Below are 111,619 nucleotides of genomic sequence, written 5' to 3'. Positions count from 1 at the left end.
CGCACTGGCACTCAGCACGCCCGCCACCTTCGCCCAGGACGATGCGGGTGAGCCCACCGACGTGATCCGCGTGACAACCCAGTTCCGCGAACAGTCGCTGGCCGATGTGCCGATCAATGTCTCTGCCTTTGATGAGGAACGTCTCGATGCGCTCGACATTGCCGACTTTGAAGACCTGGCGGCATTCACGCCGGGCCTGATCGTGCAGGAGCAGAGCCCGAACAATACCGGCTACTCGATCCGCGGCATTACCACGGACAGCGGCGAAGCCACGTCGGAAACGCGCGTCGCCGTCTTCCAGGATGGCGTGTCGATCACCCGCTCGCGCGGCTCCTATGTCGAGCTGTTCGATATCGAACGTGTCGAGATCGCCAAGGGGCCCCAACCGACCCTGTTCGGTCGCGGTGCGCTGATCGGCGGTATCAACATCATCCAGAACAAGGCCGATGACGAATTCTCCGCTTCAGTGGAGGTCGGTGCCGGCAATGAAGGTCAGATCGAAGCCCGCGGCCACGTCAATTTCGCACTGAGCGAAAATTACGGCCTGCGCTTTGCTGCGGTCAGCCGCGAACGTGATGGCTATATCGACAATGCGCTGGGCGGCGAAGGCCTGCAGGGTCGCGACACCCAGGCCCTGCGCATGGTGTTCTCGGGCGCGCCGACCGACCGTTTCTCCTTCGACCTGATCGCCAACTACCAGCAGGACACGCCTCCAGGCACCTCGTTCAAGTCAGGCACCATCCCGGCGCCGGGTGGTGACATCGACCCCTTCACCCCGGCCGCGCTCAACACGTTCGGTGGCTTTGAAGGCGGCGCTCCGCTGGGCCTTGATCGCGAAGTGCGCGGTGTGACACTGCTGGCCGACTACGCCCTCAACGACGCCTGGACCCTCAGCTCGATCACCGGCTGGCGTGACTTCGCCTCGGTCGAGATTTTCGATCCGGACGGCACGTTTCTGCCTTTCCTCGCCATCGCCGAAGATGCGACGGGCGAGCAGTTCAGCCAGGAATTCCGCCTGTCCTATGACAATGGCGGACGCCTGACCGGTTCCGTCGGTGCCCTGTGGTTCACCGAAGAGGGCGAACAGCGCATTCCGATCGCGATGGATGAGCGCGTCGCCCAGGCCATGCTCGCGCCAACCCTGGCGGCCGGTTTCGGTGCCACCGTGGCCCAGCTGGAAGGCCTTCTGGCGCTGAACGGCTTCCCGGGTGTTGATCTGGACGATCCGCTCAACCCCTTCCCCTATTCAGTCGCTGGCCTTTTGACGCTGGGCCAGCTCGTCCCGCTGCGCAGTTTCTATCTCGAGGAAGGCTCCAACAGCGCCGAGACCACGTCCTGGGATATCTTTGCCGACGCTTCCTACGCCGTGACTGACCGTCTCACCCTGACCGCCGGTCTTCGCTATACCGCTGAGGACAAGACCTCTGCCGGTTATGGCCGCTCGCTCTCCGGCCCGAATTTCGTGACCTTCGGTGACACCCTGATCACGCCCTACACGCCGAACGGCGCCGAAATCAGCCAGTCCGGCGATTTCGATGACTTCACCTGGCGTTTCGCGGCATCCTATGCCGTGACCGACCGGATCAACACCTGGGCCAGCTTTGCCCGTGGCCGTCGCCCCGACGTGATCTCCGTCGACACCACCTCGCCAACCTTCTTCTCGGAAGCGCCGGCGGAAATTGTCGACTCGCTCGAGGTCGGTGCTTTCATCACCTTTGATCGTGGCACGGTCTCCGGCTCGGTCTTCTACTCCGAGTACGAGAACTTCCAGTCCTCGCGTTTCGATCCGAACACGGTCTCCTTCGTCACCGACAATGCCGGTAATGCCACGCAATACGGTCTCGAGGTCCAGGGTGATTTCGACCTGGCCGAAACCGCCAACCTGTTCGTCAGCTACGCCTACAACATGGCCACGTTCGACGACACGGACAGCGCCGGCAATGCGCTGGAACTGGCGGGCAACCGCTTCCGCTACGCGCCGGAACACACGATTGCGCTTGGTCTCGACTGGGATGTCGCATCCGGTGACTGGGGTTCCCTGAGCTTCATGCCGACCTGGTCCTGGCAGTCGAAAATCTACTTCGACAACAATAATGACCGGTTTGGCGGCGTGCTGCAGCAGGAGGCCTATGGCCTGCTCAATGCCCGCCTGCGCTATGAAAGCGCGGACGAGCGCTATCATGCCGAGCTTTACGGCTCGAACCTGACCGATGAGGACTATCTGATCGATGCCGGCAATACCGGCGGCGCCTTTGGCATGCCGACCTATATTGCCGGCGCGCCGCTGCTCTGGGGCGTGCGTATCGGCGCTGACTTCTAAGCGGATTGTCGAACCCGGTGCGGGGCGTTGGCCAACGTCCCGCACCGCGTTCATTGCGGCAGGTGAAACTGTCGGGCAAACGCGCTAGTGAAGAGGCATGAGAGCGTGGCGAACACGTTGCGAAACAAGCGCTGCATATGGCGCGGTGAGGGGACATCATGAGCAAGATCAATCTGACACGCCGGACCGCCCTGATCGGGGCTGCGGGCGCCGGACTTGCTGTTTCCGCCTGTTCGCAGTCCCCGGATGTGTTCCAGCCGGTCGAGAATGGCAGCTTCAATCACGGCGTGGCATCGGGTGATCCGGATCAGTCGAGCGTGATGTTGTGGACAGCCCTGACCAATGATGGCGGCGGCTATCGCGGTGTTGAAGTGGCGCGGGACGACGCCTTCACCGATATTGTCTTCGAGCAGGGAGGCGAGATCGCCTATGTGACGGTCCAGCCGCTCGGCACGCTAAAGATCCTGGCCACTGGCCTGGAGCCGGGCGCGAGTTATTTCTATCGTTTCCGGCTGAATGACGAATACTCACCGGTCGGCATCACCCGAACCCTGCCCGAAGGCGCGCTGGATCAATACCGGATCGGGGTTTTTTCCTGTTCCAATTTCCCGGCCGGGCATTTCAACGTTTATCGTGAAGCCGCCGAGAATGGCGATCTCGATCTGGTCGTGCACCTGGGTGATTATTTCTACGAATATGGCGCCGGCCAGTATGCGACCGGAAATTCCGAGGCGATGAACCGCGTGCCCGCGCCCGTGCACGAAATCATCAGCCATGCGGATTATGTCGAACGGCACGCCCAGTATAAATCCGATCCGGACCTGCAGGCCTTGCACGCGGCGGCACCGTGGATCCTGAGCTGGGATGATCACGAGACCGCCAATGATGCGTGGCGTGACGGCGCCGAAAACCATGACGAGAGCGAGGGCGCCTGGGCCGACCGGCGCGAGGCGGCTCTGCGCGCCTGGTATGACTGGCAGCCGGTTCGCGAGCCGGATGGTGATTTGCGCCAGCGGCGCGGTCATTTCGAGATCGGGGATCTGGCCACGCTGTGCCTGCTGGAAAGCCGGTTGATTGCGCGTGATGAACAGGTCGGGGTGGACACTTTCCCGCTGGCCTCTGACGCCGACGAGACGGACCCGGCCAATCTGGAAGCTGTCGCGGCCTGGAAGCGGGATGTGATCGGCGACGAAGGCCGGACCCTTCTCGGGCGCGACCAGATCGACGACATCCAGGCAGCCTGCGGGGCGTCCAAGGCGGCCGGAAAGCCGTGGCGCATCCTTGCCAACCAGGTCATCATGAGCCGCGTCGACTTCCCGAATTTTGCCACCGAGATGCCCGGCTGGCTGCGGTGGTGGGCGACGCGCAACAGTGAGTTCGCCCGCAATTTCATCATGAGCACGCGATTTGGCGTCCCCTTCGGTCTCGACATGTGGGATGGCTATCCTGCAGAGCGCGAGCGTCTTTACGCCGCTTTGCGCGCTGTTGATGCCGACATCATCACCATCACCGGCGATGTGCATTCCTTCTGGGCCAACGACCTGCGTGATAGCGACGGCACCCGGGTCGGCACCGAGCTGGTCGCGGCTTCGGTGACCAGCCCGTCACCCTTTTCCAGCTTCAAGGCGCCCGGCGTTGACTATGGGAAGTTGATGGTCGAGGCCAATGACGATGTCGGCCACTGCAACATGGAAGATCACGGCTATATCCGCCTGACCCTGACCCGCGACGCGGCTGATGCCGAGTTTATCAAGGTCAGCGACATTCTCACGCGCGACTATCGGGCCGGTATCGAGAGCCAGTGGCGGGTGCGTCCGGCGGTCAATGGTGAGGTTCCTGCGGTTGAACGAGTTGGTTGAGGCGGGTGCCAGACGCGGGTGGCAGCATGCCCGACTGGTCGGACAGGCTGTTTTGGTAGGTCACCCAGAAGTCGATCATTTCAGGCCAGATCCGATCGATGAGGTCGATCGCCAGGCCGTGCAGTTCTGCTGACCGTCGGGCGTTGGATAGCACCGCCTCCTGACGGTTGGCATCGACGACAGCAAGGTTTGACGACGACTTCAGTCGCGCCGCCCGGGTCACCAGGCGGTGCCGCCGGGCCAGCAGGCTGACCAGGGCCGCGTCGACGGTGTCTATTTCCTGTCGGACACGATCAAGCGGAGACCGTGTCATTGCGTCGACCATTCCATCCCGGGTCGCCCGCCGAGATATCCGTTGATCACGGGGCGGTCGAGTACATCGGCTTTCAGCGAATTCTTGAGCTCCAAAGGAGCGATTTGATCGTCTAGAAAATGCCGGAATGCTGCGGCGACCCGAACCATGTCAACCGAATGTGGTGACAGACGCACCGCGGCGATGCCGACGCGCCGCAGGTCGAACGAGGGTGTCGTCGCCAGGTGAACGCCGTCGGACAGGGTCTGCAAGCCGTTAAAGGCAAGGAACGGGGCGCCGTCGACAGTGCTGACAGTTTTTCCGTCCGGGTCTTCTTCACAGAAATAGCGGCAACTGTCCTTGTTGAGGCTGTGAAATCGCGCGTGGTAGCAGCGACCGGAATGTGCCAGTGGCAATCGACCAAAGCCGAACACCTCTATCGGCATGTCCGGGCGGGCGGCATGGACGGCGCGGATCGCAGCGAGTGACATTTCAACCGGCGGGCACCAACGTGTACAGCCTTCATCCTGCAGCGCAGCGAGGGCGGTCTCGTTGTAGATGTTGAGCATCGGGCCTGCTGTGAAAGGCCTTCCATTTCTCGCGGCCAGCGCGCCGATATCGTTTACCTCGATTTCGGCGTCAAAGGTGGACAGGGATGCGGTGGCGCTTCTTTCGCGCTTGTTGGTCGGCGAGCAAAGCGTCGACCAGACCGCTGTTTTGCCGGCGCGTTCCAGCCGTTCCGCGGCATCCACCAGGGTGGATTCCACGAGCGGGCTGCGCTTGCCGCACACAACCTCGCCCACGTACACGCGATTGATGACGGATTCGTCGGCAATGCGCGCGTAGAAATCGGCCAGGGTCTGGACCGGCCAATTGAAAAACAGGGGGCCGAGCGTGAGTTCAATGGGTGCGGTCATCGCCACGTCTTCCTGTATGCGCCGGTTGTCGACCGGTGCCCCTCCGTCATGTGGTCCAAGGCCGCGGCTTGCGACACGCGATTGCTGTCTCCTGCCATCAGCCGATCAATGGCGTTGCGAAACTCCCGGGTGACCCGTTCGACATAGGCCTTTCCGCGTTGGCGCCCTTCGATTTTCAAGGCTGTGACCCCCGCATCGGCGAGCTCGGGAAGGACGTCGAGCGTATTCAGACTGACCGGGTCCTCGAACAGGTGCGCTGTCTGGCCGCCTGCACTGAACTTGCCTTTGCACAAGGTCGGGTAGCCGATTGGTTTGTTGTGGTTTTCGCGTTGAATGGTGAGGCCCGACAGTCGCGCTGACTTGTACTCGGCATCGCGGGTGTAACTGACAGCCTCTGCTGGCGAGCAGACGCCCGACAGGTTGGGTGACCGCCCGGTGACGAAAGACGACAGGTGGCAGCGCCCTTCGGTCATCACGCACAGGCCGCCGAACGCAAAGGCTTCAATCTCGACATTCACCTCAGCGGCGAGGTTGCCGATTTCGGGAATGCTGAGAATGCGCGGCAAAACCACGCGTTTGACGCCAAAGCGGCGGGCGTAGAACTCGACCGCCTCGGCAGTCCCGGCAGCGGCCTGAACGGACAGGTGGAGGCGCAGATCGGGATAGCGCTCTGCCGCATGGTCAAGCACACCGATATCGGCGGCGACGATTGCGTCCGCGCCCGCCTCCCGGGCGCAGCGAACAGCATTTTTCCACGGCCCTGTATGCCCTGCGGCTGCGAATGTATTGATGGCGACAATGACGCGGGCGCCGAACGCATGGGCAAATTCGACGGCGTCCCTCAGCTCGGCTTCGGAGAAGTTGAGACCAGGGAAGTTGCGGGCATTGGTTTCGTCACGCAGGCCGCAGTAAACGGTGTCCGCACCCGCGCGGATTGCCGCCTTGAGTGTTGCCGGTGTGCCGGCCGGTGCCACCAGTTCGAATGGGGGAGGCTGCATTCATCGTGCTCCTTGCCGGGAGGGATCGTCAGGTCCGGCTTGCCGGGCGGACAGGATCGGAAGGCCCAGGGGGAGAAGATCGGCGAGTGTCAGCTCTGCCTCTTCCAGGGCATTGCGCAAGCCGACAATCAGGCTGGTGTCGCCTTCGATCCACAGGTCGTTCGAGAAAAAGACCGCATCGCCGTCTTCGCGACCTTCGAAGACATTGATCAAGGTCCGGATCGGCGCCTCAATCCTCGCATCGCTAGGCCGGGTGTCGCGGCAGGCGATGGCCCGGACACGCGGATCGAGTCCTCCCAGCGAGATCTGGAAGCTGACAGGCATGTCCGTTGGCACGATGCAGACGGTCCGGTGCTGCGACAGGTCCATCCGGTCAAAGACATCGGGCCGCTGGTGGAGGACCCGACGCAAGGCGGCCGACAGTCCCAGTGACAGCGGCAACAGCATGACGCCGCATGCGCTCTGAACGAGGCTCGAGTGCACGTCCTGCAGGCTGGGCAGACGAGGGCGGGCGTGGACGTTTCGTCGGGCTGGCATGGTTTGCGAATCTCTATGGGAGCTTTGACGTTTCACGCCCTTGTCACCTCATCGATACACCCGCTAATTGATAATTATCAAGTATTGGAGATGCGACAAACGCGCACATCGAACAGGCTGCAAGGGCTGTGAAAGGCCTGACCAACACGCAACAAAAAGCCCCGCAGCCTGGCTGCGGGGCTTTTCAGTGTCTGCGATGTTGCGACGATCAGGCGCGTTCGAGAAGGCGCATGAAGCGATCTTTCAGATCGCGGTCATTGCGGAATTCGCCGGTGAAGGTGGTGGTGATGGTCGAGACATTCGGGTGGTGCACACCGCGCGTGGTCATGCACTGGTGCTTGGCGTCGACCAGCACGGCGACGCCGCGCGGTTCCATCGCCTCGGTCAGCGCGTCGGCGATCTGGGCGGTCATGGTCTCCTGCGTCTGCATGCGCTTGGAGAAAATCTCCACCACGCGGGCAATCTTGGAGATGCCGACCACGGCTTTCGACGGCAGGTAGGCGACATGGGCCACGCCCATGATCGGGGCGAGGTGGTGTTCGCAATGGCTCTCGACATCGATATTGGTCAGCATGACCATGTCGTCATAGCCCTGCACGTCCTCGAAGGTCTTGCCGAGCGCCTTGAGCGGGTCGGCGTCATAGCCGGAGAACCATTCCTCATAGGCCTTGACCACGCGCTTGGGCGTGTCGAGCAGGCCTTCGCGGGTCGGATCATCGCCGGCCCATGAGATCAGGGTCCGCACAGCGGCTTCAGCCTCTTCGCGGCTCGGCTTGGTATTGATAGCGGCTGCGATACGGGCAGCGTCAGGGGTCACGGCGTCCATCCTCATGGATCCTTTCGTTCTCGGGTCGGTTCGGCTTATACGTCCAAACCGTAGTGCCGGTTTCCGGATCGAGGATGCAGATGACAGCTGGCCAGCTGTCACACCTGTTATCCTCTGCTTTCGCGCTTGCGCACTTGCGGGTATTTAGGCGGTCCGCGCGCGATTTCCAATGATTGGGTCGCATACGGCGCGGAATATTTCAGTATCACACCAGACCAAAGACGGGTTTCCCCATGACTTCGCTCACCCTTTTCGACACGATGGCGCGCCGCAAGCGCGACTTCGAACCGACCGATCCTGGCCGGGTGACGATGTATGTCTGCGGACCGACCGTCTATTCCTACGCCCATATCGGCAATGCCCGCCCGGCGGTCGTCTTCGACACGCTGTTTCGCGTCCTTCGCCGCCTCTATGGCGAGGACCAGGTGATCTATGCCCGCAACATCACCGATGTCGACGACAAGATCATCGAGACGGCGCGTGAAAGCGGCAAGCCCATCGAGGACATCACCTCGCATTATGCCGACATCTACCGCGCCGATATGGGCGCGCTGGGCGTCACCCTGCCGACCATCGAGCCGCATGCCACCGACCACATCCCCGAAATGATCGGCATGGTGCAAAACCTCGTCTATAGCGGTCACGCCTACGAGGCCGACGGCCATGTCCTGTTCGACGTGTCGTCCTATGAGAAGTATGGCCGTCTCTCCAACCGTGACCTCGACGACATGATCGCCGGGGCGCGGGTTGAAGTGGCCAGCTACAAGCGCAGCCCGGCTGATTTCGTGCTGTGGAAACCGGCCAAGGATGACGAGCCGGGCTGGGACAGTCCCTGGGGTCGTGGCCGTCCGGGCTGGCACCTCGAATGCTCGGCCATGAGCGAGAAGCATCTGGGCAAGACGATCGACATCCATGGCGGCGGCACTGACCTGGTCTTCCCGCACCATGAGAACGAGATTGCCCAGTCGGTCTGCGCCCACAAGGGCGCGCCCATGGCCAATTACTGGCTGCACAATGGTTTTCTGACCATGGGCACCGACAAGATGTCCAAGTCGCTGGGCAATGTTCAGCTCGTCCACGATCTCATCAAGGACTATCCGGGTGAGGTGCTGCGCTATGCTTTGCTGACGGCGCATTACCGCGCGCCGCTGACCTGGACGGCAGACCTGCTGGCCAAGACGCGGCGCTCGCTCGACCGGATCTACGGCGTGCTGCGCCGCCTCGGCGAGATCGAAGCCGCGCCGAGCGATGTGCCGCCGGCTTTTCTCGAAGCGCTGCACGATGATCTCAACACGCCCAAGGCCCTGTCAGAGCTCTTCCAGCTCGCCGGCAATGCCAACAAGGCGTTGAGCGATGTCGAAAAGGCGCAGGCCAAGGGTGAGCTTCTTGCCGCAGCGGGCATGCTCGGTCTCGGTCAGGCCGATCCCGATGCCTGGTTCGGCCTGACCGATCTCGACCCGGCCGAACGGGCCAGGATCGATGATCTGATCGTGCGTCGCCAGACGGCGCGGGAAGAGAAGGACTGGCCGACCGCCGATGCCGTTCGCGACGAGCTCAATGCCTTGAAGGTCCAGGTCGATGATGGGCCGGAAGGCTCGACCTGGCGCAAGCTGGACTAGGGCGATGGCACTCAAGGGCTTCAATGTGATGCTTCAGGCCGAGGACGCCGTGGGAGAATGTTTTGTCTCCTACGGCGTCGTCGCTGCCGATGCCGATGCTGCTGCAAAACTGGCCGAGGGCGCGGCCCTGTCGGAAGGCTTCTGGGCGGTCGAGATCGAGGATGCCTGGGAGCCGGAACCGGAAGAGGGCGACGAACCACTGGGCGACATCCCCGAAGTGCTGGGCCGGACCGAGCCGACCTATCTCGACGAGGATGATTTCGACATCGACTGAGCGTGTGCGAAGCTGCAGCTGGCCCGGCGGGACCGTGATCGGGTCAGTGCAGGTGGGAGTGTTCGATGGCGACGCGTCGATTTGATGTGGTTCTGACCGGTTGCGATGCCGCCGGGGAGTATTGCATCACCTTCAAGGTATTGGCGCCCGATGCCGTTGAGGCTGAGATCCTCGCCCGGGCCGCCGCGGCGCTGCAGGATATCGCCGTTGCGACGGTCGCCTCGGTGGATGATCTCGGCCCCAGCCCGTTTGAGGCCGACGGTATTCGCCGGGTCGCCGGACGGACCGGGAAAACCTACGCCGGGGCCTGACGGCGCGGAGGCTGCCGGGGCTGCGACAATCATCGCGCTGGCGCCGCGGGGCATTTCTCCCTAAATTGTCGCCGACATGAGCAATGATCTCTACTCCAACGCCGTCCTGCGGCTGGCTGCGGATATTCCGCGTATCGGGCGTCTCGCCCGGCCGCACGCGTCTGCCCGCAAGGTATCGCGGCTGTGCGGATCGGAGATCGAGGTTGATATCGCCATGGCCGGGACCCGGGTTGGTGACCTGGCGCTGCGTGTGAAGGCCTGTGCCCTGGGCCAGGCCTCCGCGGCCATTCTCGGTCGCCATGTGATCGGCGCGTCCCAGAAAGACCTCGTCATGGCCCGTGACCAGCTCAAGGCGATGTTGAAACAGGGCAAGCCGGCGCCAAAAGGGCGCTTCGCTGAACTGGCCCTGCTGGAAAGCGCGCGCGCCTATCCGGCCCGGCACCAGTCGATCATGCTGGCCTTTGAGGCTGTTGTTGACGCTGCGGCCACTGCGACGCGCGGCCGCGCGGCCACACCGCAAAACACCCCGCTGACTGGCTAGGGCCGTCCGCTCCTGCCGCGCCGGCAGGGTGCGGTGGACGGTCCGCAAGGCAAGCAACCTCACCCCGATACTTTACTGCGGTCCGCGAAACGCGCTTCATGTCCACAGTGGACAGCGCGCACGGCGGCGTTAAAAGGCTTGATTCCATATGCGTTCACGCGAACGGAAATGGGGGCTGGAAAGCCCGGTTGCCGGCATCATGCTGATTGGACTTCGTGCCTATCAGCTGACCCTGTCACCGGTTTTTTATGCCCTTGGTATCCGCTGCCGGCATGAACCAACCTGCTCGCATTACTCCATGGACGCGATCCGCGCCCAAGGACCCTGGCGCGGCGGCTGGTTGACGCTGGGGCGGCTGGGCCGATGCCGGCCCGGCGGCACATTCGGTGTCGATCCGGCCCCGCGCGAACAAAATGAAGCGCCCTGGTGGGCGGTCTGGCGATTCAGATCGAAACCGGGACGCATGACGGATGACAGGCTTCCGCCGGCAGACCGCGCCGACGACAAGGACATGTGACAATGATCAATGTGACGCTTCCCGACGGATCCAAACGCGAATTGCCCGATGGCGCTTCCCCGCTGGACCTCGCGGCGGATATCTCCAAATCCCTCGCCAAGGCCGCCATCATCGCGACGGTGGATGGTCAGGACTGGGACCTGAAGCGTCCGCTCGATGGTGATGCCCAGGTGGCCATCATCACGCGCAAGGATGACAAGGCCCTCGAGGTGATCCGCCACGACACGGCCCACATTCTCGCCCAGGCGGTACAGGACCTCTTCCCCGGCACGCAGGTCACGATCGGCCCGGCCATCGAGGATGGCTTCTATTACGACTTCGCCCGCAGCGAACCTTTTACGCCGGAAGATTTCGAGGCGATCGAAAAGCGCATGGGCGAGATTGTCGATGCCGACCTGCCCTTCGAGCGCGAAGTCTGGGACCGCAATGACGCCATCGCCAAGTTCGAAGAGATGGGTGAGGCCTACAAGGCCGAGCTGATCCGCGATCTGCCGGAAGACGAGACGATCACCATCTATCGTCAGGGCGAGTGGTTTGATCTCTGCCTCGGGCCGCATTTGCCCTCGACGGGCAAGATCGGCAAGGCGTTTAAGCTGATGAAGGTAGCCGGCGCTTATTGGCGCGGCGATCACCGCAACGCCATGCTGCAGCGGATCTACGGCACGGCCTGGGCCGATGACAAACAGCTCAAGGCGCATCTGCATCGTATCGAAGAGGCCGAGAAGCGCGACCACCGCAAACTCGGCAAGCAGATGGAACTCTTCCATTTCCAGGAAGAAGCCCAGGGCCAGGTGTTCTGGCATCCCAATGGCTGGCGGCTCTATCGCACGGTGACCAGCTATATGCGTCGCCGCCTCGAGGCTGCCGGCTATGTCGAGATCCGGACGCCGCAATTGATGGATCGCAAGTTCTGGGAAGCTTCGGGCCACTGGGACAAGTATCGCGAGAACATGTTCATCTCCTCGATCGACCAGGAAGAAAAAGTCCTGGCCGTGAAGCCAATGAACTGCCCCTGTCACGTCCAGGTCTTCAATCAGGGCCAGAAATCCTATCGCGACCTGCCCTTGCGCATGGCCGAATTCGGCTCGTGTCACCGTTATGAGCCGTCCGGCTCGCTGCACGGTCTGATGCGGGTGCGCGGCTTTGTGCAGGACGACGCGCACATTTTCTGTACCAGCGACCAGATCACGGCGGAAGTCAGCGACTTCTGTGAGCTTCTGAAATCCGTTTATGCCGATTTCGGTTTCGAGGAGCCCCGCATCAAGTTCTCTGATCGCCCCGAACAGCGGGTTGGTTCGGACGAGGTCTGGGACCAGGCGGAAGCCTCGCTCAAGGCCGCGGCCGAAGCCTCAGGTCTCGACTATGAATACAATCCGGGTGATGGCGCCTTCTACGGACCCAAGCTCGACTTTGTGGTCAAGGATGCGATCGGCCGCGAATGGCAGACGGGTACGATCCAGTGCGACTTCAACCTGCCGGAGCGCCTCGACGCCAGCTTTATTGGCGATGACAGCGAGAAGCACCGCCCGGTCATGCTGCACCGGGCCATTCTCGGCTCGCTGGAGCGTTTCCTCGGCGTGTTGATCGAAAGCTATGCCGGCAAGCTGCCCTTCTGGCTGGCACCGCGTCAGGTCGTGATCGCCACGATCACGTCGGATGCCGATGGCTATGCCGAAGAGGTCAAGGCCGCGATGGTGAAGGCCGGGCTCCATGCCGAGACCGATCTGCGCAACGAAAAGATCAACTATAAGGTTCGCGAGCATTCGGTCGGCAAGGTGCCGGTGATCGCTGTTGTCGGTCGCAAGGAAGCCGAGGACGGCACGCTGGCCCTGCGCTTCCTTGGCGAAGGCGGCAAGACACAGGAAATCCTGTCGCTCGCCGACGCCATTGCCCGCTTGAGCGAGGACGCCAAGGCGCCCGACCTCAAGCGCGTCTAGGTACAGGAAACCGCGATGCAGCGTGGCGAAACCCGAGCGGGATGGGCAGGCCTGTTGGCCTTTGCCTTTGCCTTCCCGTTCGGGGTCGCCGGCAGCTTGATGATTGCGCCCTGGGTGTCGTTACTCGCGATCCTTGCCTTTCCGGTCCATACGTCCTTCTGGCGACCCGAACGGCCACCTTGGGCGCTGTTTGTTGCGGCCGGTTTCCTGGGCTGGGCCCTTATCAGCTATCTGTGGTCGCCGCACGATGATCCTGGCCAGATCTGGCGAACCGGGCTCGGCGTTCCGCTTTACATCCTGTTCGCGATCCGGGTCGGGCAGGTCGACGGGCCGTGGCAGCGTCGTATCGAAGCGGCCATGCTGTTCGCGGTGATCGCGTTGGGCCTGTTCCTGTTTTCCGAGACGGTGTTTGACGGAGCTGCAACACGCGGCTTCAAGCTGGGCGCCGAGGAGCATCACGACCTGTCCGAATTCAGCATCGACGTTCTCGTCAATCGCAGCCTGGGTCACGCTGCGGTACCGCTCCTGTTATTGAGCATGCCGGTCGCCCTGATCAGCTGGCGAGAGGGCGGGCCCGTTGTCGGAATTGTCGTGATGTTGCTGGCAGGCGTTGCCGCTTTCAGCTTCGAGACGCAAGTGAACATGGTCGCGTTCGTGCTGGGCTCGGTTGCAGCGTTGCTGACGGCGTTCTGGCCGCGGACGATGCTGGCCAGCCTGTTCGGTCTGCTGGCTGGCGGCGTCATCGTGCTGCCTCTCATCATGCCCGGCCTTATCGATGTGATACCTGACAGTTGGCGCTCTGCTCTGCCCGCATCGTTTGAGTGGCGGCTGCAGATATGGAGCTATACCGGTGATCTGATCCGCGAACAGCCGTGGTTCGGCTATGGCCTTGATGCTTCCCGGCCACTTAACGGGGAGGCCGAAGTGTTTGCGTTCGGCGAGTTGCATAGTGTCGAGGCCTTGCCGATGCACCCACACAATGCCACTCTGCACGTCTGGCTTGAGACCGGGGCGGTCGGAGCCGCGCTATTGGCTGGCGTACTTGTCGCTTTGGGGGGACGGATCGCCGCCGCACAACAGCTCTCGCGGTTGCAGGCTGTTGGCGTGGCCTGGGTGGTCGTGGTTTACGTGTCTCTGATAGTTTTCTCCTACGGGGTCTGGCAGGAATGGCACCAAGGGACAGTGGCGTTGGCAGCAACGAGCGTGTTCTTCCTCGCAGCCCGGAAACGGGCGCGACCGATCAGCCACGCCTGAGTGTCGTCACTGTTTCATGGCAGACCGGCCCGCGCCTGATTGAGGCTGTTGCTTCAATCCTCGCAGCGCCGGGCGTTGATGAATTCGTTCTCGTCAATCACGGAAATCCGCCCGAACTGATCCAGTCCTTGCGCGCCATGGCCGCTGACAAGGATAATTTCGTGCTGGTCGAAACCGGATCGAATCTGGGTTTCGCTCGCGGCTGCAATATTGGTGCGCAACGGGCGAGCGGGGATGTCGTGCTATTCCTCAATCCCGACGCTGTGCTGGCCAAGGGCGTGGCAAGTCGACTGAAACGCTCGGCCGGTGAGCTCGGCGACAGCATCTGGGCGGTCGGCGCGCGGATCACCAATCCGGACGGCAGCGAGCAACGCGGTGGGCGCCGCGGAGAATTGACGCCGCGATCGGCAATGATCGCCTTTCTGGGGCTCGACCGCTTCATCCCGGCCTTCAAGGGGATGCATCTGGAAAAAGAAGAATTGCCCGACGAAATCGTGCCCGTTCCGGTCGTCTCCGGGGCTGCCATGCTGATGCCGCGGCGCGGATTCCTGCAGATGGGTGGCTTTGACGAGCGCTATTTCCTGCATGTCGAGGATATCGACATCTGCCGCAAGGTGCGCGAATGCGGTGGCACGGTGTGGTTCGAACCGCGGGCGTCGATCGTTCATTATGGCGGGACCAGCCAGTCCAGCCCCTTCTTCGTCGAGACCCACAAGGCGCTCGGCTTCATCAAGTATTTCTGGAAATACTATCCCGGCGCTCTCGAGCGGCTGACCACCATGGCGATGATCGGCCCGATTTTCGGAGCGATCTGGGGCCGGATCACCATGATCCAGATTCGCGACCAGCTCCGACTGGTCACCCGTCGCCGCAAGGCCTTTGCCCGCTTGCGCCGGCTTGAGACGCATCGCGCCAGGCAGCAGCCTGACGGTCGGTCATCAAAAGCGACTAGCTCGGCGCCGGTGTCGGAAAACCGCCCGCTCTAGACAGGGCGCTGTCGACCGGGTGTTTCAACCCGTCGCTTTCCAGCCATTTGGCCGTTTCGATCAGCTTGCCGAGGTCGAGCCCGGTTTCGAAACCGCCGCGTTCGAGCATGTAGACCACATCCTCGGTCGCCACATTGCCGGTCGCCGCCGGGGCGAACGGACAGCCGCCAATGCCGCCGACCGAGGCGTCGATCACATCGACGCCGGCTTCCACCGCAGCGTAGATATTGGCCATGGCCGTATTGCGCGTGTTGTGGAAATGCATGCGGATTTTCATGTCACCGCTTTGCGCGCGAACAAGGTCCAGCATCCGGCGAACCGCCCAAGGATCGGCCACACCGATCGTGTCGCCCATCGCGAACTCGACCGCGCCCGCCGCTTTTGCTCGGGCGGCGAGTTGAGCCACGACATTGGCGTCGACCTCGCCGTCAAACGGGTCGCCAAAGGCCACCGATACCGTCACCGAGACCGGCACACCCTCATCATGGGCCAGCACGGCAATCCGGTCGAACAGGTCGGCGGTCTCGTCCGGCGTGGCGTTCTGGTTCTTCAGACCAAAGCCGGGCGAGGCGACCATCACGTAATTGACCTCGTCACAGCCGTTCTCCAGCGCCCGCCGCATGCCGCGCTCATTGAGCGCCAGGCCGATATATTTCACCCCGTCCTGACGCGGCACGCGCTGCATCACAGCATCACTGTCGGCCATCGCCGGAACCAGCTTGGGATGGACAAAGCTCGCCGCCTCCATGCGCCGCACCCCGGCCGCGACCAGACGCTCGATGAACTCGATCTTGGTATCCGTCGACATCATCGCCGGATCATTCTGCAACCCGTCCCGTGGTCCGACTTCAACGATTTCAATCTTGCGGGTCATTGGGGGTGTCCTCTGGGGCGCAGCGGGTGAACAGGATAACCAGCACGGTATTGGTTCCACGCGCGTAATTGGTGCCGGATGCAAGCGTGTGGTGGCAGACACCCAATTCTCTCATCCAGGCGAGCCGCTCGCCGCGAAGGCGGTCTGCCGCCATCCAAGGCGGCTCTTGCGGGACAGGGGAAGAGAATTCAGGCCGCCATTCGGTTGCGATCATTTCCAGTCTCAACTCATAGACCGAACGCGCCTCGGTTCTCAGATCGGCCCGTAGCTCCGCATCCCGTGACAGGTCCAGCACCAACATCGTTGGCTCGTCCCGGCCCTCGGCAAAGGCCAAGACTTCTTCGGTTGTCCCCAACACCGTGTCCGAACCCAGCGAGAAGGCGAGGCTGGGTTCGGTGAAGCTGGAGGCCGTCACGATGTCCTCGGGCGACAAGCCGGTGATCGTCTCCGAATAGGCCCGGGCGGCACGTACCTGATCGGCCAGGCGGACCGCATAAGCTTCAGCGAACGCCCCCGAACGCGCCGCGACCTGCCAGCCCAAACCGGACAGGACGGCAAAGACAAGCGCCAGAACGCCCGGGCGCAACCGGTCGGTGGTCAGGGTCGCCGCTGACAGGGCCAGGAAGAGCGCGCCCGATCCGAACACCCAGGCGGCGGCATATGGGTCCAGTCCCAACTGGAAGCCGCCCTCAAAGCCGGCCTGGGCGAGGCGGATGGCGTCCCAACTGGCATTATTGCCATAGGTGATGAAGACATAGGGAAGAAAGATCGCGAACACGCCCGCGCCGATCGCGAACAGGGCCCAGCCGGCCAAGCGTTGCCAGTGCGCGGCCTTGCCCAGCTCGACCAGCCCCCAGCCTGCCGCCAGTGCCAGCGCCGGATAGAGCGGCAGGACGTAGTGAGGCAGCTTGGTCGGCAGGAGCTCGAACAGGACCCAGGTCGGGACCGCCCAGGCGATCAGGAAACGGGCGGCTGAAGCCAGGCGGTCATCATCGCCTCGCAGCGCCGAAACCATCCGACCCGCGCCAGGGATGAGGAAGAGCGTCGCCGGGAAGAAGAGCACAGGAAGAACCAGAAGATGATAGCCGGGAAGACCCCCATGTCGCTCATGGCCTGACACCAGCTTGGGACCAAGATCTCCGACGAGCGCGTCGCGCAGGAAAGCTCCATCGGTTGCGAGCTGGATCGAGATCAGCCAGGGCAGGACAATCAGGCCGGTGAGGATCGGTCCCCACCAGACCAGGACCGGTTTCAGCCAGGCGATCTTGCGCTCCCAGACCACCAGGGTGAGGACGGACACGCCGGCCACCATCGGGGCGACGGGCCCCTTGATCAATACGCCCAGCCCGATGGCTGACCAGAACAGCAAGGCCGTCCGCCAGCCGGGCCGATCACCGCTGCGCGCATTGGCCAGCGCGGCCATCGCCAGCGTTGTGACACCGACCAACACCCCGTCAGTCTTGGCGATCCCGCCTTCTATGCCCAACAGGACGGTGGTTGCCAGCAGGGCGGCACCGGCAAAAGCGGCTTCGCGACCGACCAGTCGCTGCCCGGCCCAGAAGGTGGCCAACGCGGCCAGGATCGCGCCGAGCACTGACGGCAGGCGGTAGGCCCAGATCTGGCGGTCACCGGCGTCAGAGGTCAGCGCGACGGCAGCGGCCTGCAGCCAGTAAATGCCGACCGGCTTCTTGTTGCGCGGCTCGTCGAGATAATTGATCTCGATGTAATTGCCGGTCTCGAGCATCTGCGCCGTGGCCTGGGCATAGCGGCTTTCGTCACGGTCGATTGGTGGCAGGGTGAAGACGCCGGCCAGGGCCGAAAGCGCTGCCAACAGGCCGATGACCCACCAGGCGCGCATCCCACGGGCAAGATCGGTCATCAAATCGGATCGGACCATGTCCGCCAACACCCTCTCTTGGAGCGCGGGATGAGAAATCCCTCGCGTCTTCAGTGAAACCCGGTATGTAACGGGCATCCTGTTATCGCAAGCTCAAGCAGACACCTATGAGCCAATCCGCGCCAAATTCTCCCGATATTTCAGTTGTTGTCCCGGCCTATAACGAGGCTGGCAATGTTGTGCCGCTGGCGCGCGAAATCGCGACGGCGCTGGCCGGTCGCGATTTCGAAATCCTGTTCGTGGACGACTGTTCGACTGACACCACCCGCCAGGAACTGGTCGACGCCAAGGCCGAGCTGCCGATGCTCAGGGTGATCGCGCACCGTCACAATGCCGGCCAGTCACGCTCGGTGCGGACCGGTATCATGCATGCCCGTGGAGCGGTGGTGTGTACTGTGGATGGGGATGGCCAGAACCCGCCGGTCGACTTGCCGACTGTGATCGATGCGCTGACACGTGCCGATGCTCCGGCCAATCTGGGCCTGGTCGGTGGCGACCGTTCGGCCAACCGTCAGGACTCGGCCTGGAAGAAATTCGCCTCCCGCTTCGGTAATGGCCTGCGAAAGGCCATGCTCAATGACAATTGCAATGATACCGGCTGTGGCCTGAAGGCCTTCAAACGGTCGGCCTATCTGGAACTGCCCTTCTTCGATCACCAGCATCGTTTCCTGCCCGCATTGATGATCCGCGAGGGCTATGTGTGTGAATTCAGGCCGGTCACCCACCGTCACCGCACCATCGGAACGTCGAAATATACGAATTTTGGCCGTCTTTTCGCCTCACTGACAGACATGATGGGCGTGATGTGGTTAAATTCACGCGCGCGCAATTCTCGCGGCAGCGATGAAGTCTGAGCGACGCAACTTGTTTTCGAAGCGAGTCAGGTGACCGCTTCACAACCGGGGAGAGTGTCCGATGGCCGGTGGCGGGGATAACGGCGTATTGTTAGGTATGACGGCGGCCAATCAAGCCCAGAGACGGGGCGGTCGCGGTAATGGGGGAGGTTCCATGTTCAACGTATTTCCACTTTTGATCATTCCGGTGGTCATCTACACGATTGTTGCCTACACGACCGGCGCTGACATGAGCGAAGGCCTGTTCGAGGTGAACATGGTGTCCGGCACGCTGGCCATCTCGAAGGGTGATCTTCTGGTCATTCTCGGCATGATCATGCTCTTCATGGAGCTGATCAAGGCGGCCGGATCGGGCACTGCGACGATCATCAATCACGGCCTGTCGATGATGATCTTTGTCATCGCCATGGCGCTTTTCCTGCTGGTCGGTCACTTTGCGACCTCGACCTTCTTCCTGCTGACTTTGATGGCCCTGATGGACACCGTTGCCGGTTTCGTCGTTACCATCGTGGCAGCCCGACGCGACCTTGCGGTCGGCGGCGAAGGCTGATCAGAGCAGAACGAAAAGAAGTCCGGCGCCAAGGCTCACATCGAGCCAGAAGCCATATCGCCGGGCCTGGACAACAGCGATTGTCATGCGCGCCGCTCCCACATCGGGGGCGGCGTTTTCTTGTCGCTGGCCGCTGCGTAAGTGCGACGGAAGCGCTCGATCTCGCTGGCTTCCGCCTTGAGACCGCGACGCGGGGCGTCACCAATAATCTGGACCATGACTTCCGCCGTGGCAGGACGGGCCCTCACAAACGAACGGTCGCTTTCGCGCTCCGACGTCTGCGGGGTCGGGACGATGACGAGGGCCCGGTCCTGCCGCGGCGGACGATCCTGCGAACCGCGCACACGAGCAGCCGGCTCAATACGCCGGCTGGTCGGGGTCGGGACAGAATATGCGCTGCGGATCGTGGTCATGCCCTCTCCATCGCAAGCCGGATGCCAACTCTTAATGAGAAGTTAACCATGATTCTGGCCGCAAATGCGGCGTTTTGGGCAGATCACAAAGCAAAACCGGCCCGCGAGGCGGGCCGGTTGGCTCATTTCGGTACGATTTTGTTAACCCTGTGAGGGGGTTGTGCCAGGTGCGTGCGGATCGGACCAGGCGATCACTTTTTGTCGAGCAATTCGTCCATCTTCGCCCGAAGCCCGTCGAGTTCCTCACGCAGGGCAGACAGGTCGTCAGGCTTGCCGGTTGTGGCGCCGTCATCGGTAGCGGGCTCGGACGCAGCGGCCGCACTGGGCATGGCACCGGCGCTGAACGGCGTGAACATGCGCATGGTCTGGCCGAACAATTCCATGTTGCGGCGGGTCTGTTCCTCCAGCATGGCCATGGTGGCCTGCGGCGATCCCATCGCGTCGGTCATCTTGTCGCGAAACTCTTCCTGCTGCTGCGAGAAGGAGTTCATCGACATCTGGAGATAGCCCGGAACGACGCTCTGCAGGCTGTCGCCATAAAAGCCGATCAGCTGGCGCAGGAAGTCCACCGGCAGGAGATTGGCGCCGCGGGATTCTTCTTCGAAGATGATCTGGGCCAGCACACCGCGTGTCAGGTCATCGCCGCTCTTGGCGTCGACAACCTGGAAATCGGTGCCCTTTTTCACCAGGTCCCGCAGGTAGTCCAGCGTGACGTACTGGCTGGTCGAGGTGTCGTAGAGGCGGCGGTTCGCGTACTTCTTGATCACGATGCCCGCGGCTTTGCCGGTCGATTTTGTCACCACAAACTCCCCTGTTAGCGCCGAGATAAATGTCGAGATTGTCTTGCGTTCGACTTGGGCGCATTACATTTTCATGTAAGGGTTTACGCGCTCAAGGCGGTGTGCTGCAAGCGCGAACGCATACGGCGGCAAAGCCGAGGCGAAACAGATGGGCTCCGGGGGACGATCATGACACGAACGGCACTGGTTACAGGCGGCACGCGCGGCATCGGTGGTGCCATCAGCATGGCATTGAAGTCGGCGGGTCACACGGTGGTGGCCAATTATGCGGGTAATGAAGAAGTCGCCCGCGCTTTCGCCGATGCAACAGGTATCAAGGTGGTCAAATTCGATGTCGGCGACTTCCAGTCCTCGACGGATGGCTTGGCGAAGGCCGAAGAGCTGGCCGGTGCGCCAATCGACATCCTGGTCAACAATGCCGGCATCACCCGTGACACGATGTTCCACAAGATGAGCAAGGCGCAGTGGGACGAGGTGGTCAATGTGGACCTGGGGTCGATGTTCAACGTGACCCGACCGCTGATCGACGGCCTGCGTGAGCGCGGTTGGGGCCGGATCATCAATATCTCGTCGATCAATGGTCAGAAGGGCCAGATGGGCCAGGTGAACTACTCCGCCGCCAAGGCGGGCGTGATCGGTTTCACCAAGGCGCTGGCCCAGGAAACTGCCCGCAAGGGGATCACGGTCAACTGCATCACGCCGGGATATATCAACACCGAGATGGTCGCTGCGGTGCCGGAAAAAGTGCTGGCAAGCATTGTCGCGGGCATTCCGGTCGGACGCCTCGGCGAAGCCGATGAAATCGGCGCGCTTTGCGTCTACCTGTCGAGCGAGGAGGCGGGATTTGTGACCGGCTCCACGTTGACGATCAATGGTGGTCAGTACCTCGCCTGACATGAAATCCAGTTCTGCCCCAAATTTGCCGTCTTGCCAGTCATTATGCGTGTCGGGATGACGCGTTGGTTGATAGCCATACTGATCGCCGCACTGGCTGCAGGCGCCGCAACAGGGATGCAAAATCCCCTGCGTGACCGCCTGTTGCGCAATGAGCGGACACAACAGGTGTCCGGCTGGTTCCAGCGTGCCGACACAGGTGAATTCTTCCTGTTTGACCGGTCCGGTGATGCGGCGCTTCTGCAGGAGCGTGACGCCCCGGACAGCGAAGTCCTGGTGCTCTACCCGGATCGCGCGCCGGGCGGCGGGACGGCTTTCATTACGGATACTGGACGCGAAGTCATCCGCCTGACCGGCCTTGGCGGTGCCACCTATTTCCCGCGCACATCCCCGGACGGTGTGATCGCCGATTTTGCCAGTCCGGCCGGTGCTCTGGCTCCGCCGCCGCGCTCGCCTGACGAAGTGCGTGAACGGGCCGAAGAACTGGCCAGTGAAATGGCGGCCGCGCTCGACCGGTCGATCTCGATCACCTACGCCCCGGCGCCGCGGGCCGGGTTGGGTGTGCAGTACGACACCCTGCATGTGATCGCGCGGGCCTTCGATGCAGTACGGGGAGAGCGGCGGCGTTTGCGCGGTGTCGAACATGTCCGGATTGACCTGGGAGAGACCCCGGCGGCCTATCGGCAGGAGTCGACGCTGGTTGTGGTGATTGCGCCGCTGCTCGGTTATTCGGGTCGCCCGTCCTCGGAATTCATCGGCCAGGTCCTGCTCAGCGATCCCGGCGCAATCTGACTATCCCTGCCCCGGTGACCAGTCCGGCGGTGCCAGCTCAAATCCTTCAAAATGGAAACCCGGTGCCACGGTGCAGCCGACCAGTGTCCACTGTCCTGTGGACCTGGCGCTTTGCCAGGCGCCCTCCGGGACAATGCCTTGCGGTAGCTGCCCGTTTGCCAGGTCGGGGCCGAGTAGAAGCGTTGTTGCCGACTGTCCGTCCACACTGACCCCCAGATCGAGCGGCGAGCCGGCATGCCAGTGCCAGATTTCAACCGCATCGACCCGGTGCCAGTGGGAGTGTTCGCCGGTAGCGAGCAGATAATATATCGCGGTTGAGCGGTCGCGCCCGCCCGCCGGGTCCGGGTCGCGCAGGGTCTCGACATACCAGCCCCCCTCCGGATGCGGCTGCATTCCGAGCGTGTCGACAATGCGCCGGGCATCGTCGGGCAGGGCCGGTTCGGGGGCGCTCAAAACGAGTCCTTCCGGCGCCGGATTTCGGCAAACACCTCTTCATCGTCATCATGTTCCATGCCCAGCCGGGCACGAATGGCCGGATCGTCGGGGCGGAGGAAGGGATTGGCCGCCTTTTCGGCTGCGATCGTCGTCGGAACAGTCGGTTCGCCGCGGGCGCGCTCACCCTCGACCATGGCGGCGTAGACCTGAAGGTCGTGATTATCCGGATCAATGCTCAACGCGAAACGGGCATTGGCCTCGGTATATTCATGCGCGCAGTAGATGCGGGTCTCGTCAGGCAGGGCGGCAAGCCGGGACAGGGAGTGCCACATCTCGGCCGGCGTGCCCTCGAACAGGCGACCACATCCCAAGGCAAACAGCGTGTCTCCAACAAAGGCAATGCCGTCCATTGGCATGTGGTAGCAGACATGCCCCATGGTGTGGCCGGGCGTGTAGAATACTTTGGCCTTGTGGTCGCCCAGGCTGATCACGTCACCATCCTCGACCTCCATCGAAATTCCCGGAATGCGATGCCGGTCATACCGGGGCGCGACGACCTTTGCGCCGGTCAGGGCCTGGATGGTCTCATTGCCACCGGCATGGTCGAAATGGTGATGGGTGTTCCAGATCTGAGTGATCGACCACCCGGCTTGATCAGCCTCGTTCAGGATCACATCCGCGTCGGGCGTGTCGATGGTGGCGGTCTCTCCGCTGTCGGGGTCATGGATGAGGAAACCGTAATTGTCGGAAAGGCAGGGAAACTGCCGGATAAGGAGTTCGCTCATTGTCCAAATGTCCGCTTGCGCTAGGCTGTCATCATCGGTTCCGCCCATTGGGGCGCTGATCAGGAACTTAGGCATCGTGCGGGAGTGTGGCCAGTGCGCCGTGACGTCCTTGAACTCGACCGTTTCTATCGCAGCCGCCAGGGGCAGGCGGCGCATCGCATGATCGCGCGCCGCCTGAGCTCGATCTGGCCGGATGTGACCGCGCTCGACGTGCTGGGTATCGGCTTTGCCAATCCCTATCTCGATGTCTGGCAGGGCAAGGCGCGGCGGTGCGTGTCGCTGACGCCGGCCGCCCAGGGCGCTATCGTATCCGGGCCGTCCGGTGTGCCGACTGCGCTGGGGGATGAGACACACCTTCCCTTCCAGGAGGCGTTGTTCGATCGTGTCCTGCTTGTTCATGCGCTCGAGGAGACGGACTCGCTGCCGGTGCTCCTGCGCGAAGTCTGGCGCGTGCTGGCACCCGAAGGCCGTCTCTTGATCGTGTCCCCGTCGAGGGCCGGGATCTGGGCCTGGCTCGACTCCACGCCCTTCGGCCATGGGCGCCCCTTTACCCGCGGTCAGCTGACCCGCCTGCTGGATGACGCGCTGCTGGTTCCGACCGCCTGGTCGCGGGCCCTGTACGCGCCGCCGTGGGGCTGGAGCACGCATCGACGGGTCGCCAATCTGTGGGAAGAGGTCGGGGAGTATGCCTGGCCGGCGCTGGGTGGGTTGATCCTGGTGGAAGCGGTCAAGCACAATGCGGCCGTCACGCCGGGGCTTCGCACTGCGCGTGTGAGCAGGACAGCACTTGAAGGTCAGCGCCAGCCCGCGCTATCTCCCCGGCACGGGGCCCGACGGGCCCGAAGGGATTGAGGAGTTATCATGGCCATCGAACCTCGCGCGGGCATTCTGGACATCCGTCCTTACAAGCCGGGCTCCTCCGAAGCGCCCGGGATTGAGAACCCGGTCAAGCTGTCCTCCAACGAGAATGCGCTGGGCTGTTCTGACAAGGCCGCGGCCGCGATGACGGCGACTGCGTCGAAACTCCACCTCTATCCGGATGGCGGCGCCACCAAGCTGCGCGAAGCGATTGCGGAAGCCGAAGGCCTGGAAGCGGAAAACATTGTTTGCGGCACCGGGTCCGACGAACTCCTGCAACTCCTTGGTCGCGCTTACCTCAATCCCGGCGACAAGGTCGTCCAGTCGCAGTACGGATTCTTGGTCTACCGTTTGGTGGCCATGCAGTGCGGTGCCAATTTGGTGTCCGCACCGGAGCGGGACTATCGCTCGGACGTTGATGCCATCCTCGAGGCGGCCGGCGATGACACCCGGATCGTCTTCCTCGCCAATCCCAACAATCCGACCGGCACCTATATTTCCGCTGCCGAAGTCCGCCGCCTGCGCGATGGACTGCCGGCGTCGACCTTGCTGGTTCTGGATGCCGCCTATGCGGAGTTCGTGGACAATCCCGACTATGAAGCCGGGATCGAACTCGCCCGGGAGCGCGATGATGTGATTGTCACGCGCACATTCTCGAAAATCCACGGTCTGGCGGCGCTGCGTCTCGGCTGGGCCTATGGCAACAAGGCGATCATCGACGTGCTGCACCGTGTGCGCGGCCCGTTCAACGTCAACATGGCTGCGATCGAAGCCGGCACCGCGGCGATCCAGGACCGGGACTTCATGAAGCGCTCGGTCGAGCACAACGAGGAGTGGGTTGCCTTCTTGCGTCAGCAAATCGGCGGGCTGGGTCTGGAAGTGACACCCAGTGTCTGCAATTTCGTGCTGATCCATTTCCCCGAGACACCCGGAAAGACGGCCGCAGATGCCGACGCCTATCTGACGTCCCAGGGGCTGATCATCCGTGCAGTTGATCCGTATGGCCTGCCCAATGCGCTGCGGGCCACGGTCGGCAGCGAGACGGAAAACCGGCGTCTGGTCGACGCCCTGTCGACCTTCATGAAGGCCTAGTCTTCCAGGCCGCCCAGCCGGGCCGGACCGAGATAGACGCCGCCATCGCGAATGCGGAAGGGCAGGGACACGCCTTCCGGTCCCCGCGGTGCCATCATCGCGGCGACCCGTAGCGCTTCGCGGTTCTGCTCGGGGATAAGCCCGGCTTCCACCAGGGCCTCGGCCAGCGTGTCAGGGTCGGTGACCCGCAAGGACAGGCGACCGTCCGGACGCGCCATCCGGTCGACCGTGAATTCGCCGACGGCGGTGAGGTCGGCCGGTCCCCACTGCAGACCGGCATCGGTGATGTCCAGACGACCGCCGGCCTGGCTCCAGGCCATGGCGTCGGCATTCCGGGCCAGAGACGACCATTCGGTAACCGTGAACTCCAGCCGGGCCATTGCCAGCGTCTCACCGAAGGCCCGTTCAACGTCCGGGTCGAGCACGCCTGGTGCCGCGATCACATTCTCAGCCATGCCGCGAACGCGCAGCGTGTTGTCGGTTGCAACGACGCCATTGAGATAGAGCGCGCCGATCGAACGAATGTCCGGGGCGTCGCCGGCACGTGTGACAACTGTGAGATCGACCAGGTCGGCACCGACCCGGGTAGTCTCTCCGGCATCGTCGTAGACGAGGCTGACGCGGGCATCGCTGGCGTCCAGTTCCAGGCGGCTGCCGGGCGCGTTCAGATCATCGAGAAAGGCCGGCCCGCCAAAGCGGACGATCCAGTGTGACAGGTCGTAGGGCACGGCATGGGCCTGCAGGCTGGCCAGTTCCGCGTGCCAGCCGCCATCGCTGGCCGGCGCCGTGATGTTCGGCTCGCGGAAGGTGATCTGGAAACGATAGGGGTAGCCCGACACGGTCAAGGCTTCGCGCTCGATCACATAGCCGGCGGCTTCCTGGTCAGCGACCCAGTCCTCCACGGCCGCCCGGATCTGGGTCGAGGCATAGAACCAGTAGGCCGAATAGAGCACGAACACGAAAAGGATCGCGCCGAACGGCAGGATGAAACGCAAACGCCCGTCCATGATCAGGTCTCTTTCTCGGTGGCCGGCTGTCCTGCCGCCAGAAGCGCATCGGTGGCGGTGTTGATGCGCTGGTGAAGCTGCTGCATGAAGCGGGCCTTGTCGAGCCCGGGCGCGATCGGCTCCAGGAATTCGACCACGATCCGGCCGGGCTTGCGCAAGCCGCAATAGGTCTGCAGGTGGACGCCGGAATTTAGCGCAACCGGAATGCACGGCTTGCCCATCGACTTGTAGAGGCCGGCAATTCCCGGCTTCAGCTCGGGGGCTTCGCCGGGCATGACCCGCGTTCCTTCCGGAAAGATCAGGACCTGGCGGTTTTCGCTGCCGCGGGCTGCTGCATCACGCAACATGCCTTTCAGTGCCTTGCCACCGCCTTTGCGGTCGATCGAGATATTGCCGAGCTTGACCGCGAACCAGCCGAAAATTGGCATGTAGACCAGCGACTTCTTCAGGATGATCGCCGGATCTGGCAGGATTTCCCAGAAGGCCAGAGTTTCCCACATGCTCATATGCTTGGAGGCGACCAGGGCGCCGCCGCTGGTGAGATGCTCGCGGCCGCGCACTTCGAAGGTTACGCCCATGATCCAGCGCATGCCGAACCAGACCACCTTGAGATAGGCGCGCAGGATGCCGCGGGCCCAGGACCTCGGGCCGAGCAGGAAAGGTGTTCCGGCCAGGCCGAACACGATCATCAGCCCGTACATCCAGATGTAGAAAATGAGGGATCGCAAAAAGCGCATCAGGCGTCTTCCGTCTGCGAGGTCAGCGAGTGTCTCAGCTGGACCGTCGTGTACTTGGCGTATTCCTGGAGCCAGAGCCTCAGGGCGCCGACATCCTGCCAGGGGGCCTGCGTGCGAACAGGGTAGGGGATCAGGTCAACGCCGGGCATGTGGCTGCGAAACTCCAGGAGACTGCGGGGCAGATGATAGTCTGAGGTGACGATGATCAAGCGATCATAACCGTTCGCCTGCACATAGGCGGCGGCTTCGCGGGCATTGCCGACGGTATCGGTTGCCTCACGCCCCAGGGTGACACAACAGCTGAAGGCGTCGTCGCCCAACCCGGTCTGGCGGCGAATGTCGGCAGTCGTGACTGACGGGTGGACGCCGGAAATCATCAGGTGCGACGCCCGGCCGTCCTGCAATAACTCACCACCTGCCGAGAGCCGTCCGGCATCCCCGGTCAGGACAATGATGGCATCGACCGTGTTGTCTGTGGCCGGCAGGTCATACCCGGTGACCTTCCCGGCATAGGCGGCAAAACCGATCATGCTCGCCAGGACGACGACAAAACACAGGCCTCGCAGCCAGAGCCAGCTCTGTTTCATGCCGCTCTCCAATATGGTCTGGCCGCCGGGCGGCCGGACAGGTCGAACCTCGCCAACATCAAGACTCCCGTGCGAAGCAGGCGGATTTATGGTCGGTCACCAGCGCCCCCGCAGATCGGAAGCCACCGCCAGACGTGCAGAGATGGCGGCGGTGATGCCGGCCAGCAAGGGGGCGATCGCAAGCAGCACGAACTCGAACGGATCCGACGCCCATTGCGGCAGGAAGAATGCCATGTCGGCCGGCGCGTCGCCGAGGCTGACAAGGATCGACACGAGGCCGGCAAAGACAGCCCCCGCGACCCCGGACTTCAGGCCCAGCATGAAAAAACGGCGCTGGAACAGGCCGGCAATGAAACGGTCTTCGGCGCCACAAAGATGCAGGGCGTCAATCACGTCCAACCGGGCCGCGAGACTGGCACGGGCTGCGAAGGCGATCACTGCGGCAGCGGCGCCGGCGAGCAGGGCGAGCAGTCCGAGGCCGAGCGCCTGCGCCGTCCCGGCCGCGCGGCGAACGGCATTGGCCCAGCGCCCGTGATCATCAATCCGGGCCGCCATGCCCTCGGCGTCGAGTTGCGCCTGCAATGTTGCGGTGTCGATCACGCTGCCCGAGCGCGTGCGCACATCGACCAGGAGTGGCAGGGGCAGGTCGTCGGGCAGGTTGCCCTCGCCCAGCCAGGGTGTCAGCAGGGCCAGCGCATGGTCGCGGCCGCGCGCGGTCGCCTGCTCCACACCTTCAATCGCGGCGGCAAGTTCAGCCGCGCGCACGGCATCGGCATCGGCATCACGTCCTTCGACCGGGCGGACCTGGATGGTGAGTGATGTTTCCAGATCGGTCGTCCAGCTTTGCGCTTGCAGCCAGGCTCCGCGCGCGCCAAGGGCTGCGATGCAGGCGAGGAAGACGAGGATGGCGGCGACAACGAAGAGCGGGCGGTCACGGCCGGCATCGGGGGGGAGCAGTCGTCCATTCCCGCCGGAGGGCGGTTTGGGCAGGGCGTCAGTCATCATTCCCCCCGTCACTGTCATCCCCATCAGGCCCGCTGGCCGTATCGGACGGGTCGTGGATGCGGGGGGCGGCTGCTGCCGGTGCGGCCGCAATACGGTCGGCCTCTGCCTCAGCCTCAGCCTCTGCCTCAGCCTCTGCCTCAGCTTCTTCCCGCATGCGCTGGCGGACGCTGCGTGGCGGGCGGATGTGAAGATGCCCGTTGGAGAGCGTCATCACCGGGGCATCCAGCATGCGCACCAATTGCAGGTCATGGGTGGCGATGATGATGGTGGTGCCCAGCTTGTTCAGCTCGGTGAACAGGCGCAGCAGGCGCATCCCCATTTCCGGATCGACATTGCCGGTCGGCTCGTCGGCGATCAGGACTTCGGGCTGGCCGACCACCGCGCGGGCAATGGCCACGCGTTGCTGCTCGCCGCCTGACAGGGTCGCCGGCAGGGCGTTCATCTTGTCGCCCAGTCCGACCCAGGCCAGCAGTTCGGCGACATCCTCGGCATAGTCCTGGCGCTTGCGGCCGGCGACGCGCAGCGGCAGGGCAACATTGTCGAACACATTCATGTGGCCGAGCAGGCGGAATTCCTGGAACACCACGCCGACCCGTCGACGCAGGTCCGGCAGCTCGTTGCGGGGCAGGGTCGCGGCATCGCGGCCGAAATAGCTGATCAGTCCGCGCGACGGTTTGGCGGCCAGATAAATCAGTCGCAGCAGCGAGGTTTTGCCGGCTCCGGACGGCCCGGTGAGGAATTGGAAAGAACCGCGTGGTAAATCAAAGGACAAATCGCGCAGAATCTCGGGTCCCCGGCCATACCGCATGCCGACATTGTCGAAGCGGATAACCGGCTCCGGGTCCATGTGCGGCGACTGGGATGAACTCGAAACGATGGAAATCCTCCATGGGGACGGGTGAGCCGAAGAAGATGTGTAGACGACTCATATGAGCATAGTACTCAGCTGTCCGTCATGTACCACGCGTTACCGTGCCAATCCCAATGCGATTGGCACGAACGGCCGTCGTGTACGCTGCGCCTCCTGCGGTCATGTCTGGACGGCCGAGGTCGAGGATCCCAGCGATCTGCCAAGCCTGCAACCCGCCCCGCCGGTTACGCCCGAGGCGCCGGCCGAAGAGGCCGGGGCCGAGAAAAAAGTCCACACTGCTTTTCGCGAGCGTCAGGAAAAGAAACGCCGGACCCTGTCGGCCGCCGCTGCCGGCGGCGCCTGGGGCGGGCTGGTCACAGCCTGCGCGGTGCTGTTCGTCTGTGCCTGGATTTTCCGCGTCGACATCGTGACCCTGTGGCCGCGCGCCTCGTCGGCCTATGCGGCGGTCGGCACATCGGTCAATCCCTGGGGCTATGATGTCGGTGAGCTGGACGTCACCCGCGAGGTCGATCATGGCGTGCCGTTGCTGGTGGTTACCGGTGATGTGCACAATTTCGACCGCCGCGCTCGCGCCATCCCCTCATTGCGCGCCATCCTGCGCGACGCGCAGGGCGAAGCCGTGCTGGAATGGACGATCTCCATGCCGGCCGGGCGACTGGATGCCGGCCGTCGCCAGGAATTTCGCACCGTAGTCTCAGACCCGCCGCCGGAGGCGGTTGAGGTCGAGGTGGTGCTGATGGAGATGCCCGCCCACGGCAATGCTGTCCAGGACGGACATGGCGACGGTGCCGGCCACGCGCCGGAACACGGGCATGGCGCTGAAGCCGGCGCGCCCGCCCATGACGCAGCCGATGATCATGCGCAGCCGGATGCCGAGGACACTGAGGCGGCTCACGGCGCTCCCGCAGATACCCATGCGGCTGCCGAGCCGGTCCCGACAGACCATCACTGACCTGGCGTGCAGCGGATCAGTTTCCTGATTCAGAACCGGTCGAGCAGGCGCTCGATATAGTCGAGCTCTTCCTGGGGGCGGCCGGCTTCGGCGGCGCGGCGGCGGAGTTCTTCCAGGATGTCCCTTGCGCGTGCCCGGCTCATTTCATCGGGGACTTCGACGCCGGATCCATCCGCGAACGCGCCTTCGGCCGGGCGGCCCAGCGGGTCGCGATTGTCTTCGCCTTCGCCCATCTGGCTGCCATTCTCCTGCATCCGCTCAAGCAGTTCCCGGGCAAGTTGCTCGGCGCCGGACCGCAGGTCTGCCAGGGCTTGCTCCTGCGCTGCGAGGGCACCATCGGTATCGCCATTGCGCAGGGCTTCTTCAGCCTGGCGCATGGCTTCACCGGCACCGCCCATGGCTTCTTCGCCATTGCCGGGCAGGGCGTCGGCAGACTCGGAGAAACGCTGGGCCAATTGCCCCTGGGCATCGGCGAGGGCCTGGGCACTCTGGCCTCCACCGCTCTGGTTCTCGGCCAGCGATTGCGGACCGTCGCCGGACTGGGGCCCCTGTTGCTGCTGACCCGATGAATTGCCCGATTGCGGCTGGCTGGCTCCGCCTTCCTGTTCGGACAGGCCGAACGTCTGGTCCTGGAGATTACGCTGTTCGCCGATCACTTCGCCCAATTCCTCGAGCGCCTCGGCAATGGCTTCGGAGATCGGGTCGCTGGGCTGGCTCTCACCTTCGCCCTGACCCAATTGCATCTGCATGTTGCGCAGCATTTCCGACAGGGCAGCGAGGGCCTGGCGGGCATCGGCGGTATTGCCCAGCTCGGCCGCGTCACGCAGCGCGTCGAGCATTTCCTGCAGGCCTTCGGAATTCAGGTTCGGGCCCTGTCCGCCTTCGGCGAAATTGCCATCCTCGGCGGCCTCACGGGCCATCGCCGCCATATAGTTCTGCATGGCTTCCTGGTAGGCCTCGAACAGGGCTGCCAGCTCGGTCTCGTCGGCACCGCGTGCCAAGGCTTCCATCAAGGCGCGTTCGGCAGCCCGCAAGGCCGCTTCGGCGTCGGCAAGCGAGCCCAGCTCGGCACGCAGAGCGATCTGCCAGAGGTCGCCCTCCAGATCACCCAGCGCTGCCTGGTCTCGCTGGCGACGCAGCCTGTGCAGCGCTTCGCGCAGACCGAGATAGACGATGGGATCGTCGAAAAAATATTCCGGCGCATCCGAGATCGCTGCGAGGCTGCGGGCGACATGTTGCAGGCCTTCGGGAGCCCGCTCGATGCGGCGGGCCGGGTTCTCGGTGAAATAGGCGGGACCGGTCGGGACGTCCTCGGCATACAGGGGTGCGGGTTCCTCGAGCGGCGCATAGGCCGCATCGGCGGCCATCACATCACGGCGCTGTTCGGCAATTGCGCGGGCCAGTGAATCCAGGAAAACGCGGGCCGGCAGGGTGATGCCCAGTTCCGGCGACCGTCCGGCATTGCCGGCGGCATCGGTGGCGACCAGACGGATTTCGACACGGCTGCCGGCAAGAGGGTGACGGGCTGTCTCCAGCAGGGTCGACATGGCGTCGGTTTCGCCGCTGGGCACGACCGCATTGGTGTCGATCTCAAGTGTCTGCCAGGCGGCGTCATTTTCGTCTTCGGGGCGGAGCTCGAGCGCATAGCCGGTCGCGCCATAATCATCGGTGACCGTGAAGTCCAGATCGAGTTCGCCGGCGGCAGTCGAGTCCGGCACCTGGGTCAGGCGCACGCGTGGCGGCATGTCAGGGGTGACGCGGATCGACCAGGTTTCGCGAGTGCCGGGCGCGGCAAGACGCAGGTTGGCGTCCAGATCGACGGGTTGGCGCAGTTCCCAGACACTGTCGCCTATCTCATTGGCCGAGGCGCGTTGTCGTCCGTCGCTGTCGCGCAGGGTCAGGGTCGGCTGGCGCCGGGATCCGGCGATACGGGCGACGAAGGTCGAACCGGCCGGAACGGTGGCTGTCCGGTTGTCGTCCGCCAGGAAGATCGGCGCCCGGCCGGTATAGGCGGGCGGGTCGATCCAGGCATCTATCGACAGGGTCTGGCCACCGGCGATGATCTGCCTCGGCGAAAAGGCTTCTCCGACCCGGTCGCGAGCGGCGGGGCCAGCGATCAGCCAGCTGGTGATGAGACCGAGACCCAACATGCCGCGCAGGGCGAAGCGGTCGAGGCGGGCCCAGGCAGCGCGCGGGCGGCGGGCACGCGCTGCGGCCAGGCGGGCCGCCATGCGCGTTTGATGCTCGGTCCAGACCCGGAGCGCGATCGGGTCGTCATCGCTCGGGCGGTCGGTGAGCGCTTCGTGCGGCCGTGCCGTGATGTGGCTGTCGGTTTCGACCCGGCGAGCTGTGTCGTCGGCGTCCGGCCAGCGAAAGGCGCTCACACCGGGTCTGGTCAGCCAGACCGCGAGGATGAAGGTCACGACGGCGTAGATTGCCCGCCAAGGGTCGCCGAACATGTCCCAGACGCCCAGCAGTGCGACAATCACAAAGCTGGCGACCCAGGCCATGGCCGGCCAGACAACCGGAACCGACCGCTCCCAGACGAGCGAAAACCAGGCGAGGATCAAGGACGTACGACGCATGGCGTGAAAACTACCACGGTGCAGCGGAATAACGAGGCTCCGATGCATTACACTTTGGTGAGCCGCTTGGGCATGACGGGCTATTCGTCGGTCTCGTCTTCAGCGGCAGGCGGGTCACCCCAGAGAGGGTCGGGGCGGTCCAGATTACCGCGCAGGCCGCAGGCCGCGACGGCGAGCGCGCTGAGCGCGACAAGTGTGAATGTGGCCAGACGTTTCATCGCAATTGCTCTCAACAACCCAGGCGATCCTTCCAGATCGCCACCTGTTCGCGGACCCGGATCGGCGACGTGCCGCCAAAACTGGTCCGGCTCATCATCGATGCCCGCGCACTCAACACGGAAAACACGGTCTCGTCGATAGCCGGTTCGACGCTTTGCATCTCGGCCAGCGACAGCTCTGCCAGCGGTACGCCTCTGGCCTCGGCCAGTTTGACGATCGATCCGGAGATGTGATGCGCGTCGCGGAAAGGCTTGCCCAGCTCGCGCACGACATAGTCGGCGAGGTCGGTAGCGTCGGAATAGGCTTCACCGGCGGCTTCTTCCAGGGCTTCCGGGAAGAAGGAGAGGTCGCCGGCCATGCCGGCCATCGAGAGCAGGGCCAGCTCCAGATCGTCAATCGCCTGGAAGACCGGGGCCTTGTCTTCCTGCAAATCCTTGGAATAGGCGAGCGGCAGGCCCTTCACCACGGTCAGCAGTCCGGTCAAGGAGCCGATGATGCGGCCCGGCTTTGCCCGCACCAGCTCGGCGGCGTCCGGATTGCGCTTTTGCGGCATGATCGAGGAGCCGGTCGACCAGGCGTCGGACAGGGTGGCGAAGCCGAAACGGCGTGTGCACCACAGCACGATTTCCTCGGCAAAGCGCGACAGGTTCACGGCGCAGATCGAGGCAGCCGACAGCACTTCCAGCGCGAAATCGCGCGCCGCGACGCCATCGAGTGAATTGGCCATCGGTCGGTCGAAGCCGAGATCGCTGGCGGTCATCTCACGGTCGATGGGGAAAGCGGTCCCTGCCAGGGCGGCACAGCCCAGCGGGCTTTCATTGAGGCGTTTGCGGGCATCGGCGAAACGGCCGCGATCGCGCTGGGCAACCTCGACATAGCTGAGAAGATGGTGACCCAGCGAGACCGGTTGCGCGGTTTGCAGGTGGGTGAATCCCGGCATGACCTGATCGGCATGGGTCTCGGCCTGCTTGACCAGGGCGGTCTGGTAGGCGGCGAGCATGGCATCGATACGGTCGCAGGCATCGCGCAGCCAGAGCCGGAAATCAGTGGCGACCTGATCATTGCGCGAGCGCGCGGTGTGCAATCGGCCGGCTGGCTCGCCGATGATCTCCTTCAACCGCGCCTCGACATTCATGTGCACGTCTTCGAGCGCTTTCGACCACGGAAAGTCGCCGGCATGGATTTCAGAGCGGACCTGTTCCAGTCCGCGCTGGATCGCCGCAGCATCGGCGCTTGAAATCACCCCGGTTGCGGCCAACATTCGACTATGGGCAAGGGAACCATCAATATCCTGGTCCGCCATTCGCTGATCAATGTCGATCGACGCATTGATGGCTTCCATGACGGCCGACGGGCCAGCCGAAAAGCGGCCGCCCCACATGGCGCTGGAAGCCTTTTGCCCGGCGTCGTTCGAAGTATCGTCAGCCATGTCGATATCCTGTGGAGGAGAATGAGATGAAAATGTCGCCGATCGGCCTTGGTATACTGGGCATGACCGTGCTCGCCATAGGATGGTTTCTATACGTGATGGTTTCCGGTGCGAGCAAGGGCGAAACCGGTCCACTGGACAGCTATGCCCATGGTGAGATGCGGGCCTTTGTCTCGATCGACGACGCCCCGGCGCAACCGGATCTGGTCTATCGCGATGGTGATGGCGGCGAGGTTCGTTTGTCTGACTATCGAGGGCAGGTAATCCTGGTGAATTACTGGGCGACCTGGTGCGGACCCTGCGTTGAGGAAATGCCGGCCCTGTCCGGGCTCCAGGCCGAATTGGGGGGCGAACAATTCCAGGTCGTCACAGTGACACTGGACCGCTCGATCGAGGATGCCCGGGAATTCCTGACACGGATGGAACTCGACAATCTGCCGCTCATCCATGACGAGACCTTTTCAAGTCCAAATCGGGTGCGGGCGATCGGCCTGCCGATGTCCATTCTCTATGACGGGCTGGGTCGCGAGATCGGCCGGGTGCCGGCGCCAGCGGAATGGAATAGCGACGATGCCCATGCGCTGATCCGCGCCGCGATCCGCCGCAATATCTGACGCTGACAGCCCCGGAGACAAGCCGATACAAAAAGGGCCGCCCTCGACCCGGGCGGCCCATTAGTTTGCATCTCGGAGGGATAATCGAGTCGCGAGCCCGTTCAGGGAGGAGCGGGTTGGCGCTCTTCTATGGGCGAGTTGCGACGGGCGCATGACAGCGGCGCGATGCTTGTGTGTCGCAGACCGTTGATGCGCAGCCGGGTCTCCCGGGCGCTGTCGACGGCTCGGCGGGGCGCGGTTCGGGACGGACAAAAAACTCGCCCCCGACGCGAAAAACGCTCCGGACCATCCGGCCCGGAGCGCTCTTCATGTCGTTTTGTGTGACGGCGTTCTAGTAGGTGACGCGGACACCGAAGACGGCCGACCAGCCATATTCTTCGAACTGCTCGACACGGTCGATGCCGTCCGGGCGGGTGACCGCGCGGTAGGGCTCGTCCGTGACGTTCTTCAGATCACCAAAGACCTGGAAGGTATCGTTGAAGGAATACTTGGCGGAGAGGTCGAGCTGGGTGTGCTCGAGAACCCAGCGATCCTCGTCGGCACCGCCGCGGATCTCGTCCAGGTATTCCGAGCGGCTCGACACCACTGCGCGCAGGTCCCAACCGGCCCGGTCATAGCCGAGCACGGCGTTCCAGACGCTGTCGGACTGGCGCGGCAGCGGCACGACGCGGCCATCGGCGAGTGTCGCCTCACTGTCGGTCGCGGTGAAGTTGAAGCCGGCGATGAAGCCTTCGACCGGCAGGAAGTCGAGCGCCTGCTGGTAGTTGAACTCGATGCCCGAGACTTCGGCTTCCGGCAGGTTGATGAAGGACGCGGCCTCGTCGAAGAAGCGGCCGTTCAGCGTGATGTTCTCATAACCGACACCAGCGATGACATTGTCGAGATCCTTGCGGAAATAGCCGAGGTAAACGACAGCGTCATTGTTCGGATACCATTCGATGGAGACATCGAAATTGTCGGCTTCCAGGCGCTCGAGGTCCGGATTGCCGAACTCGCCCTCGACTTCGTCGTTGTCATTCTGCTCGACCAGGATACGTGGTGCGAACTGGCCCGGGTTCGGGCGCTGGATCGAGGCGAAATAGGCACCGCGAACGATTACGTTTTCGGTCAGCTCGTAGCGAGCGAGGATGGACGGCAGCACGTCCGTATAGTCGTCGGAGGCTGTTGTCGGGGTCACAAACACCGTGTCCTCGGTCAGGACGACACCGTTCACCGTGGCATCTTCCTCGGCGAGGAAGGTTTCGTAGCCGCGAGCCGCCATGTCGGTCTGTTCGACACGGACACCACCGACCAGGCGCAGCGGGCCGTTCTCGACCGAGCCCATCAGATAACCGGCCATGACATCTTCCTCGACGCGGTAGGAGGCGCCGAAGCTGTCGATGTCACTGTCGATGCCGACATAGTCGAGATTGCCGAGATTTGAGAAGAAGTAATCGCGAACCTGCGAAGGATCGGCAACCGGGCCGATCGAGCCCTGGCCGTACTCGACCGAGCGGACCACGTCTGACAGCAGCAGGCTGTCATCGTCATAGACGTCGAAATCCAGGGCGAATTTCTTGTCCCGTGTACGGGCCCGGACACCGTATTGGATGTAGCCAGGCATGGTGCCGAAATCCATGTCGTGGCGGACATTGATAGCGGCGGCGTATTCGCGGTCCTGCGACAGGCCGTTGGTCAGCTCGTAGCCGGAATTCTCGTAGTTGGAGGCGTCGAAAACACGGTCCGTCGTGATGCCGCCACCAAAGCCGAGCTCCGGGCGGAGCGGGTTGGTGGAGTCGACCGTGAAGAGTTCGCCATTCTCGAATTCATAGCTGAAATCGGTGTCGAGGCGGTTCGGCTCGGCTTCCTCGGCGTAGACGTAGGACAGCGACCAGTCGATCGATGTATTGCCGTTCAGCCACTCACCGCCGAAATCGGAGGCGAAGATTGTCTGGGTTTCCAGACGGTCTTTCACATCGCGGTCGATTTCCATCTCGTCGGCCGTAAAGACTGCGAGATTGCCGCTCGAGTTGACGTCGTCATATTCGGCGTCCTCGAACTTGATCTCGACCCGGTTGCGGGTCTCCTGGTCCGAGAAGTCAGACCAGGTCGTGCGGGCGTAGAGGCTCAGATCATTGTTGACGCGGTAGTCGAAATTCAGGGCCGCGGTCGTACGTTCGCGGGTCACCTGGTAGTTGCGCATCTCGACTTCATTCGGGAAGGCAACGCTTTCATCGACATCCCAGCCACCGTCGACTTCGAAGCTGTCGGAGCCGAAGACGCGCTGCTGGTAGGACAGCGAACCGGCAACGCCGAGACGGCCGTCCATGAAGTTGTTGGCCCAGTTGATCGAGCCGCGATGGCCAAATTCCTGCTCCAGGTCGGAGTAGAGGCCGGCGACGCGGGCACGCAGATACATGCCGTCGACATCCAGGCCGGACATGGTTTCGATCTCGACATTACCGCCAACACTGTCGCCATCCATGTTCGGCAGGAGCGACTTGTTGATCACGACGCTGGAGAGCACGTCGGCGTCGATCACATCGAGGCCGACCTGGCGGTCTTCGGCTTCCGGCGACACCAGGCGGACGCCATTGATCGAGGTGGAGACGAGGTTCGGATCGAGACCGCGGATCGAGACGAAGCGGCCTTCACCCTGGTCATTGAGTACGTTCACGCCGACGGCGCGGCGGGCAGCTTCGGCAACATTCTCGTCCGGGAACTGGCCGATGGCGTCCGAAGACAGGACGGCGACATTGCCGTCATTCGCGCGCTGGCGCGAAAGGGCGGAGTTGAGGGCGCCGCGCTGGCCCATGACGAGGATGTTCTCGACATAGTCGACATCATCGCCGAGCGTGATGGTCGGGGAGACGGTGTCGCTCACCGTGGCGAGGTTGACGCTGACTTCGCGAACGTCCGCACCGATATAGCTGACACGCAATGTGTAGTCGCCCGCCGCGAGGCCGGTGACACGGAAAGTGCCGTCAGCACCGACTGTTGCGGTCTGGCCGGTCTCGACGATGCGCACCGTGGCGCCTTCAAGGCCGATGGTTTCAGAGGCGTCGGTGACGCGGCCGGCGATGGTGCCAGCATGGGCGGCGGTGGCTGCCGCGAGTGCGAGCACGGAGGCCGTGCCGAGCATGGCGATGGTCTTTTTCATGGGAGTCCCCCTCACATGGACATGACTGGTGCCTTGCCCGAGCGGGCAAAGTTGGGGCCTCTATGCGCGCCGGGCGGCGACATGGTGATGACGTTTGCGTCTCACCTCCGTGTCGTTTTCTTGGATGCTTCGTGACAACCGGTATTAACGTATGGGTCGTCACGGAAATGTCGCCGAAATCGGCTTAGCGCCCCCCTGTCCCCATGCTAAGCGCGCGCTGAAGCTTGGGAGATGTGTGATGAGACATGTGTTGGGACTTCTTGCGACGGCCAGTGTGGTCGCTGCGTGCAGCCAGGGCCTGCCGCCGGTCGAGATCGAAGCTGTCGTGGAAACGGCCAGTGTGGCTGGCACGGGCGATGCCGCCGACGATCCGGCAGTCTGGGTTGCCGAAAACCCGGCCGACAGTCTCATCTTCGGAACCGACAAGGACAATGGCGTCTATGTCTACACCATGACCGGCGCCGAGCATGCCTATCTGCCCGAAGGGCGCCTCAATAATGTCGATGTCCGCTACGGGTTTGACCTTGGGGACCGCATCGTCGACCTGGCTGCCGCGTCGGACCGGTCCAATGGCGGCATCGCCTTCTTCTTTATCGATCCGGCGTCGCGCGAGGTCACTTATGTCGGCGCTGTCACCGTTGCGGACGTGACCGAGCCCTACGGCTTCTGTCTCTATCGCTCGCCGGTCGATCAGTCGCTCTATGCCTTCCTCTCCGACAAGGAGCCGGGAACCTTCGTCCAGTACGCGCTTGGCTGGGACGGGACGGTTGTGACGACGCAGGAAGTGCGCCGTGTCACGCTGGGGACGATCGCCGAGGGCTGCGTCGCCGATGACCGGACCGGCCAGCTCTACATGAATGAGGAGAATGTCGGCGTCTGGACCATGGGTGCCGAGCCAACCGATCCGGCCGAGCCGCAACCCATCGCCGTCACCGACGGCCGGGAAATCGCCGCCGATGCCGAGGGCGCAGCCCTGTTGCCACAAGGCGAGCGCGGCGGCTGGCTGGTCGTGTCGAGCCAGGGCGACAACACCTATGCCGTTTATGATCTGGAAAGCCATGCCTTCGTGACACGGCTGCAGATTGTCGACGCCGTCATTGACGGCGCCACCCACACCGACGGTCTGGACATCTCGGCGGCCGATCTCGGCCCGGAATTCCCGGCCGGGGTGCTGGTTGTCCAGGACGATGAAAACGATACGGGCGGCCAGAACTTCAAATTCGTCGACCTGCGGTCGGTGATCGCGGCGATTGAGGCATCAACGCCGAGCGAATAAGACGGTGGCATGGCATTCCTGCTTCCCATCGCACTGGTCGTCATCCTCTCGATCCTGTTCCTCGGACACAGATCGCGCGATGGTGGCCTGCGAGGTGAGTTGTGGCGCATTGAACAGGCCCTGATCGGCGCGGCCGAAAATGGCGTTGTGCCCGACCCGGACCTGATGCGATCGGACCATCTGCGGGAAGCGCCCGAGCACCTTTATCGCCTGATCGTGGATGCCTTCGGGAAACGGGACGAAACAGCCCTGCACCGGGCGCTCGCCGGGATCCGTGAGTATCGCGCATTCCGGGGGTGGAAGGCGTGAGCCCGGTGCGGGCCGGTGTCGACGGACCTGATTGCCATCGTCAGCGACGGGGCTAGTCTGGCGCTATGATCCTGTCTGCCGTCAACCTCCTGCAATTCGCGTTGATCGCGGTCGCTGGCCTCGGGGTCGTCCTGACCATATCGCAGCCGAGGCTGCGGGCGGCGTCAGCCTTGATGCTGATGTCCGTGCTCTGGATGGTCTTCAATTTTCTGGAGGAGGTTGCCGGGTTTCGCGGCATCTGGCTGGTGACGCCGGCCTTTCGCCTCGCCTATCCGCCGCTGGTCTATCTGGTCGCCCGCGGCGTGATGCTGTCCGGGCCGGGTCTGCGCTGGCGCGACTGGCCACATGCGCTGCCCTTTCTTGTCGCCCTGTTTTTGACGCCGTGGGTGGGCCTGGTCGAGCATGCCGCCAGGCTGAGCCTGTTCGCCTATTCGGCGGCCACTATCGTGATGATCCATCGCTTCCACCAGGCCACCCGCGAAACACGCTCGGACGCCCAGACCATCCAGCTGAACTGGATGGTGGGGCTGATCGCGTTCTACGTCGTGGACGGCATATTCGACATGGCCCGCATGGATGCGCGCTGGCTGCATCCCTACTGGCCCTGGCTGGGGACCCAATCGGCCTATGTCTTTCAGATAGCGATCTCCCTGGTGTTCGTGTGCGTCCTGATCGTTCTCGCCGTCCGCCATGGTCGCTTGTTTACGGGGCTCGACGACGGGTCGCTCGTTTCGTGGCGTGGCAGGCCGATCAAACCGGTCGAAGCTGGGGCGGGCTCAGCGACTGACGCTGACCATGCGTCCACATACCAGCGCATCGACGCGGTCGTGCGAGGCGAGGCACTCTACACGGAACCCCGACTGACCCGGCAGGAGGTCGCCACGGCAGCCCGTCTCACCGAGCGGGCGGTGTCGGTGGCGATCAAGTCGGAGACCGGGCGCAATTTCAATGACTATATCAACGCGCTGCGGATCGAGGATGTGTGCGCGATGATGAAGGAAGATGCCGCCGGCCCGACCCGTAGCCGGTTGATCGATCTGGCCTATACGGCCGGCTTCAGTTCCAAGTCCGTTTTCAACTCTGTCTTCAAGCGGGAAACCGGTCAGACCCCCTCGGCCTATGCTGCTGCGCTGACGCCGCCCGGGGCGGGTCCGGCATCCAGTCCAGCCAAGCACTGACGGATTTCGGACGTCCGGAATCCGGATCCCGGACGACCGAACGGCGTCGCCGTGCTGCTGTCCTCCTGTCAACAAACGGGAGACAGACATGTTGCGCACAATCCTGGTCGTGGTGGCCGTTCTTCTGGCGGGTGTGACCGCCTTCATCGTTTCGGCCTGGCAGATACCCGCGGCCATGCAGCCGGACCGGGACGGGAACCGGTCCTGGTTGATCGAAAACGCCGTGCTGCTCGATCCGGCAACCGGCGCTGCGCGGCCAGAGGCTTCGGTGCTGGTTGTCGATGGCCGTATCGAGTGGCTGGGAAGCGGGACAGTTCCGGCTGCAGCGGACGGGGTCAACCGGATCGATGCGCAGGGCCGAACGCTGCTGCCCGGCCTCATCGATGTTCATGTGCATGTGTTTGACGAAACTGATCTCGCGGCCGGCCTGTCACACGGCGTCACCACCGTGCGCAATATGGGAGGCATGCCGTTTCACCTGCCCCTGGTCGAGCGGCTCGCACGGGACGATATTCTGGGGCCACGCCTGATTACGACGGGTCCCATTCTCAATGAAACCGGTGGCCGGAACGGCAATGACCTGCATGAAGCCGTCGCTGGTGCCGAAGAGGCACGGGCCGCCGTCCGGCGCCAATACGCGGCCGGTTTTCGCCACCTGAAAGTCTATTCGAACCTGTCCCGCGAGAGTTTTGCCGCCATCCGCGACGAAGCTGCCGCCCTCGGGATGACGATGAGCGGTCACCCGGTTGAAGGTACGGAAGCCGACCCGTTGGCTTTCGAGGCCTCGCTGGATGCCGGCCTGCGAACGCTCGAGCATGCCGAGTCGATCGTCTGGTACGGGCTGGACGATGACACGGACCCGGACCGCATGCGCGCCCTGGCCCGTCAGATCGCTGCTTCCGGGACGGTCGTGGACCCGACGCTTGTCGTGCACGAGAACCTGGCGCGGATCGTGGAGACCGGCGGTGCCCACATCACGCGACCCGAGATGGACGGCTATAATCCGGTGATTGCCGGATTTGAGCGCGAGGGGTGGGCGTTCTGGAGCGATTACCAGCATGATGACCGGACCCGGATGCAGGCCTTCTACGTGGCCTTCACCGGCGCGCTTCACGAGGCCGGCGTGCCGCTGACCGTGGGAACGGATTCCGGCGTGATGGTCTCGCCGCATGGCGTCTCGACCTTGCGAGAGATGGAAATCCTCGTGGAAGCCGGACTGACCCCGCTCGAAGCCATCCAGGCGGCCACTCTGAATGGCGCGGACGTGCTGGGGATGGACGGTCAGATCGGCTGCCTGGCGGTCGGCTGTGCCGCCGACCTCATCCTTGTGGACGGTGATCCGACGCAGGACATTTCCCGCCTGCATGATCTCGAGGCGGTGATGCGGGATGGTCGCTGGTTTGACCGGGACCGGCTTGATGATCTGTCCGAAGCGGCAACGCATCCGTCCTCGCTGCGCACCTGGTGGCGCCTGGGTCAGCACCAACTGGCCATCCGGTAAACGGTCCTGACCACGAAAAAGGCCCGGCTGCTGCAGCCGGGCCTTGGTCTGTTCGTCGTGTCGCTTGGTCTAGCCGAGCGCTTCGTCGAGCTCGGGCAGGGCGGTGAAAAGGTCCGCGACCAGGCCGTAATCGGCGACCTGGAAGATCGGCGCTTCCTCGTCCTTGTTGATGGCGACGATGACCTTGCTATCCTTCATGCCGGCGAGGTGCTGGATGGCACCGGAAATGCCGACGGCGATGTAGAGCTCGGGCGCGACGACCTTGCCGGTCTGGCCGACCTGGTAGTCATTCGGGACATAGCCGGCATCGACCGCAGCGCGCGAGGCGCCGACCGCGGCACCCAGCTTGTCGGCGATCTTGTCGAGCAGGTGGAAATTGTCACCCGACTGCATGCCACGGCCGCCTGAGATGACGATCTTGGCAGCGGTCAGTTCCGGACGGTCCGACTTGGACAGCTCTTCGGAGACGAATTCCGACTTGAACGGGCCGGAGGCGGCACCGAGATCCTCGATGCTGGCAGAGCCACCATCGCCGGCTTTCTCGAAAGTGGTCGGGCGGACCGTGATGACTTTCTTCGCGTCGGACGATTTGACCGTCATCATGGCGTTACCGGCATAGACCGGGCGCACAAAAGTGTCGGGCGCGACGACCTCGGAAATTTCCGAAATCTGCATCACGTCGAGCTTGGCCGCGACGCGGGGCATGAAATTTTTGCCGGACGTGGTCGCAGCGGCGAGCACGGCGTCATAACCAGCCATCAGCGGGGTGACGAGCGCGTCGAGGGCTTCCGCCGTCGGCTTGGCCAGCACATCGCTTTCCGCGTGCAGCACCTTGGCGACACCGTCCAGCTTGGCAGCCGCATCAGCAACAGCCTGGGCGCCGGAACCGGCGACGAGGACATGGATGTCGCCACCCAAGCCCTTGGCAGCCGTTACGACGGCGCGGGTGGCGTCGTTCAGCGTGGCATTGTCGTGTTCGGCAATAACGAGAACAGCCATGATCAGATCACTCCCGCTTCATTTTTCAGCTTGTCGACCAGTTCGGCGACGCTTTCGACCTTGATCCCGGCTTCGCGTTTCGGCGGCTCGGTGACCTTCACAACGCTCAGGCGCGGTGCCGTGTCGACGCCGTAATCGGCCGGGGCCTTGGTGTCGATCGGCTTGCGCTTGGCCTTCATGATGTTGGGCAGGGACGCATAGCGCGGCTCGTTGAGGCGCAGGTCGGTGGTGACAATGGCAGGCAGCGTCAGCGACAGGGTCTGAAGACCACCATCGATTTCGCGTGTGACGGTGGCCTTGCCGTCAGCGATGGTGACTTCCGAGGCAAAGGTGCCTTGCGGCCAGTCCAGCAGTGCGGCGAGCATCTGGCCGGTCTGGTTGTTGTCGCCATCAATGGCCTGCTTGCCGAGGAGGACGATTTCCGGGCTCTCCTCGTCGACCACAGCCTTGAGAAGCTTGGCGACGGCCAGCGGCTCGACGGCGTCATCGGTCTGGATCAGGATGCCGCGATCAGCGCCCATGGCGAGGGCGGTGCGGATCGTCTCCTGGGCCTGGGCCGGGCCGACCGAGACCACGATGATCTCTTCGGCCACACCCTTTTCCTTGAGACGGATCGCTTCTTCGACCGCAATCTCGCAGAACGGGTTCATGGACATTTTGACATTCGCGAGGTCGACGCCCGTTTGATCGGGTTTGACACGAACCTTCACGTTGTAATCGACGACCCGTTTGACGGGGACGAGAATCTTCATGCTGGGGCTCCGATTGGCCGCGCGCGGGATGGTCTGCGCACCTGACAAGAATAGGCCGGAAACCTGCCTTCGCCCGTGCGGTAAGTCAATGCGTCCAACTGGCTTACGCCAACGTCAATTCGCAGTTGCGGTATTGTTGGTATGGCATTGTGGCGCGCGCGAAGTGGACTGCCTTTCCAATAGGCGCGAGCGCATTGTGGCGGGTTGCGCCAGTGGCCCGCCCACTTTCGTCGTTTCGGTATGTTCCTGTCGCTGTGGCCTGACCGTCTTTGTCGCAGGCAGGTGCTTGCAGGTCAGGGCTTCATCCATCTGGCGACCGGCCCGCGCGGCGACAGGGCAAACCGCCACAACCCGTAAATCGCACCGCTCAGGATCGCGCAAACTGCCAGCATGACCGGAATGAAGCCGGCTCCAAGGATTTCATCTGCACCTGGCTGGGCCTCATAGGAAAGCGTAAGCGCGCTGTCATTGGGGTAAATCCAGAGCCCGACCCCGGCCGGGTTGATGATCTCCATGATGGCCATGTGCGCGAAGACGAGGACGATCAGTCCCGTCACGCCAATCACCATGATCGAAAGATAATGCCCGATCACGGCGGCAGGCTTGAGCCAGACGGGTGGCGGGGCTGGTGGGTCGCCGAACTCCGCTATGGCTGCCAGCAGCCGGTCGACTTCGTCGTCCGCCCGCGCGTCACCCATCGCTTCGCGCATGTGTGCAGCGGCCTCGGCCCGGGCTTCGGCCCGATCTTCGGCGCCAAGCTCGCGATTGGCCCAGTCCAGGCGTCTCAGGAAGTCGGCCCAGAGGCGGCGGGCTTCGGCCGTGGTGAGCTCCAGGGTCATGCGCATCAGGACGCCTCCTTTGCATGTTGTGCCAACAGGACCTCGTCCATGCGGCGCCAGATCTCGCGCATGGCATCTAGCGTATGGGCACCCAATTCAGTCACGGTGTAATATTTGCGGGGCGGGCCGGAGTCGTCGGCCACCCATTCGGCGGTGACGAGCCCGTCTTTTCTCATGCGTGTAAGCACCGGATAGACCGTGCCTTCGGCCAGATTTTCAAAGCCGGGCGCCTGCTTCAGTGCGGCGACAATCTGGTAGCCATAGGCCCGCCCGGCCTGCAGGCGCGCCAGAAGCAACATCTCGAAATACCCCTTGCGAGCCTGGGAGCTCCAGCGGTCGAGAATGTCTTCCATCTCCGTCCCGGTCATGAATCCCTGCCTCACTGATTGCACTCCCTTCCTATGGCTTGTATATCGGTTTAGCAAGATATATAGCAATGCATAGTAGTTGGTATCGCCAACGTTGCGGCGAAAGGATCGAACATGTCGCCCCTGATGAAATTGAGAGCCGTTTGCCTGGCTGTTCTGGTTGTGAGTGCGAGCTTGTCGGCGATTGGACTCCGGCAAATGCGAGGTCTTGAGCCCGGGAGTTCCGACGCTGAAATCGCGGCGCATATGGATGATGTTCTGGATCACGCGATGCAGCGTTACTCGATTGCCGGCGTCGCGGCCGGCGTGATCCGGGACGGCGAGATTGTCTGGCAGGCGCGTGAAGGCCGCTCGGATGGCGAGGGTGCTCCGATAACGGATGCGACGGCGTTCAATCTTGGATCAATCTCCAAGCCCCTGACAGTCTGGACAGTCCTCAGCCTGGCACAGGACGGGGTTGTCGACCTGGACGCGCCCCTGTCGACCTATGACCTGCCCTATGAGCCGGACTATGGCGAGCATGCGCCGGAGGCGGTCACCGTCCGGCGCCTTCTTCAGCATACGGCGGGAACCAACCAGCCGGGCTATGGCGGCTGGGGCGTTCACGAAGAACAGCCCGAAGACGCGGTGGATCTCAGCGAAAATTACGCGCCTCTTCGCGTCGCCTATCAGCCTGGTGAACACCGGCGCTATTCCGGTGGTGGATATGTCCTGCTGCAAATGCTGGTCGAAACCGTGACCGGGCAGGACTTTGACACTGTCGCCCGCCAACATGTTTTCGACCCGCTCGGCATGACGACGTCCGGCTTTGACCCGTCGCGACTGCCGACTGTGTCGCAAGCCTTCAATTACTATCGCCAACCCATCGAGGACTTGCGCGATGTCGCACAGACGGCAGCGGGCGGTTATGCCTCGGGCGGTGATATCGAAAACTTCCTGTTGGCGCACATGACGGGCGGGGGCGTCCTGACCACCGACAGCCTGGAACAGGCCTTCATGCCGACCGGCCCCAATCCGGGCTTCGCGATGAGCTACACACGCTGGCAGACCCCCGATGGCATCCTCTACGGACACGGGGGGAATAATTCTTCATGGAACGGGCAAATCTACATCCGCCCGCAAACCGGTGACGGTTTTTACTTTCTCACCAATGCCACGTCCGGTGCGCAGCTGGACTTCGATTTGAGCTGCGCCTGGCTGGGTCTGATGGAAAGCGAAGACGGCGCGGCGCGTTGTGATGAGGCAGTGTCCCTGACGCACCAGCTGGCCTGGGTCAGCTGGGGTGTCGCTGCCGCCGGCCTGTTCTGGGTCTATTGGCTTGTGGCGGGCGGTGTTGCCGGCAAGCGCGTTCTGACCTTGCGACCGACAGGCCGGGGGCCGCTGCGCCTGAGCGGGCGCCTCTTCCTGGCCTTCCTCACATTCGCAGTAACACTCTTCCTCATCTGGATGTTCTGGACGAATTCCGTGATCTGGCGGACCCAAACCATCTTCATCGATGAGGTGCCGATGGATGAGCTGGAAGGATTGTCGATTGCCGTGACAAGCCTGTTTGCCATCCTGACCCTGTGTCTCTGGTCCAGCCCGCGAAATCGGCGCTGAATTTGATCGGCCATGAAAAAAGGGGCCTGTCCGCCGGACAGGCCCCTCATTCTCATTTGTCAGGCCGTTGAGCTTATTCAGCCGCCGTCAATTCGGTCGAGATGAAGAGCTCGATCTCGTCGGAGACGTAGGGGACAGCAAAGCCCATGTCCCACTCCGAGCGCATCAGCGAACCGGTCGCCGTGAAGCCCAGCTTGGTGTTGCCGTCCCGGGTCTCGCCGACCTGGTTCAATGTCACGGCCAGGCTGACCGGGCTGGTCACGCCATTCATGGTCAGATCACCGGTCATCGTACCGGTTTCGCCATCTTCGGTCGCAAACCCGGTCGCCACGAAATGGGCCGTCGGATTGACCTCGGTCTCGAAGAAATCGGCGGAATTCAAATGGGTGATGAAACGGTCCTGATTGGCGCCGACCCAGAAACCGTCGATCAGGTTGAAGGTGATGTCGACGGCCGAATTCTCGGGCATGTCGAGATCGAGATCGAGCGTGCCGTCATAGTCGGTGAACTGGAGCGACATCGTCGAATAGCCCTGATGCTCCCAGCGGGCTTCGATCAGGGTGTGCGACTTGTCGAACTCATAGCTGACCGGTTCGGCCTGGGCGGCGCCGGCGATGAGCAGGGCCGTGGAAGCGGCGAGGAAAAGGCGGGTCATGCGGTAACTCCGTATGGACAGAACTGATGGGCCTACAGATAGGGAGTTGCGACATCTTGTCGACCGGGCTGACGGGAAGTTGATGTTTCCAACGCGGAAACAATGAGACAGTTCAGCGGTCTTTGCCCGGTACCCAGAGAACATCCGCGCGGCCTTCCTCATTGGCGGTGCGCGCCATCACGAAAAGCAGGTCCGACAAGCGGTTGAGATAGGTCAGCACAATCGGGTTGAGTGTCACGCCTCCCGCCATCAGGGCCGAGACTTTGCGCTCGGCACGTCGGCAGACGGTACGGCAGACATGCAGGCGCGCAGCCGCCTCGCTGCCGCCTGGCAGGATGAAGGAGTTGAGCGGCTCCAATCGCGCATTGAGCCGGTCGATCTCGGTTTCCAGCCAGTCCACTTGCGCTGCTGTGACCCGTAGCGGCTCATAGTCCGGCGGTGTGTCGCTTTCGGGAACGCACAGATCAGCGCCCAGATCGAACAGGTCATTCTGGATGCGGGCGAGGGGCGGATCGAGGGGGTCGTTTAATATCAAGGCGGCACGGGCCAGGCCGATAGAGGAATTGGCCTCGTCGACATCCCCGTAGGCGTCGACGCGCGGGTCGTGCTTGACTGTCTGCGACATGTCACCCAGCCGGGTCGATCCGGCATCGCCGGTGCGCGTGTAGATTTTCGTGAGACGGACCATGGCGCCAGTCTTAGCGTCAGGACGGCTCGGTTGAAAGGGTGGGGAATATGCTGAAGTCATTGGTCGTCCTGGTGACGAGCCTGTTCGCGGCGACGCTGTCTGTTGCCGACGCCCAGGGCGGTGGAATCCAGGCTGGCGCCGATATTATCCGCGAGCGTACCGGAGCGCCGGGTATCGGAATTCTCATCCGGCAGGGCGATGAGATCGAGCTTGGCCTCTCTGGGGTGCGCGCGATCGGCACTGACATTGCGCTTCAGCCTGACGATCTCTGGCACCTCGGCTCCAATACCAAGTCCATGACCGCGACCCTGGTGGCGCGACTGGTGGAGCAGGGACGCATCAGCTGGGACGATACGATCGTCCAGCACCTCGGCGAGGCGGTCGATGACATCCATCCCGCCTATCGCGACCTGACCTTCCGTCACCTGCTCAGTCACCGTTCCGGCCTTCCCGCCAATGTCAGCTCGACCGCCATGATTGGGTTCCTCGCCCAGGGCGCGCAGGGTGCCGACATCGCTCCGCAGCGCATCGCCTATGCGGCGCAGGTTTTGGCCGGAGACCCGGCGGCCGAGCCGGAGACGGAATTTCTCTACTCCAATGCCGGCTATGTCGTGGCCGGCGCGATGCTGGAGCAGGCGACGGGCGACGACTGGGAAGTCCTGATCCGGCGGGAGGTGTTCGAGCCCCTCGGCCTGACCAGCGCCGGTTTCGGTGCGCCGGGAAGTGCGGAGACCGTTGATCAGCCGCGCGGCCACAGGTCAGGCCTGCTCGGGCGGCGGGCGGCCTATGCGCCCGGTCCGACATCCGACAATCCGCCGGTTCTGGGACCGGCCGGTACGGTCCACATGTCGCTCGAGGACCTGTCGGGCTATCTGGCTGTGCACATGGCCGGGGCGCGTGGCGAGGACACGGGTTTCCTCGATGCTGAATCCTGGGAGATCCTGCATACGCCGCCGTTTGGCGAACACTATGCCATGGGCTGGGCGATCGATGGTCCCCGGTTGATCCACAACGGGTCGAACACACTCTGGCTGGTGCAAATGACGATCTGGCCGGATCGCGACCGGGCGGTGATCATTGGCGCCAATGACGGTGATGCGGAAGCGTTGGGGCCCTATTTCAACCGGGCGACCGGCGAGGCCATGAGTGAGTGACCTTGCCGTCAGCCGCCCAGATTTTCCTTCACCAGGAAGATCGCGACGATCAGCATCACGGCGGCAAACTGCAGCACCACGCGCAAACGCATCAGCTTGTTCGAGCGCGACCGCGACTTGTCGTCCGACTTGTACATGTTGAAGACACCAAAGCCGAGCGTCACGAGGACGGCCAGCATGGCGATGTAGAGCAGGCCTGTAAGGAAGGTATCCATCAGCTTCTCCAGCGCAGTTCGGATGCGCGCACGGGGTTTTTGAAGGGTTCGCCGGTCTCGCGATGCTTGTCCCAGGCGCGCTTGAGGGCGAAATACCATTTCGCTTGCACATCGCTGTCATGGATCAGCATCAGTTTGGGATCATAGGCCAGGCCCACCTGCTGCGCATTCACGGCATCGCGGTCCTGGCCGACAAAGGTCTCGATACCCTTGCGGATCAGCGGGTTGGGCACGATCGTCGGCAGCCAGTGATCCCAGTAGACGACGATGGTGATAGCGGTCGAGTTCTCGTTCGTGGGCGTGACGGCGGTGAAGCCGGTGAAATGCTTGCCGCCGGCCTTGACGTATTCGGTGCGCAGGCCTGGCAGCTGGAAGCGGATCTCGGTCTGCGGCTCGCCCATCAGGGAATAAAGGTAGGAATTCTTCGAAGGCACGTGCGGCAGCATGGAGAAGCCGCGCTCTACCGGTCCGAATTTCTTGGTCTTCTCGTGCACCGACTTGGCCGAACGCCACCACCATTGCCGGTGGATGTAAGGGATGTGGGCCGGGTCCATCAGGCCGATCACGGCATGATCGACATGGCAGTTGAAGATGTCGTGCACGACCAGTTTCGGCTTGTGGCCTTCCGGAATGTCCAGCTTGGGCGGGTCGATCGAAGGGGCCGTATCGGCCTGGTCCTCATCGGCATACCAGATCCAGATCAGGCCCTGATCCTCATGCACCGGGAAGCGGCGTACCCGGATCCTGGTGAGGTCCATCGCCTCGGCCTGGTCGGCGGTCAGTGAGGGGATGGCGGCGCAGGAGCCATCGGTACGAAAGCGCCAGCCATGATAGGGGCATTCGACCTGGGTCTCGCCATCATGGTTCTGCGCTTCGCCGCCGGACAGGAGGATGCCGCGATGCGGGCAGATGTCCTTCAGGGCATAGGCCTTGCCGTCATGGTCGCGGCCGAACAGGACCGGCTGACCCAGCAGCTCGCGATGGAGATGCTGGCCCGGTTTGAGCTCGCTCGACAGGGCGCCGAAATACCACAGGTCTTTGACAAACATGATCGCCACATAGCGCGTTGCGGCGCGCCTGCCTAGCGGTCGGGCGGGATCACATGTGCGGCATATGGACTTGTCGCACGACCGGCCCGGGCGCTAGTCTGACGGTCGCAAAGGGGGCGCGTTGGAGGAAAACGCGCATGCACGACACGCGATCCGGTGTTCATGTCAATCCGGTCGCCACGCTCTGCCTGGCGGCAGTGGTGGCCCTGTCTGCCTGTGCTGACGAGCCTGATCCACTGCCTGACGAAGCCCGCTTGCCGGGCGCGGCGGTGGCGGCATTGCAAGTCCATCTGACCGCCATGAGTGACGGTGACCTGACCTGCAGCGATGCGGCCATCGAGGCTGCGCCGCGGGCCGTTGGCTACATCAATGATGACCGACTTCCGGACTACGCCATCTCGACCCAGGATCTGCAGTGCCGCAGCGAGCTGGGGTCGGCCATCGGCTATTTCTGCGGCGGATCGATCTGCGCCTTTCCGGCCCTGATGTCGGACGGCGCGGACTATCAGGTCGTCTGGTTGATGTCGGGCAATGAGGTGACAACCCGGTCCGATTATCGGGAAGAGCGCTTCGTGGTCCGGCAGGCCGTGTTCAACGGTTCGGCGGGCAGTGGCGTGGCGGTACGGGAATATGTCTGGCGCGACGGGGCACTGAGGCGTGTGTTCGAGCGCGAGGAGCTGGAGAGGCGCATGCCCTAGGGGTTGAACTTCGCCCGCACCTCGTCCGGCGTCACGCCGCTCTCCCGCAAGGATTTGAGCGTTACCGACCGGTTGCGCTTGGCAAAGCGCTCGCCGTTTTCGTCCAGCAGCAGGCGGTGGTGCCGGTAGACGGGTGTCGGCAGGTCCAGCAGGGTCTGCAACAGGACATGGAGCGGCGTCATCTCGCGCAGATCCTCGCCGCGAATGACATGGCTGATGCCCTGCAGCGCGTCATCATGCACCACCGCGACGTGATAGCTGGTGCCGACATCCTTGCGCGCCAGGATGATATCGCCCAGCGGGTCCGGATCGGCGATCTGCTCGCCCTGGCCTTCTTCCAGATAGCGCATGGCGGCAAAGCGCGGTCCCAGCAGGTCGCGGCACCGTGCCAGAGACAGGCGCCAGGCAAAGGCGTCGCCCGCCTCGACGCGGTTCGACTCTTCGTCCCCGCTCATGGGAGCGACAGGGCCGCGATAGACCTCGCCGACACCGTGCGGCGCGCGGGCGATATCCGCCATGATTTCGCGTCGCGTCTTGAAACAGCGATAGACGACACCGAGCGCCTTTAGCCGTTCCAGCACACGCCCATAATCCTCGAAATGCTCCGACTGCCGCCGAACCGGCTCTTCCCAGTCCAGCCCCAGCCAGATCAGATCGTCCAGGATGACCTGTTCGTATTCTCGCTTGCAGCGGACCGTATCGATATCCTCCATCCGCAGGACGAACCGCCCCTCCGCCTCCACCGCAGCCTGAAACGCCGTCCAGGCGGAAAAGGCATGGCCGATATGCAGATGCCCGGTGGGCGAGGGCGCGAAGCGGGTGGTGAAGCTCATGCGGTGAGTGAGGCAGAGTCACGGCGATTTGTCATCCCGGACGGAGACCTGCGAAAGCAGGTTGAAGATCCGGGACCCAATGACGCCAACGCCGGCAGCTCTCGCGCGAATAGGTCCCGGATCTCCGCCCCGCTTGTGCGGGGCATGCGTCCGGGATGACAAACGGGCATTTCAATTGTAAGTTGTGTAGATGTACTACGTATATCTTCTGGCTTCGCGGCGGCATGGCACGCTCTATTGTGGCGTGACGAATGCGCTGTTGCGGCGGGTGTATGAGCACAAATCGGCACAGGTTTCGGGCTTCACGAAGAAACACCATGTGCATCGCCTGGTCTGGTGGGAGGCGCATGAGGATATCGGTGAAGCAATTGCACGCGAGAAACGGATCAAACGCTGGCGGCGGGACTGGAAGGTGGCCCTGATCGAACAGGATAACCCCGATTGGGACGATCTCTATCCAGGGCTCGGCGGAACCGATCCATCAGAGATTGCCGGCGAGGGCATCCGGCGGTCGGACTATTAGCAATCTCCCCCGCCTTTGCCTCACACGCCGCCCGAAGCGCCGTTCACGAAAACTCAATCCCCGCTTTGTCATCCCGGACGGAGACCTGCGTAGGCAGGTTGCAGATCCGGGACCCATTGACGCCTTTGCCGGCAGCTCTCGCGCGAATAGGTCCCGGATCTCCGCCCCGCTTTTGCGGGGCATGCGTCCGGGATGACAAGAATGGTGGGATGTAGCGCGCGGCCCACTCCCCCTTGCCCCCATCCCCCGCATCCCTCTATCCAGTCTGCTATCAATCCGGAGCCCTTTCATGACCCGACCCATTGACGGACCGCGCCTCGCGCCGCGCGACGGTTCGAAGCCGAAAAAGCTGGTGATTTTCCTGCATGGCTATGGCTCGAACGGGAAGGATCTGATCGGGCTGGGTCAGCACTGGGCGCGGGATTTGCCGCACGTTCAGTGGGTGTCGCCGAATGCGCCGGACCCGGTGCCGGGCGCGCCGGACGGGTATCAGTGGTTTCCGATCTCCAATCTCGATCCCGAGCGGATCGAGGCCGGTGCCGCCACGGCCTGGCCCATTGTCGACGCCTTCATCGACCAGGAACTCACCCGTTATGGCCTGACCGAGCAGGACCTGGTCCTGTGCGGCTTTTCCCAGGGGACCATGCTGTCGCTGGCGACCGGGCTGCGTCGTGAGCGACCGGTGGCCGGTATCATGGGGTTTTCCGGTGCCCTGCCGGGCGGCGGGCGTCTGAAAGAAGAGATGCGCTCCAAACCGCCGATAATGCTGGTTCACGGTGACCAGGATCAGGTCCTGCCGCTGGGTTTCATGTTTGATGCGCTGGAAAACCTGGCCGCCGCCGGCCATGGCGCGCAATGGCATATCTCCCAGGGCCTGCCCCATTCCATCGGCGAGGACGGGCTGGAAATCGGCCGCCATTTCATCGCCAACGCCCTGGCCGGGCGTTACCGCTGAGCCACACAGGCGGGGTGTCATCGAGGATTCGCGAGCTCGTCATAGGACTGACACGCGAACGGGAGTAGCCTTCCTGCAAGCGCTGGATGCGACATGATTCGGACCAACGGATCTGCCTCCGGCGTGCGACGGGAGGTGTGCTTTCAGGACGTTCGTCCGGAATACCCGCCCCCTCCCGATCTGTCCCATCCGGCCGGTTGGGACCGGTCGCAGCGAGGGAGGTCGCCATGCAGGTGCTTGATCGGGCACTGCAGGGATGGCCCTGTCTGGTCCTGAATGCGGACTATCAGCCATTGAGTTATTGGCCGCTATCGACCTGGCCGTGGCAGGAAGCCATCAAGAATGTCTTCCTGGAGCGGGTGGCCGTGGTCTCGCATTATGACGAGGTCGTGCATTCGCCCAGCTTCGAGATGCATGTGCCGTCGGTGGTCGCTCTGCGCGACTATGTCCACCAGGAGCGCACTCCGGCCTTCACACGATACAATGTCTGGCTCCGCGACGGCTTCAAATGCGTCTATTGCGGCAAGCATGGTGTCGAGCAGCTGACCTTCGACCATGTCATCCCGAGACGCGCCGGCGGCAAGACCAGCTGGGAAAACATCGTTGCCGCCTGCGGCCCGTGCAATCTGAAAAAGGGTGGCCGCACCCCGCGCGAGGCCGGCATGCCGCTGCCGCGCCCGCCGCAACGCCCCAACATGCACGAACTGCAATCCCAGGGCCGCCGCTTCCCGCCGAAATTCCTGCATGAAAGCTGGCTCGACTATCTTTATTGGGACATTGAACTGGAACGCTAGACGTCCGGAGCGCCTTCATGCCAACCCACATCGCCCTGCTGCGGGCCGTCAATGTCGGCGGTACCGGCAAGCTGCCCATGGTCGAGCTCAAGGCCATGGCGCAGCGGATCGGTTTCGACAATCCGCGCACCTATATCGCGTCCGGCAATCTGGTCTTTGAGAGCGAACTGCCAGGCGCCGAGGCTGGAGCGAAGCTGGAGGCGGCGCTGGCGGAATATGCCGGCAAGCCGGTCGGCGTGATCATGCGCACACCGGAAGCGATGACCGCGGTGTGTGACAGCAACCCTTTCCCCGAAGCGCCGGGCAATCGCTGCGTGGTGCTGTTCCTTGACGGGGCCCCGCCCGCCGATCTGCAGGATACGCTCAAACACCAGGCCAGCGAGCAGGTCGCCGCCGGTCAGCGCGAGATCTACACCCACTATGTGGATGGCATGGGCCGGTCGAAACTGATCATCCCGGCGGCAAGGGCCGGGACAGCGCGCAATATGAACACGGTCGCAAAACTGGTGGAGATGGCGACCGGTTAGTGCTCGCGGTTAGGGGCGGCGTCAGACCCGCTCGGAGACCTTGATCGCCACCCGGCAGCCGGCCTCGATGGCGCGCGACAGCAGGGCATAGCCCGGCGCTTGCTTGGCGCCTTCCTCGATGGCCAGGTCGCGGTGTTCGAGTTCTTCCTCGCGGAATTTGGCGAACAGGTCGGCCAGCTCGTCCTCGCCCATGGCGCGCAGCTCCTCGACCTGACCGGCATAGTGCTGCTCGATCACGCTTTCCACGGCTTCGGTACAGGCATGGGCGGCCTTTTCGCCCATCAGGGCCGTCGCCGTACCGAGCGCCCGTCCGGCGAGATTCCAGATCGGTGCCAGCGCTGTCGGGCGGGCACCATGTTTGAAGATCAGGCCGTCAAACGCGTCCAGGTGGACCTGTTCGTCCGCTTCCATCTCTTCCAGCTGGCGGGCAATGCGGGCCTTGTGGGGCAGGGCTTTGAACACAGCCCGCTGACCCTGATAGATGGCGACGGCGCCATATTCACCGGCATGATCGACGCGGATCATTTCCTCGATGCGGCGCGGCGAGCGACGATTGCCGGGCATGGGCGGGGTGAAGGATTTGCTCCGGTCCGACTTGGTCATGACTTTAGCCCCTTGATGCCGACCAGCGTGGCGATAATCGCCATGGCGGCCGAAATCAGGGCGTTGTAACCGGCCATCGAAATGCCCAGCAGGGTCCAGGCGGCTTCGTCGCACAGCACGATGGGGCCGCAGTCCGTGCCATTGATGATGCAGGACAGATCAACCTGCGGCGTGCCGCCGGTGGTGGTGCAGGTCGCAGGGCCGTCCCACCAGTCATACTCGATCCCGGCATGCCAGAAGGCAAAGCCGGCCGAATAGGCCAGCACCGCCGCGATGGCGAAAATCATCCACGGCGCGAATTTCGCCAGCGAGGGGCGCAGGGTCAGGGCGATGCCGAAGATCAGGCCCAGCGCGATCACGGTCAGGTGGATATGGCGCTGGTCCAGGCACAGTGCGCAGGGCTCATAGCCGCCGATATACTGGAAACCCCAGGCGCCCAGCATGAGCATGAGCGACCCTCCGGCCAGCAGCAGCGGCCAGCGGGTGAGGGGAAATTGAGTCAGCACGGGGTTCATGAAACGCATTCTTACGGGATCACCTCAACCACGCACCGCGACCAATGCGCACACAAGAGAAAACGGGTCAGATCAGCGACCGGATGAAATCCTTCAATACATCCACTGCCGCCGTGCCGAACACTAAAAACAAGGTAACCAGCAGCGCGATCCAGGCGATGCCGAGGATCAGGCCCGCCAGGACCAGCAGCCCGTCGCGGGTGAGAAGCCCGAGCGAGGCGATAACCAGCGCGATCCCCGGCGTTGAATTGGTCAGCGGCAGCGGGACCAGGATCGAGGCGCAGAACAGGACGAAGATGCTGCCGACAATCCGTTCGGCGGTCTCGCCAGACAGGCCGGTCAGGCGCGGCCGGGCCAGCGCTTCGAGCCAGCCGAACCATTTGCGGCCGCCGCGCGCCATGCGGGTCAGCCCGGCCTTTTCGATCCGCCGTGCCTTGAAGCCGGACGGCAACCAGGGCTCCGGCCGACCCATCGCCATCTGTGCCGAGAGCGCCATCATCGGCAGTGCCATGACCTGCGGGACGCCGTAGAGAAAGGGAATGCAGACGGGCAGCGCCATCGCGAACAGGATCACCCCGAAGGCCCGCTCGCCCAGTGCATCGACAAACTCGCCCAGCGAAAGCCCGTCATCGGGCGCCGTCCCGGCGATCTGTTCCAGCGTCCCGATCAGGCCGTGTGGCGAAGTCGTGTCGGTCATCATCCCATCCGTCGTGGAGCGGTCTCGAACCTAGCTGCATGGACAGGGTCGGCCAAGCGGAATGGGTTGTTGACAGGTTGAGGCCGGATGGGCAGCTTGCGCCTCCGAATTTCCCCGGCTCGAACCGCCTGTGCAAACAGGCCCGACCGGCGATCACAGGGCCCCTGTGGCGGAATTGGTAGACGCGACGGATTCAAAAGATTTTGTATTCAAAATAGCGGATCCAAAAAACATAATAAAAACAACGCGTTAAGCACACAATTATCAAACCGCATCTCCCCAAAACCCTTACGCATGTGTTACACATAAATTTGCTCAATTACGCAACTTCTGGTAATGTTGCTGTGTGACAAATAAACACACGTTGTTTGGTGGGAAGCTTCACCTCTATAAGCGCGAGAACAGCAAGCTCTGGCAGTGTTCTGCTTATTTGAAGGGCCAGAACCGGCGCAAAAGTACCGGCGAGGAGAGCCTGTCGCTCGCGAAGGAAATCGCCGAGGATTGGTATCTCGGCTTGAGGGGGCGTGCGCGAGACGGTCTCCTTAAAAACGAAAAATCCTTCAAACACGCTGCGGAGCAATTCAGGCGTGAGTATCTGGTCATCACGGAAGGTCAGCGAGCCGAAACGTACGTAACCGGAATGATGAGGAAGCTGGATAACTACATCATCCCCTACTTCGGCACCCGAGGGCTTTCTGAAGTTACCGCTGGGCTCATCCAAGAATACCGAATCCATCGGCAATCATTCTCGGTCAAACGGCACAATCAGAAGAAGGAGCATTCGGGGAAGCGGCCGCATCATAATACAATCCACCAAGAGATTGTCGCGCTGCGCCAAGTTCTCAAAACGGCTGTGCGCCATGGATGGCTCGATAGGTTGCCCGACTTGTCCCAGCCCTACGCGACGAACAAGAAAGTTACCCGACGAGCGTGGTTCGCGCCCGACGAATATAAGCGACTATATGAGGCAACGCGCCGGCGCATTGGTGCCGCGACGCGAAAGAACCACCGCTGGTCGGCAGAGCAGTTGCACGACTACGTATTGCTCATGGCCAATACCGGTCTTCGCCCAGATGAAATCAAGCGGCTGGAGTATCGGGACGTCGAGATCGTTGAAGACCAAGACACTGAAGAGGTAATTCTACTTATTTCGGTACGCGGTAAACGAGGCGTTGGGTACTGCAAAAGTATGCCAGGTGCGATCAGGCCATTTGAGAGGCTTCAAAAGCGAAACAACGGCGCACCCACGGAGCTGTTGTTCCCAAAGAGTCATAATGAGCTTTTGAATTCGATCTTGGATGAAGAGGATCTCAAATTCGATCGCGAAGGGCAGCGCCGAACCGCCTACTCATTGCGCCATACCTACATCTCAATGCGTCTTTCCGAAGGAGCGGACATCTATCAAGTTGCGAAGAATTGCCGAACGAGTGTCGAGATGATTGAGAAGTATTACGCCGCCCATATCGCAAACAGTATTAATGCAGCGGCAGTTAATGTGAGAAAAATCAAGAAAACCAGAAGCAAAGAAAACTAATTATTGCAATTTATTCTCACTAACATATATTGTTGCCTTCATTTGGAACTAGTGTAAACACGGTCCCACTCGTGCGGGTGTGGCGGAACTGGTAGACGCGCCAGACTCAAAATCTGGTGTCCCTAGGACGTGTCGGTTCGAGTCCGACCACCCGCACCATCTTCATTTCACTCAGAAAATTCAGGCGGAAAGAGAACCCTTTCCGCACCAGAGCTGCGCCGTTGGCGCGATGAAAGCTCTGCCTATGAACTCCCAGGTAACGTCGAGAATAGCTTTGAGGCATGCTCAAAGTCAGACGTTCAATCTGCCCCGCTATCGAGTGGATACATTTCCGATTGGCGAGTGGCGGCGGTAGCCGTAGCGGGTAAGAGAATCCTCCAGCATCAAGGCCATGCGGGTTCGGGGCTCTCCGGCAGCACCATCTCATTCCAAACAGCAATAAGATCTGGTTCCGTCGCCGTAAGCAGATCCGCTCCGTGAATCCGATTTCACCGGCCTCACAATTGGAAACCTGCCGACCCAGCTGAGCTGGGCGCAACGCCTGCGGAGAGGTTTCTTCGCCATGAGCTGCGCTCATTTCCCCGCCCACCCAAGAAACATCCCCTTCAACGTCGCTCCTTCGGAGCGCCTCTGACGAGGTGCGCCGCTCATCCGGTGTCGGCTGCTCGCTCTCCAACGGGCCGTGAATGAACACGGTCTCAAATAGGAGACAGATCAATGACGACCGATTTTGAACCACGAATTTATGTTGCCTGCCTGGCGGCATACAATAATGGCTACCTGCATGGGGCCTGGATCGACGCCACGCAGGGCGTGAGCGAGCTGCAGGATCAAGTGAACTCCATGCTAGCCGCATCGCCTATCGCAGGCGCTGAGGAATATGCGATCCACGACTACGAGGATTTCGGTGGTGCCTTCATTAGCGAGTATGCCGGCCTGCCAGACGTGTCTGAGATCGCCTCGTTTCTCGCTGAGCACGGCACGTTAGCAGCTGTCACACTCAAGGACTCGTTCGGTGACCTCTCAGCAGCCCGATCGATGCTTGAGCGCTATGCCGGATGCTACATTTCAGTCGCTGCCTTCGCCGAAGAATGTGCGGAGCAATGGTATGAGATTCCTGATCAGCTTGCGTATTACATCGACTACGAGGCCATGGCCCGGTCGCTTCAGCTCGGTGGAGAAATTGAAGTCGTCACTGAAGGGTTCGAGGAGGTCCACATTTTCTGGGGCCAATAGGCCTCTACCTCCTCATAGGTATGGCAGCCTAGAGATTGAGTCCCCATGCTTTCAGTATGATTAGATTGAATTATTGGCATCCGCGCAGCGCTAACAGGAATGCGCGTATTTACGTGTCCCGGCGGGACTACAATTCAACCAGCACGTCTGTCTGGCTTGAACAACAAACGCCCAACGCTAGTCGTCCGGACTGGCGCGTAGTCGTTACCTTGGCGGACAAAGAGGTTTCGCGGCGTCATGATGAAGTCGTTGCCGCTATCACCCAAGAAACCTGCGCCCACCTAGATTCCTATTTGACCAAGCACGGCCAACGAAATGCCAATCGTTTAGGCTGGGTTGATTGGGTAGCTATTGCGCGGCGAAACACTCCGTAAGTGCGTAGCGCCATGCTCGCAATTTTAACTAGATAATATGAGCTAATCTCGGTTAGATGGCGTCCTCATCCATTCCTTCGTGTTGAGGCGTTCCATGGAACTGGTACTTTTTGTTGTGTTTGTAGGCGGAGCCATAACGCTCTTTGTTCATCCGAAAACCAAAAAACACCCAATCATTCTTTGGTTGAAGCGGGCTTGGAAGAAACTCGGCGAGATGATGCCGAACGAGCCCGAGGCAGTGCCACCAAAGCCGGCACAGCCCGCACCGACGAACGCCGAACCTGGCAACGTTCCCCGGGTAAAAGCCGAACTCGGGAAGGAGCCGCCGACAAAGGGCGTGCACGTGTTCCCTGAGCCTCGTGACCCAGTGACGCGCTTCGAAGAGTTCAACGCAAAACTATTCCTCTACGAGAACGCCGAGGCGCCGCTTTGGAGCGGGAGCTTGGACAATGACTTCGGTACGAAGATATCTGGCGATTTTGCCTGGCTGGAAGGTGAGATCAAAAAGCGGCTACGTCCGTCATTCCCGGTTCTCTATGACCCGTTCGGTTTGTGGGCTGCAGCCTCCAAAGAGCTGGAAATGGATCCTCATTTCGCCGATCCGATTGCTAGCGCGTATCTATCGCTTCCGCGGGATGTTCGCCCTGTCGTGATTTCAAAGACCGGTGATGCTCCTCGCACCAACGCAACAGCTAAAAAAACACCGGAACCAAAACGTCTTAAACTCTACCGATATGGCTTTGTAGATTATCGTTTCGACCGCAAGTTTCTTGAAGACTATCCGGCTGATCTACTCACTGGCCTTCTGCGGGCGCTATCTGGACCTGAGGACGAATGGGAGGCGTTTTCGCCGGCCCGGCTTCGCGGTGCCGTGCTTGACGAAAATCGCGAAGAGGAAGCGCACCGGCAAGCCATGGCATCGCATCAACATGCCAATCGGTTTGCCGCTCTTTGGAGTTTACGCGAGGAAGACTCGCGATCGGAAGAGGCCCTGGATGATCTGAGCGAGGCGGAAGCAGCACAATGACTGCCTCCCTTTTCCAGTCGAAGACGAACGTCGAGCAATACGCAGATCTCTGGCGGGATTATTGGCAAACCCGCTGGCACCGAACACCCGATTGGCGTGAAACGCAGCGATTCAACGCGCTACTTGGAGCAAGTGAGGCGCGGTCTGAGGCCTCGCCTCTGGTTTATGACTACCCTCAGGGCAAGCGTCCGTTTCTCGGCGTATTGTCGATGGGTGAGGACGGGGCGCCGTCGCAAGATGCCGGGGTTCTAGAATTTCCTGACGCAGGCCACCTGCTGACGATCGCGCCAACGCGAACCGGCAAAGGTGTCAGCCAGATTATTCCGAACTTGTTGTTCTATGCCGGCAGCGCGTTTGTCATCGATATCAAGGGTGAAAACTACGACATTACCGGCGAGCACCGGGCACAGATGTTTCCCGGAGCCAAGGTGATCAAGTTCTCACCCTTCGAAGAACAAACGGATCGGTATAATCCGCTGGATTTCGTCAGAACTGCCGACAATGGTGGGCCGACGCCAGACACTTTCGAGGACTGTCGGCTGCTCGCGGAAATGCTGCTTCCGAAGACCGGGAAATCGAAAGACGAATACTGGGATCTAGAGGCCCGCAATATCCTCACATCCATCTTGATGTATGTGGTTTGCCGCAATGGTTACGCGTCAGACGCGCGGACGATGCGTTCTGTCGTCGATGTGCTTTATGTCGGTGATGACGAAGAAGATATGACCGGCATCGAACGAGAGTTCGTGACGATGCAGGTCTACGCGGAGAGCATCAATTATCGGCCTCTGCACGCACTCGCGACGGCGTTTTTGGGTCACCACGAAAAGGTGGCCAGTAGCATTCTCTCAACCTGTCGAGCAGGTATGCAGATCTGGTTATCTGATCGGCTGCTGAGCGCGACCGACCGGAGTGATTTTCGCTTCTCCGACCTTAAGAAGTCAATGTGCCGACCGATCGACGAGGGCCCGGCTCCAACGACGATTTATGTGATCATCCCCCCTGAGTATCTCAACGAGTATCGAAGCGTGTTGCGCATGATGACGGGACTTGCTGCGGTCGAGCTGACTCGTGTCGGTGATTGGGTGGAGGAGCCAGGATGGCGGCGGAAGCCACCTTGTTCGGTTTTGTTCCTGCTCGACGAGTTTCCGGCGCTCGGTGAAATGACGCCAATCGCCAATGGGCTTGCGTATTTGGCCGGGTATGGTGTTCAGCTATGGCCATTCGCACAGAGCATTGGGCAACTCAAATCGATTTACGGTGAAGCCTGGCAGAATTTCCCTGCCAATGCGGGGGCGACGTCATTCTTTGGCGTCAACGATCCGGATACTGCGGCTTACGTCGAGCGGCTTTTGGGGGAAACGAGCGAGACCCTTCAGCATTACTATGCCCGCGGGTACTACAATGCGGGATCGATCACCGACCAAACCGGCCAATCGTCCAACACTGGCTCTTCGTCAGGAAGCAATTCATCAAACCAATACTCATCCGGCTTCAGCACGAACCGCTCAGATAACAACTCGAGTGGTACAAGTAGCTCAAGATCGAGGGTCACGAACCTGGAACACGAAGCTGATCGTATCAATCACCGCTACACCAAGTGGAAGATCGCGACAGCGTCGGACGTCCGAGCATTGCCGGAGGAGCTCCAGTTTGTCTTCATCCGAAATCGGCGGCCGATCCTGGCCACGAAGCTACCGCACTATCAGTTTGAGCTTCTGGAAGGCCTCTACAGCACGTGGAAGCGCGGTTGAGGCCTAACGTTCGCGGTCGAAGCTTCTGCCGCGTCTGCGAAAGCCGCGTGCAGGTTTTCCTGCCTCTCGATGTTGAGTGTCACCGATCTCCTTGAGCTCGCGTTCTTTCTGGACCTCTTTCTGGCGCTTACGCGCTGCGATGCGGTCGAAGGTCAGCAGATTGAGTTCTTCAGATTTGGTTTTCTGCTGAGCCGCGCGATACTCGCGGGTTAGTCGGTCTTCCGTTTGTTTGGCTGCGGGGGTCTTCCCCTGAGCAGGATTTTGGCGGTTTGCTTCCATTGCCGCATTGAGATGATTGCGAGCTGTCTTTTCGCGTGTTTGGGCGACCCGGACGAGTTCTTCTAGATCTCTACGTGTGGTGTTTTTGTCAGCCAAAATCGACGCTCCCGTGTGAGCGTCGAAACTGCCATTTAAGCGTTATTCATTCAATGGTGGCAGCAGTACAGGGACTTCGCCGGTGTAGAAAATTTTGTCGTAGTGCATGTAGGTTTGATGTGGCTTAAGCGGCGGCACGCCGTGCTTGCGATAATAATTGCTAAACCAGGAAGGGCTGAACCAAATGCTCTGGCGTTGGCAAAGGCGGCGCGCAATTCGGAAGATGGCAAGGCGAAGCCCGGTTAGTTTTGGGTGGGGCTCAAACCATTGCGGTCGCCGCATATCGACGTATGCGAAATCGTCTGTGCCGGGGAGTTCATAGTATCCCCCGTATCGTGTCCCTATATGACCAGTCACTAGCCACTAACCTCGACACCATCGTCGTCAGCCAATGTGGCTTCGGCCTTCACCTCTGCAGAAGCAACGGTCTCAGGCGCCACGCCTCGAGCCTCAAGTTTTTGTAGTGCTCGTGCTTCAGCAGCAGTCATTCCTTCCGGAACGCCAAAGAATTTCAAAAAACCCATATGTCATACATCACCTATAATTGTTTCATCCGTATACGGATATTATTGGTGTTGTGCGTGGGAATTTCAAGTCTTCTCTTTGAAAATCAACTTTCTTTTCGAAAAAAGCCACCGCGCCGCGATGTATTCAAGTGCGCCGACGAAGCCGATATCAACAACAAGCGAAGCCAGCCCGGCAGTTAGATCCGACACCTCTCCGGCGACCAAGCCGACGGCTTCTGTAAGAACATTTAGTGTGTGAGTTCCGAGATTCTGTATCGCGTCCGACGATCCGCCGAGGAGGAGGTATGTGAAGGCAGCGTTTGCTGGTAGGGCAATTAGGGCGTACTCGAGCCACCTGCGCGGCGATGACGCTAAGAAATACCGGTTTAGATCCCCGATCGCTGAATCCCGCCAGCGGCCGGTCTCTTGATGATGCAGCCAGGATCCCTTGAAAAATCGGTACAGATCAAACACTGCCGCTGCCGCGATCATTGCAACAATTTGGCGTTCCGGAAAAAATGCTGCCGCGGCGGTGATCAGGGTGGCGCCCACAACGAGCGTTCGCATCTGAAGGAAAAAGTAATACCCGCGGTACTTTGCGATCAGCTCTTGTGGGGAAAGATCGTTGGAAGAAGCCTCGGCCATGGACGCACCTCGCACTCCGAACTGCAGTTCGGGGTTGAACAGAATGATGCATTTTGTTCAGCGGACAGCCTTCCAGGATTATTCTTGATACGGCGTGCTAACCCACATCTTTCGGGCAAGGTCTCGTTCTTCAGGACCAATTACATCCAAGTAGATTTCGGTTGTTTGTAGTCGAGCGTGCCCCATCCATTTTTTCACTAAGGTGATAGGCACGCCCTGGAGCATCGCGTGGGTCCCAAAGGTATGACGAAGCCCTTTGGGCGTGGCTTGGGGCCCAACGATCTCAGCCGCCGCCATGATTGTTTTGATGTGATTGTAAGCGGACGTTCGACCTATTGGCCAAAGCAAACTTGCGCCGGCGCCAAGGTGCTGAAGGGGCCGCAACCTAAAGCGCTTGTTCACTGCCAAAACGAAACCGCTATCCAAGGGAACTTGCCGCCAAATCCCTCTCGTTCTCTGCTTGAGGGTTTCGACCGCTACTAAATTGGATTCTAGATCAATGTGAGATGCTCGAACTGCAAGCGCTTCGGATATGCGGCATCCAGAAAATGTGAGGAACTCAGCAAGCGTGCGCCAGGGCTCGGCATACTCTCCAGCGACAATGAGAAAACGACGACGTTCGAACGGGGTCAGGTAAAGGCGATTGCCTTCACGATCCAAAAGCGAGCGCGGCGAAAAGCCCAATTATGTCCTTTCGGGAAGTTCCCGGTTGAAAGAGTTAAAATATGTGAACATTATGCATCATTCTGTCTGCGTCACGCAATATTAATATAATCGGTTTCTGTATTTAGTTTTACTGCAAATGTGACGATATTTTATAACACTTGAAGTGATGGTGCTGAAATTTTTCTTTTTATTGTTGTTCATCTGCGATAGGCTCCAAGAATGAATGGAGCCGTGAAACTGTTTTTGGTGCTGATGCTGTTCCTCGCCATGGGTGGCGAGGGCGTTGCTAGTGTTGCGCCTGAACACGACCATCATTCCGACCTCACCATGGTTGAAGAGCCAGCTGAAGCGCCCGACAGAGAGCATGGGAACCATGCGATCCATGGGTGCGGCGTTTGTCACCATATGGTCGACGGCCGTTTGCTCGTAATTGGTGTCGCGGCTAGTTCCTCCGATCAAAAATACTATTTTACGGGCGACCGAATGTCGTCACGGGCTCTTGAGCCGCCATTCCAACCACCGATTGAGAATTCAGTCTGACCACTTTGTCTAACTGAAACTAAAAATCGGAATCTGTATTAAATGAACTCAAAATTTGTCGCCTGGCCAAACTGGCTAGGGCGGAGCGCTGTGGCAGCAATTGTGCTAGCCGGAGTCTCCATTAGCGCTGCTGAGGCCCAAACTGCCTCGTCAGACTCACTAAACCTATCTGGTGCACTAAATCTCGCACTGGAAAACAATCCAATCACCAGCGCAGCTCGCGAGGAAATACGAGCTGCTGAAGCCGAGGCGCTTCAAGCCGGACTTTGGGATAACCCCACTCTTGGAGCAGAAGTAGAGGAGTTTGGGGGCGACCGGGGAGGCCTCGGCGATGCCGATACGACCCTGTCAATCAATCAAACGATCCCACTGGGCGGTGATCGCGGGCGTGCTCGCGAGGCAGCAAGCGCCTGGGCTCTCGCCGCAAGGTCAGATCTGGCACTCCAGCGCACTCGTCTCTTGGCGAGCACAGCGCAGGCGTATGTCGAAGCACAGGCGGCCTCTGAAACTCTGTCATTGCGAATGGAGTTGTTGGAGATAGCCAACAATTCGGCCGATGCGATCCAAGCAAGGGTCGAGGCTGGTCGAGCTTCGCCAATTGAGCGCAACCGTGCGGAAATGCTGGTTGGGTTGGCAACGATTGCGGCAAACGATGCCTCTGGAGCTCAGTTAGCAGCCAATGCGCAACTTGTTGCGATATGGTCCGGAGCCGTGATCAACGGTGAGCTGACGCCACCGCTTCAGGCTTTTGACCTTACCGCCTACTCCGACGCTCAGCCTACGGATTGGATCGCGAACAACCCGGAGCTCGTTCAGCTTAGAGCAGTAACCCGTGCGCGAGGCCAAGAAATCCGCCGAGAGCGCGCGGGAGCAATTCCCGACGTTACCGTAGGCGCAGGTGTGCGACGGTTTGGTGGTACTGACGAAACGGCTTTTGTCGCGACGCTAGAAATCCCTATTCCAGTCGTGAACCGCAATCAGGGCGGCGTGGCTGCGGCTGCCTCGCGAGAAAACGCGGCGCGACTGAACGAAGAGGTCATGAGACGATCACTGATCGCCCAGTACGCTTCGTCCGCAGGTCGTTTCGCACGTGCTCAATCGACTTACACTCAACTCAACGACAGCATCCTTCCTGCCTCGGAAAGCGCGCTTGGAGCCGCTCAAGAGGCGTATCGGGAGGGCGCGCTCGATGTCCTAAATTTCTTGGATATCCAGCGGTCGTATTTCGACGTTCGAGTGGACTTGATCTCTGCTCGCGCCGAGTTGGCGCGTGCGGCAATCGAGCTTGATGCCCTTGCGGGTGCTCCGCAACTCAATCGCCTGGTCGAAACCAACCCAGAGGAGGCAGTACAATGACCAATAACAAAATAAATCTCCTGCTGATTACGGCCAGCGTTCTGGCTCTAGCGGCATGTTCACCTGACAATCAGAGCGAACAAAACCAAAACAGGGAGCAGGCCAGCGCGGCTAGTGATCTGGCATCCGACCGCGGCCACGATGACCACGCTGAGGGTGAGGAACACTCGGACGCCGAGGACCTTGGCGACGAAGACCATGGCGATGATCATTCAGATGATGATGGTCATGAAGAAGGCAGCGACCATGAAGACGGTGCCGATCGAGCTGACGAAAATGATCATGCGGATGAGGACGAGCACAGCGAGAGCGTTGAAGTCCACCTCAACGCAAATCAAATATCTGAACTCGGTATCGTTGTTTCTGCGGTGACGAACGGTGCGGTCGACGGAATATTGGAGTTGCCCGCTGAAGTCGGTTTTGACCAAAACCATTTGGCTCACGTAACGCCCCGCGTATCCGGAATCGTCCGCAGTGTCGCGGTAGCAGAAGGTGATCGGGTTGAGGCTGGCGATGTCCTGGCGGTGCTTAACAGTCGCCCGCTCGCCGACGCGAAAGCGTCTTACCTTTCGGCACGGGCCAGACTGGATCTCGCCGAAAGCTCCTTCGAGCGAGAGGAGCGCTTATGGGAGCGCCAAATTTCAGCTGAACAGGATTTCCTGGACGCCCGACGAGCACTTGAAGAGGCTCGAATAGAGGTTCGAAGCGCCGGGCAGCAGCTTGATGCGCTGGGCGTTGATGTTTCGACTCTTCCTCGAATGGTGGCGTCGTCAGATGTCTCGCTCACACGATACGAGTTGGCCGCTCCGATCTCCGGTACGATTATTGAGCGTCACGCGGTGCTCGGAGAAGTGCTGGAAGAAGGTGCGCAACCGCCCGCGTTTATTGTTGCGGATACTGACTCTGTTTGGGTCGATGCAGCCATTTATGGCGCTGACCTGGGTCGAATTCGCGCAGGTGCACCGGTCTCAATTGACCCCGGTGATGGCGGTCAGCCAATTGAATCATCAATTGACTTCGTGAGCCCTCAAATCGGCGAACGTACGCGAACCGGTCGCGCTCGAATTGTGATCGATAATCCTGGCGACCGACTGCGGCCCGGCATGTTCGTGACGGTATTTGCTGCGGCTTCTGATGCTCAGCCGACCGTTCGAGTGCCTGTTACAGCGCTGCAAACCGTCAACAGTGAGACCGTGGTTTTCGTCCGTACATCTGATGGATTTGAGGTGCGTGAGGTTCGACTAGGACGACGATCAGATCGGTACGCAGAAATCTTAGCCGGCGTCAGCGTTGGCGAGATGATCGCGACGACGCAAGCGTTCTCGTTGAAAGCAGAATTGCAGAAGGGGGAGTTCGACGATGGACACGCGCACTAATCCTTCACAACAGGCCGGTGGCTTAACCGGCTTGCTTCACCGCATTGCCGGAGGGCGGCTTCTCGCAGCTCTCGCATTTGCTTTCGTTCTGATTGGCGGAATCGTCACATTCAGGACCATGCCAGTAGACGCATTTCCTGATGTCACGCCGACACTCGTGCAGGTGTTCACAGAAACGGAAGGCCTCGCACCGGAAGAAGTCGAGCGGTATGTCACGTTCCCGGTAGAAACGTCCATGAATGGACTACCTCGGCTCCGCGAAGTGAGGTCGACATCAAACTTCGGTTTGTCTGTCGTGAACATCTATTTTGAGGATGGCGTTGACATCTATTGGGCGCGCCAACTCGTTGGTGAACGTCTACAACAAGCCAGAGAAGAGATTCCCGAAGGGTTTGGTGATCCAGGAATGGGGCCTATCACCACAGGACTTGGACAAATTCTCTTCTATTTCCTGCAAACATCGGATGAAAACCTCGACGGCGTTCAGCTGCGTACCTTGCAGGACTGGCAGGTCAAATTCGACCTCCAGACAGTCCGCGGTGTGACAGAAGTTCTGTCTCTTGGTGGGTTCGAACAACAATATCAAATTAATGTTCGACCGGATGCATTGCTCCGATATCAACTAGCGATCGAAGATATTGTTACCGCTGTTGAGTCCAACAATGCCAATGCCGGAGCTCAGTTCCTAATTGAGAACAGTGAGCAATATACCGTTCGAGCCGTTGGTTTAGCACAAGGCATCCACGATCTTTCCGATATCATTGTGAAGGTCGAAGATGGCGTGCCAGTTCGCGTTCGCGATGTCGCAAACATCGATATCGGTGGCGCTCCTCGACAGGGCATGGCGACCATGGACGGGCAGGGTGAAGTTGTTGCTGGCCTCGTGCTGAAGCTGCTCGGTGCAAACACGAATGAAGTGATTGCGCGCGTTCACGATCGGATGGAGAGGATTAATGAAGCTCTCCCGCCCGGTGTGACGGCTGTTCCATACTATGATCAGTCAGAGTTGGTCGGCGCCGCTGTGCGAACGATGACCACAGCGCTTTGGCAGGGTGCATTGCTTGTGGCCATTATCCTGTTCCTCTTCTTGAGGGGTTGGAGACCAAGCCTAATCGTTGTCGCTTCAATTCCGTTTTCGGTCGGTTTTGCACTACTCGCGATGCAGTTTTTTGGCGTCTCAGCAAATCTGATGTCGCTTGGCGGTATCGCTATCGCCATCGGAATGATGGTGGATGGGGCGGTCGTCATTGTAGAAAACGCGAATCGTATCCTGACCGCGGCAAAGGAGGGCGAGGACAAGCGCGCGCTTATTGCGAGTGCCTGTGCGGAAGTGCTGCAACCGCTCATTTTCGCGATCTTGATCGTGGTCGTTGTGTTCGTTCCGATCCTGACTCTGGAAGGGGTCGAAGGCAAAATGTTTCGACCATTAGCGTTTTCTGTTGTCTTCGCTATGGCTGGGTCATTGGTTTTCGCCGTCCTTCTTGCGCCGGCGGCCTCAATGCTCGGCCTGAAGGTCGGGGAACGTTCGTCGGGTTCGGATAAGCCCGACTTCTATGAACGGAGTTTTGCACCTTTAGTGCGCTTCTTTGTGCACAAGCGATGGGCCGCGCTCGTACTTGCTGCGGCCATGCTCATCGTTGGCGGTGCGATCTTCCCACGATTGGGTTCTGAGTTCACGCCACGCATGAACGAAGGTGATTTGCTCGTACGGCTTACCATGGCTCCGTCAATTTCATTGCCGGAAGCCCGGGAGACTGTGACACGCTTTGAACAGCAATTGCTTGCCAATTTCCCGGAAGTTGAGCGTATCGTTACGCGTATCGGTCGCGGAGAAGTTGGTGCGCACGCTGACCCGGTTAACAGTGCTGAAGCTTTCGTGGCTCTCACACCTCGTGACCAGTGGGAGACCGCGGAAACGCAAGCTGCTTTGCTAGCGATGATGAGTGAGAGCTTCGAATCGTTCCCTGGGGCACGTTTCAACTTCACTCAGCCAATTGCGTCGGCTACCGACGAATTGCTGACGGGCACAAAAGCTGATCTAGCGATCAAGCTCTTCGGAGAGGATATGACTGTCCTCGAAGACTACGCTGCTCAGATTGCAGGCGTCATTCGTGACGTTTCCGGATCAGCTGATGTGCAAACAGATCAGGTTACCGGGGCACCCCAGCTTCGGATAACTGTGAACCGTGAAGCGATAAGTCGATTTGGATTGAACGTTGAAGATGTCCTGTCAGTCGTCCGAACAGCGATCGGTGGATCGCAAGCTGGGCAGGTCTTCGAGGGTGTTCGTCGGTTTGACATTATCGTTCGCTATCGCGAGCAAGATCGTCTGAATGCCGAGCGCATCAGCCGGATTGTTCTAAACGGTCCGGGGGATGAAATTATACCACTAAGCCAGGTTGCGACGGTCGAACGGATCGAGGGCCCTCGTCAGATCACGCGTGAAAACGGACAGCGGTACATCACTATCCAAACCAATGTCCGCGAACGCGACATCGGTTCGTTTGTGGCAGAAGGGCAAGGTGCTGTAGCAGAGAATATCGAATTGCCGCCTGGCTATTTTGTCGAATGGGGTGGCCAGTTCGAGCTGCAGCAACAAGCGAATGCACGTTTTGCAATCGTGATTCCGGTCACGCTTGGGGTTGTGTTCTTGCTTCTGCTTTTCAGCTTTGGTCGCTTGAAGAGCGCAGTGCTCATCATCGCGAACATTCCGCTCGCTCTCGTTGGAGGTATCGCGGCGCTGTGGCTGACCGGGCAAAACCTGTCCGTCCCAGCTTCTGTGGGCTTCATCGCGCTGTTCGGCATCGCTCTGGGTAATGGCATGGTCTTGGTGTCCTTCCTCGACCGGTTTGCCAAAGAGCGGCTGGATGTCGACGCCTTCAGTGTCGAGGCTGCGGTGCGCCGTGCGCAACCCGTCTTGATGACGGCAACGACCACCGGGCTCGGTTTGATGCCGCTGTTGTTTGCATCCGGTATCGGGTCAGAGGTCCAGCGACCTCTTGCAGCGGTGGTTATCGGCGGTCTGGTCACATCGACCGTCCTGACCCTGTTGGTGTTGCCGGCCGTCTACAAATGGTTCGCACCGCATCCACAAAGTCGTGCTCCCGAACGCCTGCCAACCTAATCGATGGCAGGTCAGGATCTGGTGGGGCAACTCCCTGTTCTCGCAACCACCAGATCCGCCGGCAGCCTCGGGCGTACTGCCCCCCCCTGTACGGGCGCCCGAGGCTGTTTGCTCGGCATTCGTAAGTCAATCCTCAACGAGGAGACTGAATTGATGAAACAACTCTTCCTCCCCATCGCACTCGTGCTCGTTCTAACTGCGTGTGCGAGTTCATCACCAAGTAATGATGACATCGGAAGCTCCCGCCTCGCGGATCCGCAATATGCCTACCAGGATGAAGGGTTGCGATGGTGGCGGCGCCACTGGGTGCAACCATATGCTTTTCTTCGGCGTGTCACGTACACCGGATCAAACTGGGTACTCCAGATAGCTCCACAGGCTCAGTCCCTGGCCACCCTGCAGTTAACAACCCAAGTCGGTGACAGGCCGGGGCCAGTTCTTGAGTTTAGGTGTCGAGATGGAGCAACATCATTCAATTTTCGAGATGTAACCGTATTCTCCCCGTTCCATTCGAACTTTGAAATGTTCATTGACGCGCAAGGTGAGCGGCGCTGGGTCACGATTGCGCGCCGAACGTCACCTCTAACACTCTCAATTGAAAACTCTGATCTCGTTGTGCGCATTTTGACGGAGCTGGAGCATGCGTCGAGCTTTACCATCGCCGTGCGTGATGCCACGCCGGTACGAGCCAGGTTTGTTGCTGATCCATCAGCTTCCACGTTTTCAGAGTTTCGATCTGCGTGCGCATCCCAGCGGCGTGGTCCGTCTGGAAACGAAGGTGATGTATGACCAAAAATTCAACGGAATGTTCACCGGCCAACCAGACTGGGCTTGAACGCGTGCTGCGGTCTCCGGCAATAGCCGGACTGGTCCTATTGGTGTCGATGCTCGTCGCCTTTTTCTGGGTGAACTCGCCATTTGCAGATAGCTATGAGGCCATCCACCATGCTCCGGCTGCAATATCGATCGGTTCGTTTGAGCTCGCAAAGCCGCTAATTTTGTGGATCAACGAAGGCCTGATGATCGTCTTCTTCTTTTTGATCGGATTGGAGATCAAGCGGGAGGTGTTCGAAGGCCAACTGTCCTCGCCAAAACAGATCGCACTGCCGGCGTTCGCCGCTCTTGGGGGGATGCTGGTTCCGGCTGCGATCTTTCTTGCGTTCAACAACGGAAGTGAGGAGTACGTGCGCGGTTGGGCCGTGCCCGCTGCCACCGATATCGTGCTCGCTCTTGCGCTGTTGGCGATGCTCGGGTCACGCGTGCCTATCGCGCTGAAAGTATTCCTAACTGCGCTAGCGATATTCGATGATTTCGGCACGTTGGTGATTATTGCGCTCGCCTATTCGGAGGGCCTGAGTTTGCCATCGCTGCTGATGGCGGCGTTGGGCACGTTGGCACTCATTGTGCTTAATCGACTACGTGTTGCAAGTCTCACAGCCTACGTCCTCGTTGGCGTATTCGTTTGGGTTTCAGTATTGGAGTCGGGCGTTCATTCGACGCTTGCCGGAGTGATTATTGCGTGGTGCATCCCGATGCGCGTCTCTGGCAGAGAGTTCCTCCATAAAATTGAGCATGATCTCAGCCCCTGGGTTGCTCTCCTAATCGTTCCGTTGTTCGCATTCTTTAACGCTGGAATCGACCTGGGCGGCGTCGACTTCGAGACATTCTTCGGCCCGTTGGGTCTCGGCATCATCCTTGGCCTTTTCGTTGGTAAACAGGTAGGTGTCATGTTGGGTGTGGGCCTCGCCGTTGTCCTCAGGATTGGCGCTAGGCCAATAGAGGTCAGCTGGGGGCACCTCTATGGTGCAGCCCTACTTTCGGGTGTGGGCTTTACGATGAGCCTGTTTGTGGCCGGGCTAGCATTTGAGCAACCTGGCGCGGTTCTGACGGTCAATCTTGCGGTAGTTGTGGGCTCTGTTTTGTCGGCGACCGGTGGGCTTGTTGTGCTCGCCAGATCATACCAGACATCCCCTTCCCTCGCGAACGCGCCTGACTAATCAATGGCCAGTCTTTTGGTCTCGCGTGCTCGAGCTCGCTAAAAGCCATCAATAGCCCATAGATTAGAGCGGATACTCGAGTGGTGCTGAAACAGATCTTGATGCTACAGCCACTAGAGACTTTACTGTCGAGACCCAGCCCAATTGAGAAAAGCCCAGAGCCGAAGTTTTGAGGCTAGGATAGTGGCCACAAGTGCACGAGGAAAGTTATGCCCTACACTCACAATCGTTTGTTCGAAAATGCTAATATGGCTGAGATTGAGGAGCGCACGCGACGTTCACTCGCTGAAGCTGGTTTTGGTGTCCTTACGGAAATTGATGTGAAAGCCACGATGAAGGCGAAAATCGATGTTGATCTTCAAGCGTATCGCATTCTCGGAGCGTGCAATCCCACAATGGCGCATAGAGCCATAGAGCTTGAGCCTCGGATTGGAGCGATGCTGCCATGCAACGTAATCCTGCGGGAGGTGGAAAACGGCATCGAGGTAAGCGCTATCGACCCGGTAGCGTCGATGCTCGCGACTGAGAATGACGACCTTACGCGTTTGGCCATCGAAGTTCGTGATTTGCTAGTTCATGCGATTGATGAAGTGTGATCAATCTAATGCAATTTGTCTGTCTGTGGCGGCAGATGCCGCGGCTGTCTGAGCATTTGTCCCGGTGAACGCTATGGCCAATTTCTTTGTGCGTGTTGATCGGTACTTAGCGAAGCAAGCTGCTTTGAGCAGTAGGTTTTCGAAGATATCTCGAGCGGTGAGCATCGCGCAACTAACGGCGATATCGGTCTTGGTCGGTATGGAGTTGATCACAAAACAGGTGCTTGAAAGTAAGCTGGCCGTTTGGGAGGGCGCGACTTCCATATTCCCCGGGTTTAGGCTTACGCTGAACCACAATCGAGGCGTAAGCTTCGGGATGCTCGATAACGGACACTGGCTGATGCCCTATCTGCTTGCAATCGTGGCTTTGATCTTGGTCGTAGCGGTCTTGATCTGGACTGCGCAGCAGAAATCGAAGTGCATTAATGTCGCCGGCATTCTGGTTGCCGCGGGCGGATTGGCAAACGCGATCGATAGGCTTGGCGATGGAGCCGTCACAGACTATTTGGATTTTGGATGGCAAGCGCTCCGCTGGCCCACATTCAATTTGGCCGACGTTCTTATCTTCATCGGCGTCGCGCTGTTACTGATCGCATGGAGGAAAGGGTCTCAGAATTTGGAAGGCGGCGAGCAGTAGTCAACTAATGCTCTTTGAGAGCCTTTGATTTGTGATCCGATAAGCACTTGGAGTGGTCAAAGAGGCTTGTGACGATTTCACAGGAGCCGACCTTGCCACCGGCGCAGCCGTCGATCATGCGCATAAGTTCGCTTTCGAGCACACGAAGCTGCTCGATGCGTTTTTGCGTTTCAACTAGATGATGCCGCGCAAGTTCGTCCGCCTTGGTACAATCTGTGCCAGGGTTCTCCTGAAGATCGATCAGGTCTCGAATGGCTTCGACGGTAAAACCCAGATCACGCGCATGTCGGATAAAGCCGAGCAGGTCCACCGAGGCTTGCCCGTAGACGCGCCGTCCGCTTTCAACCCGCCTCGGCTCTGGCATTAGGCCGACGCTCTCGTAATACCGGATCGTCGTCACTTTGACGCCTGACGTTTCTGCCGCTTGGCCGATGGTGAATTCTTTTTGCATTTTTCTCTTGCTTCTACAGTCGCTGTAGAAATTAGACTCCATCTTAAACCTAGGAGTCAAGAAAATGAGTTGTTGCCCGAGCGACCAAAAATTCGATGGATCATCGGTCGCGTACAGACGCGCCCTGTGGGCCGTCATTTTTATCAATCTTGTGATGTTCGTCGTCGAAATCTCGGCAGGCTTCGCTTCAGGTTCGCAATCGCTGAAAGCCGATGCCCTGGATTTCGCAGGCGACACGATGACCTACACCATCAGCCTTCTGGTCATTGGCTCCGCCCTTGCGGTTCGAGCCAAAGCCGCTCTCTTCAAAGGTGGCCTATTGTTCGCGATCGCGATTGCCGTGCTGAGCATGACGCTGCTCCGCGCATTCTCTGGCGAGCCGCCAGTCGCAGAGACCATGGGCATTGTCGGGTTCGCGGCACTACTCGCCAACGCTATCAGCGTGCTGATCCTTCTCAAATGGAGAGACGGTGACGCAAACGTTCGTTCGGTCTGGCTTTGCTCGCGCAATGACGCCATCGGCAATGTCGGCGTCATGATCGCCGGTGGCCTCGTCGCCCTGACAGGGTCGGCCTGGCCTGACCTCATCCTTGCATTCGTACTCGCCGGCATTTTCACCCGCTCGGCTTGGTCCATCTGCTCGCAAGCTCTCTCAGAGCTTCGTGACCACAGCTCTACCGCCAACCCAGGAGAAGCGTAATGTTCCCTCTGCTCATCGGCGTCGTTGCTTACACTCTCATAACGGCCGCACTATCGATCCCGTTTATGCTTCGAGCGCGGTCTGAGTTTCGACAACAAGGTAAATGGTCGCCGCTGACCGCCGCCTTCTCGGGCCTCATCATGCACGGGCATTTCGTCGCCACGATTGCTCTCGCGTGGCTCGATCGCGGCAGTTTGTTCGCGCCGAACCTGATCTCACTGGCGCTCGGGGGAGGGCTCTTCCTGGGTGGCGCCTACGTCATATTTCTCGGGCGTTACGCCTATGGTTCACAGGAACGCGTTTACGGCTTGCTCGAAGATGAGCTAATCCAGCACGGCATCTATCGGCGCACCCGCAATCCGCAATATGTCGGCTACAGCGGCATGTTTCTCGGTGCTGCGATCGCGGCCGGATCCGGTCTCGCTATGCTATCCGCACTGGTGTTCACGGCGATCATCCACGTGTTCATTACCTGGGTGGAGGAGCCGCACATGCGCAGAACCTTCGGTGACGCGTTTGGTAAGTATGCGCAAAAAGTTCGACGATATGTCTGATTGAGACACGATAGTCGGGTGTGCTCCAGGCACTAATATTCGACGTCGGGGTAGCGCCAAGCATTGCGTTGTTGAGCCAATGCGAAAGCTTGAGATAGTGAGACGCTGATCGCGTTGGGACGATCCAAGCTCCATTCGTCAAAAGCCGATTGATCTGCGAACATGTTTACCTGATCACAAAAGGCTCCCCGGAGATCCTTGCAACAAGATTTGGTGTCAGTTTTGGCCAGTGACATTACCGGACTATCAGGTGCAATGGCGGCAACGGAGCTGCTAGTCACCTTTATTTCTATGTCTGTATGAGAGTTCGGACACGTTGTGTGCAGCGTGGCCGCCTGCTCAATCAATGATGGCAAGAACAGTGCATCAAAAACGCACCAAGTAAAAAGTGAGCGTTCGGCGGTTTCGAACCTGTGCGCTGTGGGCGCCAAACTCAGACCGACAAAGCCAATGATGTGCCCGTCATCATCAAGCTCGATCGCGCTTGGAGGAACAAGGTTGAGAAGCCTTGAAGCCGTTTCTAAAGGCGTTCCGAGGTGTTCTGCGATAGACGCAATTGAGATCGGTTTCCCACTGGCCAGCGCTCTATAAATGTAGAGCGACGCCCTCTGAAGATCTTTCGGATTTTCACCGATGTATCCCGCTTCTAGAACAGCAGTGATTTGTGCGAGATCTGTCATAGAGAAACTACCCCGCACAGCACGAGAGCTTCGCAACGTCTTTGTCGAAGCCCTGTGCCGCAAGCTTGAAACCTTCGACCGTCGTTAGATATGGAAATATCGTGTCGCCAAGTTCTTTGGTCGTCATGCCAAACTTGAGCGCCAGAACCAAGGTTTGGATGCTATCTGCGCCCTCAGGGGCCATGATTTGTGCACCGAGTAGCTCGTCAGTTTTGCGATCCGCCACGAGCTTTATAAGCCCGCGCGTGTCGGCAGCCGCGAGGGCTCGGGGTACTTGGTCCAGCGGGGCGACTGACGTTTTGACGTCATAGCCCGCTGCCTCGGCTGCCGCGGCGGTGAAGCCCACGCCAGCAACCTGTGGATCGGAGAACACGACCCAGGGCATCGCACGATTGTCATAGGGTTTGACGGGTTGAGACGTGGCGTGTTTGGCGGCCAATTTCGCGCCGTACGCTGCCATGTAGACATATTGGTCGCGACCTGTGACATCGCCTGCCGCATATATGGAGGGATTGCTACTCCGCATGAGCAGGTCGACGGCAATGCCGCCGCGCGCGTCGGTCTCCACACCAACGTCGCCCAGGCCAAGATGTTGCGTGTTCGGGCGTCGCCCCGCTGCAATCAGAACGCTCTGGGCGACGACGACATCCGTGCCGCCAGTCGTCTCGCAGTGGAGCTGGACGCCGGAGGACGATTGCTCGATGCGTTGATAGCCAACGCCAGAGCAGACCGTGATGCCCTCAGCTTCAAATGAAGCCTGGAGTGCCGCACTAATTTCGGGCTCCGCCTCCGGTATAAGACGCGTGCGACAGCAGATCGTTACGTGCACACCGGCGCGGGCAAACATCTGCCCGAGTTCACACCCGATGACGCCACCGCCGATGACAATCATGCTCTCTGGCAGCCGATCTAGTTCGAGCGCACTGGTCGAATCTAGTGTTTGAACGTTTTCGATGCCAGGGATCGGCGGGATGCTGCTGGAAGAGCCAGTAGCAATGATGATCTTCGCAGCGCGTATTGCCCGCCCGTCGAAAGCAACACCGCCCTCTACTAGGCGGGCAGGAGCTTTCGTTTCGATGTAGTCGATATTTTCGTATTCGGGCAGCAAGGCTTCGTATTTTTTGTCACGAAGACCCGAAACAAGTGCGTCTTTTTGCGCCTGGACCGCTGGCCAGTCATCGACCCTGGATGCCACGGACACACCCGCAAACCTGCGGGCAGCAGCGCCTGAGTGCGCCGCTTCCATAGCGCGGATCAGGGCCTTCGATGGCACGCAGCCAACGTTTACGCATGTGCCGCCAATCGTTCCGTGACCGATTATCGCCACGCGCGCGCCAGCTTCGGCGGCGGTGATCGCCGCCGAGAATCCAGCGGACCCGGCGCCAACAACGGCGATGTCGTATTCGCCATTGTTCCCATCTGAGCAGCAATCTTTCATTCGTGACTTCTCCGTCTGACCAGTGATCTGGCGGCGCTTTTAGTGTTGATGTTCTGCTTCGGAATGGTCGGCATCTTCGGCGTTGGAGGCATGTGCGGGATAACCAGCATCGGTGGATGCCTGACCAACAAGCGCTGCAGTTGTCACACTCGGATCAAATCGAACAATTGCGGTCTTGGTTTCGAAGTCCACTTCAACCGAATCCACGCCTTCAACACGGCTCATCGCAGTCCGAACTGTGATCGGGCAGGTCGCACACGTCATGTTCTCGATGTCGAATGTAGCGGTTTCTGTTTGAGCAACGACTATATTCGTCTTTGCTGATGTCTCTGACGGCGCATAATTGAATGCCGACAAACCGGCTCCTGCGATACCGAGCAGGGCTACGGATAGTATTACGGTGGATGTTCGTTTCATTGTGTGTCTCCTAGTAAAAAAATGGGGCCCACCAGTCGATCGTTGCGGCGAGCAGAACGATCGCCAAGCCGACCCAGAGGGCGATTTGGGTGATGATGTTGGATTGGGGTTTTGCGCAATATGAGCCGTCTTCGCATGGTGGCTCAGACTTGAAATAGACGTGCCAAAATCCCGCGCCGATAAAGGCCAGCGTCACCACTATGAAGTAGGGCTTGTACGGATCGAGCGCGGTGAGCGACCCGATCCACGCGCCACTGACGCCGGCGAGTACCAACACCAAAGGCAAGATGCAGCAGGATGACGCCACAATGGCGCCGATAATGCCTCCCGCTGCGAGCCAGCCTCGTTTTTGACGGGGGGCTGGTGTTTGGTCGCTCGATTGTTCGATTTCGGTCATTCGTTTTCTTGCTCATTCCTAGATTTTCAACTAGGCTAATCCCTGTAGTGACTACAGACTCAAGGAGAAAATGAACACGAAAACACACGCTCGCGTGAAGGCACTTACGAGAGGCGAGCTTGCACGTCTCACCGGCTGCCACGCAGAAACCATTCGCTACTACGAAACTCAGGGCGTGCTGCCTGCGCCTCGCCGCGCAGAAAACGGATACCGACTTTACGACCGCCGCCACATCGCGGTTCTGACCTTCATCAGACAATTCCGAGATCTAGGGTTCTCGCTGAACCAATGTCGTGCGCTGCTGCGTTTGGAGCGCGACCATTCTGGCCAGTGCCAGGCGGTTGCTAGCGAGATCAACGCCCATATTGAGGTGGTCGAAGGGCGTATAGCGGAACTGAAATCAGTCGCGTCCACGCTGCGCGCGGCGGCCAGAAAGTGCTCAATTGAACCGAACGCCGGCTGTCACGTTCTGGACGCGTTACTCCAAGTCGATGCTGATAAGTCCTCCGGCGCGAAGTCGTAGAGAGCATCAACTATCGGGCATTCCGGCACGACACCGCCGTCGCACTGTGAGGCCATGTCACCAAGAACACTTTCTAGACGTTTTAGGTCCGCAATTTTCTTACGCACCGATGCCAAGTGGTCGAGAGTTATATCTCGCACCTGACCACAGCTATAGGCGTTGTTGTCGACCAAGCTGAGGAGGTTCTGGACCTCGGCGACAGCAAATCCGAGATCGCGTGCGCGCATCAAAAACTGGAGCCGTCGAACATCGTCATCCGAATAGGTTCGAAACCCATTTGCCGCACGAGCAGGTTCGGGCATGAGGCCGATGCTCTCATAGTACCGCACAGTCTCTAGATGGCAGCCCGTGAGTTTGGCGAGTTTACCGCGGGTGATGTTCATCAAGTCGTCTCGGTTTGTTGCTGCGCTCAGTCTAGGGTTTTTGACCAAACCGCTTGCGTTCCCAGTTGTCGATGGCCCGGATTGGGCCCGGGCAATAATGATCGCGGGCGCGGCGCCCGGCCAGCCGACCAATCAAAATCGGGAGAGCCCGCATCTCGCAGCCAGCCGTCGCGAAGATCGCCGCGAGCACGAACGATATCCCAAGATGCCCGTAGACATAGATGTTCAATATCGCGATCGCGTTCCAGAGCGATGATGACGCGACTTCACCGGTTGATTGCCAACCCAAATAGGCGGCCGCTGCGATGCCCAGCGCTGCAAGGAGGCGTGGCCAGAACGATAGCTTAATGCCGAAGCCAATGTTCACCGTGTAGGGAATGAGCTGCAATGCGAAGAGCGTAAATCCAATCACGGAGAGATTGGTAAGCGCGCCGACGTCGCCAAAACTCACGATCTGATAGACCCAATAAAGTGAGCCGTAACCGAAGAGCGCGCGAGCAGCACGACCGATCCACCCTGGCGGTGGAATTGTGCCAGCGTCGTCGAAACGGAAAGTCGGTTTAGCGTCTGCCATATTACCTCCGCGTCCAATCCAAAACCCAACTTTGAAGTCTGAACTCGTACTGCGGCAGGATGAATGCGGCGATGAGGAACGTTGTTCCGATCACCCACCAGATCCAAAATGATCTTGATGCTTGGCCGCGCCATATTGCATAGGACGCTGCAACGGCGAGCAATCCTGCAGATGTCCAAAAGAAGGAAGGTTGCCAACGCGCGAACCAGCCGAGTTTCGCGACCAACCCACTCGCGAATCCGAAGTGCACAAGCAATATCGGGATGACGCAACACGACGCGCCCACGAAAGCGGCGAAGCCTCCGAGCACGCCGCCACTCGAAAGCGCTCTTGAGAGCCAACTTTGATCTGTACCCGCTACTGACATGTCGCCACAATAACATCTGTAGTTACTACAGATGCAAGTCGTTCTAGGGCGCAGATCGATCACGAGTTCGAGACTTCTCGCCCCTTAGGAGGGGCGAAACGCTGGCGCTATCCCACCCTTTCCCACCCTTTGGGCCTGCGGCCTGAAGCGAGATCCAAATTGGCCTCTGCCCGGCCAATTGTGTCTCCCCCTTCTTGAAGAAGAATCCGTCTTGTGACGGCTTCTTGGCGAGAGCCTTCCTAGAGTCCCCAGATGGGGACTCGTCAGGCCCTCGTGACACATGTGCCACGGTGCTTGGGGTGAAGCATCGGTGCAACGTCACATGTGTCGGTTGTGCTATAGCTCGGCGTTTCAACCTGGAGTATATTTCTGCGGATGAGATCGACTTGGGTGAGAGCAAGCAGGATGTATACGGGCAAAAATGCTCCGTTACATGTATACCATTCGAAGCACACGAAGTGTGTCCTCAAGGCATATCCTGCTTGTCCTTCAAGTGCCAGGAGGGCTTAACGAATGCCGCCAAAGGGTCATCGAAAGTCACGCGCCGAGGTTCGATCCGAGCGGATCGACGTCTATGTCACGCCAACTGAGTTGGCGGCCATAAACGAAGCGGCGGAGACTTGCGATCAGACCCGTGCGGCCTTCGTGCGTGCATGTGCGCTCGGGGCCCGTCCCCAAGCGAAACCTGCACGCGTCACAGCGGATGCCATTCGCCAGCTGACCTCGATTGGGAACAATCTCAATCAGCTCGCAAAGCAGGCCAACGCCGGCTTCGTGGTATCCGCTCCCGCGGTACACGCAACCCTGGACGCTGTCCTGTCCGCTGTGCGCCGGCTCGGCTGAGCTTTCTTGTGATCGGAGAAGCTCAGACCGGAACCGGCTTTGGCGGCCTTGCCCGATATCTCGCCACGGGGCAGCGTGGCGATCGACCTGAGCGGGTCGAATGGGCAGAGGCGCGCAATCTGCCGACAACCGATCCGGACACCTATCCTGCGATGATGCGTGCCACGGCGCGGATGTCGCGACGGGTTCAAGATCCCGTCTTTCATTTTTCTGTCAGTTGGCCAGTCGACGAGCAGCTCGAGCCGGACGCCATGGCGGGCGTTGCAGATCGAACGCTCTCAGATCTCGGTTTGTCGGAGCATCAGTCGGTGATCGTTTGTCACAATGACACCGAACACCCGCATCTCCATGTTCTGGTCAATCGGGTGCATCCGGAAACCGGTAAGGCCTGGCCGAAGTGGCGCTACAAGACCCGCCTTGAACGCTCTCTCAAAACCCAAGAGAGGGAGTTAGGCTTACAGCAGGTGCCTGGACGGCTCTCCCGTGTGTTGAGCTTTGGGGAGCGTTTGAAGAAGCGGGCTGAAGGCGGGTTTGACGTCAACGCGCTTGTCGCCTGGGGCAAAGATAAGATCGGTGAGTTGCGCCAGTTCATTCGGCCGCACTTCGATGAGGCATCCTCATGGAATGATCTTGAAGATCGGGTTTCCGAGCGCGGGCTCGGTATCCATGGCAAGGGCCAAGGATTGATCTTCAGCGATGGGAAGGGCTTCGCCAAGCTCTCCCAAGTCGGCGGCAAGAAGCATCGTCTAGCGATGCTCGAAGCGCGCTTCGGGGACTGGAAGAGCCATGAGGCGCAGCGGAAGAAATCCGGTGGCTTCGATCGTCAAGACGCTCTTGACCGGGACGAATTGAGTGAGATCGAGCGACGGCTGCGCCGTCAGCGTGAACGCGATCGTGATGATGATGGTCGGGTCCGGTAGTTAGCGAGTATGTGCGCGTCACTCAAGAACAAGGGTCTGCAATCAACCTGCCTCTAGTGAATTGGCAGCCGCCACGATTGAGACAATGTAAAAAAATTCGAAAACCGCTTGCTTCTACAGCCGCTATAGGAAGTAAGGCTTTTCGTAGTTCAATCTGAACGAATCCATTTTGCTCACCAAATTGGGTGTTGGATAACTGAGTAGAGGCGAAATCATAGCGGCATCGACCAATATACTCTTGCCGATCGGCCTGACGCTAAAACTTGCAGCCTCACTTCTCGTGGCCTGCGCGTTTTTGTTGGCGCACATAGCTGATGCCCAGCTATGTGACGACAAGTTCGCTATCGCTTGCGTGATTGGCCAAGAGGCGAACAGCGCCGAGCAGCGGGACGAAGGTCGGGGAGAACACGAAGACCGTGGGAAAAATTGCGGCCCCTGTCACGCGTTCAAAACGCGACAAGTATCATACGAGGCAGGTTTGGCACCGAGTGGCGCGCCCTCAGCTAGACCGCAGCCAGTCGACAGTTTGCGATCTCGACCGATCGGCAGTCTCTATCGTCCCCCTCGAGCCTGATCCTTAGCAGAACATCGGTCCGCACTTGCGGGCACGCTTTAGCTGGATCCGCTTGAGGAGCATACAACATGTCATTTTTTCTAAAGGGCGCTACCGCAGCCCTGGCGCTCGCCGCATTGACCGAAGGCGCGCTGGCCTCACCTTGCGATGGACGGATTGGCGGTTCGCCACAAATTTCGCCGGGAAGGCCCCTAACACTTTTCACCGTACTTTCAGAAGTTCGCCACGCCTCGCCTGCTGTTCGCGCGGCCGGATTGGAGGCCCGCGCCCTCGGTGCAGAGGCGGACCAAGCCGGGCGGCGGCTCAACCCGACCCTATCGCTCGAACTGGAGAATTTTGCGGGCAGCAACGCGTTGTCGGGTTTTGATCAAACTGAATCAACATTCGCATTAGAACAAACGCTCCGTCTTGGAGGGAAGCGAGCGCTCGAGGAACGAGCTGCGCGGGCTCGCCAGGCGCTCGCCAGCGCGGAATGCGCGGTTATCCTGAGGGAGACTGAACTAGAGGCCGCGATCGTCTTTGCTGAGTTGGTGGCAGCCGTCCAATTACGAAACCTTGCAGAAGAAAGTGCGGATCTAGCGGATGAACTGGTGAGCATTGTGGCGCGCCGAGTCGATGCGGGCGCTGCGGCACCACCGGAGCTCTCGCGGGCGCGGGCGGACGCGACCGCTTTGCGCGCGTCTGTCGAAACGGCGCAGGCAGGTATTGATCGCCGCAGATACGCGCTTGCTCTCCTGTGGGGCAGTGCCGAGCCCACATTCTCAGCACCGATGGGAGTGAGCTTTAATTCCACCATCGCGGAAGTCGAAGCAGACGTGACACACCCTGCGCTAAATGCAGCAGATGCAGCCGTTCGTGTCCGACAGGCCGAAACCAGCTTTGCCCGAAGCGCCATCATCCCAGACATAAGCGTATCGGCAGGAATCCGGCGGTTTGAAGAGACCGGCGATGAGGCTTTCGTCGCGGGTGTTAGCCTGCCGCTCCCAATCTTCGATCGCGGGCGGGATGCTGCGCGAGCGTCGGCGATCCGGAGCGATGCCGCCACACTCAATCGAGCAGTTACCGAACAACGCTTGTTAGCCCAGCAACGGGCTGCAGCTGCGGCTCAACGCACGGCACAAAGCCGATTGCAAATCCTAAAACACGATACGCTGCCCGCGGCGACGGAGGCCTACGAGGCGGCCTCGCGTGGCTATCAGATTGGTCGTTTCGATCTCACCGCCACCCTAAATGCCCGCGCGGCCCTGTTGAGCGCCCAACTCGCTGTGATTGATGCAGAGTTTGCCTTGCAGAGCGCAGAGCTGCGTCTGCGAGCTCTGATTGGGGCAGCCCCCTTTGATGGAGATATCCGATGATTGGTAAACCGCATCTATTCGCGGTCATCGCCGCTACTTTGGCCATTACCGCTTGTGGCAATGGTGGGGACCGAGACTCGGATCGTTCCTCCGCAACGGAAGTGGATCACGATGATGGCGAACAATCTGCCCAAGTTGAGTTAAGCCCGGAGGTGGCGTCAGAGGCTGGCATTGTGACCGCGCGCGCGACACGTACTCCCCTGAGACAGTTTCTCTCTCTCCCGGCCGAGTTGAGGTTTGATGCAGATCGCGTCGCCGCAGTCTCACCGCAAGTGAGCGGGCGGATCATCCAAATTACAGCGACCGAAGGCGATCTCGTCTCTCCCAATGAATCGCTGGCAATCCTCTCCAGTCGTGAACTCGCCGACCTGAAGGCTGAGTTTCTGACAGCCGCCACTTCCGAAAACCTTGCCCAGCAAGCCCTGGCACGTGAGGAAACGCTTTTTGCAGAGCGAATTACACCCGAGGCTGACCTGCAGGCTGCCCGCGCTGCGCTCATCGCGGCCAGCGCCGCACGCGAAGGCGTTGAGAACAAGCTCATTGCTGTGGGCGTTCCTCGCAGTGAGCTCGCATCTCTCGGCGATGCGCCCGACCTAACACTCGCCCAGGCCCGCCTTCGGGCTCCCATCGGCGGTGTGGTTGCGCGCCGAACAGCAATCCTTGGCGCAGCAGTATCGGCAGAAGACGCAAGCGCCCCAGCTCTCTTCACCATTGTTGATGACAGCGTCCTATGGGCTGACATAGCGGTCTACACGCAGGACGCAGCAATCGTTGAAGCCGGCATGGCCGTCGTCCTTCGGTCAGAAACGGGGGCTCAGTTAGCAGAAGGTGTGATTTCGACCGTTTTGCCGACGATAGACGAAACCTCGCGCATGGCGACCGCCCGCATGGTTGTGGACAATTCTGACCGGCGGATGCGCCCCGGTCAGTTCGCAACGGCTGAGATTGCAACCGGGGCCGACGAGAGCCGCCTCCAAGTGCCATCGGCGGCCATCGTTGAAGTTGCGGGTCGAACGAGTCTGTTCGTTCCAACTGATGACGGATTTGCGCCGCGGACCGTGGAGCCGGGAACTGAATCCGGCAACCAGACCGTGATCCTGTCTGGCCTCGATGAAGGAGAGTTCTACGTGTCAGAGGGTGCATTCACGCTCAAAGCACATCTCGAAAGAGACTCCTTCGGTGATGATGACGACTAGGAAGTTAGAGATATGCAAAACTTAATGCACCGCCTTGCCGGCGGCCGGCTGCTAGCCGCCATCGCGGCCCTAACCCTCACCGTAGGGGGGCTGTTTGCCTTTCGTGCGCTTCCAGTTGATGCGTTTCCCGATCCTTCACCCTCGCTGGTTCAGGTGTTCACCGAAACCGAAGGGCTCTCTCCAGAAGAAGTCGAACGCTATGTAACCTTCCCAGTCGAAACCGCGATGTCCGGTCTTCCAGATGTCGAGGAAATCCGATCGGTCTCAAATTTCGGTCTCTCCATTGTAAACATCTATTTCGAGGATGGCACGGATGTGTACTTCGCACGCCAGGTCGTAGGCGAGCGATTACCAGAGGCCAGCGAAGCCATCCCAGATGGTTTCGGGACGCCCCAGCTCGGGCCCATTTCGAGCGGACTAGGCATCATCATGTACTTTCGCGTCGTCGATGAGACTGGCGCCTATGATCTGACCGAACTCCGCGAAATCACCGACTGGATGATTAAGTACCCTCTTCAATCCGTCGAAGGCGTGACCGAAGTGCTAGCGCTTGGCGGTTTCGAAAAGCAATACCAAGTTCGTCTCAATCCCGATCTTCTGATCGCCTATGATTTAGAGGTGGCAGATGTAATCGGTGCTCTAGAAAGCGCAAATCGCACGACCGGTGCGCAATTCATCGAAGTAGGCGCGGAACAATACACCGTGCGTGGTGTCGGCTTGGCACGATCGGTTTCCGACCTCGCAGAAACGCCGGTTAGCACGGTCAACGGTCGTTCGATCAGAGTGAGCGATCTTGGAGAGGTCGTTATTGGCGGTGGTACGCGCCAAGGGCTCGCGACTGCCAACGGCAATGGCGAGACGGTCGCCGGCCTCGTTCTTAAACTCTATGGTACGAACACGTCTGATGTGATTGAGCGCACACACGCGCGCTTCGATGAGATCAATGCATCCCTGCCAGAAGGCGTACGCGCCGTTCCATATTACGATCAGGGTACACTGGTTAGACGGGCGGCCTCGACCGTCACGACCGCGCTCTGGCAAGGTGCTCTACTGGTCGCAGTTGTCGTGTTTATCTTCCTCGGTGGCTGGCGACCTAGCCTAGTGGTGGTCTTGTCAATTCCATTCTCGGTTGGCTTCGCCTTCATCTCGATGAGCGTGTTGGGCATTAGCGCAAATTTAATGTCTTTGGGAGGTGTCGCCATCGCCATCGGTATGATGGTTGATGGCGCTATCGTCATTGCCGAAAATGTCGACCGAGGTTTCCGGGAACGGCGGAATGGCGAGGACGCTCGCGATGTGGTCGCCAAATCGACCGCGGAAGTTATCGCTCCGCTAATCGCAGCCGTCGCAGTCGTGATTATTGTGTTTCTGCCTCTATTTTCGCTGGAAGGTGTTGAGGGTAAGACTTTCCGGCCGCTTGCTGCGTCTGCCGCCCTTGCCATGACAGGATCGCTCCTCTACGCCGCGCTAGTCGCGCCCGCCATGGCCTTTGGCTTAATCAAGCCACCCAAACACAATACGTCTGGCGAGGGCGCAATCGCCGGCGTGGTCAAGTCTGTCGCAAGCGTGTTCGTCCGCGCACGCCTTGCTGCGGTTGCGTTAGCGCTTGGACTTTTGGTCATCGGAGGGTTGGCGGGCTCAAGATTGGGCTCGGAGTTCACACCCGCTCTCGAAGAAGGTGATATCTTACTTCGGGTCTCTATGGCTCCATCAATATCGCTCACCGAGGGGCGCGAGACATCAACACGACTTGAACGTCGATTGCTGGCGGCGTTCCCTGAGATTGACTCCATTGTTAGTCGAATTGGCCGAGGCGAGGTCGGGGCTCACGCTGACCCGGTAAACAGTATTGAGGCCTTTGTCGCTTTGAAGCCAAGGTCAGAGTGGCGACCCGGCCTCACACCGACCGACCTGCGTGCAGAAATATCCGAAGATCTGGAGTCCTTTCCGGGAATCAGAGTGAACATCGGGCAACCGATCGCGATGTCGGTTGATGAACTTCTAACCGGCACGAAAGCTCAGCTCGCGGTAAAAATTTTCGGTCCTGACATGGATGTGCTGTTGGAAGGTTCGCAGGAACTACAATCAATTCTTCAACGTGTCAGCGGGGCGAGTGATGTGCAGGCTGATCAGATCACCGGCGCGCCACAGTTAGTCGTCTCGGTCGATCGCGCGGCCTTAGGCCGATATGGTCTTTCAGTGGAGGAAGCCCTTGATACGCTGAGCGCGTCCGTCGGCGGGGCGGAAGCCGGCGTCCTCTTTGAAGGGGTTCGCCAGTTTCCAGTGGTCGTCAGATTTGACGAAAACCGGCGTGACAATGCGCAGGCGATTGGCCGACTTATCCTAGAAAGCGAGAGTGGTGCTCGGGTGCCGCTTTCAAGTGTCGCCTCGATAAGAACTGTTGTCGGTCCTCGTCAGATAACGCGCGAAAATGGGGAGCGTTTCATAACGGTGCAGCTCAATGTTCGCGGGCGCGATATCGGCTCCTTTGTTGCCGATGCGCAAGCGGCGACCTCCAGTCAGCTAGACCTTCCGCCTGGTTATCGTGTCGAATGGGGTGGCCAGTTTGAACTGCAACAACAGGCCAATGCCCGCTTCGCCGTGGTGATACCGATTACGTTGGGAATAGTTCTTCTCATCCTGTTACTCGCATTTGGGAGGCTCAAGTCAGCGATATTGATCCTGCTGAACATTCCTCTCGCGTTGACCGGTGGCGCCCTCGCTTTGTGGCTAACAGGATTACCAGTCTCGGTGCCAGCCACGGTCGGGTTTATTGCGCTTTTCGGTATCGCCCTTGGTAACGGAATGGTGCTCGTCAGCTTTATGGACGACTTCGCGCGGCAAGGCCGCGACCACAATGCGCTCGCTATTGAAGCGGCAGGACTGAGAGCAAGGCCGGTGCTGATGACAGCGCTCACGACAGCGCTTGGTTTGGCGCCATTGCTATTTGCGACTGGAGTAGGTGCTGAAGTGCAGCGCCCGCTAGCGACCGTTGTGATGGGCGGACTCGTTTCGTCAACCGTCCTTACCTTGCTCGTACTGCCAGCGCTACATCGGTGGTTCGCACCAAAACCGGGCGGGCATGTTTCGGTATTGGAGACAGAGCACGCTCGTGACTGATGACAAGGCACTGTACTCCGCGGCTGTGCATCGAACGTCAATACGACGTTCGATTTCGAGGACCGGCACTACAGGCTCTGCGGATCGTAGCAAGGTATCAACGCTACGATCCGCGGGCTCGGCCCGGGGTTCGATGGAGTCAGTTGAAACGTTCAAGCCAACGGTATCGCCGCTCGCCATTATGTCGTTCGACAATCCTTGAACGGTGTATCAAATGAATGGAATTCGCTGGGTTTTGCGCTTGGGTTTTGTGCCTTTTGTTCTCTTGGGTGGCAACGCACTGGCTCTAACCCTTGTATCTATGGGGGCCCACCATGTCTGGCTCGCGGCCCTGATCGTCGGCGTGATCTTCGTCTCGTTTTTGGTCGAAAGACTCATCCCCTACAATCCAGATTGGAACCTCTCTCACCAAGACCGCTGGCGAGACCGACTACACTTTGTGGTCAATGAGGGCGCGAACTTCTTATCGATCTTGGGTTTGCCGTTTCTGGCCGCCCTGCTGCCGAATTTTGGGGTCTGGCCAAGTCACTGGCCGCTTTGGGGGCAGTTGTTGTTGGCGATAGGCATCGTTGATTTCGGGATTACGATGGCTCATTTCGCGAGTCATCGGATTAATTGGCTTTGGCGATTTCATGCGGTTCATCACAGCGTTAAACGCATGTATGGATTTAACGGTCTAATGAAACATCCGCTTCATCAATTGATAGAAGGCGTGTGTGGGGTGCTTCCTATAATTTTACTAGGTGTGCAGCAAGACGTAGCCTGGTTGCTAGTGGTCGCCATCGCGCTTCAGCTCCTGTTGCAGCACTCAAATGCGGACGTGCGTGTCGGACCGTTCAAGTACGTTCTTGCGCTGGCTCCGGCGCACCGTTTCCATCATCTCAATTCCGCCCGTGAAGGTGATGTCAACTTCGGCCTATTCACTATGGTATGGGACTGGTTGCTCGGCACAGCGTCCTTTGATCCCAACCGCACTTTCACATCGGACGATCTCGGCATTGAAGGCGAGCCAGACTACCCTACCGATTATTGGAGTCAGCTTATTCGACCATTTAAGTCGATGCGCTAGATACTAATTCGCGTTAGCGGAGCGATGCCTTTGCTTAAGCTCACGCCGAACATCGATTTCATCGTTCGAGCCAGATGAGCAGAATCTGAAAACCCTGCTGCATAAGCTGCACTAGTTAGGTCGCTTCCCGAAAGTATGACGCTCAACGCCCGTTGTAACCGAGACCAAAGCACCCACTGTCGAAATGGTAGTTTCATCTCGGCCCGGAACAACGCGGAAAATCGCGACGACGAGAGATTGATTTGCCTTGCGGCATCACGAGCTGAATAACCTGGTGCTAGCTCCTCCATTTCGTCGAGCTCCCGCAGGAGTTCTGCGATGCGCAAATCTTTGGGTTTTGCGGTGGCGGATCTGATATGCGAGATCCAGCTATCGACATTAGCGCACGCTAATGCATCGGCACCGTGGCTTTCTGCCAGGTGCTGGTATCGAAGGGGGTCGACGAATAGCACGTCCGTCACATGCGATGACGAGGTGACCTGGTGCGGTTCCATTGAGGAAATTATCGTCACCCTACCCTTGGAGGCGCTCTTCGTTCCAGCACTCTTGACCCGATCGTCTTTGGCCGAAAACATGATCTGCACGGCGTAGTGCTTATGGAAGGTCGCGTGTCCCGTCTGTCCCCGGAACAGGGCCCACCCTGGCTCGAGAACTACGCGTCCGGACCATGCCGGATCAGGTCTATCTTTTAGAGCCAACCCATTCCTCCAAGCATGGCAAATTTACAAACCAATTCGTTTCATATGCCAACGTAGGGTTTTCGCTAGTGCGAGCCTATCGCATTTTTGATGCTGTGCCCGATGTCGCAAGCGCACGAGTGTTTTGTCTCCCCTTCTGGTCGGGGCGACGATCTCTAGCGCAATTTTGCGGACCGGCTGGGACGTCTGTTTGTGGCATAAACGGGTGTCTCAAGCTGTGCGCGTTGCGATGGCGCTCCACGGTTCTTGGCGTCCCTCATCCGTTCGTCGTCCAAGAAACGCAAATCTAGGTGCGTGGGGTTTGCTCCGCTAAGCCCCGGCTAACGCCGCCTACGGTTACAGGGCAGCAAAGCTCCCTCCCATCGACCTTTGGTGATCCGCGATTGGAACACGACGGACGTGTTTCAGCCCAAAAACCAAAGGAGACACAACTATGACAAACTTCGCTCAACCCGCTCTTCGCGCCTTTGCTGTACGCGATGGCGATGAAGCCACCGGCCGGAAATCATTCTGGCGTGAGATCGGCGCAGCCTGGACCACGAAGGGCGGCCACATCCGGCTCAAGCTGGACGCATTGCCACCGGACGGCGTCGTAATGCTCTTGGATGACGCAAGAAGCGCCAAGAAGCCATCTCGCAAATCAAGCAAGAAGGCCGCGTTATCAGCGCGGCCCTCTCATATGCGGACAAGCGGACCGCATTCGAAATCGCGACCAGCGCGCTTTTGCGCTGGTTCGGTGACGAACTCGTCAATGGGGCAACCGATGACCAACTTCATGCGTTTCTTGAAAAGGTTCTTGGCATCGCAGGCGGTTCCTGTGGACCTGGTCGGATATCCGTATCCTATCGGGGGTCTGGCTTGCGCATCTGGGCTGGTTGGGACCATCCAAATGAAGTTCGAGATAAGCCCATTTTCTCGGGCTCTCAAACCATCTCGATGGCGCGAGAAGTGTACGGAATCCCTGACCCGAGCGCTCAACAGCTTGCTTTAATTTAGCGCTATGAGCCGATTAGAAACCCTAATCGGCTCATAATTAGTTTGTTTTGTGAGCCGATTAAGTGGTACAATCGGCTCATGAAGTACAATTGGCAGCAAAAAGATTGGCCTGAATTCCGCTTTGAAGTTGCGGAAATACAGGGGCTTTTATACGAATTCGCCGAGAAAGCGGGGCGTGTAAGTGGTGCCCTTAGCGGCCTGCCTGACAGCATGCAAACCGAAACCATCATCGAGCTGATGGTGGCCGAGGCTGTGAAGACCTCCGAAATCGAAGGTGAGTTCATCAGCAGAGAGGACGTTCGCTCCTCCCTGATGAAGCATCTGGGTGTTGGACCGGAACCAGAGGAAGTCAGTGATGAGCGCGCCAAAGGCGTGGCGCAGCTGATGCTTCGTGTTCGTGACGAGTATGCCGCCCCTCTCACCGATCAAATGCTTTTTGATTGGCATCAGCTTCTCTTAGGCGGCGTTGCTGATCCTGAAAAACTGAGCGTTGGGCAATGGCGATCCAGCGATGAGCCCATGCAAGTCGTGTCTGGTGCCTACGGCAAGTGGAAGGTCCACTATGAAGCGCCGCCATCAGATCGCGTCCCCGACGAGATGGCGCGCTACATAAGTTGGTTCAATGACAGTGCGCCAGATGGGCCAGCGGCTATGCAGCCGGCACCGGTTCGCTCCGCGATAGCGCACGTCTACTTCGAGAGCGTCCACCCGTTCGAAGATGGTAATGGTCGTGTCGGACGGGCTCTATCTGAGAAGGTGTTGTCCCAAGGGCTCGGGCGCCCGGTTGTGCTCAGCTTGTCTGAGGCAATCGAGCGAAAGCGCAATGACTATTACGATGCGCTGAAGCGCGCGCAGCGTTCCAATGATGTCACCGAATGGGTGCACTACTTCGTCAGCACCATCGTAGAAGCTCAAGACAGGGCGGATGAGCAAGTTAGCTTTATCCTCGCAAAGGCGCGGTTCTTCGATCGCCATGGTGACGCGCTATCAGAGCGTCAGAACAAGATCGTTGTGAAGATGCTGGAAGCTGGACCTGACGGGTTCCAGGGCGGCATGAATGCGCGCAAATACATGTCCATGGCCAAGGTGTCCAAAGCGACGGCCACGAGGGATCTGCAGCATCTTGCCGAGATAGGTGCGCTGCTACCTGTCGGAGCCGGTCGAAGCGCCCGGTACGAAGTCAACCTAGCCAATGAACAGCTAGCCTGACCAAGAGGCCTAACTGTCAGCACAGCGTCGCCCTTGCTCGGTCAACCCCGCTTCGGGGGTATGATGATCGCTGCGAAGCGATGCTGGTTGGATGCGTGTCGGCTCCGAGGGAATGTCAGCTTGGTTTCTCACCAAGGGAATAGTGACGGAAGTCACGCGCGTATTAGCCGATCAATAGTAAGTTTAATCGCTAACCGCCCGAAGTCGCGCAAAATTTGGTTTGATATTTCGGCAACCTGTGATGGAATTTGCGCATGTGGTCAGATAACGAGTCAGAAAACGATTACCTAAATTACTCTGAGACAGCAGAGTTGGTGGTCAATATACTGGAGAAAGAGGAGCTTCGCCCTCTCTCCGTAGGTGTTTTCGGAGGTTGGGGGGTTGGCAAATCCTCGATGGTTCAACTCATCGAGGCGAGGCTCAAAGACGACGAAAATGTCATACTAATAAGCTTCGATGCTTGGCTCTTCCAAAGTTACGATGACGCAAGAGCGGCGCTGCTGGATACAATTGGCGGCGCACTTCGCGATGCCGTAAAAGACGACGAAACACTTCTCGAAAAAGTTAGCGACCTACTAGGCCGAGTGAACAAGCTTCGCGCCCTTGGTCTGATAGCCGAACTAGGCGCCGCCGCGGTCGGTTTGCCAGCGTTTGGGACAATTAATGCCGGGATTGGTGCTGCTGCGAAAGCAATGACATCCGGAGGCGATCAATCCGACCTCACGGCCATTCACGATGCGGCGGGTGATGTTGCTAATCGCGGAGCGGGTCTGTTCCAACCGGCTGAGACCTATTCGCCTCCCGAAGAAGTACGCGCGTTCCGACAGGAGTTCGAGGAACTTCTTGGTCAAATGGGCAAAACGCTCGTTGTGGTGGTGGACAATCTTGATCGATGCTTGCCGCGAGATGCCATCCATACGCTCGAAGCGATCCGGCTCTTCCTGTTTGTGCCTCAAACTGCATTCGTCATCGCAGTCGACGAAGAAATGATCCGGCATGCCGTTAGTGAGCACTACGGAGCTCAGCAAACACGCTTGGTAAGCGATTATTTGGACAAGTTTGTACAAATTCCAGTCCGAGTTCCAAAGGCCGGTTTCCCGGAAATGCGGTCTTATCTCTTCATGCTCCTTGTAGCATCGCCTTTTGATGGCGACGGCGTTCTGGCAAAGAGTCAATTCGAAGCAATCAACAAGCACTTCATCGACCATCTGCGAAAGAGCTGGCAGTCGATAGAACTAAAACCAACTGACCTTCTTGATGTCGCGCAGGTGGCCGAAGCGCTCAGTGAAGCCCAACGTGCAAACATCAAAAATAGCTTCAGACTGGCTGAAAGTCTGGCGCCCCAATTGGCAGAAGCTCAGCGTGTCTCGGGCAACCCCCGCATCGTAAAACGGATGCTCAACGCGGTGCGTCTTCGTTCTCAAATCGCCCGAACTCGTGGGATGCCACTGAGCGAAGCAATAATCGCCAAATTGGTTTTGTTCGAACGGTGCGCGAGCTCGAAAGCTACGGCAGCACTACTCAACTTTATCGCAGCTTCGAACGGTGGCCGCGTCGATGAAATTGGGACTATCGAAGCCGCCTTGAAGAAGAATGAAACACCGAAGCTTCCTACCGAATGGAGCGACGATGCAAAGTTCATTTTCGAATGGGCTGCATTGGAACCCAGTCTCGCTGAGGTCGACCTTCGGCCCGCAGCCTACCTGGCACGTGATCTCGCGCCTACCAAACTGACGACGACAGATCTTTCCCCTACGGCAGAGGGAGCTCTCCGCGTGCTGCTAAAGGCAACGAAGCAAACCTCACCAGCGGTGAGAGCCGCTCTTAGCGAAATTCCAGCGGATGAACGGGGCGCAGTCCTCGATCAAATTATCGGCCATTTGAGCCAAGTCTCGGATTGGTCTTCGGCGCCACCAGGATATGTCGGCGCGCACCTACTGGCCGATCAGTCTGAAAATTGCGGTGAAGCGCTTTCCGATTTCATCAAGCAGCACATACCAAAGCCAGCGAGATGGCTCACACTTCGGCTGAAAAACGCGAATTGGTGGGAGACAAAATAAGATGGGTACTTCTACCGATAGCAGAGGCGCTCGCCCTAGCTCGAAGCTCGTTCCCGATCATGCTGATGCAACGCCGCAAGCCAAACAACCCGAACCTGAACCGTCTCGCTTCCGACAGTTCCGAACATCCATGCGAAAGTACGCTGCCTCCGGAGATTCCGAGCACCGTAGTCGCGCGCTCGGTGGATACGCTCGATCAGCTGCCGGAGGTGCGGCGACGGGGGCACGCAAGTTTGGCGCAGTCGCGAGATCTGGCGCCGCTGCGGTCGCTGGCTTGTCCAACCTCGCAGAAGGTGGAACCGCAACGGAGGAAACGGGTTCCGATCTATCGGGGGCTATTGGTGCTGATGTGGATGTTGCCGCGCAACTCATCGCGGAGGCGATCGCCCCACACTCCGAGAGTCGCGACTATGTGCGTAACGCGATTATCGAGGCTGTCTGTACAGCACTTGAAGGCGAAGACACGTTTGAGACCAGCCATATTACAGAGGAAATGCTTAGTGATGTCCTGCACCTTTACCTAGCGGAAGCTGTGTTTCAGGAGGTTTGGATACAAGCCGGTGATGCCACTGACGGTGCTGAAACATCAGAGCATCTCCAAACTAGAGAAAACGATATGCGCGAGGTTGTGAAAGCGGCCATTGACGACGCACTTGATAGCGCAATCACCGGTCAAATTTCGCAGATGACCCAGAAGGGTATCGAGAAGGTTCAGCTTCAAGCGGTCAAAGTGACCCTCGAACACTGGGAGGAAGCCGATGACTAGAGTCTTCGCCCATCCGGACCAGGCCGCCTTCTCATCTGCGAAATATGAGATCCCCGTACTGTTATTCGGCCGTGTCCAGGTTGGCGGGCCGCCCAACGCTGTGGGGAACCAAGTACGGCGCCAGTTGGCTCGGTTAGATTTACCGATCGAACAATCTGCGTACGATTTCTTGGCTATAGCGCTTGCCGTCGCTGCGGCAGACCGCTTCGCACTCAGATCCGCCGCGGACGATGGATTTGGACGAAATATTGAAGTAACTGTCGGTCTGGCAGATCCGGCCCGATGGACCCCGGTCGCGAAAAAGCTCGAACGGGCACTCGGGTTTCTAAGTGGCGACCAATGGCATTTCAACTTCGTCGCTGGAGGGGACACAGTTCCCAGCCACAAAGAAAGATCTCGCCTAAAAAACAAAGTCGATCTGGAGGGCGCTGACGAGGTTTGTCTTTTTTCTGGTGGCATGGACAGCCTGATCGGGGCGATAGACAGGATCGCTGACGGACACCGGCCGTTACTTGTCAGCCGGTCTACTCGCGGCGATGGCGGGTATCAGACGTACCTCCACGGAATGCTCCCAGAGGTTCCAAGTCTTCGCATCAACGATGACATCCGAGGGGAACTGCAAGGAGAGCCCTCGACACGAACAAGAAGTATCGTGTTTCTAGCCCTAGCAGCCTGTGCTGCGTCGGCGATATCAAGGCTGCATAATGATAGTATCGTCCCTCTCATTATCCCAGAGAACGGCTTTATTTCTCTAAATCCACCTCTAACTGTGCGCCGAATTGGCGCGCTTAGTACGCGGACGGTGCATCCGCATTTCATTTCTTCGTTGCAAGCGATTTTTGATGAGGTCGGAATACCCGCGGCAATCGAAAACCCTTACTTTTTCAAAACGAAAGGTGAGGCTTTGCGTGAGTGCCGCGATCAACCTCTTGTGACGAAACTGATATCCAAGACGACATCCTGCGGTAAGTGGAAGCGTTACTGGCAACAATGCGGGCGATGCGTGCCGTGTCTTATTCGTAGGTCGGCGTTCCATGCCGCGGGCATTGCCGACGAAACTGCTACGAGCAAGCACGTGGGTTATAGGTTCGATGATTTGAACGACGCACTGAGAACGGATCGAGACCGAGCTGACATCAGGGCTGTTTCCGCTGCAATTCGCCGCGTAAATGGTGGCGATTTCGGCAAATGGGTGATACGTGGCGGCCCTCTACCGTTGGACCCAACGGCGCGTAACGAGCACAAGGACGTGGCTCGGCGTGGCGTGTTCGAGATCGATCAATTTTTGAAAGACCTGGGCATCGATGCATGATCGACTTTCACTGTCATATAGATCTGTACGACAGTCCTGCACTGGCTCTTGATCGCGCGCTCACCAGCAACACCTTCGTTTTATCGGTGACGACCACCCCGAAAGCATTCTTGGGGACGCAAAAACTCGCGGCGGGAAACAAGAGCGTGCAAACCGCTTTGGGTTTTCACCCGCAGCTAGCTCATGAAAGAGCTGATGAGTTGGCGCTCATTGATTATCTCATGCCGCAAGCTCGATTTGTTGGTGAAATCGGCCTCGATGGTTCGGTCGACTTCAAGGAGTATTTGGAACTCCAGAAAATGGTGTTTCGTCGCATGTTGACTGCAGCGGCGCAGTTCGGCGGGAGAGTGATGTCGATCCATTCGCGGGGCGCCGCCACAGAGGTGCTCGACATGCTGGAGCAACATCCAAATGCAGGCACTCCAGTTTTGCACTGGTTCAGCGGGACTAAGGCAGAGTTGTCGAGAGCGGTTTCGCTTGGGGCTTGGTTCTCTGTGGGGCCGGCGATGTTGAAGTCTGCGAAGGGCCGGGAGCTGGCTCGACTAATGCCCAAGGGCAGGGTTTTGACTGAAACGGATGGTCCGTTCGCGACTTTGAAAGGCCGCGTGTTGTACCCCAACGACGTTCGGCTCGCGATAGACGCGTTGTCGGACATATGGGGAGAGGGCGACGGCCCTGTCGGCGCTCAAATAACCTCAAACTTCCATAAGCTTAACAGCATAGCGGACGCGATTTTCGTCCAGACCGAATTCGCTTAGCTAGTCCACACCAATTCGCAAGAACTAGACGCGAAGTGTGTATGCAAAATTACACATAAACTTACACATAAGAAATTTCATGTAGAATAAAACCACTAATATCAATGACTTGACATGTAATTATTGTAAACAAAATACATTCAAAATCCGTTTTCTTCGGAAGTGCCAGTTCGAGTCTGGCCAGGGGCACCATTTTTTATCTCACGGCTATTCGCTTCGCGAACGCCTCCGATGGGGCAGCGCATGAGCGCTGGCGCGCGGTCGCGCTTGCGGCCCTGTCAGGGCCGGGTCTTGAACTCACGGCTCTTCGCTGCGCTTGCGCCTCCGATGGGGCGGGCTGACCGCCCGGCGCGCGGTCGCGCTTGCGGGCCTGTTGGGGCCGGGGGTGTCATGACACTCCTTGTTCCCTACCTGACTGAACCGTCATCAAGCTCTTGAAATCTGCGCTCGTCAGTCGCGGTGGCCGGTGCTAGCCTTTTGCTTCGAGCCTGGACGGAGGCCTGACCTTGGTGTCGCCTGGAAACGCGTTATTATTTGCCCGCCTGTCGCTGGCGGTGATGTTCCTGTGGTTCGGGGTGATGAATTTCACCGCGGTCGGGACGCAGATCACCGGCAGCTGGATTGGTGGCCATGCCTTCCTGTCCGGTTTGGCCGAACAGGCTGGGTCGGCTGCCAAGACGCTGGGGGTTTATCAGATTATTGCCGCCGTTCTTGTCGGCGCGCCGATCCCGTCGGGCAGTTTCCGGCGCATCGGTTTTGCCATGACCGGGCTGTACGCCTTCATCGCGCTCACGGTATTGCTGACCAATCCGGTCTGGATCGAGGCGGCCGGTGGCTTCCCGGCCATCGGGTCCGGCCAGGGCATCCTGAAATACATCGCCATCCTGGGCCTGTCCCTGTGGGGCGGGAGTTTCGAGAACTCGCGCATGTTCGCCCAGCGCCACACCGACATGCGGATGTGGAGCCAGCCGGTGATGTGGCTGGGACTGATCCTGGTTCTGGGCTGGATCGGCGGGATGAAGTTCACCGCGGTCGAGGCGGCGGGCATCGAGCCGCTGGTGCAGACCAGCCCATTCTTTTCCTGGCTGCTCGGGCTGATGCCGTTGCAGACCGTGTCGAACCTGATCGGCATGATCGAACTGATCACCGTTATCGCCCTGGTCGGTTACTGGTTCTCCAATACTCTGTTCCGCATCGGGCTGGCCCTGGCCATGGTCACCTTTGTGCTGACCCTGAGCTTCCTGTTCACCTTCCCCGGGAGCTGGTCGGCAGAATTGGGCGGCTTCCCGGCGCTGGGGCGGGCCGGTCACTTCCTGCTCAAGGACCTGCCCCTGCTGGCGGTATGCCTGGCACTGATGTCAGAGACGGGCCGCGAGGGCACCATGCGGCGCCGATAGGTCTGTCGGGGACGCGCTCGCTTGACGCAGCTTTCGCCGGTAATCTTCTGAAACATGTGTTCACACTTCCCGCACAAGCGGGCGCCTCAGCTTGACCGTATCGGGGCGGGCCATATCGTCACGCGCAAAGAAACAAGGGAGGTTTGGTCAAATGGGCATGCTGGGCGCCATCGCGCGCGAGTTCAACTATGTGACGAGCATGCTCTCGGTGCTGAAGAAGATCGGCAAGGTCGGCCCCGGTTCGGGCCTGCGCGTGCCCGATCATATCGAGGCCACTGTCGACCGCTTCCCCGACCGCCCGATGGCCATCCTCGATGAGGGCGAAATCAGCTATCGGCAGTTTGATGCTTTCGCCAACAGGGTCGCCAACTGGGCGCTGGAGCAGGGTTTGAAGCCCGGCGACACAGTCGCGCTCTTCATGACCAATCGCTGGGAATATATCGCCGTCTGGTTCGGCCTGTCGAAGGTTGGGATCGTCACCTCGCTGATCAACAGCCAGTTGTCCGGGCATTCGCTGGCCCATTGCCTGACCATTGGTGAGACGCGTCATGCGATCGTTGAAGGAGCGCTGTCGGAGGCCTATGACGCGGCGCGGTCCTGTGATCTCGGCGACATCCGGGCCTGGTCCTTCGATGGCGGGTTTTCCGACGCGGAAGGGCTCGACGACGTTCTCGCCGGGATGAGCGATAGCCGGCCCGAGCGGGCGCTGCGCGAGGCTGTCGTGCCAGGTGATCCGGTGCTGAAAATGTTCACCAGCGGAACGACCGGCCTGCCCAAGGCTGCGCTGATGACGCATGTCCGGGCGCTCTATTACCTCAACATTTTCGCGCTCATCGCCAAAGCCGCGCCGGAAGACCGGATGATGATGGTGCTGCCGCTCTATCATGCAACCGGCGGCCTGTGTGGCGTCGGCTGTGCCCTGTCATTCGGTGGCGCGCTGGTGATCCGGCCACGCTTCTCCGCCTCGGCCTTCTGGCCTGACGTGCAGCGCTTCAAGGCGACCCTGTTCATGTATGTCGGGGAGCTGTGCCGCTTCCTGGTCAATTCCGACCCGGTTCCCGAAGAGGCCGGGCACACGCTGCGCTGCGCCATCGGCAATGGCATGCGCCGCGATGTCTGGGATGCCTTCCAGGCTCGCTTCGACGTGCCGGACATTGTCGAGTTCTATGGTTCCACCGAAGGCAATGTCGGCCTGGTGAACGCCTACAACCAGCCCGGTGCCGTGGGCCGTGTCCCGGGCTATCTCAAAAGCCGCTTCAATATCGATCTGGTGAAGTTCGATCTCGATAGCGAGATGCCGCTGCGCACCACTGAGGGACGTTGCGTGCCGTGCGAGCCGGGCGAAGTTGGCGAGGCGATCGGCCGGATTGACCCGTCCGATGCCCGTTTCCGCTTTGACGGTTATGGCTCGCAGGAAGACACCGAAAAGAAGGTGTTGCGCGATGTCTATGAGCCGGGTGATGCCTGGTTCCGGACCGGCGATCTGATGTCACGCGACAAGCTGGGCTATTATTATTTCGTCGACCGGGTCGGCGACACCTTCCGCTGGAAGTCCGAGAATGTCGCCACCGGCGAGGTCGCCGAAGCCTTCTCCTTCAAGGGGATCGAACAGGCCAATGTCTATGGTGTCGAGGTGGCGGGGCATTCCGGTCGTGCCGGAATGGCGGCCCTGGTCACGGAAGGGGCCAAGGCACTCGATCTCGACGCCCTGCATGCCCATGTCCACGACTCGCTGCCAGCCTTTGCCCGTCCGCTCTTCCTGCGTCTCCAGCAGCAGACCGACACCACCGGCACGTTCAAATTCCGCAAGGTCGACCTGGTCAAGGATGGGTTTGATCCGGCCAGGGTCGACGACACGATCCTGCTCGATCATCCGGGTGAGGGTCGCTATGTGCCGATGACACCGCAGCTGTACGAGGCGATACAGTCAGGTAGCCTGCGGGTATGAGCATTCAGCATCCCACCATCGACGACGTTCTCGACTTCTGGTTCGAGACGGCGGGTCCGGCCCGCTGGTATGCGTCCTCGCCCGCATTCGACGCCCGTGTGCGTCGCCTGTTCGCGCGGCCCATCGAAGACCATGCGCGGCTGTGGTGGGAGAGCGAGCACCCCTGGGAAGACAGCGCCTTTGGAGGCCTGGCCCTGATCGTGATGTTCGACCAGTTCACGCGCAATGCCTGGCGCGGTTCCGGTCACGCCTTCGCCCATGACGAGATTGCCCGCAATGTCGCCTGGACCATGCTCGAGCGTGGCTATGACTGGGCCATCCCGGACGACCGGCGGGCCTTCGTCTATATGCCCTTCATGCATTCCGAGGACATCGAGGACCAGGATTTGTGCGTCGCCCTGGCCGCTGACCGGCTATCGGGTAGCGGAACGCTCGACCACGCCATCAAGCATCGCGATGTGATCCGTCAGTTTGGTCGCTTCCCCTATCGCAATGAGGCGCTCCAGCGGACCTCCACGCCGGCCGAAACCGCGTATCTGCAAGGCGGCGGATATGCACCGGGCCGCAAACGCGCCTGATACTGCCCGGACAGAACGACTCGGCAATTTCGACCGCAGGGCAGGGCGCGCCGATCTGTGGAAAACATAAACACTTGATTTAGTTGGGTTTAGTTGCGGTATCTTGTGGCCCGGGCCTTGCTCTTAACGGGGCAAGACACCCCTTCCGGCAGGAGCCCAGAATGACCCCGCATGTGCAAATCACCGCCCAAGACATCCACCAGATTGCCTGGACCATGGTCGATCTGCACGGCGCACAGGCGATCGGTTATGCCGACGAGGCGGTGACCGATCTCGACGGGCAGGGCCTGCCGGAGAGCGCCGATGCCTGGCGTGCCCTGCGATCGGTAATGGAAGACGCCCTGGCCGGCCGGCTCAACCGCGACGGCGCGGTCACCTTGCACTGACCCCGGTCCAATCTGCCGCGTTTGCCTCCGCTCGCAGCCATGCTAACCCGACGGTATGGACACGCCCGCTTGGCCTGAGGCCCTGACAAAATTCGGATTGCCTGACCCGCTCGAACCGGCCCGCGCCGCGCCGCGCATGCGCGAGACCTTGCGCAATGCCGCGCCGCACATGGATGTGCGCCCGCCGGAGGTCGCCGAAGTCCGCGATCTGATGGTTCCCGGAGCCGAGGGTGAGATCCCGGCGCGCCTCTATCGTCCCAACGGTGCCGAGGCCGAGGGGCCCTGTACTTTCTACATGCATGGCGGTGGCTATGTGATCGGTGATCTGGAGAGCCATGACCGGCTTTGTCGGCGCCTGGCCGCCCATTCGGGCGCGCGGGTTCTGGCCGTGGATTACCGTCTGGCGCCGGAATATCCCTGGCCCGCCGGGGTCGAGGACTGTCTGGCGGCCTTCGACTGGGTGGCCGGACCCGGCGCGAGCGAGGTCGGGGCGCAGCCTGCCCGTCTCGCCGTGGCTGGCGACTCGGCGGGCGGCGGCCTGGCAGCAATCCTGGCCCAGTCACGACGCGACGCCATCTGTTTCCAGCTCCTGATCTATCCGCTCCTTCAACTGGTTGAGCGCCGCAAGGCCAAGCCGAAACTGCTCGAGGGCCATCTCCTTTCGAGTTTCACGCTCGACCAGATTGTTCGCGCCTATCTGACCGATCCGGATCATGCCCGTGAGCTCAGTGTTTCACCCCTGCTCAATAATGACCTGGCCGGCCTGCCACCGGCTCACATTGTGGCGGCTGAACTCGATCCGCTGCTGGATGAGGGGCAGGCCTATCGTGACCGGCTCGCGGCGGCCGGCATCCCGGTCAGCTATGCCATCGGCAAGACCTTGCCGCATGGCTATTTCAATCTGACTGCGGTCCTGCCCGGCGCCCGGGCAATCATCGATGAAACTGCGGTCATTCTGGGTGATGCGCTGCGCGGGTGAGGTTTGCAATCGGCGGCGGGCGCGCTTAGCTGCCTCCCATGAGCTTTTCTCCCGCCTACCGGCCCGATCCCGCCTTTTCGAAACTCGGCGATGAGTTTTCCGACCCGGTCGACCCGGCGGACTTCCCCGCCGCCATCGAGCGCTTCTGGAATGATCGCTGGGATGGGGCCATCGGCCTGGACGGTCTCAATGCGGCCGAGCGCGAAGCTCACTTCCAGCGCTTCGAGCCCCTGCCGGACAATCAACCCCGGCCGCGGGCCATGCGTTATCATGGTCATCAGTTCCGGACCTATAATCCGGATCTGGGCGATGGCCGCGGCTTCCTCCATGCGCAATTGCGCGATGATGCTGGACGACTGCTCGACCTCGCGACCAAAGGGTCCGGCCAGACGCCCTGGTCGCGCGGCGGCGATGGCCGCCTGACCCTGAAGGGCGCGGTCCGCGAAGTGCTGGCGGCGGAGATGCTGGAAGCGCTCGGCGTGCAGACATCCAAGGCCTTTTGCGTGTTCGAGACCGGTGAGCAGCTGGCCCGCAATGACGAGCCCTCGCCAACCCGGTCGGCGGTCCTGACCCGTCTCGGCCATTCGCATCTGCGTATCGGCACTTTCCAGCGCCATGCGTCTGAGGGCGCTTCCGACCGCATCGACGCCCTGATCAGCCACGCGATAGAGCATTACTACCCGCACCTCGCTGGTGAGGCCGACGCACCGGCGGCGCTGCTGTCTGCCGTGGTCGAGGCCAATGCCAGGCTGGCTGCCAGCTGGATGGCCGCAGGCTTCGTGCACGGTGTCCTCAATACCGACAATATCAATCTGACCGGCGAGAGTTTCGACTACGGGCCCTGGCGCTTCCTGCCCCATTACGAGCCCGGCTTCACGGCGGCCTATTTCGACGAGCAGGGCCTGTATTGTTTCGCCCGTCAGCCCGAAGCGGTGTTCTGGGCCTTGCAACAACTGGCCAATGCGCTGGCCCTTGTGGGCGAGCGTCCCTCGCTCGAAGCGGCGCTCAATACCTATCCCGAGCTTTACCGCACCGCGCTGCTGGAGGCCTTCCTGTCCCGCTTCGGGCTGGCTTCGGCGGGCGAGGCGGCGGATGAAGTCCTGGTCCGCAGCTTCCTGGCTTTCATGGAAGCGTCCAAACTGGTCTGGGAAGCGCCGATGCATGACTGGTTCTGTGGCGACGCGTCGGCTGACCGCGCCTTGTCCGGCCCGCGCGCCGCTGCCTACACCGGACCTGAATTCGAGGCCTGGCGCAGCGCGTTTTCGGCTCACCAGCCCGTCCGGCCGGAGCGACTGTCGCACGCGCTGTTCGAACGGCAGGAAGCGGTGGCAATGGTGATCGATCAGGTTGAGGCGATCTGGGCCGGTATTGCCGACCGGGATGACTGGTCGGGCTTTGCCGACGCAATCGGGTCCATCCGCCTGGCCGGAAAGGGCTTTGATCTCGGGCACAAGCGCGTAGGGTTCCGGCCATGACACTCGATCTCATCCGGGCTGCAACGCTCGACCATCCCGATCTCGTTCATGTCTTCACCACCCGCCCTGGCGGTGTCAGCGAGGGGGTGTATGCCTCGCTCAACCTGACCCGCTCTCGCGGCGATGAGGCCGCACACGTGGCCGAGAACAGGAAGCGGGTCCGGCAGGCGCTGGGACTGGATGCGCTGGTGTTTGCCACCCAGGTCCATGGCCGCACGGTGCTGCGCGTCGGCGGCCCGCCCAAGGGCGACCAGGCGGCCGGGGAAGGTGACGCCCTGATCACCGACCAACCGGGCCTTGGACTGGTCTGCCAGACGGCCGATTGCACGCCGATCCTGCTGTTTGATCCAGTTCGACGGGCCGTTGGTGCGATCCATTCGGGCTGGCGCGGCACGGTTCAGGACATTGCCGGGGCCACGGTGGAAGCCATGAAGGATGCCTATGGCAGCCAACCGGAAGACCTGCGCGCTGCCATTGGCCCGTCAATCTCGGCTGTCAATTACCGGGTCGGGCCGGAAGTCGTCGCGGCCTTCGAGGAGGTTTTCGAAGTCACCGGCGGCATCCTCTCGCCGAAAGACCCCGAGGGTGGGGCCCATCTGGATGTCGGTGAGGCTTGCCGGCGGCAATTGATCATGGCCGGGCTGGCGGAAGACGCGATCTGGCGCTCGGACGTGTGTACCTATGCGGCGGAGGCACGGCTGTTCTCGGCCCGCCGCTCGCACCATCAAGGCCAGAGCGGATTGTTTGGCGGGCAGGCGGGCATCATTGCGCTGGCCAGGCCGGGCTGACCGGCAAGCCCCCTTGGATTCCGGTGCGATCACTCTAAACTTCCATACCGAAGCATCGAAACGGAGCCAATCATGCCACAAACCCTCGGCTATGCCGCCCAGTCTGCCGACGCCGATCTGGCGCCGTTTTCCTTTGACCGGCGCGAGCCAGGCCTGGACGAGGTCCTGATCGAGATCACCCATTGCGGGGTCTGCCATTCCGATCTCCACCAGGCGCGCAATGACTGGAAGAACACGGCTTACCCGTGCATTCCCGGGCACGAGATCATCGGCACGGTCGCAGCTGTGGGGGCCTCGGTGACGCGCTTCAAGGCCGGCGACACCGTTGGCGTCGGGTGCCTTGTCGACAGTTGCGGCTCCTGCGGGCATTGCGATGAGGGGCTGGAGCAGTATTGCGATACCGGAGCGACGGGGACCTATAATGGTCGCCTGCCGGATGGCGGCCATACCTATGGCGGCTATTCCCAGAAGATCACCGTCAAGGAGAGCTTTGTCCTGCGCATCCCCGACACGCTGGATCGCGCCGGCGCCGCGCCGCTCCTGTGCGCCGGCATCACCACTTACTCGCCACTGCGGCACTGGAAGGTCGGGCCGGGTCAGCGGGTCGGCGTGGTCGGGCTGGGCGGGCTGGGACATATGGCCGTCAAACTCGCCAGGGCCATGGGGGCCGAGGTTGTGCTGTTCACCACGTCTCCGGGCAAGGTCGAGGATGCCAAGCGCCTCGGTGCATCCGAAGTGGTGATCTCCAAGGATCGCGACCAGATGAAGGCGCAGCGCAACACGCTCGATTTCATCCTCAACACGGTCGCCGCCTCGCACAATCTCAACCCTTACCTCGATTGCCTGAAGGTCAATGGATCGCTGGTGCTGGTCGGTGTGCCCGAGGAGGCGCACCCGTCGCCTTCGGTCGGCCGCTTGTTGTCCAAGCGTCGCTCGATCGCCGGCTCGGCCATTGGCGGGATCGCCGAGACCCAGGAAATGCTCGATTTTTGCGCCGAGCACGGCATCCATTCCGACATCGAGATGATCGCCATGGCCGATATCAACCAGGCCTATGAGCGGATGCTGAAAAGTGACGTGAAATACCGCTTCGTCATCGACATGGCGACGCTGGGCTAGAACAAGGCAATCCGTACTGATCGCCCGGACCCGCCGGGTCCGCCAGCGCGACCGCGCGTCGGGCCCTGAAGGCCTGCACGTCGGAGGCGTCCGCGAAGTGGCTTGCCGCGAGAGCAAAATATGGTGACCCCGGCGCGATTCGAACGCACGACCTACGGATTAGGAATCCGTTGCTCTATCCTGCTGAGCTACGGGGCCGACCAGAATGCCTAACTGGAATAGTTGATTTGCCGACGCAAGTGCGAACTTCGGTCTGTCGACGGCTTGCGGACATTGCGCGGTCCTGTCTGTCGGCAACCCATTCTTAACCAATGGCTCAATTAAGCGTTTGTTTACAACGTTTGTTAGAGAGGGCGAAATGTAAGAGGGCGATATTGGTCGCATGTAAATGGGCTGGGAGGCTCCTCATGCGTCAATATTTCAAATCCGGAGCTGCAGCGATTGCACTCATGTCCGTGACCGGGGCCATGACTTCTGCATACGCGCAAAATTCCGACGAGAACGCGGGTGACGGGTACAATTTCCTTCACCCGTATCGCGGAGACATCAATCCGTTTTTCGGTGATATCAATCCCTTCCGCGGCGACATCAACCCGTTCCGCGGCGACATCAATCCATTCTACGGCGACATCTCGCCCTTCTGGGGTGACATCAATCCCTTCTGGGGTGACATCAATCCCTTTGGCGGGGACATCAATCCCTTCTTCAGTGACGACATCAATCCGTTCTGGGGCGACATCAATCCGTTCGGCGACGACATCAATCCCTTCTGGAGCGACATCAACCCGTTCTGGCGGGATGTCGGCCCGGTCTGGGGTGATCTCAATACAGCGTGGAATGAGGCGGCGGCCGGCGGGGGCGACTTCACGATGATCGCCAATGACATGGCGTCAGTCATTGCACGCGCCGAAAGCGTGTTTGGCGGCGCCATCCAAGCGCGCACCGGCCTGAGCATGGACGAGGCCTTCCTTGCCGCCCTGCTGGCCCGCTTCGGTATTGATCTGGACAACCCGGACAGCCTGGCCTCGGTCAGTGCCGGCCAGCGGTCGGAATTCTTCCTGACCTTCTATGACAGCCTGATGGGCTTTTCCGGCGTCGATCATGTCGATCACTGGATGCCGGCCATCAATTGGTCGCCGGCCCTGGCGGCCAGCTATGACTGGGGCCGCTCGCCGCTGGTCGGCGTGCTCGATTTCAGCGTCAACACGGTCGAGGGCAGCAGCTTCCGCGGACAGCGCGGAGAGCGCGATTATCTCAACGTCAATCACGGCAATGCTGTCGCCAGCCTGATCGGCGCGCCGGTAGATGGTGTCGGTGTCATGGGGGTCGCCCCGCATGCGGCGATGCGTTTCTACAATCCGTTTGATGCATCCCATACGGCCAGCTGGGACGATGTTGCCGCCGGGGTGGAATCCCTGGCCAATGGCGGCACCTCTGTCATCAACATGTCGCTGGGCGTCCCCGGCTGGACCCTGCACCAGGACTGGGCCGAGGTCTTCCGCCAGGACCGGGTGGCGCGCCATGCCGATGATCTGACCTTCGTGGTCGCCGCCGGTAATGACGGTGTCACGCAGACGGTTGATCTGGACTGGACCGGTGTCTCGGTGCTCGACAATCTGCTGCTCGTTGGATCGGTCGACCCGAACGGCAATATCTCGTCCTTCTCCAATACTCCGGGCGAAGCCTGCTTGCTGACCAATGGCGTTTGCGAGACCGGTGCCCGCCTGATGGACCGTTTCCTGGTTGCACCGGGTGAGCTCATCCTCGTCGATGATGGCGAAGGCGGTGTGACCCGTGTGTCGGGGACCTCCTTTGCGGCGCCGCTGGTGTCCGGTGCGGCGGCCCTGGTCAAGGGTTGGTGGTTTTGGCTCGATGGCAGTGAAGTGGCGGATGTCCTGTTGTTGTCGGCCCGTGATCTCGGCGAGCCGGGTGTGGACGCGGTCTATGGCCACGGCATGCTCGATGTGGCCGGTGCCATGTCACCGCTGGATCCGGCCAATCTCTATGGCCTGGACAAACGCAATGATCCGGTCGAAGCGGCGGAATTGATCATCACGGGTGGTCGCCTGTCCCTGCGCCATTCCAACAAGCATTACGTCACGGTGTTTGAGGATGTCGGCAACAGCTTCCGCGACTTCACGATCGCGGTGGACGATCTGATAGTCGGGAGTTCCCTTTCGGAATCGGTCGCCAATGCCTATGCCGAGCAATATATCTACGAGCGGACCAGCGCTTCGCTGACGGGCTCACACTTCTCGGATGTCTCCAGCGCGTCGCAAATCCTGTCCCAGCGCGGCAATCTGATGGTGACGGCTACGGCCTCCACCCTGGATCCGTCCAATGTCGGCTATGCCCGTGATCTTGGCTTCCATGCCGGTGTCGAGCTGACCGATACGGAAAGCGGCCGGTCCATGAAATTCGGTGTCGGTGAGGGTGCCTTGGCCTTGTCCAGCCAGACCGGTTTCAATCTCTTCTCGGACCATCGTCCGGAAAGCGGTGGGGTGAACCCGGTTCTCGGCTTCGCATCCGGCGGTGCCTATGCAGCCAGCACGTTCAATATGGACGGCGATCTGCAGGTCTCCTTCGGTATCACGACGACCCATGAACAGGCGATCTATGTGATGCCGGGTACTGGTGAGGAACAGGCCCTGTTTGACGGTGTTGCGCCTTACCAGGCCTTCGCGGCCAATCTCGACCTCAGCTATCCGCTGGGTGACCAGGTCACGATCAATGGTTCACTGACCCAGCTGCACGAGGCGACCGGTCTGCTTGGTGCCCAGGGTGGCAGTATTCTGGCCCTCGAGGGCGGTGCGGACACGACCGCGCTGACCGTTGGTCTCGACGCCCGGCCATCCTCGCGCATCTCTCTGAGCGCCTCGATGACCATGGCCCAGACACGGACCACCGCCTTTGATGGTGGCCTGCTGGACATAGCCGAGCGTATCGACAGTACGGCGGCACAGGTCTCGGTCCGTTACGAGGCCCTGTTCTCGAACAATGACGGTGTCCGCTTCAGCATGGTGCAGCCGCTCCATATCGAAAGCGGAGCCCTGAGCTATACCGGCATGGCGGTCACCGATCGCGAGACCGGTGAGCTGGGTGTCCAGAGCGACACCTGGGAGCTGGGTGGCCGACGCCCGGTCTATGCCGAGGTCATCTATGCAACCGAGCTGGGGTCATCGAACCGCCGCCTGAGCGTCTTCAGTCGCCAGCAATTGTCCGGCGACGAGCAGGTTTCGGAGTTCTCGGCCGCGACCAGCGGTATGCGTTTCGAAATGCGTTTCTGATCCCCGCGGCAGCGCATTGAAAGAGGGCCGTCGACGAAAGTCGGCGGCCCTTTTCATTGGTCTCGCCTCGCGGGTGGCGCCCTTAATTAGGCATTCCTTTAACGGGGACTGGTAGAGTCAGACATCATCGCCGTCCAAAGCGACGCGTTCGGAGAGTGTTTGTGCGTTTGCCTGCAAGTCCATTGGCGGTTGTTGCGGTCGTCCTGAGCCTGGTTCTGGTTCTGGTGCCGTCCGCTGTGCGCGCGCAAGGATCTGAAAGAGTTCATACTTTCTCGGAAGCAGTTGATGCGGCGCGCTCCGTGATGATGGCCGATCCGACGGCCGCCCTTTCCCTGGCCGAGCGTGCGGAAGTCTTGGCCGGTCAGCTCATAAATAATGAACGTGATGAAGCATTGGCAACGGCCGAATGGCTGCAGTCTGAAGCGTTGACCCGCATGGGGCGCGCCGAGGATGCCCATCCGCACGCCCTTGAGGCGCTGGCCCGTTTGGGCGCGGCACCGGCCGAGACAAAACTGCTGGCTGACATCTTCACCTCGCTCGGGCGGATCGAGAAAGTGCTGGGCGAACATGGCGAGGCGCTGGAGCATTATCAGCGTGCCTACGAGATATACCGCGATCTGGACGAGCGTCGCAGCGAGTCGATTGCCCTCCAATCCATGGCCTCAATCTATTCTGACGCCCAGCAGTTCGAGCGGGCGGTAGAGTATTTCAGGAGTGCACTCGAGCGCTTTCAGGATCCGTCTCTGGATCTTGCCGCCCACAATAATCTCGCGAACGCACTGACCCAGATCGGGCGTTATGATGAGGCTGCGGCCTCGTTCGAGCAGGCGCGGACCCTCGCGCAGTCGATGGGCAGCGCCATCCTCGAGGCCCGCGTGCTCAACAATCTTGCCAATATGCAGCTTGAGCAGGCCGATCATGACGCCGCCGAAATCTCGATCGATGCGGCCTTCGCCCTGGTCGAGGATGATGGTACGTTCGAATGGCTTCGCTTCTTCTGGGGCGTGCGGGCCCAGATCGCTTACGGCCGCGGGGAAACCCGTCGCGCGGTCAACTTCCTCAGTGTTGCCTTCCATGATGTCGAGGTCGAAACCACATCCCAGAACTATATGGAGTTGCATGGCCGTGCCGCCGAGATCTATGCGGAACACGGCGATTGGGTTTCGGCCTATGCCCATTTGCGGGCGTTCAAGCGTCTGACGGATGAGCGCGCGGCTTTCGCGACGTCCGCCAACAGCGCTCTCGTTGGCGCCCA

109 protein-coding genes and 2 tRNA genes (2 of these 111 cut by a window edge) are annotated in these 111,619 nt (G+C 60.4%); 66 read left to right on the top strand and 45 right to left on the bottom strand.

The window, feature by feature from the left end; genetic code table 11:
- Positions 1-2,320, top strand: the 3' portion of a protein-coding gene (locus MMAR10_RS12450; protein ID WP_011644342.1) for a TonB-dependent receptor. Its footprint begins 41 nt before the window's first position; only the last 2,320 of its 2,361 coding nucleotides appear in the window; its start codon lies off the left edge, out of view; its stop codon occupies positions 2,318-2,320.
- Between the two features lie 158 nt (positions 2,321-2,478).
- Positions 2,479-4,179 carry an alkaline phosphatase D family protein gene (locus MMAR10_RS12445; protein ID WP_011644341.1) on the top strand — a complete coding sequence of 567 codons (1,701 nt, stop codon included), beginning with the start codon at positions 2,479-2,481 and terminating at the stop codon, positions 4,177-4,179.
- Here MMAR10_RS12445 and MMAR10_RS12440 read toward each other — a convergent pair.
- From MMAR10_RS12440 to folE, 5 genes are all read right to left on the bottom strand, one after another.
- Positions 4,142-4,492, bottom strand: a complete 351-nt coding sequence (locus tag MMAR10_RS12440) for a chorismate mutase (protein WP_011644340.1) — start codon at positions 4,490-4,492, stop codon at positions 4,142-4,144. The two genes, MMAR10_RS12445 and MMAR10_RS12440, sit on opposite strands and share 38 nt — an antisense overlap.
- Complete coding sequence (gene ubiV, locus MMAR10_RS12435) at positions 4,489-5,388, bottom strand: ubiquinone anaerobic biosynthesis protein UbiV (RefSeq protein ID WP_011644339.1); 900 nt, start codon at positions 5,386-5,388, stop codon at positions 4,489-4,491. The genes MMAR10_RS12440 and ubiV overlap by 4 nt, the downstream gene beginning before the upstream one ends.
- Positions 5,385-6,386: a ubiquinone anaerobic biosynthesis protein UbiU gene (ubiU, locus tag MMAR10_RS12430; protein ID WP_011644338.1), complete on the bottom strand. Its 1,002-nt coding sequence runs from the start codon at positions 6,384-6,386 to the stop codon at positions 5,385-5,387. The genes ubiV and ubiU overlap by 4 nt, the downstream gene beginning before the upstream one ends.
- Complete coding sequence (gene ubiT, locus MMAR10_RS12425) at positions 6,387-6,923, bottom strand: ubiquinone anaerobic biosynthesis accessory factor UbiT (protein WP_150099777.1); 537 nt, start codon at positions 6,921-6,923, stop codon at positions 6,387-6,389.
- 208 nt (positions 6,924-7,131) lie between these two features.
- On the bottom strand, positions 7,132-7,749 hold the full coding sequence (gene folE, locus MMAR10_RS12420) for a GTP cyclohydrolase I FolE (protein WP_011644336.1): 618 nt from the start codon (positions 7,747-7,749) through the stop codon (positions 7,132-7,134).
- Positions 7,750-7,982: 233 nt separating this feature from the next.
- Here folE and cysS point away from each other — a divergent pair, with 233 nt between their 5' ends.
- The 8 genes from cysS to MMAR10_RS12380 all read left to right on the top strand — a co-directional run bounded on the left by cysS (position 7,983) and on the right by MMAR10_RS12380 (position 15,188).
- Positions 7,983-9,368: a cysteine--tRNA ligase gene (gene cysS, locus MMAR10_RS12415; protein WP_011644335.1), complete on the top strand. Its 1,386-nt coding sequence runs from the start codon at positions 7,983-7,985 to the stop codon at positions 9,366-9,368.
- Between the two features lie 4 nt (positions 9,369-9,372).
- The gene (locus MMAR10_RS12410) at positions 9,373-9,642 is read left to right on the top strand and encodes a hypothetical protein (RefSeq protein ID WP_011644334.1); all 270 of its coding nucleotides are present in this window, start codon (positions 9,373-9,375) and stop codon (positions 9,640-9,642) included.
- Between the two features lie 65 nt (positions 9,643-9,707).
- Positions 9,708-9,953 (top strand): hypothetical protein, encoded by a 246-nt coding sequence (locus MMAR10_RS12405; protein ID WP_011644333.1) that lies wholly within the window; start codon positions 9,708-9,710, stop codon positions 9,951-9,953.
- A 76-nt stretch (positions 9,954-10,029) separates the two neighbouring features.
- A complete protein-coding gene (locus MMAR10_RS12400) occupies positions 10,030-10,494 on the top strand; it encodes an iron-sulfur cluster assembly scaffold protein (protein ID WP_011644332.1) in 465 nt (154 codons plus the stop codon).
- 148 nt (positions 10,495-10,642) lie between these two features.
- Positions 10,643-11,011, top strand: a complete 369-nt coding sequence (yidD, locus tag MMAR10_RS12395) for a membrane protein insertion efficiency factor YidD (RefSeq protein ID WP_011644331.1) — start codon at positions 10,643-10,645, stop codon at positions 11,009-11,011.
- Positions 11,012-11,013: 2 nt separating this feature from the next.
- Positions 11,014-12,948: a threonine--tRNA ligase gene (thrS, locus tag MMAR10_RS12390; RefSeq protein ID WP_011644330.1), complete on the top strand. Its 1,935-nt coding sequence runs from the start codon at positions 11,014-11,016 to the stop codon at positions 12,946-12,948.
- Between the two features lie 15 nt (positions 12,949-12,963).
- Positions 12,964-14,202: an O-antigen ligase family protein gene (locus MMAR10_RS16405; RefSeq protein ID WP_011644329.1), complete on the top strand. Its 1,239-nt coding sequence runs from the start codon at positions 12,964-12,966 to the stop codon at positions 14,200-14,202.
- Positions 14,115-15,188, top strand: a complete 1,074-nt coding sequence (locus MMAR10_RS12380) for a glycosyltransferase family 2 protein (protein WP_049755741.1) — start codon at positions 14,115-14,117, stop codon at positions 15,186-15,188. Before MMAR10_RS16405 ends, MMAR10_RS12380 begins: the two co-directional genes overlap by 88 nt.
- Here MMAR10_RS12380 and MMAR10_RS12375 read toward each other — a convergent pair.
- Both MMAR10_RS12375 and MMAR10_RS12370 read right to left on the bottom strand, forming a co-directional pair.
- Positions 15,151-16,062, bottom strand: coding sequence for a hydroxymethylglutaryl-CoA lyase (locus tag MMAR10_RS12375; RefSeq protein ID WP_011644327.1), 912 nt, complete (start codon positions 16,060-16,062; stop codon positions 15,151-15,153). The two genes, MMAR10_RS12380 and MMAR10_RS12375, sit on opposite strands and share 38 nt — an antisense overlap.
- Positions 16,046-17,959, bottom strand: a complete 1,914-nt coding sequence (locus tag MMAR10_RS12370) for an ArnT family glycosyltransferase (RefSeq protein ID WP_011644326.1) — start codon at positions 17,957-17,959, stop codon at positions 16,046-16,048. Before MMAR10_RS12370 ends, MMAR10_RS12375 begins: the two co-directional genes overlap by 17 nt.
- Positions 17,960-18,066: 107 nt before the next feature.
- Between MMAR10_RS12370 and MMAR10_RS12365 the strand changes: the two genes are divergently transcribed.
- Together MMAR10_RS12365 and MMAR10_RS12360 are read left to right on the top strand one after the other, a co-directional pair.
- Positions 18,067-18,813, top strand: a complete 747-nt coding sequence (locus MMAR10_RS12365) for a glycosyltransferase family 2 protein (protein ID WP_011644325.1) — start codon at positions 18,067-18,069, stop codon at positions 18,811-18,813.
- Positions 18,814-18,967: 154 nt separating this feature from the next.
- Positions 18,968-19,363, top strand: coding sequence for a hypothetical protein (locus MMAR10_RS12360; protein WP_041636983.1), 396 nt, complete (start codon positions 18,968-18,970; stop codon positions 19,361-19,363).
- A gap of 83 nt (positions 19,364-19,446) precedes the next feature.
- Here MMAR10_RS12360 and MMAR10_RS12355 read toward each other — a convergent pair whose 3' ends face one another.
- Together MMAR10_RS12355 and phaR are read right to left on the bottom strand one after the other, a co-directional pair.
- Positions 19,447-19,776, bottom strand: coding sequence for a hypothetical protein (locus MMAR10_RS12355; protein WP_011644323.1), 330 nt, complete (start codon positions 19,774-19,776; stop codon positions 19,447-19,449).
- A gap of 191 nt (positions 19,777-19,967) precedes the next feature.
- Positions 19,968-20,576, bottom strand: coding sequence for a polyhydroxyalkanoate synthesis repressor PhaR (phaR, locus tag MMAR10_RS12350; protein ID WP_011644322.1), 609 nt, complete (start codon positions 20,574-20,576; stop codon positions 19,968-19,970).
- 168 nt (positions 20,577-20,744) lie between these two features.
- Here phaR and phbB point away from each other — a divergent pair, with 168 nt between their 5' ends.
- Together phbB and MMAR10_RS12340 are read left to right on the top strand one after the other, a co-directional pair.
- Entirely contained in the window at positions 20,745-21,470 is a 726-nt protein-coding gene (gene phbB, locus MMAR10_RS12345; RefSeq protein ID WP_011644321.1) for an acetoacetyl-CoA reductase, read from the top strand.
- Positions 21,471-21,587: 117 nt separating this feature from the next.
- Positions 21,588-22,262: a DUF4908 domain-containing protein gene (locus tag MMAR10_RS12340; protein ID WP_190273923.1), complete on the top strand. Its 675-nt coding sequence runs from the start codon at positions 21,588-21,590 to the stop codon at positions 22,260-22,262.
- Here the strand turns inward: MMAR10_RS12340 and MMAR10_RS12335 are convergent, their stop codons facing one another.
- Both MMAR10_RS12335 and gloB read right to left on the bottom strand, forming a co-directional pair.
- Positions 22,263-22,715, bottom strand: a complete 453-nt coding sequence (locus MMAR10_RS12335) for a cupin domain-containing protein (protein WP_011644319.1) — start codon at positions 22,713-22,715, stop codon at positions 22,263-22,265.
- Complete coding sequence (gene gloB, locus MMAR10_RS12330; protein ID WP_011644318.1) at positions 22,712-23,482, bottom strand: hydroxyacylglutathione hydrolase; 771 nt, start codon at positions 23,480-23,482, stop codon at positions 22,712-22,714. The genes MMAR10_RS12335 and gloB overlap by 4 nt, the downstream gene beginning before the upstream one ends.
- 93 nt (positions 23,483-23,575) lie before the next feature.
- Here gloB and MMAR10_RS12325 point away from each other — a divergent pair, with 93 nt between their 5' ends.
- On the top strand, positions 23,576-24,334 hold the full coding sequence (locus MMAR10_RS12325) for a methyltransferase domain-containing protein (protein ID WP_041636982.1): 759 nt from the start codon (positions 23,576-23,578) through the stop codon (positions 24,332-24,334).
- Positions 24,335-24,343: 9 nt separating this feature from the next.
- Positions 24,344-25,432, top strand: a complete 1,089-nt coding sequence (gene hisC / locus MMAR10_RS12320) for a histidinol-phosphate transaminase (RefSeq protein WP_011644316.1) — start codon at positions 24,344-24,346, stop codon at positions 25,430-25,432.
- Here the strand turns inward: hisC and MMAR10_RS12315 are convergent.
- The 5 genes from MMAR10_RS12315 to ftsE all read right to left on the bottom strand — a co-directional run bounded on the left by MMAR10_RS12315 (position 25,429) and on the right by ftsE (position 29,615).
- Positions 25,429-26,439 carry a DUF2125 domain-containing protein gene (locus MMAR10_RS12315; protein WP_011644315.1) on the bottom strand — a complete coding sequence of 337 codons (1,011 nt, stop codon included), beginning with the start codon at positions 26,437-26,439 and terminating at the stop codon, positions 25,429-25,431. The two genes, hisC and MMAR10_RS12315, sit on opposite strands and share 4 nt — an antisense overlap.
- A 2-nt stretch (positions 26,440-26,441) precedes the next feature.
- On the bottom strand, positions 26,442-27,176 hold the full coding sequence (locus MMAR10_RS12310) for a lysophospholipid acyltransferase family protein (protein ID WP_011644314.1): 735 nt from the start codon (positions 27,174-27,176) through the stop codon (positions 26,442-26,444).
- On the bottom strand, positions 27,176-27,763 hold the full coding sequence (locus tag MMAR10_RS12305) for a YdcF family protein (protein ID WP_011644313.1): 588 nt from the start codon (positions 27,761-27,763) through the stop codon (positions 27,176-27,178). The genes MMAR10_RS12310 and MMAR10_RS12305 overlap by 1 nt, the downstream gene beginning before the upstream one ends.
- A gap of 96 nt (positions 27,764-27,859) precedes the next feature.
- Positions 27,860-28,768, bottom strand: coding sequence for a cell division protein FtsX (locus MMAR10_RS12300; RefSeq protein WP_233353829.1), 909 nt, complete (start codon positions 28,766-28,768; stop codon positions 27,860-27,862).
- Positions 28,758-29,615 carry a cell division ATP-binding protein FtsE gene (gene ftsE / locus MMAR10_RS12295; RefSeq protein ID WP_011644311.1) on the bottom strand — a complete coding sequence of 286 codons (858 nt, stop codon included), beginning with the start codon at positions 29,613-29,615 and terminating at the stop codon, positions 28,758-28,760. Before ftsE ends, MMAR10_RS12300 begins: the two co-directional genes overlap by 11 nt.
- Before the next feature lie 82 nt (positions 29,616-29,697).
- Between ftsE and MMAR10_RS12290 the strand changes: the two genes are divergently transcribed.
- A complete protein-coding gene (locus MMAR10_RS12290; RefSeq protein WP_011644310.1) occupies positions 29,698-30,591 on the top strand; it encodes a DUF3426 domain-containing protein in 894 nt (297 codons plus the stop codon).
- A gap of 29 nt (positions 30,592-30,620) precedes the next feature.
- On the opposite strand, the gene MMAR10_RS12285 is transcribed toward MMAR10_RS12290, so the two are convergent.
- From MMAR10_RS12285 to argH, 3 genes are all read right to left on the bottom strand, one after another.
- The gene (locus MMAR10_RS12285; RefSeq protein WP_041636981.1) at positions 30,621-33,176 is read right to left on the bottom strand and encodes a DUF4175 domain-containing protein; all 2,556 of its coding nucleotides are present in this window, start codon (positions 33,174-33,176) and stop codon (positions 30,621-30,623) included.
- Positions 33,177-33,256: 80 nt separating this feature from the next.
- Complete coding sequence (gene lptM, locus MMAR10_RS17095; protein WP_190273922.1) at positions 33,257-33,394, bottom strand: LPS translocon maturation chaperone LptM; 138 nt, start codon at positions 33,392-33,394, stop codon at positions 33,257-33,259.
- An 11-nt stretch (positions 33,395-33,405) separates the two neighbouring features.
- Complete coding sequence (gene argH, locus MMAR10_RS12280) at positions 33,406-34,824, bottom strand: argininosuccinate lyase (protein ID WP_011644308.1); 1,419 nt, start codon at positions 34,822-34,824, stop codon at positions 33,406-33,408.
- 26 nt (positions 34,825-34,850) lie between these two features.
- Here argH and MMAR10_RS12275 point away from each other — a divergent pair, with 26 nt between their 5' ends.
- Complete coding sequence (locus tag MMAR10_RS12275; RefSeq protein ID WP_011644307.1) at positions 34,851-35,438, top strand: TlpA family protein disulfide reductase; 588 nt, start codon at positions 34,851-34,853, stop codon at positions 35,436-35,438.
- A gap of 331 nt (positions 35,439-35,769) precedes the next feature.
- Here MMAR10_RS12275 and MMAR10_RS12270 read toward each other — a convergent pair whose 3' ends face one another.
- A complete protein-coding gene (locus tag MMAR10_RS12270; RefSeq protein WP_011644306.1) occupies positions 35,770-38,577 on the bottom strand; it encodes a TonB-dependent receptor in 2,808 nt (935 codons plus the stop codon).
- A gap of 238 nt (positions 38,578-38,815) precedes the next feature.
- Here MMAR10_RS12270 and MMAR10_RS12265 point away from each other — a divergent pair, with 238 nt between their 5' ends.
- The 4 genes from MMAR10_RS12265 (at position 38,816) to MMAR10_RS12250 (ending at position 42,841) form a co-directional block, all read left to right on the top strand.
- Entirely contained in the window at positions 38,816-39,853 is a 1,038-nt protein-coding gene (locus MMAR10_RS12265) for a phytase (protein WP_011644305.1), read from the top strand.
- A gap of 9 nt (positions 39,854-39,862) precedes the next feature.
- Positions 39,863-40,162, top strand: coding sequence for a hypothetical protein (locus tag MMAR10_RS12260; RefSeq protein ID WP_011644304.1), 300 nt, complete (start codon positions 39,863-39,865; stop codon positions 40,160-40,162).
- 65 nt (positions 40,163-40,227) lie between these two features.
- Positions 40,228-41,340, top strand: coding sequence for a helix-turn-helix transcriptional regulator (locus MMAR10_RS12255; protein ID WP_011644303.1), 1,113 nt, complete (start codon positions 40,228-40,230; stop codon positions 41,338-41,340).
- Positions 41,341-41,428: 88 nt separating this feature from the next.
- Positions 41,429-42,841: an amidohydrolase family protein gene (locus MMAR10_RS12250; RefSeq protein ID WP_011644302.1), complete on the top strand. Its 1,413-nt coding sequence runs from the start codon at positions 41,429-41,431 to the stop codon at positions 42,839-42,841.
- Positions 42,842-42,910: 69 nt separating this feature from the next.
- On the opposite strand, the gene MMAR10_RS12245 is transcribed toward MMAR10_RS12250, so the two are convergent.
- The 4 genes from MMAR10_RS12245 to MMAR10_RS17090 all read right to left on the bottom strand — a co-directional run bounded on the left by MMAR10_RS12245 (position 42,911) and on the right by MMAR10_RS17090 (position 45,799).
- Entirely contained in the window at positions 42,911-43,840 is a 930-nt protein-coding gene (locus MMAR10_RS12245; RefSeq protein WP_011644301.1) for an electron transfer flavoprotein subunit alpha/FixB family protein, read from the bottom strand.
- 2 nt (positions 43,841-43,842) lie between these two features.
- Positions 43,843-44,592 (bottom strand): electron transfer flavoprotein subunit beta/FixA family protein, encoded by a 750-nt coding sequence (locus tag MMAR10_RS12240; RefSeq protein ID WP_011644300.1) that lies wholly within the window; start codon positions 44,590-44,592, stop codon positions 43,843-43,845.
- A gap of 293 nt (positions 44,593-44,885) precedes the next feature.
- A complete protein-coding gene (locus MMAR10_RS12235) occupies positions 44,886-45,437 on the bottom strand; it encodes a hypothetical protein (RefSeq protein ID WP_011644299.1) in 552 nt (183 codons plus the stop codon).
- Entirely contained in the window at positions 45,437-45,799 is a 363-nt protein-coding gene (locus tag MMAR10_RS17090; RefSeq protein WP_011644298.1) for a PadR family transcriptional regulator, read from the bottom strand. The genes MMAR10_RS12235 and MMAR10_RS17090 overlap by 1 nt, the downstream gene beginning before the upstream one ends.
- Positions 45,800-46,045: 246 nt before the next feature.
- On the opposite strand from MMAR10_RS17090, the gene MMAR10_RS12225 reads away from it, so the two are divergent.
- Positions 46,046-47,398, top strand: coding sequence for a serine hydrolase domain-containing protein (locus MMAR10_RS12225; protein ID WP_041636979.1), 1,353 nt, complete (start codon positions 46,046-46,048; stop codon positions 47,396-47,398).
- A 73-nt stretch (positions 47,399-47,471) separates the two neighbouring features.
- Here MMAR10_RS12225 and MMAR10_RS12220 read toward each other — a convergent pair whose 3' ends face one another.
- Together MMAR10_RS12220 and MMAR10_RS12215 are read right to left on the bottom strand one after the other, a co-directional pair.
- Entirely contained in the window at positions 47,472-48,053 is a 582-nt protein-coding gene (locus MMAR10_RS12220; RefSeq protein WP_011644296.1) for a YceI family protein, read from the bottom strand.
- 112 nt (positions 48,054-48,165) lie between these two features.
- Complete coding sequence (locus MMAR10_RS12215; protein WP_011644295.1) at positions 48,166-48,741, bottom strand: cob(I)yrinic acid a,c-diamide adenosyltransferase; 576 nt, start codon at positions 48,739-48,741, stop codon at positions 48,166-48,168.
- A gap of 47 nt (positions 48,742-48,788) precedes the next feature.
- On the opposite strand from MMAR10_RS12215, the gene MMAR10_RS12210 reads away from it, so the two are divergent.
- Complete coding sequence (locus MMAR10_RS12210; RefSeq protein WP_011644294.1) at positions 48,789-49,895, top strand: serine hydrolase domain-containing protein; 1,107 nt, start codon at positions 48,789-48,791, stop codon at positions 49,893-49,895.
- Between the two features lie 8 nt (positions 49,896-49,903).
- Here MMAR10_RS12210 and MMAR10_RS12205 read toward each other — a convergent pair whose 3' ends face one another.
- Together MMAR10_RS12205 and MMAR10_RS12200 are read right to left on the bottom strand one after the other, a co-directional pair.
- Positions 49,904-50,110 (bottom strand): twin transmembrane helix small protein, encoded by a 207-nt coding sequence (locus MMAR10_RS12205; RefSeq protein ID WP_011644293.1) that lies wholly within the window; start codon positions 50,108-50,110, stop codon positions 49,904-49,906.
- A complete protein-coding gene (locus tag MMAR10_RS12200) occupies positions 50,110-51,159 on the bottom strand; it encodes a Rieske 2Fe-2S domain-containing protein (protein ID WP_011644292.1) in 1,050 nt (349 codons plus the stop codon). The genes MMAR10_RS12205 and MMAR10_RS12200 overlap by 1 nt, the downstream gene beginning before the upstream one ends.
- A gap of 137 nt (positions 51,160-51,296) precedes the next feature.
- On the opposite strand from MMAR10_RS12200, the gene MMAR10_RS12195 reads away from it, so the two are divergent.
- A complete protein-coding gene (locus tag MMAR10_RS12195) occupies positions 51,297-51,857 on the top strand; it encodes a hypothetical protein (RefSeq protein WP_041636977.1) in 561 nt (186 codons plus the stop codon).
- Here the strand turns inward: MMAR10_RS12195 and gluQRS are convergent.
- On the bottom strand, positions 51,854-52,690 hold the full coding sequence (gene gluQRS, locus MMAR10_RS12190) for a tRNA glutamyl-Q(34) synthetase GluQRS (RefSeq protein ID WP_011644290.1): 837 nt from the start codon (positions 52,688-52,690) through the stop codon (positions 51,854-51,856). The genes MMAR10_RS12195 and gluQRS overlap by 4 nt on opposite strands.
- 190 nt (positions 52,691-52,880) lie before the next feature.
- Between gluQRS and MMAR10_RS12185 the strand changes: the two genes are divergently transcribed.
- From MMAR10_RS12185 to MMAR10_RS12170, 4 genes are all read left to right on the top strand, one after another.
- Positions 52,881-53,213 (top strand): GIY-YIG nuclease family protein, encoded by a 333-nt coding sequence (locus MMAR10_RS12185; protein ID WP_011644289.1) that lies wholly within the window; start codon positions 52,881-52,883, stop codon positions 53,211-53,213.
- A gap of 289 nt (positions 53,214-53,502) precedes the next feature.
- Entirely contained in the window at positions 53,503-54,168 is a 666-nt protein-coding gene (locus tag MMAR10_RS12180) for an alpha/beta hydrolase (RefSeq protein WP_011644288.1), read from the top strand.
- 227 nt (positions 54,169-54,395) lie between these two features.
- Positions 54,396-54,962, top strand: coding sequence for an HNH endonuclease (locus MMAR10_RS12175; RefSeq protein WP_011644287.1), 567 nt, complete (start codon positions 54,396-54,398; stop codon positions 54,960-54,962).
- 17 nt (positions 54,963-54,979) lie between these two features.
- Positions 54,980-55,489, top strand: coding sequence for a DUF1697 domain-containing protein (locus MMAR10_RS12170; RefSeq protein WP_011644286.1), 510 nt, complete (start codon positions 54,980-54,982; stop codon positions 55,487-55,489).
- Positions 55,490-55,510: 21 nt separating this feature from the next.
- Here the strand turns inward: MMAR10_RS12170 and MMAR10_RS12165 are convergent, their stop codons facing one another.
- From MMAR10_RS12165 to MMAR10_RS12155, 3 genes are all read right to left on the bottom strand, one after another.
- Positions 55,511-56,092: a demethoxyubiquinone hydroxylase family protein gene (locus MMAR10_RS12165; RefSeq protein ID WP_011644285.1), complete on the bottom strand. Its 582-nt coding sequence runs from the start codon at positions 56,090-56,092 to the stop codon at positions 55,511-55,513.
- Positions 56,089-56,607 carry a disulfide bond formation protein B gene (locus MMAR10_RS12160; protein WP_267878579.1) on the bottom strand — a complete coding sequence of 173 codons (519 nt, stop codon included), beginning with the start codon at positions 56,605-56,607 and terminating at the stop codon, positions 56,089-56,091. Before MMAR10_RS12160 ends, MMAR10_RS12165 begins: the two co-directional genes overlap by 4 nt.
- Before the next feature lie 67 nt (positions 56,608-56,674).
- Positions 56,675-57,304 carry an exopolysaccharide biosynthesis protein gene (locus MMAR10_RS12155; protein WP_150099776.1) on the bottom strand — a complete coding sequence of 210 codons (630 nt, stop codon included), beginning with the start codon at positions 57,302-57,304 and terminating at the stop codon, positions 56,675-56,677.
- Between the two features lie 346 nt (positions 57,305-57,650).
- Between MMAR10_RS12155 and MMAR10_RS12150 the strand changes: the two genes are divergently transcribed.
- From MMAR10_RS12150 to MMAR10_RS12130, 5 genes are all read left to right on the top strand, one after another.
- On the top strand, positions 57,651-58,838 hold the full coding sequence (locus MMAR10_RS12150) for a tyrosine-type recombinase/integrase (protein ID WP_011644282.1): 1,188 nt from the start codon (positions 57,651-57,653) through the stop codon (positions 58,836-58,838).
- Positions 58,839-58,911: 73 nt separating this feature from the next.
- A tRNA-Leu gene (locus tag MMAR10_RS12145) sits at positions 58,912-58,997 on the top strand.
- A 558-nt stretch (positions 58,998-59,555) separates the two neighbouring features.
- Positions 59,556-60,074, top strand: coding sequence for an antirestriction protein ArdA (locus MMAR10_RS12140; protein ID WP_011644281.1), 519 nt, complete (start codon positions 59,556-59,558; stop codon positions 60,072-60,074).
- A gap of 468 nt (positions 60,075-60,542) precedes the next feature.
- Positions 60,543-61,475: a hypothetical protein gene (locus MMAR10_RS12135; RefSeq protein WP_011644280.1), complete on the top strand. Its 933-nt coding sequence runs from the start codon at positions 60,543-60,545 to the stop codon at positions 61,473-61,475.
- The gene (locus MMAR10_RS12130) at positions 61,472-63,229 is read left to right on the top strand and encodes a type IV secretory system conjugative DNA transfer family protein (protein ID WP_011644279.1); all 1,758 of its coding nucleotides are present in this window, start codon (positions 61,472-61,474) and stop codon (positions 63,227-63,229) included. Before MMAR10_RS12135 ends, MMAR10_RS12130 begins: the two co-directional genes overlap by 4 nt.
- A gap of 3 nt (positions 63,230-63,232) precedes the next feature.
- Here the strand turns inward: MMAR10_RS12130 and MMAR10_RS16940 are convergent, their stop codons facing one another.
- The 4 genes from MMAR10_RS16940 to MMAR10_RS17305 all read right to left on the bottom strand — a co-directional run bounded on the left by MMAR10_RS16940 (position 63,233) and on the right by MMAR10_RS17305 (position 65,415).
- Entirely contained in the window at positions 63,233-63,604 is a 372-nt protein-coding gene (locus tag MMAR10_RS16940; protein WP_011644278.1) for a hypothetical protein, read from the bottom strand.
- A gap of 356 nt (positions 63,605-63,960) precedes the next feature.
- The gene (locus tag MMAR10_RS17085; protein WP_170150520.1) at positions 63,961-64,128 is read right to left on the bottom strand and encodes a hypothetical protein; all 168 of its coding nucleotides are present in this window, start codon (positions 64,126-64,128) and stop codon (positions 63,961-63,963) included.
- Positions 64,129-64,194: 66 nt separating this feature from the next.
- Entirely contained in the window at positions 64,195-64,755 is a 561-nt protein-coding gene (locus tag MMAR10_RS12125) for a hypothetical protein (RefSeq protein ID WP_041636976.1), read from the bottom strand.
- Between the two features lie 78 nt (positions 64,756-64,833).
- Positions 64,834-65,415, bottom strand: coding sequence for a tyrosine-type recombinase/integrase (locus MMAR10_RS17305; protein WP_418904047.1), 582 nt, complete (start codon positions 65,413-65,415; stop codon positions 64,834-64,836).
- Positions 65,416-65,652: 237 nt separating this feature from the next.
- Here MMAR10_RS17305 and MMAR10_RS16935 point away from each other — a divergent pair, with 237 nt between their 5' ends.
- The 8 genes from MMAR10_RS16935 (at position 65,653) to lspA (ending at position 75,047) form a co-directional block, all read left to right on the top strand.
- Entirely contained in the window at positions 65,653-65,961 is a 309-nt protein-coding gene (locus MMAR10_RS16935) for a hypothetical protein (RefSeq protein ID WP_150099775.1), read from the top strand.
- Between the two features lie 42 nt (positions 65,962-66,003).
- Positions 66,004-67,317 (top strand): TolC family protein, encoded by a 1,314-nt coding sequence (locus tag MMAR10_RS16715; protein ID WP_011644276.1) that lies wholly within the window; start codon positions 66,004-66,006, stop codon positions 67,315-67,317.
- Positions 67,314-68,693 carry an efflux RND transporter periplasmic adaptor subunit gene (locus tag MMAR10_RS12110; protein ID WP_011644275.1) on the top strand — a complete coding sequence of 460 codons (1,380 nt, stop codon included), beginning with the start codon at positions 67,314-67,316 and terminating at the stop codon, positions 68,691-68,693. The genes MMAR10_RS16715 and MMAR10_RS12110 overlap by 4 nt, the downstream gene beginning before the upstream one ends.
- Positions 68,677-71,817 carry an efflux RND transporter permease subunit gene (locus tag MMAR10_RS12105; RefSeq protein ID WP_011644274.1) on the top strand — a complete coding sequence of 1,047 codons (3,141 nt, stop codon included), beginning with the start codon at positions 68,677-68,679 and terminating at the stop codon, positions 71,815-71,817. Before MMAR10_RS12110 ends, MMAR10_RS12105 begins: the two co-directional genes overlap by 17 nt.
- Positions 71,818-71,970: 153 nt before the next feature.
- On the top strand, positions 71,971-72,606 hold the full coding sequence (locus tag MMAR10_RS16930; RefSeq protein WP_143743089.1) for a hypothetical protein: 636 nt from the start codon (positions 71,971-71,973) through the stop codon (positions 72,604-72,606).
- A complete protein-coding gene (gene nhaA / locus MMAR10_RS12100) occupies positions 72,603-73,814 on the top strand; it encodes a Na+/H+ antiporter NhaA (RefSeq protein WP_011644273.1) in 1,212 nt (403 codons plus the stop codon). The genes MMAR10_RS16930 and nhaA overlap by 4 nt, the downstream gene beginning before the upstream one ends.
- A 209-nt stretch (positions 73,815-74,023) precedes the next feature.
- Positions 74,024-74,410, top strand: a complete 387-nt coding sequence (locus tag MMAR10_RS12095) for a DUF302 domain-containing protein (protein WP_011644272.1) — start codon at positions 74,024-74,026, stop codon at positions 74,408-74,410.
- A gap of 73 nt (positions 74,411-74,483) precedes the next feature.
- The gene (lspA, locus tag MMAR10_RS12090; RefSeq protein ID WP_049755736.1) at positions 74,484-75,047 is read left to right on the top strand and encodes a signal peptidase II; all 564 of its coding nucleotides are present in this window, start codon (positions 74,484-74,486) and stop codon (positions 75,045-75,047) included.
- A gap of 4 nt (positions 75,048-75,051) precedes the next feature.
- Here lspA and MMAR10_RS12085 read toward each other — a convergent pair whose 3' ends face one another.
- Positions 75,052-75,498 carry a MerR family transcriptional regulator gene (locus MMAR10_RS12085; RefSeq protein WP_041636972.1) on the bottom strand — a complete coding sequence of 149 codons (447 nt, stop codon included), beginning with the start codon at positions 75,496-75,498 and terminating at the stop codon, positions 75,052-75,054.
- A 64-nt stretch (positions 75,499-75,562) separates the two neighbouring features.
- Here MMAR10_RS12085 and MMAR10_RS12080 point away from each other — a divergent pair, with 64 nt between their 5' ends.
- Together MMAR10_RS12080 and MMAR10_RS16395 are read left to right on the top strand one after the other, a co-directional pair.
- On the top strand, positions 75,563-76,198 hold the full coding sequence (locus MMAR10_RS12080; protein WP_011644269.1) for a cation transporter: 636 nt from the start codon (positions 75,563-75,565) through the stop codon (positions 76,196-76,198).
- Entirely contained in the window at positions 76,198-76,752 is a 555-nt protein-coding gene (locus MMAR10_RS16395; protein WP_011644268.1) for a PEMT/PEM2 family methyltransferase, read from the top strand. The genes MMAR10_RS12080 and MMAR10_RS16395 overlap by 1 nt, the downstream gene beginning before the upstream one ends.
- 32 nt (positions 76,753-76,784) lie before the next feature.
- Here the strand turns inward: MMAR10_RS16395 and merB are convergent, their stop codons facing one another.
- From merB to MMAR10_RS12060, 4 genes are read right to left on the bottom strand one after another with little or no spacing between them, the layout of a single operon-like run.
- Complete coding sequence (gene merB / locus MMAR10_RS16710) at positions 76,785-77,432, bottom strand: alkylmercury lyase MerB (RefSeq protein WP_011644267.1); 648 nt, start codon at positions 77,430-77,432, stop codon at positions 76,785-76,787.
- A 7-nt stretch (positions 77,433-77,439) separates the two neighbouring features.
- A complete protein-coding gene (merA, locus tag MMAR10_RS12070; protein ID WP_011644266.1) occupies positions 77,440-78,870 on the bottom strand; it encodes a mercury(II) reductase in 1,431 nt (476 codons plus the stop codon).
- A 39-nt stretch (positions 78,871-78,909) separates the two neighbouring features.
- Positions 78,910-79,287 carry a cation transporter gene (locus MMAR10_RS12065; protein ID WP_011644265.1) on the bottom strand — a complete coding sequence of 126 codons (378 nt, stop codon included), beginning with the start codon at positions 79,285-79,287 and terminating at the stop codon, positions 78,910-78,912.
- A gap of 10 nt (positions 79,288-79,297) precedes the next feature.
- A complete protein-coding gene (locus tag MMAR10_RS12060) occupies positions 79,298-79,684 on the bottom strand; it encodes a mercuric transporter MerT family protein (protein WP_011644264.1) in 387 nt (128 codons plus the stop codon).
- A gap of 70 nt (positions 79,685-79,754) precedes the next feature.
- Between MMAR10_RS12060 and MMAR10_RS16705 the strand changes: the two genes are divergently transcribed.
- Positions 79,755-80,207: a MerR family transcriptional regulator gene (locus tag MMAR10_RS16705; RefSeq protein ID WP_011644263.1), complete on the top strand. Its 453-nt coding sequence runs from the start codon at positions 79,755-79,757 to the stop codon at positions 80,205-80,207.
- Here the strand turns inward: MMAR10_RS16705 and MMAR10_RS12055 are convergent.
- Both MMAR10_RS12055 and MMAR10_RS12050 read right to left on the bottom strand, forming a co-directional pair.
- On the bottom strand, positions 80,147-80,590 hold the full coding sequence (locus MMAR10_RS12055) for a MerR family transcriptional regulator (RefSeq protein WP_011644262.1): 444 nt from the start codon (positions 80,588-80,590) through the stop codon (positions 80,147-80,149). The genes MMAR10_RS16705 and MMAR10_RS12055 overlap by 61 nt on opposite strands.
- A gap of 31 nt (positions 80,591-80,621) precedes the next feature.
- Positions 80,622-81,164 carry a hypothetical protein gene (locus MMAR10_RS12050; RefSeq protein WP_011644261.1) on the bottom strand — a complete coding sequence of 181 codons (543 nt, stop codon included), beginning with the start codon at positions 81,162-81,164 and terminating at the stop codon, positions 80,622-80,624.
- Between the two features lie 880 nt (positions 81,165-82,044).
- On the opposite strand from MMAR10_RS12050, the gene MMAR10_RS17300 reads away from it, so the two are divergent.
- From MMAR10_RS17300 to MMAR10_RS12015, 6 genes are all read left to right on the top strand, one after another.
- On the top strand, positions 82,045-82,374 hold the full coding sequence (locus MMAR10_RS17300; RefSeq protein ID WP_011644260.1) for a plasmid mobilization protein: 330 nt from the start codon (positions 82,045-82,047) through the stop codon (positions 82,372-82,374).
- An 8-nt stretch (positions 82,375-82,382) separates the two neighbouring features.
- The gene (locus MMAR10_RS12035) at positions 82,383-83,294 is read left to right on the top strand and encodes a relaxase/mobilization nuclease domain-containing protein (RefSeq protein WP_011644259.1); all 912 of its coding nucleotides are present in this window, start codon (positions 82,383-82,385) and stop codon (positions 83,292-83,294) included.
- Positions 83,295-83,936: 642 nt separating this feature from the next.
- On the top strand, positions 83,937-85,223 hold the full coding sequence (locus tag MMAR10_RS12030) for a TolC family protein (protein ID WP_011644258.1): 1,287 nt from the start codon (positions 83,937-83,939) through the stop codon (positions 85,221-85,223).
- Positions 85,220-86,419 (top strand): efflux RND transporter periplasmic adaptor subunit, encoded by a 1,200-nt coding sequence (locus MMAR10_RS12025; RefSeq protein WP_011644257.1) that lies wholly within the window; start codon positions 85,220-85,222, stop codon positions 86,417-86,419. Before MMAR10_RS12030 ends, MMAR10_RS12025 begins: the two co-directional genes overlap by 4 nt.
- Positions 86,420-86,431: 12 nt before the next feature.
- Entirely contained in the window at positions 86,432-89,539 is a 3,108-nt protein-coding gene (locus MMAR10_RS12020) for an efflux RND transporter permease subunit (RefSeq protein WP_011644256.1), read from the top strand.
- A 214-nt stretch (positions 89,540-89,753) separates the two neighbouring features.
- Positions 89,754-90,608 (top strand): sterol desaturase family protein, encoded by an 855-nt coding sequence (locus MMAR10_RS12015; protein WP_011644255.1) that lies wholly within the window; start codon positions 89,754-89,756, stop codon positions 90,606-90,608.
- On the opposite strand, the gene MMAR10_RS16390 is transcribed toward MMAR10_RS12015, so the two are convergent.
- Positions 90,605-91,183 (bottom strand): helix-turn-helix domain-containing protein, encoded by a 579-nt coding sequence (locus tag MMAR10_RS16390; protein ID WP_233128349.1) that lies wholly within the window; start codon positions 91,181-91,183, stop codon positions 90,605-90,607. The two genes, MMAR10_RS12015 and MMAR10_RS16390, sit on opposite strands and share 4 nt — an antisense overlap.
- A 1,197-nt stretch (positions 91,184-92,380) precedes the next feature.
- Here MMAR10_RS16390 and MMAR10_RS12005 point away from each other — a divergent pair.
- The 13 genes from MMAR10_RS12005 to MMAR10_RS11945 all read left to right on the top strand — a co-directional run bounded on the left by MMAR10_RS12005 (position 92,381) and on the right by MMAR10_RS11945 (position 107,077).
- Complete coding sequence (locus MMAR10_RS12005; protein ID WP_011644252.1) at positions 92,381-93,511, top strand: Fic family protein; 1,131 nt, start codon at positions 92,381-92,383, stop codon at positions 93,509-93,511.
- A 254-nt stretch (positions 93,512-93,765) separates the two neighbouring features.
- The gene (locus MMAR10_RS12000) at positions 93,766-95,571 is read left to right on the top strand and encodes a KAP family P-loop NTPase fold protein (protein WP_011644251.1); all 1,806 of its coding nucleotides are present in this window, start codon (positions 93,766-93,768) and stop codon (positions 95,569-95,571) included.
- Positions 95,572-95,845: 274 nt separating this feature from the next.
- A complete protein-coding gene (locus MMAR10_RS11995) occupies positions 95,846-96,337 on the top strand; it encodes a hypothetical protein (RefSeq protein ID WP_121212574.1) in 492 nt (163 codons plus the stop codon).
- A complete protein-coding gene (gene qatC, locus MMAR10_RS11990; protein WP_011644249.1) occupies positions 96,330-97,649 on the top strand; it encodes a Qat anti-phage system QueC-like protein QatC in 1,320 nt (439 codons plus the stop codon). Before MMAR10_RS11995 ends, qatC begins: the two co-directional genes overlap by 8 nt.
- Entirely contained in the window at positions 97,646-98,407 is a 762-nt protein-coding gene (qatD, locus tag MMAR10_RS11985; protein WP_011644248.1) for a Qat anti-phage system TatD family nuclease QatD, read from the top strand. The genes qatC and qatD overlap by 4 nt, the downstream gene beginning before the upstream one ends.
- Positions 98,408-98,916: 509 nt before the next feature.
- The gene (locus tag MMAR10_RS11980) at positions 98,917-99,804 is read left to right on the top strand and encodes a DUF417 family protein (RefSeq protein ID WP_011644247.1); all 888 of its coding nucleotides are present in this window, start codon (positions 98,917-98,919) and stop codon (positions 99,802-99,804) included.
- A 91-nt stretch (positions 99,805-99,895) separates the two neighbouring features.
- Entirely contained in the window at positions 99,896-101,752 is a 1,857-nt protein-coding gene (locus MMAR10_RS11975) for a long-chain-acyl-CoA synthetase (protein ID WP_267878553.1), read from the top strand.
- A complete protein-coding gene (locus MMAR10_RS11970) occupies positions 101,749-102,330 on the top strand; it encodes a DUF924 family protein (protein ID WP_011644245.1) in 582 nt (193 codons plus the stop codon). The genes MMAR10_RS11975 and MMAR10_RS11970 overlap by 4 nt, the downstream gene beginning before the upstream one ends.
- 161 nt (positions 102,331-102,491) lie before the next feature.
- Entirely contained in the window at positions 102,492-102,716 is a 225-nt protein-coding gene (locus MMAR10_RS11965) for a hypothetical protein (protein WP_011644244.1), read from the top strand.
- Between the two features lie 55 nt (positions 102,717-102,771).
- Positions 102,772-103,695 carry an alpha/beta hydrolase gene (locus MMAR10_RS11960; RefSeq protein WP_011644243.1) on the top strand — a complete coding sequence of 308 codons (924 nt, stop codon included), beginning with the start codon at positions 102,772-102,774 and terminating at the stop codon, positions 103,693-103,695.
- A gap of 38 nt (positions 103,696-103,733) precedes the next feature.
- Positions 103,734-105,170 (top strand): protein adenylyltransferase SelO, encoded by a 1,437-nt coding sequence (locus MMAR10_RS11955; protein ID WP_011644242.1) that lies wholly within the window; start codon positions 103,734-103,736, stop codon positions 105,168-105,170.
- On the top strand, positions 105,167-105,958 hold the full coding sequence (gene pgeF / locus MMAR10_RS11950; protein WP_011644241.1) for a peptidoglycan editing factor PgeF: 792 nt from the start codon (positions 105,167-105,169) through the stop codon (positions 105,956-105,958). The genes MMAR10_RS11955 and pgeF overlap by 4 nt, the downstream gene beginning before the upstream one ends.
- Before the next feature lie 72 nt (positions 105,959-106,030).
- Entirely contained in the window at positions 106,031-107,077 is a 1,047-nt protein-coding gene (locus tag MMAR10_RS11945; protein ID WP_011644240.1) for an NAD(P)-dependent alcohol dehydrogenase, read from the top strand.
- Between the two features lie 121 nt (positions 107,078-107,198).
- On the opposite strand, the gene MMAR10_RS11940 is transcribed toward MMAR10_RS11945, so the two are convergent.
- Positions 107,199-107,275, bottom strand: a tRNA-Arg gene (locus tag MMAR10_RS11940).
- Between the two features lie 209 nt (positions 107,276-107,484).
- On the opposite strand from MMAR10_RS11940, the gene MMAR10_RS11935 reads away from it, so the two are divergent.
- Together MMAR10_RS11935 and MMAR10_RS11930 are read left to right on the top strand one after the other, a co-directional pair.
- Entirely contained in the window at positions 107,485-110,364 is a 2,880-nt protein-coding gene (locus tag MMAR10_RS11935) for a S8 family peptidase (protein WP_011644239.1), read from the top strand.
- Positions 110,365-110,525: 161 nt separating this feature from the next.
- Positions 110,526-111,619, top strand: the 5' portion of a protein-coding gene (locus MMAR10_RS11930) for an EAL domain-containing protein (RefSeq protein WP_150099773.1). 1,471 nt of this gene lie beyond the right edge of the window; only the first 1,094 of its 2,565 coding nucleotides appear in the window; the start codon lies at positions 110,526-110,528; its stop codon lies off the right edge, out of view.

Origin of the sequence: Maricaulis maris MCS10 (assembly GCF_000014745.1) — a bacterium.
GTDB classification, from domain to species: Bacteria; Pseudomonadota; Alphaproteobacteria; order Caulobacterales; family Maricaulaceae; genus Maricaulis; species Maricaulis maris_A.
This window is presented reverse-complemented; position numbering and strand designations above follow the sequence as displayed.

What these genes read in the sequence shown, in the direction of transcription:
- nhaA (WP_011644273.1), top strand. Translation starts at nt 72,603, where the DNA reads ATGACCAAAAATTCAACGGAATGTTCACCGGCCAACCAGACTGGGCTT.
- MMAR10_RS16715 (WP_011644276.1), top strand. Translation starts at nt 66,004, where the DNA reads ATGAACTCAAAATTTGTCGCCTGGCCAAACTGGCTAGGGCGGAGCGCT.
- qatC (WP_011644249.1), top strand. Translation starts at nt 96,330, where the DNA reads ATGACTAGAGTCTTCGCCCATCCGGACCAGGCCGCCTTCTCATCTGCG.
- ubiT (WP_150099777.1), bottom strand. Translation starts at nt 6,923, where the DNA reads ATGCCAGCCCGACGAAACGTCCACGCCCGCCCTCGTCTGCCCAGCCTG.
- MMAR10_RS12405 (WP_011644333.1), top strand. Translation starts at nt 9,708, where the DNA reads ATGGCGACGCGTCGATTTGATGTGGTTCTGACCGGTTGCGATGCCGCC.
- MMAR10_RS12175 (WP_011644287.1), top strand. Translation starts at nt 54,396, where the DNA reads ATGCAGGTGCTTGATCGGGCACTGCAGGGATGGCCCTGTCTGGTCCTG.
- MMAR10_RS12130 (WP_011644279.1), top strand. Translation starts at nt 61,472, where the DNA reads ATGACTGCCTCCCTTTTCCAGTCGAAGACGAACGTCGAGCAATACGCA.
- MMAR10_RS12275 (WP_011644307.1), top strand. Translation starts at nt 34,851, where the DNA reads ATGAAAATGTCGCCGATCGGCCTTGGTATACTGGGCATGACCGTGCTC.
- yidD (WP_011644331.1), top strand. Translation starts at nt 10,643, where the DNA reads ATGCGTTCACGCGAACGGAAATGGGGGCTGGAAAGCCCGGTTGCCGGC.
- MMAR10_RS12310 (WP_011644314.1), bottom strand. Translation starts at nt 27,176, where the DNA reads ATGCGCTTTTTGCGATCCCTCATTTTCTACATCTGGATGTACGGGCTG.
- pgeF (WP_011644241.1), top strand. Translation starts at nt 105,167, where the DNA reads ATGACACTCGATCTCATCCGGGCTGCAACGCTCGACCATCCCGATCTC.
- MMAR10_RS12305 (WP_011644313.1), bottom strand. Translation starts at nt 27,763, where the DNA reads ATGAAACAGAGCTGGCTCTGGCTGCGAGGCCTGTGTTTTGTCGTCGTC.
- MMAR10_RS16390 (WP_233128349.1), bottom strand. Translation starts at nt 91,183, where the DNA reads ATGTTTTCGGCCAAAGACGATCGGGTCAAGAGTGCTGGAACGAAGAGC.
- cysS (WP_011644335.1), top strand. Translation starts at nt 7,983, where the DNA reads ATGACTTCGCTCACCCTTTTCGACACGATGGCGCGCCGCAAGCGCGAC.
- MMAR10_RS12235 (WP_011644299.1), bottom strand. Translation starts at nt 45,437, where the DNA reads ATGCGCATGACCCTGGAGCTCACCACGGCCGAAGCCCGCCGCCTCTGG.
- MMAR10_RS11960 (WP_011644243.1), top strand. Translation starts at nt 102,772, where the DNA reads ATGGACACGCCCGCTTGGCCTGAGGCCCTGACAAAATTCGGATTGCCT.
- MMAR10_RS12290 (WP_011644310.1), top strand. Translation starts at nt 29,698, where the DNA reads ATGAGCATAGTACTCAGCTGTCCGTCATGTACCACGCGTTACCGTGCC.
- MMAR10_RS12205 (WP_011644293.1), bottom strand. Translation starts at nt 50,110, where the DNA reads ATGGATACCTTCCTTACAGGCCTGCTCTACATCGCCATGCTGGCCGTC.
- MMAR10_RS12340 (WP_190273923.1), top strand. Translation starts at nt 21,588, where the DNA reads ATGCAAAATCCCCTGCGTGACCGCCTGTTGCGCAATGAGCGGACACAA.
- phbB (WP_011644321.1), top strand. Translation starts at nt 20,745, where the DNA reads ATGACACGAACGGCACTGGTTACAGGCGGCACGCGCGGCATCGGTGGT.
- MMAR10_RS16405 (WP_011644329.1), top strand. Translation starts at nt 12,964, where the DNA reads ATGCAGCGTGGCGAAACCCGAGCGGGATGGGCAGGCCTGTTGGCCTTT.
- MMAR10_RS12285 (WP_041636981.1), bottom strand. Translation starts at nt 33,176, where the DNA reads ATGCGTCGTACGTCCTTGATCCTCGCCTGGTTTTCGCTCGTCTGGGAG.
- MMAR10_RS12025 (WP_011644257.1), top strand. Translation starts at nt 85,220, where the DNA reads ATGATTGGTAAACCGCATCTATTCGCGGTCATCGCCGCTACTTTGGCC.
- MMAR10_RS12410 (WP_011644334.1), top strand. Translation starts at nt 9,373, where the DNA reads ATGGCACTCAAGGGCTTCAATGTGATGCTTCAGGCCGAGGACGCCGTG.
- MMAR10_RS12020 (WP_011644256.1), top strand. Translation starts at nt 86,432, where the DNA reads ATGCAAAACTTAATGCACCGCCTTGCCGGCGGCCGGCTGCTAGCCGCC.
- MMAR10_RS16930 (WP_143743089.1), top strand. Translation starts at nt 71,971, where the DNA reads ATGAAACAACTCTTCCTCCCCATCGCACTCGTGCTCGTTCTAACTGCG.
- MMAR10_RS12220 (WP_011644296.1), bottom strand. Translation starts at nt 48,053, where the DNA reads ATGACCCGCCTTTTCCTCGCCGCTTCCACGGCCCTGCTCATCGCCGGC.
- ubiV (WP_011644339.1), bottom strand. Translation starts at nt 5,388, where the DNA reads ATGACCGCACCCATTGAACTCACGCTCGGCCCCCTGTTTTTCAATTGG.
- qatD (WP_011644248.1), top strand. Translation starts at nt 97,646, where the DNA reads ATGATCGACTTTCACTGTCATATAGATCTGTACGACAGTCCTGCACTG.
- MMAR10_RS12015 (WP_011644255.1), top strand. Translation starts at nt 89,754, where the DNA reads ATGAATGGAATTCGCTGGGTTTTGCGCTTGGGTTTTGTGCCTTTTGTT.
- MMAR10_RS12050 (WP_011644261.1), bottom strand. Translation starts at nt 81,164, where the DNA reads ATGGCAGACGCTAAACCGACTTTCCGTTTCGACGACGCTGGCACAATT.
- MMAR10_RS12160 (WP_267878579.1), bottom strand. Translation starts at nt 56,607, where the DNA reads ATGAACCCCGTGCTGACTCAATTTCCCCTCACCCGCTGGCCGCTGCTG.
- gloB (WP_011644318.1), bottom strand. Translation starts at nt 23,482, where the DNA reads ATGAGCGAACTCCTTATCCGGCAGTTTCCCTGCCTTTCCGACAATTAC.
- gluQRS (WP_011644290.1), bottom strand. Translation starts at nt 52,690, where the DNA reads ATGAGCTTCACCACCCGCTTCGCGCCCTCGCCCACCGGGCATCTGCAT.
- MMAR10_RS12140 (WP_011644281.1), top strand. Translation starts at nt 59,556, where the DNA reads ATGACGACCGATTTTGAACCACGAATTTATGTTGCCTGCCTGGCGGCA.
- MMAR10_RS11945 (WP_011644240.1), top strand. Translation starts at nt 106,031, where the DNA reads ATGCCACAAACCCTCGGCTATGCCGCCCAGTCTGCCGACGCCGATCTG.
- MMAR10_RS12195 (WP_041636977.1), top strand. Translation starts at nt 51,297, where the DNA reads ATGCACGACACGCGATCCGGTGTTCATGTCAATCCGGTCGCCACGCTC.
- MMAR10_RS12210 (WP_011644294.1), top strand. Translation starts at nt 48,789, where the DNA reads ATGCTGAAGTCATTGGTCGTCCTGGTGACGAGCCTGTTCGCGGCGACG.
- MMAR10_RS17300 (WP_011644260.1), top strand. Translation starts at nt 82,045, where the DNA reads ATGCCGCCAAAGGGTCATCGAAAGTCACGCGCCGAGGTTCGATCCGAG.
- MMAR10_RS12355 (WP_011644323.1), bottom strand. Translation starts at nt 19,776, where the DNA reads ATGACCACGATCCGCAGCGCATATTCTGTCCCGACCCCGACCAGCCGG.
- MMAR10_RS12265 (WP_011644305.1), top strand. Translation starts at nt 38,816, where the DNA reads ATGAGACATGTGTTGGGACTTCTTGCGACGGCCAGTGTGGTCGCTGCG.
- MMAR10_RS12080 (WP_011644269.1), top strand. Translation starts at nt 75,563, where the DNA reads ATGAGTTGTTGCCCGAGCGACCAAAAATTCGATGGATCATCGGTCGCG.
- MMAR10_RS12105 (WP_011644274.1), top strand. Translation starts at nt 68,677, where the DNA reads ATGGACACGCGCACTAATCCTTCACAACAGGCCGGTGGCTTAACCGGC.
- MMAR10_RS12095 (WP_011644272.1), top strand. Translation starts at nt 74,024, where the DNA reads ATGCCCTACACTCACAATCGTTTGTTCGAAAATGCTAATATGGCTGAG.
- MMAR10_RS12200 (WP_011644292.1), bottom strand. Translation starts at nt 51,159, where the DNA reads ATGTTTGTCAAAGACCTGTGGTATTTCGGCGCCCTGTCGAGCGAGCTC.
- MMAR10_RS12065 (WP_011644265.1), bottom strand. Translation starts at nt 79,287, where the DNA reads ATGAAACGAACATCCACCGTAATACTATCCGTAGCCCTGCTCGGTATC.
- MMAR10_RS12110 (WP_011644275.1), top strand. Translation starts at nt 67,314, where the DNA reads ATGACCAATAACAAAATAAATCTCCTGCTGATTACGGCCAGCGTTCTG.
- MMAR10_RS12055 (WP_011644262.1), bottom strand. Translation starts at nt 80,590, where the DNA reads ATGAACATCACCCGCGGTAAACTCGCCAAACTCACGGGCTGCCATCTA.
- MMAR10_RS16705 (WP_011644263.1), top strand. Translation starts at nt 79,755, where the DNA reads ATGAACACGAAAACACACGCTCGCGTGAAGGCACTTACGAGAGGCGAG.
- MMAR10_RS12125 (WP_041636976.1), bottom strand. Translation starts at nt 64,755, where the DNA reads ATGGCCGAGGCTTCTTCCAACGATCTTTCCCCACAAGAGCTGATCGCA.
- MMAR10_RS12260 (WP_011644304.1), top strand. Translation starts at nt 39,863, where the DNA reads ATGGCATTCCTGCTTCCCATCGCACTGGTCGTCATCCTCTCGATCCTG.
- MMAR10_RS12155 (WP_150099776.1), bottom strand. Translation starts at nt 57,304, where the DNA reads ATGACCGACACGACTTCGCCACACGGCCTGATCGGGACGCTGGAACAG.
- MMAR10_RS12255 (WP_011644303.1), top strand. Translation starts at nt 40,228, where the DNA reads ATGATCCTGTCTGCCGTCAACCTCCTGCAATTCGCGTTGATCGCGGTC.
- MMAR10_RS12225 (WP_041636979.1), top strand. Translation starts at nt 46,046, where the DNA reads ATGGATGATGTTCTGGATCACGCGATGCAGCGTTACTCGATTGCCGGC.
- lptM (WP_190273922.1), bottom strand. Translation starts at nt 33,394, where the DNA reads ATGAAACGTCTGGCCACATTCACACTTGTCGCGCTCAGCGCGCTCGCC.
- MMAR10_RS12185 (WP_011644289.1), top strand. Translation starts at nt 52,881, where the DNA reads ATGTACTACGTATATCTTCTGGCTTCGCGGCGGCATGGCACGCTCTAT.
- MMAR10_RS12215 (WP_011644295.1), bottom strand. Translation starts at nt 48,741, where the DNA reads ATGGTCCGTCTCACGAAAATCTACACGCGCACCGGCGATGCCGGATCG.
- MMAR10_RS12270 (WP_011644306.1), bottom strand. Translation starts at nt 38,577, where the DNA reads ATGAAAAAGACCATCGCCATGCTCGGCACGGCCTCCGTGCTCGCACTC.
- MMAR10_RS12360 (WP_041636983.1), top strand. Translation starts at nt 18,968, where the DNA reads ATGTTCAACGTATTTCCACTTTTGATCATTCCGGTGGTCATCTACACG.
- thrS (WP_011644330.1), top strand. Translation starts at nt 11,014, where the DNA reads ATGATCAATGTGACGCTTCCCGACGGATCCAAACGCGAATTGCCCGAT.
- MMAR10_RS11970 (WP_011644245.1), top strand. Translation starts at nt 101,749, where the DNA reads ATGAGCATTCAGCATCCCACCATCGACGACGTTCTCGACTTCTGGTTC.
- MMAR10_RS12400 (WP_011644332.1), top strand. Translation starts at nt 10,030, where the DNA reads ATGAGCAATGATCTCTACTCCAACGCCGTCCTGCGGCTGGCTGCGGAT.
- MMAR10_RS11965 (WP_011644244.1), top strand. Translation starts at nt 102,492, where the DNA reads ATGACCCCGCATGTGCAAATCACCGCCCAAGACATCCACCAGATTGCC.
- MMAR10_RS11955 (WP_011644242.1), top strand. Translation starts at nt 103,734, where the DNA reads ATGAGCTTTTCTCCCGCCTACCGGCCCGATCCCGCCTTTTCGAAACTC.
- MMAR10_RS12005 (WP_011644252.1), top strand. Translation starts at nt 92,381, where the DNA reads ATGAAGTACAATTGGCAGCAAAAAGATTGGCCTGAATTCCGCTTTGAA.
- MMAR10_RS12440 (WP_011644340.1), bottom strand. Translation starts at nt 4,492, where the DNA reads ATGACACGGTCTCCGCTTGATCGTGTCCGACAGGAAATAGACACCGTC.
- MMAR10_RS12165 (WP_011644285.1), bottom strand. Translation starts at nt 56,092, where the DNA reads ATGACCAAGTCGGACCGGAGCAAATCCTTCACCCCGCCCATGCCCGGC.
- MMAR10_RS12170 (WP_011644286.1), top strand. Translation starts at nt 54,980, where the DNA reads ATGCCAACCCACATCGCCCTGCTGCGGGCCGTCAATGTCGGCGGTACC.
- lspA (WP_049755736.1), top strand. Translation starts at nt 74,484, where the DNA reads ATGGCCAATTTCTTTGTGCGTGTTGATCGGTACTTAGCGAAGCAAGCT.
- ftsE (WP_011644311.1), bottom strand. Translation starts at nt 29,615, where the DNA reads ATGGACCCGGAGCCGGTTATCCGCTTCGACAATGTCGGCATGCGGTAT.
- MMAR10_RS12375 (WP_011644327.1), bottom strand. Translation starts at nt 16,062, where the DNA reads ATGACCCGCAAGATTGAAATCGTTGAAGTCGGACCACGGGACGGGTTG.
- MMAR10_RS12300 (WP_233353829.1), bottom strand. Translation starts at nt 28,768, where the DNA reads ATGATGACTGACGCCCTGCCCAAACCGCCCTCCGGCGGGAATGGACGA.
- MMAR10_RS12060 (WP_011644264.1), bottom strand. Translation starts at nt 79,684, where the DNA reads ATGACCGAAATCGAACAATCGAGCGACCAAACACCAGCCCCCCGTCAA.
- MMAR10_RS12365 (WP_011644325.1), top strand. Translation starts at nt 18,067, where the DNA reads ATGAGCCAATCCGCGCCAAATTCTCCCGATATTTCAGTTGTTGTCCCG.
- hisC (WP_011644316.1), top strand. Translation starts at nt 24,344, where the DNA reads ATGGCCATCGAACCTCGCGCGGGCATTCTGGACATCCGTCCTTACAAG.
- MMAR10_RS11935 (WP_011644239.1), top strand. Translation starts at nt 107,485, where the DNA reads ATGCGTCAATATTTCAAATCCGGAGCTGCAGCGATTGCACTCATGTCC.
- MMAR10_RS12370 (WP_011644326.1), bottom strand. Translation starts at nt 17,959, where the DNA reads ATGGTCCGATCCGATTTGATGACCGATCTTGCCCGTGGGATGCGCGCC.
- MMAR10_RS12250 (WP_011644302.1), top strand. Translation starts at nt 41,429, where the DNA reads ATGTTGCGCACAATCCTGGTCGTGGTGGCCGTTCTTCTGGCGGGTGTG.
- MMAR10_RS12180 (WP_011644288.1), top strand. Translation starts at nt 53,503, where the DNA reads ATGACCCGACCCATTGACGGACCGCGCCTCGCGCCGCGCGACGGTTCG.
- MMAR10_RS12240 (WP_011644300.1), bottom strand. Translation starts at nt 44,592, where the DNA reads ATGAAGATTCTCGTCCCCGTCAAACGGGTCGTCGATTACAACGTGAAG.
- MMAR10_RS12315 (WP_011644315.1), bottom strand. Translation starts at nt 26,439, where the DNA reads ATGGACGGGCGTTTGCGTTTCATCCTGCCGTTCGGCGCGATCCTTTTC.
- MMAR10_RS17085 (WP_170150520.1), bottom strand. Translation starts at nt 64,128, where the DNA reads ATGGGTTTTTTGAAATTCTTTGGCGTTCCGGAAGGAATGACTGCTGCT.
- MMAR10_RS12135 (WP_011644280.1), top strand. Translation starts at nt 60,543, where the DNA reads ATGGAACTGGTACTTTTTGTTGTGTTTGTAGGCGGAGCCATAACGCTC.
- ubiU (WP_011644338.1), bottom strand. Translation starts at nt 6,386, where the DNA reads ATGCAGCCTCCCCCATTCGAACTGGTGGCACCGGCCGGCACACCGGCA.
- merB (WP_011644267.1), bottom strand. Translation starts at nt 77,432, where the DNA reads ATGACAGATCTCGCACAAATCACTGCTGTTCTAGAAGCGGGATACATC.
- argH (WP_011644308.1), bottom strand. Translation starts at nt 34,824, where the DNA reads ATGGCTGACGATACTTCGAACGACGCCGGGCAAAAGGCTTCCAGCGCC.
- MMAR10_RS12380 (WP_049755741.1), top strand. Translation starts at nt 14,115, where the DNA reads ATGGCACCAAGGGACAGTGGCGTTGGCAGCAACGAGCGTGTTCTTCCT.
- MMAR10_RS16395 (WP_011644268.1), top strand. Translation starts at nt 76,198, where the DNA reads ATGTTCCCTCTGCTCATCGGCGTCGTTGCTTACACTCTCATAACGGCC.
- MMAR10_RS12030 (WP_011644258.1), top strand. Translation starts at nt 83,937, where the DNA reads ATGTCATTTTTTCTAAAGGGCGCTACCGCAGCCCTGGCGCTCGCCGCA.
- MMAR10_RS17090 (WP_011644298.1), bottom strand. Translation starts at nt 45,799, where the DNA reads ATGACCGGGACGGAGATGGAAGACATTCTCGACCGCTGGAGCTCCCAG.
- MMAR10_RS12000 (WP_011644251.1), top strand. Translation starts at nt 93,766, where the DNA reads ATGTGGTCAGATAACGAGTCAGAAAACGATTACCTAAATTACTCTGAG.
- merA (WP_011644266.1), bottom strand. Translation starts at nt 78,870, where the DNA reads ATGAAAGATTGCTGCTCAGATGGGAACAATGGCGAATACGACATCGCC.
- MMAR10_RS12085 (WP_041636972.1), bottom strand. Translation starts at nt 75,498, where the DNA reads ATGCAAAAAGAATTCACCATCGGCCAAGCGGCAGAAACGTCAGGCGTC.
- folE (WP_011644336.1), bottom strand. Translation starts at nt 7,749, where the DNA reads ATGGACGCCGTGACCCCTGACGCTGCCCGTATCGCAGCCGCTATCAAT.
- MMAR10_RS12445 (WP_011644341.1), top strand. Translation starts at nt 2,479, where the DNA reads ATGAGCAAGATCAATCTGACACGCCGGACCGCCCTGATCGGGGCTGCG.
- MMAR10_RS12245 (WP_011644301.1), bottom strand. Translation starts at nt 43,840, where the DNA reads ATGGCTGTTCTCGTTATTGCCGAACACGACAATGCCACGCTGAACGAC.